The organism is Bacillus sp. MZGC1 (genome assembly GCF_002998605.1).
Taxonomy (GTDB): Bacteria; Bacillota; Bacilli; order Bacillales; family Bacillaceae; genus Bacillus.
Map to the genome: position 1 here is coordinate 1 of NZ_PVRE01000003.1, position 115343 is coordinate 115343.

At 41.2% G+C, this 115343-nt stretch carries 128 protein-coding genes, 1 other RNA gene, 2 pseudogenes and 3 riboswitches (1 of these 134 running past the window's edge); of the genes and pseudogenes, 14 read left to right on the forward strand and 117 right to left on the reverse strand.

Going from position 1 to position 115343, the window contains the following annotated elements:
- From C6Y06_RS09285 to C6Y06_RS09295, 4 genes are all read right to left on the reverse strand, one after another.
- Positions 1 to 627: LXG domain-containing protein (locus C6Y06_RS09285; RefSeq protein ID WP_189288355.1), on the reverse strand; the 627-nt coding region annotated here is incomplete at its 3' end.
- 89 nt (positions 628 to 716) lie between these two features.
- Entirely contained in the window at positions 717 to 851 is a 135-nt protein-coding gene (locus tag C6Y06_RS20445; protein ID WP_262982702.1) for a hypothetical protein, read from the reverse strand.
- On the reverse strand, positions 852 to 1961 hold the full coding sequence (locus C6Y06_RS09290; RefSeq protein ID WP_106036815.1) for a response regulator aspartate phosphatase: 1110 nt from the start codon (positions 1959 to 1961) through the stop codon (positions 852 to 854).
- Between the two features lie 216 nt (positions 1962 to 2177).
- Positions 2178 to 2600, reverse strand: coding sequence for a DUF4352 domain-containing protein (locus tag C6Y06_RS09295; RefSeq protein WP_106036816.1), 423 nt, complete (start codon positions 2598 to 2600; stop codon positions 2178 to 2180).
- Between the two features lie 207 nt (positions 2601 to 2807).
- Here C6Y06_RS09295 and C6Y06_RS09300 point away from each other — a divergent pair, with 207 nt between their 5' ends.
- Positions 2808 to 3053, forward strand: coding sequence for a hypothetical protein (locus tag C6Y06_RS09300; RefSeq protein WP_106036817.1), 246 nt, complete (start codon positions 2808 to 2810; stop codon positions 3051 to 3053).
- A 58-nt stretch (positions 3054 to 3111) separates the two neighbouring features.
- On the opposite strand, the pseudogene C6Y06_RS09305 reads toward C6Y06_RS09300, so the two are convergent.
- The 12 genes and pseudogenes from C6Y06_RS09305 to C6Y06_RS09360 form a co-directional block, all read right to left on the reverse strand.
- Positions 3112 to 3504, reverse strand: a pseudogene (locus tag C6Y06_RS09305) (solute carrier family 23 protein); the annotation flags it as partial.
- On the reverse strand, positions 3501 to 4085 hold the full coding sequence (xpt, locus tag C6Y06_RS09310) for a xanthine phosphoribosyltransferase (RefSeq protein WP_034661972.1): 585 nt from the start codon (positions 4083 to 4085) through the stop codon (positions 3501 to 3503). The pseudogene C6Y06_RS09305 and the gene xpt, both read right to left, overlap by 4 nt.
- 118 nt (positions 4086 to 4203) lie before the next feature.
- A riboswitch (purine riboswitch) is annotated at positions 4204 to 4303 on the reverse strand.
- 136 nt (positions 4304 to 4439) lie between these two features.
- Positions 4440 to 5945: a carboxypeptidase M32 gene (locus tag C6Y06_RS09315; RefSeq protein WP_034661008.1), complete on the reverse strand. Its 1506-nt coding sequence runs from the start codon at positions 5943 to 5945 to the stop codon at positions 4440 to 4442.
- 127 nt (positions 5946 to 6072) lie between these two features.
- Positions 6073 to 8004 carry an ATP-dependent DNA helicase gene (locus C6Y06_RS09320; RefSeq protein WP_034661009.1) on the reverse strand — a complete coding sequence of 644 codons (1932 nt, stop codon included), beginning with the start codon at positions 8002 to 8004 and terminating at the stop codon, positions 6073 to 6075.
- Between the two features lie 74 nt (positions 8005 to 8078).
- Complete coding sequence (locus C6Y06_RS09325) at positions 8079 to 8276, reverse strand: hypothetical protein (RefSeq protein ID WP_034661010.1); 198 nt, start codon at positions 8274 to 8276, stop codon at positions 8079 to 8081.
- A gap of 107 nt (positions 8277 to 8383) precedes the next feature.
- Positions 8384 to 9538 carry a THUMP domain-containing class I SAM-dependent RNA methyltransferase gene (locus C6Y06_RS09330; protein WP_060596713.1) on the reverse strand — a complete coding sequence of 385 codons (1155 nt, stop codon included), beginning with the start codon at positions 9536 to 9538 and terminating at the stop codon, positions 8384 to 8386.
- 108 nt (positions 9539 to 9646) lie between these two features.
- An RNA gene (rnpB, locus tag C6Y06_RS09335) (RNase P RNA component class B) lies at positions 9647 to 10030 on the reverse strand.
- A gap of 61 nt (positions 10031 to 10091) precedes the next feature.
- Positions 10092 to 10397 (reverse strand): cell division regulator GpsB, encoded by a 306-nt coding sequence (gene gpsB, locus C6Y06_RS09340; RefSeq protein WP_012010336.1) that lies wholly within the window; start codon positions 10395 to 10397, stop codon positions 10092 to 10094.
- 75 nt (positions 10398 to 10472) lie between these two features.
- A complete protein-coding gene (locus tag C6Y06_RS09345; protein ID WP_060596714.1) occupies positions 10473 to 11015 on the reverse strand; it encodes an SLOG family protein in 543 nt (180 codons plus the stop codon).
- 49 nt (positions 11016 to 11064) lie between these two features.
- Positions 11065 to 11304 (reverse strand): spore coat protein CotD, encoded by a 240-nt coding sequence (cotD, locus tag C6Y06_RS09350; protein WP_034661015.1) that lies wholly within the window; start codon positions 11302 to 11304, stop codon positions 11065 to 11067.
- 315 nt (positions 11305 to 11619) lie between these two features.
- Positions 11620 to 12867, reverse strand: coding sequence for a ribonuclease H-like domain-containing protein (locus C6Y06_RS09355; protein ID WP_106036818.1), 1248 nt, complete (start codon positions 12865 to 12867; stop codon positions 11620 to 11622).
- Positions 12868 to 12891: 24 nt separating this feature from the next.
- Positions 12892 to 15138: a DEAD/DEAH box helicase gene (locus C6Y06_RS09360; protein ID WP_095285318.1), complete on the reverse strand. Its 2247-nt coding sequence runs from the start codon at positions 15136 to 15138 to the stop codon at positions 12892 to 12894.
- Positions 15139 to 15298: 160 nt separating this feature from the next.
- Between C6Y06_RS09360 and C6Y06_RS09365 the strand changes: the two genes are divergently transcribed.
- On the forward strand, positions 15299 to 16417 hold the full coding sequence (locus tag C6Y06_RS09365) for an NADH-dependent flavin oxidoreductase (RefSeq protein ID WP_223250492.1): 1119 nt from the start codon (positions 15299 to 15301) through the stop codon (positions 16415 to 16417).
- A gap of 54 nt (positions 16418 to 16471) precedes the next feature.
- Here the strand turns inward: C6Y06_RS09365 and C6Y06_RS09370 are convergent, their stop codons facing one another.
- Positions 16472 to 16978: a PTS sugar transporter subunit IIA gene (locus tag C6Y06_RS09370; RefSeq protein WP_060596718.1), complete on the reverse strand. Its 507-nt coding sequence runs from the start codon at positions 16976 to 16978 to the stop codon at positions 16472 to 16474.
- 167 nt (positions 16979 to 17145) lie between these two features.
- On the opposite strand from C6Y06_RS09370, the gene C6Y06_RS09375 reads away from it, so the two are divergent.
- Positions 17146 to 17565, forward strand: coding sequence for an Hsp20/alpha crystallin family protein (locus C6Y06_RS09375; RefSeq protein WP_060596719.1), 420 nt, complete (start codon positions 17146 to 17148; stop codon positions 17563 to 17565).
- A 20-nt stretch (positions 17566 to 17585) separates the two neighbouring features.
- Here the strand turns inward: C6Y06_RS09375 and C6Y06_RS09380 are convergent, their stop codons facing one another.
- From C6Y06_RS09380 to C6Y06_RS09390, 3 genes are all read right to left on the reverse strand, one after another.
- Positions 17586 to 18035, reverse strand: coding sequence for a YppG family protein (locus C6Y06_RS09380; protein ID WP_106036819.1), 450 nt, complete (start codon positions 18033 to 18035; stop codon positions 17586 to 17588).
- A 107-nt stretch (positions 18036 to 18142) separates the two neighbouring features.
- A complete protein-coding gene (locus tag C6Y06_RS09385; protein WP_034661025.1) occupies positions 18143 to 18514 on the reverse strand; it encodes a YppE family protein in 372 nt (123 codons plus the stop codon).
- A gap of 58 nt (positions 18515 to 18572) precedes the next feature.
- A complete protein-coding gene (locus C6Y06_RS09390; protein ID WP_223250487.1) occupies positions 18573 to 18806 on the reverse strand; it encodes a DUF5446 family protein in 234 nt (77 codons plus the stop codon).
- A gap of 196 nt (positions 18807 to 19002) precedes the next feature.
- Here C6Y06_RS09390 and sspM point away from each other — a divergent pair, with 196 nt between their 5' ends.
- Positions 19003 to 19107, forward strand: a complete 105-nt coding sequence (gene sspM / locus C6Y06_RS09395; RefSeq protein ID WP_012010346.1) for an acid-soluble spore protein SspM — start codon at positions 19003 to 19005, stop codon at positions 19105 to 19107.
- Positions 19108 to 19130: 23 nt separating this feature from the next.
- On the opposite strand, the gene C6Y06_RS09400 is transcribed toward sspM, so the two are convergent.
- Positions 19131 to 20087 carry a DUF2515 domain-containing protein gene (locus C6Y06_RS09400; protein ID WP_060596722.1) on the reverse strand — a complete coding sequence of 319 codons (957 nt, stop codon included), beginning with the start codon at positions 20085 to 20087 and terminating at the stop codon, positions 19131 to 19133.
- A 46-nt stretch (positions 20088 to 20133) separates the two neighbouring features.
- Between C6Y06_RS09400 and recU the strand changes: the two genes are divergently transcribed.
- Complete coding sequence (recU, locus tag C6Y06_RS09405; protein ID WP_060596723.1) at positions 20134 to 20745, forward strand: Holliday junction resolvase RecU; 612 nt, start codon at positions 20134 to 20136, stop codon at positions 20743 to 20745.
- Positions 20746 to 20788: 43 nt separating this feature from the next.
- Positions 20789 to 23500, forward strand: coding sequence for a PBP1A family penicillin-binding protein (locus C6Y06_RS09410; RefSeq protein ID WP_106036820.1), 2712 nt, complete (start codon positions 20789 to 20791; stop codon positions 23498 to 23500).
- A gap of 35 nt (positions 23501 to 23535) precedes the next feature.
- Here C6Y06_RS09410 and C6Y06_RS09415 read toward each other — a convergent pair whose 3' ends face one another.
- The 17 genes from C6Y06_RS09415 to C6Y06_RS09495 form a co-directional block, all read right to left on the reverse strand.
- Entirely contained in the window at positions 23536 to 24045 is a 510-nt protein-coding gene (locus C6Y06_RS09415; protein WP_106036821.1) for a YpoC family protein, read from the reverse strand.
- Positions 24042 to 24704, reverse strand: a complete 663-nt coding sequence (gene nth / locus C6Y06_RS09420; protein WP_034661035.1) for an endonuclease III — start codon at positions 24702 to 24704, stop codon at positions 24042 to 24044. Before nth ends, C6Y06_RS09415 begins: the two co-directional genes overlap by 4 nt.
- Positions 24705 to 24721: 17 nt before the next feature.
- Complete coding sequence (locus C6Y06_RS09425; RefSeq protein WP_034661036.1) at positions 24722 to 25426, reverse strand: DnaD domain-containing protein; 705 nt, start codon at positions 25424 to 25426, stop codon at positions 24722 to 24724.
- Between the two features lie 98 nt (positions 25427 to 25524).
- Positions 25525 to 26817, reverse strand: coding sequence for an asparagine--tRNA ligase (gene asnS / locus C6Y06_RS09430; protein ID WP_095285348.1), 1293 nt, complete (start codon positions 26815 to 26817; stop codon positions 25525 to 25527).
- Between the two features lie 115 nt (positions 26818 to 26932).
- On the reverse strand, positions 26933 to 27418 hold the full coding sequence (gene tseB / locus C6Y06_RS09435) for a cell wall elongation/penicillin-binding protein regulator TseB (RefSeq protein ID WP_106036822.1): 486 nt from the start codon (positions 27416 to 27418) through the stop codon (positions 26933 to 26935).
- A gap of 12 nt (positions 27419 to 27430) precedes the next feature.
- On the reverse strand, positions 27431 to 27601 hold the full coding sequence (locus C6Y06_RS09440; protein ID WP_008344594.1) for a YpmA family protein: 171 nt from the start codon (positions 27599 to 27601) through the stop codon (positions 27431 to 27433).
- A 132-nt stretch (positions 27602 to 27733) separates the two neighbouring features.
- A complete protein-coding gene (dinG, locus tag C6Y06_RS09445; RefSeq protein WP_106036823.1) occupies positions 27734 to 30526 on the reverse strand; it encodes an ATP-dependent DNA helicase DinG in 2793 nt (930 codons plus the stop codon).
- Positions 30527 to 30639: 113 nt separating this feature from the next.
- Entirely contained in the window at positions 30640 to 31023 is a 384-nt protein-coding gene (gene panD / locus C6Y06_RS09450; RefSeq protein ID WP_024422780.1) for an aspartate 1-decarboxylase, read from the reverse strand.
- The gene (panC, locus tag C6Y06_RS09455) at positions 31016 to 31882 is read right to left on the reverse strand and encodes a pantoate--beta-alanine ligase (RefSeq protein WP_060596727.1); all 867 of its coding nucleotides are present in this window, start codon (positions 31880 to 31882) and stop codon (positions 31016 to 31018) included. The genes panD and panC overlap by 8 nt, the downstream gene beginning before the upstream one ends.
- Positions 31879 to 32718: a 3-methyl-2-oxobutanoate hydroxymethyltransferase gene (gene panB / locus C6Y06_RS09460; RefSeq protein ID WP_060596728.1), complete on the reverse strand. Its 840-nt coding sequence runs from the start codon at positions 32716 to 32718 to the stop codon at positions 31879 to 31881. The genes panC and panB overlap by 4 nt, the downstream gene beginning before the upstream one ends.
- A 197-nt stretch (positions 32719 to 32915) precedes the next feature.
- On the reverse strand, positions 32916 to 33899 hold the full coding sequence (locus tag C6Y06_RS09465; protein ID WP_060596729.1) for a biotin--[acetyl-CoA-carboxylase] ligase: 984 nt from the start codon (positions 33897 to 33899) through the stop codon (positions 32916 to 32918).
- Positions 33872 to 35074: a CCA tRNA nucleotidyltransferase gene (locus C6Y06_RS09470; RefSeq protein WP_060596730.1), complete on the reverse strand. Its 1203-nt coding sequence runs from the start codon at positions 35072 to 35074 to the stop codon at positions 33872 to 33874. The genes C6Y06_RS09465 and C6Y06_RS09470 overlap by 28 nt, the downstream gene beginning before the upstream one ends.
- Positions 35067 to 36212, reverse strand: coding sequence for an N-acetyl-alpha-D-glucosaminyl L-malate synthase BshA (gene bshA / locus C6Y06_RS09475; protein WP_106036824.1), 1146 nt, complete (start codon positions 36210 to 36212; stop codon positions 35067 to 35069). The genes C6Y06_RS09470 and bshA overlap by 8 nt, the downstream gene beginning before the upstream one ends.
- Before the next feature lie 2 nt (positions 36213 to 36214).
- The gene (bshB1, locus tag C6Y06_RS09480) at positions 36215 to 36919 is read right to left on the reverse strand and encodes a bacillithiol biosynthesis deacetylase BshB1 (RefSeq protein WP_106036825.1); all 705 of its coding nucleotides are present in this window, start codon (positions 36917 to 36919) and stop codon (positions 36215 to 36217) included.
- Entirely contained in the window at positions 36906 to 37325 is a 420-nt protein-coding gene (mgsA, locus tag C6Y06_RS09485) for a methylglyoxal synthase (protein ID WP_060596732.1), read from the reverse strand. The genes bshB1 and mgsA overlap by 14 nt, the downstream gene beginning before the upstream one ends.
- Before the next feature lie 17 nt (positions 37326 to 37342).
- Positions 37343 to 38146, reverse strand: a complete 804-nt coding sequence (gene dapB / locus C6Y06_RS09490; protein ID WP_060596733.1) for a 4-hydroxy-tetrahydrodipicolinate reductase — start codon at positions 38144 to 38146, stop codon at positions 37343 to 37345.
- Between the two features lie 5 nt (positions 38147 to 38151).
- Positions 38152 to 38487 (reverse strand): nucleotide pyrophosphohydrolase, encoded by a 336-nt coding sequence (locus C6Y06_RS09495; RefSeq protein WP_003215805.1) that lies wholly within the window; start codon positions 38485 to 38487, stop codon positions 38152 to 38154.
- A 137-nt stretch (positions 38488 to 38624) separates the two neighbouring features.
- Here C6Y06_RS09495 and C6Y06_RS09500 point away from each other — a divergent pair, with 137 nt between their 5' ends.
- The gene (locus C6Y06_RS09500; RefSeq protein WP_003215598.1) at positions 38625 to 39497 is read left to right on the forward strand and encodes a YitT family protein; all 873 of its coding nucleotides are present in this window, start codon (positions 38625 to 38627) and stop codon (positions 39495 to 39497) included.
- 31 nt (positions 39498 to 39528) lie between these two features.
- On the opposite strand, the gene ypjB is transcribed toward C6Y06_RS09500, so the two are convergent.
- The 36 genes from ypjB to C6Y06_RS09685 form a co-directional block, all read right to left on the reverse strand.
- Positions 39529 to 40332, reverse strand: a complete 804-nt coding sequence (gene ypjB, locus C6Y06_RS09505) for a sporulation protein YpjB (protein WP_066030732.1) — start codon at positions 40330 to 40332, stop codon at positions 39529 to 39531.
- A gap of 65 nt (positions 40333 to 40397) precedes the next feature.
- Complete coding sequence (gene lhaT, locus C6Y06_RS09510) at positions 40398 to 40991, reverse strand: lipoprotein heptaprenylglyceryl N-acetyltransferase LhaT (RefSeq protein WP_106031059.1); 594 nt, start codon at positions 40989 to 40991, stop codon at positions 40398 to 40400.
- Between the two features lie 100 nt (positions 40992 to 41091).
- Entirely contained in the window at positions 41092 to 41859 is a 768-nt protein-coding gene (locus tag C6Y06_RS09515) for a menaquinol-cytochrome c reductase cytochrome b/c subunit (protein WP_003215888.1), read from the reverse strand.
- A gap of 43 nt (positions 41860 to 41902) precedes the next feature.
- Positions 41903 to 42577, reverse strand: a complete 675-nt coding sequence (gene qcrB / locus C6Y06_RS09520; protein WP_003215804.1) for a menaquinol-cytochrome c reductase cytochrome b subunit — start codon at positions 42575 to 42577, stop codon at positions 41903 to 41905.
- Between the two features lie 2 nt (positions 42578 to 42579).
- Complete coding sequence (locus C6Y06_RS09525; protein ID WP_007500911.1) at positions 42580 to 43086, reverse strand: ubiquinol-cytochrome c reductase iron-sulfur subunit; 507 nt, start codon at positions 43084 to 43086, stop codon at positions 42580 to 42582.
- A 144-nt stretch (positions 43087 to 43230) separates the two neighbouring features.
- Entirely contained in the window at positions 43231 to 43677 is a 447-nt protein-coding gene (locus C6Y06_RS09530) for a YpiF family protein (RefSeq protein ID WP_034661055.1), read from the reverse strand.
- Positions 43678 to 43738: 61 nt separating this feature from the next.
- Positions 43739 to 44278, reverse strand: coding sequence for a ReoY family proteolytic degradation factor (locus C6Y06_RS09535; protein WP_008344562.1), 540 nt, complete (start codon positions 44276 to 44278; stop codon positions 43739 to 43741).
- A 75-nt stretch (positions 44279 to 44353) separates the two neighbouring features.
- The gene (locus tag C6Y06_RS09540; protein ID WP_106036826.1) at positions 44354 to 45625 is read right to left on the reverse strand and encodes a tetratricopeptide repeat protein; all 1272 of its coding nucleotides are present in this window, start codon (positions 45623 to 45625) and stop codon (positions 44354 to 44356) included.
- 290 nt (positions 45626 to 45915) lie between these two features.
- On the reverse strand, positions 45916 to 47202 hold the full coding sequence (aroA, locus tag C6Y06_RS09545) for a 3-phosphoshikimate 1-carboxyvinyltransferase (protein ID WP_060596737.1): 1287 nt from the start codon (positions 47200 to 47202) through the stop codon (positions 45916 to 45918).
- A gap of 10 nt (positions 47203 to 47212) precedes the next feature.
- Positions 47213 to 48328, reverse strand: a complete 1116-nt coding sequence (locus C6Y06_RS09550; RefSeq protein ID WP_060596839.1) for a prephenate dehydrogenase — start codon at positions 48326 to 48328, stop codon at positions 47213 to 47215.
- Between the two features lie 115 nt (positions 48329 to 48443).
- Positions 48444 to 49541, reverse strand: coding sequence for a histidinol-phosphate transaminase (gene hisC, locus C6Y06_RS09555; RefSeq protein ID WP_106037003.1), 1098 nt, complete (start codon positions 49539 to 49541; stop codon positions 48444 to 48446).
- A 10-nt stretch (positions 49542 to 49551) separates the two neighbouring features.
- Positions 49552 to 50355, reverse strand: coding sequence for a tryptophan synthase subunit alpha (trpA, locus tag C6Y06_RS09560; RefSeq protein ID WP_095285333.1), 804 nt, complete (start codon positions 50353 to 50355; stop codon positions 49552 to 49554).
- Positions 50352 to 51551, reverse strand: a complete 1200-nt coding sequence (trpB, locus tag C6Y06_RS09565; protein ID WP_034661059.1) for a tryptophan synthase subunit beta — start codon at positions 51549 to 51551, stop codon at positions 50352 to 50354. Before trpB ends, trpA begins: the two co-directional genes overlap by 4 nt.
- On the reverse strand, positions 51532 to 52191 hold the full coding sequence (locus C6Y06_RS09570; RefSeq protein ID WP_106036827.1) for a phosphoribosylanthranilate isomerase: 660 nt from the start codon (positions 52189 to 52191) through the stop codon (positions 51532 to 51534). The genes trpB and C6Y06_RS09570 overlap by 20 nt, the downstream gene beginning before the upstream one ends.
- 5 nt (positions 52192 to 52196) lie before the next feature.
- Positions 52197 to 52949, reverse strand: a complete 753-nt coding sequence (gene trpC / locus C6Y06_RS09575; protein ID WP_106036828.1) for an indole-3-glycerol phosphate synthase TrpC — start codon at positions 52947 to 52949, stop codon at positions 52197 to 52199.
- Positions 52942 to 53964 (reverse strand): anthranilate phosphoribosyltransferase, encoded by a 1023-nt coding sequence (trpD, locus tag C6Y06_RS09580; protein ID WP_060596742.1) that lies wholly within the window; start codon positions 53962 to 53964, stop codon positions 52942 to 52944. Before trpD ends, trpC begins: the two co-directional genes overlap by 8 nt.
- Positions 53936 to 55483, reverse strand: coding sequence for an anthranilate synthase component I (gene trpE / locus C6Y06_RS09585; RefSeq protein ID WP_106036829.1), 1548 nt, complete (start codon positions 55481 to 55483; stop codon positions 53936 to 53938). The genes trpD and trpE overlap by 29 nt, the downstream gene beginning before the upstream one ends.
- A gap of 231 nt (positions 55484 to 55714) precedes the next feature.
- Positions 55715 to 56098, reverse strand: coding sequence for a chorismate mutase (aroH, locus tag C6Y06_RS09590; RefSeq protein ID WP_034661065.1), 384 nt, complete (start codon positions 56096 to 56098; stop codon positions 55715 to 55717).
- Positions 56095 to 57186, reverse strand: coding sequence for a 3-dehydroquinate synthase (gene aroB, locus C6Y06_RS09595; protein ID WP_060596744.1), 1092 nt, complete (start codon positions 57184 to 57186; stop codon positions 56095 to 56097). Before aroB ends, aroH begins: the two co-directional genes overlap by 4 nt.
- On the reverse strand, positions 57186 to 58358 hold the full coding sequence (aroC, locus tag C6Y06_RS09600) for a chorismate synthase (RefSeq protein ID WP_060596745.1): 1173 nt from the start codon (positions 58356 to 58358) through the stop codon (positions 57186 to 57188). The genes aroB and aroC overlap by 1 nt, the downstream gene beginning before the upstream one ends.
- Positions 58359 to 58431: 73 nt before the next feature.
- Positions 58432 to 59211 carry a CheR family methyltransferase gene (locus C6Y06_RS09605; RefSeq protein ID WP_060596746.1) on the reverse strand — a complete coding sequence of 260 codons (780 nt, stop codon included), beginning with the start codon at positions 59209 to 59211 and terminating at the stop codon, positions 58432 to 58434.
- A 145-nt stretch (positions 59212 to 59356) separates the two neighbouring features.
- Positions 59357 to 59803, reverse strand: coding sequence for a nucleoside-diphosphate kinase (ndk, locus tag C6Y06_RS09610; RefSeq protein WP_034661072.1), 447 nt, complete (start codon positions 59801 to 59803; stop codon positions 59357 to 59359).
- A 129-nt stretch (positions 59804 to 59932) separates the two neighbouring features.
- Entirely contained in the window at positions 59933 to 60895 is a 963-nt protein-coding gene (hepT, locus tag C6Y06_RS09615; RefSeq protein ID WP_034661075.1) for a heptaprenyl diphosphate synthase component II, read from the reverse strand.
- 24 nt (positions 60896 to 60919) lie between these two features.
- Positions 60920 to 61624 (reverse strand): demethylmenaquinone methyltransferase, encoded by a 705-nt coding sequence (locus tag C6Y06_RS09620; protein ID WP_034661076.1) that lies wholly within the window; start codon positions 61622 to 61624, stop codon positions 60920 to 60922.
- A 3-nt stretch (positions 61625 to 61627) separates the two neighbouring features.
- The gene (locus C6Y06_RS09625; RefSeq protein ID WP_060596747.1) at positions 61628 to 62395 is read right to left on the reverse strand and encodes a heptaprenyl diphosphate synthase component 1; all 768 of its coding nucleotides are present in this window, start codon (positions 62393 to 62395) and stop codon (positions 61628 to 61630) included.
- Positions 62396 to 62509: 114 nt separating this feature from the next.
- Positions 62510 to 62740, reverse strand: a complete 231-nt coding sequence (gene mtrB, locus C6Y06_RS09630; protein WP_008344541.1) for a trp RNA-binding attenuation protein MtrB — start codon at positions 62738 to 62740, stop codon at positions 62510 to 62512.
- Positions 62741 to 62764: 24 nt separating this feature from the next.
- Positions 62765 to 63334 carry a GTP cyclohydrolase I FolE gene (gene folE, locus C6Y06_RS09635; protein WP_034661079.1) on the reverse strand — a complete coding sequence of 190 codons (570 nt, stop codon included), beginning with the start codon at positions 63332 to 63334 and terminating at the stop codon, positions 62765 to 62767.
- Between the two features lie 190 nt (positions 63335 to 63524).
- Positions 63525 to 63803, reverse strand: coding sequence for a non-specific DNA-binding protein Hbs (gene hbs, locus C6Y06_RS09640; RefSeq protein WP_003215863.1), 279 nt, complete (start codon positions 63801 to 63803; stop codon positions 63525 to 63527).
- A 374-nt stretch (positions 63804 to 64177) separates the two neighbouring features.
- Positions 64178 to 65656 (reverse strand): stage IV sporulation protein A, encoded by a 1479-nt coding sequence (gene spoIVA / locus C6Y06_RS09650; protein ID WP_008344534.1) that lies wholly within the window; start codon positions 65654 to 65656, stop codon positions 64178 to 64180.
- Positions 65657 to 65861: 205 nt separating this feature from the next.
- On the reverse strand, positions 65862 to 66587 hold the full coding sequence (locus tag C6Y06_RS09655) for a hypothetical protein (RefSeq protein ID WP_034661080.1): 726 nt from the start codon (positions 66585 to 66587) through the stop codon (positions 65862 to 65864).
- A gap of 18 nt (positions 66588 to 66605) precedes the next feature.
- On the reverse strand, positions 66606 to 66809 hold the full coding sequence (locus tag C6Y06_RS09660; protein WP_034318888.1) for a DUF2768 domain-containing protein: 204 nt from the start codon (positions 66807 to 66809) through the stop codon (positions 66606 to 66608).
- A gap of 266 nt (positions 66810 to 67075) precedes the next feature.
- Positions 67076 to 68113: an NAD(P)H-dependent glycerol-3-phosphate dehydrogenase gene (locus C6Y06_RS09665; protein WP_060596748.1), complete on the reverse strand. Its 1038-nt coding sequence runs from the start codon at positions 68111 to 68113 to the stop codon at positions 67076 to 67078.
- Between the two features lie 14 nt (positions 68114 to 68127).
- A complete protein-coding gene (gene der / locus C6Y06_RS09670) occupies positions 68128 to 69438 on the reverse strand; it encodes a ribosome biogenesis GTPase Der (protein WP_034661082.1) in 1311 nt (436 codons plus the stop codon).
- A 159-nt stretch (positions 69439 to 69597) separates the two neighbouring features.
- Entirely contained in the window at positions 69598 to 69792 is a 195-nt protein-coding gene (locus C6Y06_RS09675) for a capping complex subunit for YIEGIA (protein ID WP_003215794.1), read from the reverse strand.
- Between the two features lie 6 nt (positions 69793 to 69798).
- The gene (locus C6Y06_RS09680) at positions 69799 to 70683 is read right to left on the reverse strand and encodes a YIEGIA family protein (protein ID WP_034661083.1); all 885 of its coding nucleotides are present in this window, start codon (positions 70681 to 70683) and stop codon (positions 69799 to 69801) included.
- Positions 70680 to 71282, reverse strand: a complete 603-nt coding sequence (locus tag C6Y06_RS09685; RefSeq protein ID WP_223249886.1) for a YphA family membrane protein — start codon at positions 71280 to 71282, stop codon at positions 70680 to 70682. The genes C6Y06_RS09680 and C6Y06_RS09685 overlap by 4 nt, the downstream gene beginning before the upstream one ends.
- A 120-nt stretch (positions 71283 to 71402) precedes the next feature.
- On the opposite strand from C6Y06_RS09685, the gene C6Y06_RS09690 reads away from it, so the two are divergent.
- Positions 71403 to 71534, forward strand: coding sequence for a YpzI family protein (locus C6Y06_RS09690; RefSeq protein WP_066030721.1), 132 nt, complete (start codon positions 71403 to 71405; stop codon positions 71532 to 71534).
- 53 nt (positions 71535 to 71587) lie between these two features.
- Here the strand turns inward: C6Y06_RS09690 and fni are convergent, their stop codons facing one another.
- The 17 genes from fni to C6Y06_RS09775 all read right to left on the reverse strand — a co-directional run bounded on the left by fni (position 71588) and on the right by C6Y06_RS09775 (position 87624).
- On the reverse strand, positions 71588 to 72655 hold the full coding sequence (fni, locus tag C6Y06_RS09695) for a type 2 isopentenyl-diphosphate Delta-isomerase (RefSeq protein WP_060596749.1): 1068 nt from the start codon (positions 72653 to 72655) through the stop codon (positions 71588 to 71590).
- A 14-nt stretch (positions 72656 to 72669) separates the two neighbouring features.
- Positions 72670 to 73821 (reverse strand): 30S ribosomal protein S1, encoded by a 1152-nt coding sequence (gene rpsA / locus C6Y06_RS09700; protein WP_034661087.1) that lies wholly within the window; start codon positions 73819 to 73821, stop codon positions 72670 to 72672.
- 223 nt (positions 73822 to 74044) lie between these two features.
- Entirely contained in the window at positions 74045 to 74722 is a 678-nt protein-coding gene (cmk, locus tag C6Y06_RS09705) for a (d)CMP kinase (RefSeq protein WP_034661088.1), read from the reverse strand.
- Positions 74723 to 74793: 71 nt separating this feature from the next.
- Positions 74794 to 74976: a YpfB family protein gene (locus tag C6Y06_RS09710; protein ID WP_034661090.1), complete on the reverse strand. Its 183-nt coding sequence runs from the start codon at positions 74974 to 74976 to the stop codon at positions 74794 to 74796.
- 63 nt (positions 74977 to 75039) lie between these two features.
- Entirely contained in the window at positions 75040 to 75687 is a 648-nt protein-coding gene (locus C6Y06_RS09715) for a flagellar brake protein (protein WP_060596750.1), read from the reverse strand.
- A gap of 102 nt (positions 75688 to 75789) precedes the next feature.
- Positions 75790 to 77139, reverse strand: a complete 1350-nt coding sequence (gene ypeB, locus C6Y06_RS09720) for a germination protein YpeB (protein WP_034661094.1) — start codon at positions 77137 to 77139, stop codon at positions 75790 to 75792.
- 16 nt (positions 77140 to 77155) lie between these two features.
- Entirely contained in the window at positions 77156 to 78076 is a 921-nt protein-coding gene (gene sleB, locus C6Y06_RS09725; protein ID WP_060596751.1) for a spore cortex-lytic enzyme, read from the reverse strand.
- A 133-nt stretch (positions 78077 to 78209) separates the two neighbouring features.
- Positions 78210 to 78866, reverse strand: a complete 657-nt coding sequence (gene prsW, locus C6Y06_RS09730; protein ID WP_060596752.1) for a glutamic-type intramembrane protease PrsW — start codon at positions 78864 to 78866, stop codon at positions 78210 to 78212.
- Between the two features lie 155 nt (positions 78867 to 79021).
- The gene (locus C6Y06_RS09735; protein WP_034661101.1) at positions 79022 to 79993 is read right to left on the reverse strand and encodes a YpdA family putative bacillithiol disulfide reductase; all 972 of its coding nucleotides are present in this window, start codon (positions 79991 to 79993) and stop codon (positions 79022 to 79024) included.
- A 123-nt stretch (positions 79994 to 80116) separates the two neighbouring features.
- Positions 80117 to 81391: a Glu/Leu/Phe/Val family dehydrogenase gene (locus C6Y06_RS09740; RefSeq protein WP_007500982.1), complete on the reverse strand. Its 1275-nt coding sequence runs from the start codon at positions 81389 to 81391 to the stop codon at positions 80117 to 80119.
- A gap of 195 nt (positions 81392 to 81586) precedes the next feature.
- Positions 81587 to 82168 carry a genetic competence negative regulator gene (locus C6Y06_RS09745; protein WP_034661102.1) on the reverse strand — a complete coding sequence of 194 codons (582 nt, stop codon included), beginning with the start codon at positions 82166 to 82168 and terminating at the stop codon, positions 81587 to 81589.
- A 165-nt stretch (positions 82169 to 82333) separates the two neighbouring features.
- A complete protein-coding gene (locus tag C6Y06_RS09750; protein WP_034661982.1) occupies positions 82334 to 83122 on the reverse strand; it encodes a metallophosphoesterase in 789 nt (262 codons plus the stop codon).
- Positions 83123 to 83209: 87 nt separating this feature from the next.
- Positions 83210 to 83662, reverse strand: a complete 453-nt coding sequence (locus C6Y06_RS09755; protein WP_060596753.1) for a DUF2663 family protein — start codon at positions 83660 to 83662, stop codon at positions 83210 to 83212.
- 64 nt (positions 83663 to 83726) lie between these two features.
- Positions 83727 to 84488 (reverse strand): LysM peptidoglycan-binding domain-containing protein, encoded by a 762-nt coding sequence (locus C6Y06_RS09760; RefSeq protein WP_106036830.1) that lies wholly within the window; start codon positions 84486 to 84488, stop codon positions 83727 to 83729.
- Positions 84433 to 85074 (reverse strand): CPBP family intramembrane glutamic endopeptidase, encoded by a 642-nt coding sequence (locus tag C6Y06_RS09765; protein WP_060596754.1) that lies wholly within the window; start codon positions 85072 to 85074, stop codon positions 84433 to 84435. Before C6Y06_RS09765 ends, C6Y06_RS09760 begins: the two co-directional genes overlap by 56 nt.
- A complete protein-coding gene (locus C6Y06_RS09770) occupies positions 85071 to 86579 on the reverse strand; it encodes a RecQ family ATP-dependent DNA helicase (RefSeq protein WP_060596755.1) in 1509 nt (502 codons plus the stop codon). Before C6Y06_RS09770 ends, C6Y06_RS09765 begins: the two co-directional genes overlap by 4 nt.
- Positions 86572 to 87624: a YpbB family protein gene (locus tag C6Y06_RS09775; RefSeq protein ID WP_060596756.1), complete on the reverse strand. Its 1053-nt coding sequence runs from the start codon at positions 87622 to 87624 to the stop codon at positions 86572 to 86574. Before C6Y06_RS09775 ends, C6Y06_RS09770 begins: the two co-directional genes overlap by 8 nt.
- Positions 87625 to 87890: 266 nt before the next feature.
- On the opposite strand from C6Y06_RS09775, the gene C6Y06_RS09780 reads away from it, so the two are divergent.
- Complete coding sequence (locus tag C6Y06_RS09780; protein ID WP_003215700.1) at positions 87891 to 88139, forward strand: ferredoxin; 249 nt, start codon at positions 87891 to 87893, stop codon at positions 88137 to 88139.
- Positions 88140 to 88173: 34 nt separating this feature from the next.
- On the opposite strand, the gene fmnP is transcribed toward C6Y06_RS09780, so the two are convergent.
- Entirely contained in the window at positions 88174 to 88755 is a 582-nt protein-coding gene (gene fmnP / locus C6Y06_RS09785; RefSeq protein WP_106036831.1) for a riboflavin transporter FmnP, read from the reverse strand.
- Positions 88756 to 88899: 144 nt separating this feature from the next.
- A riboswitch (FMN riboswitch) is annotated at positions 88900 to 89031 on the reverse strand.
- 287 nt (positions 89032 to 89318) lie between these two features.
- Here fmnP and serA point away from each other — a divergent pair.
- The gene (serA, locus tag C6Y06_RS09790) at positions 89319 to 90893 is read left to right on the forward strand and encodes a phosphoglycerate dehydrogenase (protein ID WP_106036832.1); all 1575 of its coding nucleotides are present in this window, start codon (positions 89319 to 89321) and stop codon (positions 90891 to 90893) included.
- Positions 90894 to 90928: 35 nt separating this feature from the next.
- Here serA and C6Y06_RS09795 read toward each other — a convergent pair whose 3' ends face one another.
- The 15 genes from C6Y06_RS09795 to C6Y06_RS09865 form a co-directional block, all read right to left on the reverse strand.
- Positions 90929 to 91576 (reverse strand): M23 family metallopeptidase, encoded by a 648-nt coding sequence (locus C6Y06_RS09795; RefSeq protein ID WP_034661114.1) that lies wholly within the window; start codon positions 91574 to 91576, stop codon positions 90929 to 90931.
- A gap of 100 nt (positions 91577 to 91676) precedes the next feature.
- Complete coding sequence (locus C6Y06_RS09800; protein ID WP_106031048.1) at positions 91677 to 92780, reverse strand: sigma X negative regulator; 1104 nt, start codon at positions 92778 to 92780, stop codon at positions 91677 to 91679.
- Positions 92692 to 93300, reverse strand: a complete 609-nt coding sequence (sigX, locus tag C6Y06_RS09805; RefSeq protein WP_034318821.1) for an RNA polymerase sigma factor SigX — start codon at positions 93298 to 93300, stop codon at positions 92692 to 92694. Before sigX ends, C6Y06_RS09800 begins: the two co-directional genes overlap by 89 nt.
- 199 nt (positions 93301 to 93499) lie before the next feature.
- Complete coding sequence (locus tag C6Y06_RS09810) at positions 93500 to 95281, reverse strand: ATP-binding protein (RefSeq protein WP_060596757.1); 1782 nt, start codon at positions 95279 to 95281, stop codon at positions 93500 to 93502.
- A complete protein-coding gene (locus tag C6Y06_RS09815) occupies positions 95278 to 96000 on the reverse strand; it encodes a response regulator transcription factor (RefSeq protein WP_003215596.1) in 723 nt (240 codons plus the stop codon). Before C6Y06_RS09815 ends, C6Y06_RS09810 begins: the two co-directional genes overlap by 4 nt.
- 86 nt (positions 96001 to 96086) lie before the next feature.
- A complete protein-coding gene (ccsB, locus tag C6Y06_RS09820; RefSeq protein ID WP_050943828.1) occupies positions 96087 to 97265 on the reverse strand; it encodes a c-type cytochrome biogenesis protein CcsB in 1179 nt (392 codons plus the stop codon).
- Positions 97249 to 98928, reverse strand: coding sequence for a cytochrome c biogenesis protein ResB (gene resB / locus C6Y06_RS09825; RefSeq protein ID WP_060596758.1), 1680 nt, complete (start codon positions 98926 to 98928; stop codon positions 97249 to 97251). Before resB ends, ccsB begins: the two co-directional genes overlap by 17 nt.
- 1 nt (position 98929) lies before the next feature.
- Complete coding sequence (gene resA, locus C6Y06_RS09830; protein ID WP_060596759.1) at positions 98930 to 99460, reverse strand: thiol-disulfide oxidoreductase ResA; 531 nt, start codon at positions 99458 to 99460, stop codon at positions 98930 to 98932.
- 90 nt (positions 99461 to 99550) lie between these two features.
- Positions 99551 to 100285 (reverse strand): 23S rRNA pseudouridine(2605) synthase RluB, encoded by a 735-nt coding sequence (rluB, locus tag C6Y06_RS09835; RefSeq protein WP_034661122.1) that lies wholly within the window; start codon positions 100283 to 100285, stop codon positions 99551 to 99553.
- A gap of 135 nt (positions 100286 to 100420) precedes the next feature.
- Positions 100421 to 100957, reverse strand: a complete 537-nt coding sequence (locus C6Y06_RS09840) for a spore maturation protein (protein ID WP_003216139.1) — start codon at positions 100955 to 100957, stop codon at positions 100421 to 100423.
- Between the two features lie 4 nt (positions 100958 to 100961).
- Positions 100962 to 101549: a nucleoside recognition domain-containing protein gene (locus C6Y06_RS09845; RefSeq protein WP_012010425.1), complete on the reverse strand. Its 588-nt coding sequence runs from the start codon at positions 101547 to 101549 to the stop codon at positions 100962 to 100964.
- Positions 101537 to 102688, reverse strand: coding sequence for a D-alanyl-D-alanine carboxypeptidase family protein (locus tag C6Y06_RS09850; RefSeq protein ID WP_060596760.1), 1152 nt, complete (start codon positions 102686 to 102688; stop codon positions 101537 to 101539). The genes C6Y06_RS09845 and C6Y06_RS09850 overlap by 13 nt, the downstream gene beginning before the upstream one ends.
- Positions 102689 to 102799: 111 nt before the next feature.
- Positions 102800 to 103279 carry a YpuI family protein gene (locus tag C6Y06_RS09855; RefSeq protein ID WP_034661124.1) on the reverse strand — a complete coding sequence of 160 codons (480 nt, stop codon included), beginning with the start codon at positions 103277 to 103279 and terminating at the stop codon, positions 102800 to 102802.
- 113 nt (positions 103280 to 103392) lie between these two features.
- Positions 103393 to 103986, reverse strand: coding sequence for an SMC-Scp complex subunit ScpB (gene scpB / locus C6Y06_RS09860; RefSeq protein WP_106036833.1), 594 nt, complete (start codon positions 103984 to 103986; stop codon positions 103393 to 103395).
- Complete coding sequence (locus C6Y06_RS09865) at positions 103976 to 104734, reverse strand: segregation/condensation protein A (protein ID WP_034661986.1); 759 nt, start codon at positions 104732 to 104734, stop codon at positions 103976 to 103978. The genes scpB and C6Y06_RS09865 overlap by 11 nt, the downstream gene beginning before the upstream one ends.
- Positions 104735 to 104943: 209 nt before the next feature.
- Between C6Y06_RS09865 and C6Y06_RS09870 the strand changes: the two genes are divergently transcribed.
- Complete coding sequence (locus C6Y06_RS09870) at positions 104944 to 105036, forward strand: YjcZ family sporulation protein (protein ID WP_012010430.1); 93 nt, start codon at positions 104944 to 104946, stop codon at positions 105034 to 105036.
- Between the two features lie 87 nt (positions 105037 to 105123).
- Positions 105124 to 105648, forward strand: coding sequence for a DUF309 domain-containing protein (locus C6Y06_RS09875; RefSeq protein WP_034661127.1), 525 nt, complete (start codon positions 105124 to 105126; stop codon positions 105646 to 105648).
- Positions 105649 to 105672: 24 nt separating this feature from the next.
- Here C6Y06_RS09875 and C6Y06_RS09880 read toward each other — a convergent pair whose 3' ends face one another.
- The 7 genes and pseudogenes from C6Y06_RS09880 to C6Y06_RS09915 form a co-directional block, all read right to left on the reverse strand.
- Complete coding sequence (locus C6Y06_RS09880) at positions 105673 to 106026, reverse strand: GNAT family N-acetyltransferase (RefSeq protein WP_003215830.1); 354 nt, start codon at positions 106024 to 106026, stop codon at positions 105673 to 105675.
- 113 nt (positions 106027 to 106139) lie between these two features.
- A complete protein-coding gene (gene ribH / locus C6Y06_RS09885; protein ID WP_060596841.1) occupies positions 106140 to 106604 on the reverse strand; it encodes a 6,7-dimethyl-8-ribityllumazine synthase in 465 nt (154 codons plus the stop codon).
- Between the two features lie 47 nt (positions 106605 to 106651).
- Positions 106652 to 107257, reverse strand: a pseudogene (gene ribB / locus C6Y06_RS09890) (3,4-dihydroxy-2-butanone-4-phosphate synthase); the annotation flags it as partial.
- A gap of 11 nt (positions 107258 to 107268) precedes the next feature.
- Positions 107269 to 107919, reverse strand: a complete 651-nt coding sequence (ribE, locus tag C6Y06_RS09895) for a riboflavin synthase (protein WP_060596762.1) — start codon at positions 107917 to 107919, stop codon at positions 107269 to 107271.
- Positions 107920 to 108173: 254 nt separating this feature from the next.
- Positions 108174 to 108315, reverse strand: a riboswitch (FMN riboswitch).
- A gap of 105 nt (positions 108316 to 108420) precedes the next feature.
- Entirely contained in the window at positions 108421 to 108765 is a 345-nt protein-coding gene (locus C6Y06_RS09900) for a hypothetical protein (RefSeq protein WP_034318777.1), read from the reverse strand.
- 224 nt (positions 108766 to 108989) lie between these two features.
- Positions 108990 to 109223 carry a DUF2164 domain-containing protein gene (locus C6Y06_RS09905; RefSeq protein WP_003215556.1) on the reverse strand — a complete coding sequence of 78 codons (234 nt, stop codon included), beginning with the start codon at positions 109221 to 109223 and terminating at the stop codon, positions 108990 to 108992.
- Between the two features lie 220 nt (positions 109224 to 109443).
- On the reverse strand, positions 109444 to 110025 hold the full coding sequence (locus C6Y06_RS09915) for a TetR/AcrR family transcriptional regulator (protein WP_034661130.1): 582 nt from the start codon (positions 110023 to 110025) through the stop codon (positions 109444 to 109446).
- 269 nt (positions 110026 to 110294) lie between these two features.
- Here C6Y06_RS09915 and C6Y06_RS09920 point away from each other — a divergent pair, with 269 nt between their 5' ends.
- Entirely contained in the window at positions 110295 to 111557 is a 1263-nt protein-coding gene (locus tag C6Y06_RS09920) for an MFS transporter (protein ID WP_106036834.1), read from the forward strand.
- Between the two features lie 30 nt (positions 111558 to 111587).
- Here C6Y06_RS09920 and C6Y06_RS09925 read toward each other — a convergent pair whose 3' ends face one another.
- Positions 111588 to 112025, reverse strand: a complete 438-nt coding sequence (locus tag C6Y06_RS09925) for a peptidylprolyl isomerase (protein ID WP_008359679.1) — start codon at positions 112023 to 112025, stop codon at positions 111588 to 111590.
- A gap of 322 nt (positions 112026 to 112347) precedes the next feature.
- On the opposite strand from C6Y06_RS09925, the gene C6Y06_RS09930 reads away from it, so the two are divergent.
- Positions 112348 to 113232: a DUF1002 domain-containing protein gene (locus tag C6Y06_RS09930; protein WP_034661133.1), complete on the forward strand. Its 885-nt coding sequence runs from the start codon at positions 112348 to 112350 to the stop codon at positions 113230 to 113232.
- Between the two features lie 38 nt (positions 113233 to 113270).
- Here C6Y06_RS09930 and lysA read toward each other — a convergent pair whose 3' ends face one another.
- Complete coding sequence (gene lysA, locus C6Y06_RS09935) at positions 113271 to 114596, reverse strand: diaminopimelate decarboxylase (protein WP_060596764.1); 1326 nt, start codon at positions 114594 to 114596, stop codon at positions 113271 to 113273.
- A gap of 115 nt (positions 114597 to 114711) precedes the next feature.
- A protein-coding gene (locus tag C6Y06_RS09940; RefSeq protein ID WP_034661136.1) for a spore germination protein crosses the window boundary here: on the reverse strand, positions 114712 to 115343 show its end. The gene runs 841 nt beyond the window's last position; 632 of the gene's 1473 nt are visible here — the last part of the coding sequence; its start codon lies off the right edge, out of view; the stop codon is at positions 114712 to 114714.

A 115343-nucleotide genomic window follows, 5' to 3' on the forward strand; every position in this document is an offset into this window, starting at 1 on the left:
AAATGCTTTTGCATCATAATACATGGGCTGAGCGTTCTTACCTTTTCCTGTAGCAGCCATCATTTTTGTATAAAAAGTTGCAAGATGTTTCTCAATCGCTTCTGATTTTGCGTATTCTGTTTTTAGGACATGATCTAATGTATGTACAGCCTCAATTGCATCTTTTCTTTTTTTGTTCGCATCATCTAAGTGCTCGTCTACCTCTTTACTTGAAAATACATTCAGTTCTATGAGATCACTGATGTCATCAAAAATAGTAGATAGGGCTTCTTTTTGTTCCTTGACCATATCTTTATTATTCTGAATCCCTTGTTTCAGTTGAGCGTCTAAGAAATGCTCATCAATAAATGTACTCCCGCCTAACGATTCATCATCAAGCTTTCCTTTTACCCCATCTAAAAAAGCTTTTTGCATATCAATAAAATCAAGATAAGTGTCTGTGTATAGTGCAAGATCATTATAAAAAGCTTTGATATTGTCTGCACCTTTTCCAGTAAACTCATCACCTAAATTAGCCACGCCTTGCAATGCTTTTTTTAAGTCTGTTATTTCTTCCCTGAGTTGTTGATATACCTTTGACCTCTTCTCTACAGCTGATATCAGGGAAGGAGCATCTAATATTTTCATATAAAAAAGACTCCTTTTATGGAATATTCTTTTACTAGAATACCATAAGGAGCCTTATACTTTAATCCATTTTATCTAATTTTAACCATTCATCCACCAGAGCTTCCTCTTGATGCGACTGTTTGGACATCTTCATGTAGAGGTTGAATCAAACCATTTGTAAAGAAAAGTGTACCTAGTGCAACTACAGCTATTGATAATGTTATAAAAATAGACTTTTTCATTTATTTCACTCCTTTTCCTACATACTGGCTTGCACGTAAGGCTCTTTTATAGTAATCCAATGATTGTTGCAGCAAGCCTATTCTCTCTAAATATTTCGCCACATCAACTAAGATTTCCTCTAAATCAACCCACACTCCTTTTTCTTCAAGTTCAGAGCACAGGGTGGTAATATTATTTATTTGAGACTCAGTAACATCATAAGCAAGCTCTTTTAATAATTTAAATTTAATCTGAAAGATTTCATGTCCAACTTGTTCAGATAAACTATACCCTTGGTCAATTAATTCTATTGCTTCTTTACTTTGAGTGGAAATTTCAACTCTAGATAATTCGTACAAACATCTCAATTTCAATAAATCTTGGTTTTCAACTTCTCTGTAGCTCAAGGTACGTCTATATAGTTTAGAAGCATCTGTGTAATTGCCTTTTTTACTTTCCAAAAATCCCATACTGTAGTAAAGGTGTATGATTAAGTGATTATCGGCTATACTCTTAATCATTTCCTCTGCTTCAATAAAGAGGTCACTTGCATCATCATACTTAAATTGATCTATTAAGTTTAGTGCGTGAAGCAACCTACAGTTGATTTGTCTTTTGACATAAGTTTCATGCGCATTAAATGTATCTGAAGCGATTTGAGCATGATATTTAGATAGGAAAGTCATTTTCAAATCATAGAAAAGAACAGCTAATTTATAATGAAATTCAGCTTTTTCTATTTCATCTTCAACAAAAGCTAATTTCTTTTCAGCAATTCTGAAATAACTTAAAGCCTTATCGTAGTCTTGCAAGTAATCATGATATATCCCATTGTAAAAATAAAAGTAATAAGACATGAGTTTATTTGTTTTTTCTTCTTCTCCGTCTGGTGCGTTTCTCTCAAAGAACGGCTTGTCTAAATTTCTGCTAATATTCTGAAGTATCAGCTTAAGTCTAAAACTTAATAGTTGATAATACAAAAGAATGTCCTGATTTTCTTCCATCGATTCAATAGCACTGTCTATATCATCTTGCATTTCAATAGCTGCTGATAAATCCCCTTTTTGTATGGCAAGATTCCAAGTGTTCAACATGTTTCCTACCTCTTGAGAGGCAATTAACCTTGTCATCCCGTTACCCCCTTGTAAACAATTCCTTTGTATAATTTTAACATGGAATTTACAACATATGTAAAGTTGGGTTGCTCATTTTAAAAGTTTTCGGTATACCGCAATCGAGGTGTTTTACTTGGTTTGCTGTGCTTGAATAATCAATGAGACAACATTTTGAACAGATCATTTTAATTTAAACAAAAAAGGATGCGAAAAATTAGCATCCTTCAATCTTTAAAAACTATCGATTTCGACTATTATTTCTTTTTCTCCGAAATTTGGAGAATACATTAAGTAATACCTAACTCTCTCTTTAACATCAAAATGTACTTTGCTTGCTTTTTTGTCGACCAAGAAAAATTCATCTTCTTTATTTGCGAAGTAATAAGGGTAGACTTTTCCTTCATCATCTTTTAGCTTGAAATCTCCAGGTGTAAGACTTAGTCTCTCTTCGTCTAATTCAAATGTGAGTACATAGTCATTTTTCACATGCATAAACTCATTAGGTTCGGTCTTATATACCCTACTTACTTTAAATGATTTTCCATCTACTTGAATTAACTCATTTAAACGGTGAACTTCAGGTTCTCCTTTGTTTAGTTTCATTCCCATTTCTATATTAATGCCGTACTTTTTAAATTTAAAATTCTTTTCCATTATCATTCCCTCTTCCCAACACTATAATGTCAATCGGTGTTTTGCATAAATCGATTTTGAAGTTACTGCTTATTATATCAAAGGATCGGCTTTTATTAACATTGAATGTGTTCAGAATGAAAGATATGTTTTATGCAGAAATAATCATTTAATAAAATACAAATTACATACATATGTGGTATCATAGATTAAGGGGAGGTGAAAATGATGACCGAGTACATACATAACGAAATTTCCACAAATGATTTTATCAAATCGAGTTACATACGTGTTCGAAAGTTTATTGAGAAGACCTTAGATTCTTTAGAAATTGATGAGGCAGAAAGTGTTTCCAAGTATTCTAAAGGAGGTTATAACATAACAGTTTATTCAAGTAACAAGCCCTCTGATGAAGCTTTGGTTCAAACCAATCGAGCAGTCAATCAATTTATGAACAACTTATCTATAGACTAGAGCCTATTGCACGGCTCTTTTTTCATGCAAACTTATGTTGTACTCAAACTATATTCCTTACGACAGACCCTGTCACAACAGGCGGGAAAAATTTCACAAGCTTCCCAAAGAAAAAGGAAAGAAGAATGATGATACATCCAGAAGCGATAATACTTCCATAGATAGACGAAATTCCATATTTAGAGCCAATCGCAATCATAGGAGAAACCGCAGTAAATGTACAGCCTAATACAACAGGCAGACCGATACCAAAGAAACGGTTTTTCCAAACTTGAAGGAGCGTGGCAGCCCCGCACATGAAAATATCTGCCGAGATTAAGTAAGTCAGCTGTGCAGGGGTGAGGCCGAGCGCATCTCCCACAATGAGCGGCACAAGAACGGCACCTGCATACATCGCCAGCACATGCTGAATCCCTAGCGAGAGCGTTTTGGCTTTTTTAGCGGCACTCATGATTGTACCTCCCGTACAAACGTGACTTTCCCTTCCTCAAGTGATTCAATACGTGCAAGGGACTCGACGCGGTAGCCCATTTGAACAAGCGCATTCCTTCCGGGCTGAAATGACTTTTCAATGACAATGCCAAATCCGGCTACTTTCGCCTTCGCCTGCTTTGCGATTGCGGCAAGCCCTTTAGCGGCTTCACCGTTCGCTAAAAAGTCATCAATGATTAATACACAATCTTTTTCACTGAGATGCGTATTTGAAACAGCGATCGTGCTTTCTACTTTTTTCGTAAAAGAGTACACACTCGCTGTTAATAGGTTATCTGTTAGTGTTAGTGATTGACGTTTTCGAGCAAAGACAACTGGTACTTGAAGAGCTAGTCCAGCCATCACAGCAGGTGCAATGCCAGAAGATTCGATTGTGACAATTTTTGTAATACCATCATGCTTGAATAATCTAGCAAACTCTTGCCCGATCTCATGCATTAACACAGGATCAATTTGATGATTTAAAAAGGCATCTACCTTTAACACTTGATTTGACAGAACGATTCCTTCGTTCTCAATTTTTTGACGTAACAATTCCATCATTCTTCCTCCCAGCATATTGGCAAACATTTTCATTTTTTGCATAAAAAAAGCATTGCTGTCCATGAGGAGCAAGCAATGCGAAAACGATCCACGGATCTTCAGCTCAAACAAGAGCTGTTTCATTTTGCTCACTCATAGTCGGACTGTATCGGTGTCCGGTAGAAACTTGCGTGCCATCATCACGCGATTATATGAGTGTTATAGTGTTCAAATTATAACAAGATTTCAGACGCTTGGAAAGCACTTTTCCAGAAAAATACCGAACTTAAATAATAGATCAGATCAAAACGTTCGTTTTTAGAATATTCAAGCATCAAAAAAGCACCCTTCTGAGCAAAGGGTGCCTTTTATTTAAGATAAATACAATTTCGTATATTTATCTGTTAAATAATCGATTAAATATTGCACATTTAATTCCTCACCAGTCGCATCTTGAATGATTTCAGATGGTTTTTTGCGTTTTCCATGCTGGTGAACATGTTCTGTGAGCCATTCTTTTATCGGTGCAAAAGACCCGTTTTGAATCAGCTCATCAAAATTCGGTAAATCTTTGATCATTTGGTGCTTTAGTTGCGCCGCATACATATAACCAAGCGCATATGAAGGGAAATATCCAAAGCTTCCATCAGACCAGTGAACATCCTGCAAAATGCCGAGTGCATCATTAGGAGGCGTAATGCCAAGATACGCTTTATATTTTTCATTCCACAGTGCAGGCAGGTCTTCAACTGCTACTTCTTCATTAAAAATCGCTTTTTCAATTTCATAGCGGATGATAATGTGAAGCGGATACGTCAGTTCATCTGCCTCAATTCGAATGTAAGTCGGCTTCGATTCATTCACTGCATGCACAAAGTCTTCTAAAGAGACATCTTTAAATTGCTCAGGAGACGCTTCTTGCAGCTTATGATAATACGTTTTCCAGAAATCTTCATGTCTGCCGATAAAATTCTCAAAGAAAAGAGACTGTGATTCATGGATCCCCATTGATGTGCCATCACATAATAGCGTTCCGCTCAGTGCCTCATCAATGTTTTGCTCGTAGATGGCATGACCACACTCATGAATCGTGCCAAAGATCGCCATCCGAAAATCATGCTCATCATAACGGGTCGTCACACGAACGTCCCCTCTGCTCAATGTCACAGCAAACGGATGAACCGTTGTATCCAGACGTCCTGCGTCAAAGTCATACCCCAATTCTTTTAAGAAGAAGAGACTCAGTTCCTTTTGTTTGTCGATCGGAAAACTTTTCGATAAAAATGAAGTATCCGGCTTATGAGGAGAGGCTTCGATTTTTTTCACGAGAGGAACAATGGCATCACGAAGTGCACCAAACTTTTGATCGAGCTGTTCAACTGTCATATCTGGCTCATAGTTATTGAGCAGCACATCGTATGGCGTTTGTTTCACGCCCCAATATTGAATAAAGCGCTTGTTAAAATCAATGAGCTGTTTTAAGTATGGTGCAAAGAGTGAAAAGTCTGATTTCTCCCTTGCTTCTACCCAGACATGCTCTGCTTTTGATTGCAAAATCGAGTATTCTTTAAATTCTTCTTTCGGAATTTTGCTGTTTTCATCATACTCTTTTTGTGATAATTCGAGCGCCTTTTGTGTATCTTTTGACAGCTCATCTCGATGTTTGTTTAATGCGTGAAGAAGATCTCTCATTTCATCAGAAGTCTTCATATTAAAAATATCACTTGATAATTGACCGATGGTTTCAGCTCTGAAATCGGCGCTTTTTTTAGGCGCCTGTGTTCTAGAGTCCCAATAAAGTAAATGGAGCGCCTCCGTATAATGGGCGATTTTTCCTAGTAATTGATAAAACGCTTTCTCTTTTGCTTCAAGACTCATACGTTTGTTCCCCCAATCAATAAAATATGTATGTACGTTTCAAGGCTACTTCAAGGAATGTTCTTTTGTCAATGAAAAAGGAGGATACTCAGATGGTATCCTCCTCTTTTCCTCGTTCGGGCGTTATTTAGATGATTGGCTTGACTGGCAGAACGGATTCAATTTTACTTTGAAGCTCTGTATCTTCCTTACGGTCAAAATAAATATGAATGGTTCCTGCATCTTGGCTTGTCCGAATCAGCCTTCCAATACCTTGTCGCAAGCGCAGCAGCATATACGGAAGGTCAACTTCAGCACGAGCATCCTTTGCTTCATTCCGTTTTGCCTCAAATACCGGATCATGAGGCGGGTAAGGAAGTCCCCAGATGATCACATTTGTTAGTGATTGTCCTGGAATATCCAGCCCTTCCCAAAGGTGAACAGAGCATAACACGGATGTCTCATCTGCTTGGAACTTTTGAACAATCGTGCTGATTTCCTCGTCTCCCTCAAAATACACGTGGAAAGGCAGTGATTCATCCGATGCCTCAAGCTGCTTTCTAAAGAAATGAAGTTCATCAAATGAAGGGAACAAAATCAGAGATCGTCCTCCGTTTTCTTTCAGCTGAGTGATCACTTGCTGTCCTTTTGCCTCTTGCTCTTGAAGCTGCTGAATCCCGTGGAAATAAATCTTCATTTGCTCATCGTAATCATACGGAGAAGCGACACTCATTGATAAATAATCTTTGATCCCAAGACTTTCAGCTAAATAATCAAAGGATTGATTTTCAGACAATGTAGCAGAAGAGAAAATGTATGGTCTTTTTTGCGAGAATACTTTTTCACCAAGCACCTCTGCGACTGTCTTTGGCATCACAACAAATGTCGTATCTAACTCCTGCTTTTCAAGCCAGCTAATCGCATTTTTTTGATATAGCGACAGAGAATACGCCATTTGTTCAATGTACTCTTCCACAACAGACAATTCGTATTGATCGATTGTATACATCTCTGATTCAAACACGAGTGCTTCTCCGATTTTTTCAAGCAAATCACACAATTCACTTGCAGACCGCTTCACTTCATCCACACGTCCAATTTCAAGTCGATGCGAGCCCTTGATTTCTTTGGCATGTGTTTTTAAGAGATAGAAGAACTCATCGTTTGTGGCAAGTGCATCTTCAACGAGCTCGGCAAACTCTTCACGTATATCGTTTTGCAACAGGCGCTCTAAAAATGTTTCGAGCATTGATTGCTTCACTCGGTACGTCAGTGCTTTTTGTGCGGCAAATTCAAGAAGGTGCCCTTCATCAAATACGACGGAGCTATGTTCTGGAAGCAGCGGAAGCTGGCCCTCGCGTTTGCGGGATTCCTTCGTCCACACATGCTCCATGTAAAAATCATGAGAACAGATGATGAGATCGGTTGCTTTCCGGTAATGATCTCTTGATAAATTCAGACCGCAGCGATGACGCATATCGCACGTCAAGCAGTCTTGAAACGAGTCATAGCCAATGCGTGACCATTCATCATTTGATAGTTCTGGATACTCTTTTCGATCACCATACGGATAAAAGTTTTGCATGCCATGTGATTCATGAACAAATGAAGGAAGCGATTCATAAATATCGAGCCACTTCTCATCATCTTCACGCTGCATGGTTTTCTCTAGTTTCTTTAAGCATAAATATTGGTCATGCGATTTACTTAATCTCGCATCTATTTGAATATCAAGGTGATTGGCAATTTTATAGATATCACCCTCTTGTTTCACCAGCTGTTCAATTAACGTTTCGTCTGCACATGCAATAATCGCAGGTTTCCCTGTATACCTTGCATATGTGACCGCAAATAATAGATAGACGATGGTTTTGCCTGTGCCTACCCCAGCTTCGGCAAACATCACACTTTTTTCTTTAAAGGCTCTTTCTAGTTGAAAAGCCATAAATATTTGTTCATCTCGAAGATCAAAGCCCTTTTCTGGCAAAATGTCATAGAACACATCACCAATCCAGTTGCCCAGTTCTTCGTAAAAATTATGTTCTTTTGATAATGAAAAAGGCAAACGAGATGCTGTCACCTGCTTCAACCCCCAACTTTTGAATCATTCAGACATTCAATAGTAACATTTATGCTGGGGAATGACAATCTTTTTTACGACCGCAAACGATGTTGATAGGTTTCTTTCATTAAAAATGCATGCTCTGAACGCTCTATGTAAGCCTGAGCAAGCGCTAAATCTTCGATGGCTGCTGTCAACTGAGCAGATTGTCCACCTTCTTGCCCTTCAATTTTTTGAGCAGTCGAAGCAAGTGCTTTTTGGATTAACTGAAATTGATCATATTGTATCATGGAGACACCTCTTTTTTTAAAATCAAGTTCAGTTTATTCCGTCCCGTGAAGGTTTATACCTTTCTGCGATAAAAAAAGCCACACCTTCTGTAGGTGTGACCATTTTTTTATGATTCAGTTGTCTGTTTTCTAGGCGGGCGTTTTCCCCAATATTGGTAATAGTCTGTTTTAATAAAACCATTAAACAGTTTTCTCTTTTTCGTTGCTTTTCTGCCGAAGCACTCTTCGAACTTTTCGTGTGACGTTAAGATGTAAATGGACCAAGTATCTAGGCTCTTAAATGCTTCGCCCATTCCTTGATACATTTTTTCAACAGCTGGTTTATCACTGAGTCGTTCTCCGTAAGGCGGATTTCCGACAATCACACCATACTCTTCTTTCGTTTGAAAGTCTTTCACTTGCATTTGTTTAAATTGAATCAATTCACTTAGACCAGCTTCTTCAGCATTCATTTGTGCAATGTCTACCATCCGATGGTCGATATCACTTGCAATAATGTGGAGCGGCTGATCATAGTTTGCTTTTTCTTCCACTTCGTGACGCGCTTTGTTCCAAACGTCTTCACCAATCCATTCCCATGACTCGGACGCAAATTCCCGGTTAAATCCTGGGGCAATGTTTTGTCCTATCATGGCCGCTTCAATAGCGATTGTTCCTGACCCGCAGAAAGGGTCAACAAACGGACGGTCAGGTGTCCAGTTTGTTAATAGCACGAGTGCAGCCGCAAGGGTTTCTTTAATAGGTGCTCCGCCTTGATCCATGCGGTACCCTCGTTTATGAAGACCCACACCAGATGTATCAAGCGTGAGCACAGCTTTATCTTTTAAAAGGGCAACCTCAATTTTATACTCAGGTCCTGTTTCTTCAAGCCATTCAGACTGTATGTTGTAAGAGGAAATGAGCTTTTGCGCGATCGCCTTTTTGACGATACGCTGACAATCCGGCACACTGGCAAGCTGTGATTTCACAGATTTACCGATGACAGGGAACGTGCTGTTTTTCGGTAAAAAAGCGGACCAGTCAATCGCCTTCGTCCGTTCAAACAGCTCATCGAATGTTTTTGCCGAAAATTCAGCTACTTGTACCTTAATCCGGTCTGCTGTACGCAGCCAAAGGTTCGCACGGCAAATCGCAAGAGCATCCCCCTCGAAAATCACTTTTCCATTGTCTACTGTGCAGTCATAGCCAAGGTCTCTTACTTCTTTTGCAACAATCGCTTCAATTCCCATTGGAGCTGTTGCGATGAGTGTATAGGTTTTCATTGTTTTATCACCTGTTTTCTCGTCCTTTTATGTATTCAAGATAAAAGCTCTCCATATGTTGAATAGGAGAGCTTTGTTTTCATCATGTTTATAATAACGGATATAACGTTCTGTAAGCCATGTTTTGTTCCATCGTACTGCAAACGGCAAATGCCTCGTACTCAGGTGGTAATCATCTATCTACAGAATACTCTGTCCTTCTCTCCGTTTGGTTCCTTTGAGAAAGTTCCCCTACCAAGTTTGGGTTTCTCGCTCGAGGGGTTTACCGCGTTCCACTCTCACCATTTCTAGTGAGACTTCGTCACTGTGGCACTTTCAAGGATACTTTGCCATATCCTAAAAGGACGTAGGCATTTTTCCTGCCGTCAGCCTTTCCCAGGCTGCCCTGGCTTATTTTTTCGCCAGGCACGAACACTACGGGCATCTCAGCACCGTGCGAGCATGGACTTTCCTCTGCAATGTCTAAAAGCATTGCAGCGATTACCCGAACGTTAATCAATAATCGTTATTATAAACGACAATGACATCAGGCACAAGCTTTTTTCAGCAAGGCTCAATCATAAAGTTTGCTGCCGAAAACGTGTTTCTCAAGGTTAGATAGTCTTTTTAAAATATCAAAGTTTGTTGTATTAGACTGTGCAGGCTGTCTTTTTCCTTGCTCAACGGCTTCTTCAAGCTGTTTAGACAAATGGAGGTTTTCTTGTTGAAGCTTTTCGATTTCTTGGTTGAATGTCTCATAGTCTTTAATGACCATATCTAAAAATTTATCGACTTCTTCTTGTTTGTATCCTCTGACACCTGTTTTAAATTCTTTTTCTAAAATTTCTTTCGCAGAAAGCTTTACTTTATCAGCAAGCATCTTTTTCACCTCATATCGTGAATTCATAGTATATTTTTTCAGAAATACGTGACGTTGTCAAATTTTCTCTTGCTTTTAGTCAAAAAACGGATCTTCTGCCTCAACTTGCGCTCTCAAATCATCCATTGTGATGTACATAATGGGGTAATCGGTATAGGTTTCCGCTTCTTTGATCATGTACTTTGGCGAGCCATCATGCTCAGGATCATAAAGGGCGAGAAGGCCATCTGTTTTTTCAATAAAAAAACGGTTCTTTTGTTTAAATTGTGCCGGACTTTCATACGGTCTATGCGTGACACTTTCTACAAAATCGGCCTGTGCAAGAATCCCTTCATACAACTCTTTGTTTTGTTCATTCCAGCGCTCTTCCTGTTCATAAAATGGTGTAATGACGGCCAGTTTTAACGCTGGATACTCCTCTTGAAGCTCAAATACCACTTCGGCAGTCCAGATTTCTGCCCCAAGCTGGCCTGATATGAGAACCCATTCCAGGCCTTCTTCAATCAGGGCTGTCAGCCTTTTTTGAAGCTCCGCTTTTATGTATTGAAGTGCAGGCTCGTCTTGTTTGAATATCCCAAGCTCAAATGGCTTGTACCCTGTGACAGCAATAATTTTCATTTTTTCACCTGCTTTTAAAAAAAGGGACTTCTAAAAGTCCCATTTCACTTTATCTGTTACAGCAAGGTCCACCGCAGTTAAAGTGTTGATGTGTTGCCGGGTCCACCTGAGAAAACGTATGCGGGAAGTAGTGAACATGTTTGAAATTTTGATGGTGAACATTTGTCACATGCTGCGGATGGATATGCGGCACAATTGTTGTTGAATCGCTGTGTGTACAGCAATGATTTGTCGGATGAACAATTGGCTGTGTAACATTCGGCTGGCAATGATGATGATGATGGTACATGTAGCATTCCCCTCTCCTTAATTTTCTTACATTAACAATGTATGAATTAAGAGGTGTACATGTACTAATGCATTAACCTATTTTAAAAGTTTGCAAGAAAAACATCCTTATAGTTTGAAAACACAAAAGCGACCAAAATGACAACAAGAAAAAACAAGTAGAAAAGACCCTTATACATGCTCTACGCTCCTCATTCAATATCTAACGTTATTTTACAGGATTCGTGACTTTTCTACAATAAAAGTGCTAAACAATTTTTATTTTCGGCCGAGAGCCGAACGTTGTCATGTTTTGCGCTTTCCCGGGCAATAATGTTCATTGCCCAGCTTTTCTCAAGAGCCGTTTTTTTCGCTTCTCAAGTTCTTCCGTGTCTCGCTGACTTAACGATGAGAAAGATAATAACGATTCAGTGATGGATAGAGCTGACCTTGCATTTTTTTGACGATGCTCTTTACACTTCGCAAGCTCTATACCCGCTTTTAATGCTAAATGGACATCGCTTGATTTAAATAATTTTTCCCATATTTGAACCGCTTCATCCCACTCGTTTTGTCGTTTATATTGTAAGGAAAGATCATAAGACGCCTGATTCGCATGCTCAAAATCAGCATCCGTTAATTTTTGCAAATGCTTCGTTGCTTCCTGTACATCACGATGAGCAAGATGCCACCTGGCGAGCGCATACTTCTCATTGTGTTCCTTTACCGCATCCTCAGATAGTATTTTTTTGGATAGATGAATGTAGAGGCTGATTAACGATAAGACGTCTAGTTCATTATGAGTCAAGATCCCTTCAATCAGCTTCGGATTTTGTTCCTTTAAAAAATGAAAATAAATCATCGGTGCCAAAAACCCCGGCGTGTCGTTTTCACGATGCACGTGCAGCTCTTCTTTTTCCACAACGGATAGCGCCATTCGTTCATATTTATGCTTCCACAATCGTCTAGATCCGTGCAGAAGATCAAAATGTCCGAATTCAGGAAGTGCAGGGATTTGATCTCGTAAGAGCGTATGTCTCGTTTTCACTTGCGGCCAGTCGAACGATTTACCATTATATGTAACCAATGATTCTACGTTTACTTCATCGAGAAAGCTTTTGTACAGAGCCGCTTCATTTCCTGGATTGGTGAGCAGGTGCTGTTTCACCACCACTTTGTCGGAAAAGACACGTGCATGTCCAAGCAAGAAAATCATATTTCCCGTACCGCCAGATAATCCTGTTGTTTCTGTATCAAAGAAAAACAGCTCGTGCGGCTCGTACCCTTTAGCCGATAGCGAATGCTGGATGCCGCTTTCGTTCCATGCCTCGATGATCTTCGGCAGTTCCGCAAACGAATAGCGCCCATGCTGATCTTCTAATGAATAGGTGACTTCCCGAATCAGACAAAAGGAACCCTCAAAGTGATAAGGAGATACACCTAATGTTTCCCATTCTTTTAAAAATGGGATATTTTCTGAAGTCACAGGCTGTGGTTGTCCTTCTAAAGTTTTCTGCCGGTTTTCATGTGTCTGATTGTGCGATAGGTGCTTCTTCATTCTGTTTAATTTCCCTTTTAAAGACATGAGCAGGTGTCCCCCTCCTTTCCCTTAAAATACGGACATCAATTCAACGATGCTGCTTTTTCCGCTCACCTCTTTCATTTCCATGCCAATGCAGGATGGACAGCCATTTTCACAGCGGCACCGCTCAATCAGCTGAATGGCTGCGCCTGCTATTTCATCGAAACGAGCTTGTACTTCCTTGCTTAAGCCGATTCCGCCAGGGTAGTGGTCATATAAAAAGACCGTCGGTTTTCCGGTATGTGCCGCTTTAATTTGTGAAACAACATGAATATCAGAACGGTCACACATCACAAAAGCAGGTACAATGTGCTGAAGAACATTTGCGATGCCAAGCAGCAGCTGTTCAAGTGTTTTCTCTTCAAATCTCCGCTCTGCTTCATGTAATTCAAACCAAGCAGCACTCGTATGAATTTCTTCTTCCGGCAAGTGAATCGGTCCAGAGCCGATATTTTCACCGGTACTTAGCCGGATTTTTTTAAAAATCGTCGGCATTGCGTTGACAGTCACATCACCGTAGTGAACAGATACGGCTTCCTTCTCTGTCGTCTGATCGATTTCAAGCACCTTAAGTTGAACAGCTAAATTCGCATCCGTATAATATTCTACATCTACTTGTTTCACATAAGCCTTCAGATGCTCGTAATCTAGCTTTTCCACTTGATACTGAACCCCTTCGTGTAAATAAATGGCTTCATCATGAAGCAGCGTCATCGCACTGAATCGATCCATCTCTCCAATAATCCGAACATTCGCCACATCTGATTGATCCACAATCACCACATTTTCCTGGCTTGCAGACCGGAGGCTGATGCCATGCGCTGGGAACGATTGATCTGACCAATAATACCGGTTCCCGCTAAAATGAAGAACACCTTCCTCATGTAAGTATTGCAAAATCTCTTCTACCTCCATGCCGCCAAACTGTTCATCCTCCCGAAACGGAAGCTCGTAAGATGCACATTTTAGATGATCCACTAAGATAATGAGGTTTTCAGGGTTGATTCTGGCAGCTTCAGGCGGCCTGTTAAAGAAATATTCAGGGTGTCTGACAATATATTGATCAAGAGGTGAGGAGCTTGCCACCATAATTATGAGTGCTTCCTCATGACGCCTTCCAGCTCGTCCTGCCTGCTGCCATGTACTCGCTACACTGCCAGGATACCCTGTCATGATACAGACCTTTAGCTGACCTATATCCACTCCTAATTCTAGTGCGTTTGTGCTGACGACACCTAGAATGTCTCCTTCTCTCAATCCTTTTTCAATCACTCGCCGCTCTTTTGGTAAATAGCCTCCGCGATATCCACGAATCGATTTTGGACCGATCTCTTTTTTCACTAGCTCTTGAATATGGCTTAAAATCACTTCAACTCTTACTCTGCTTCTAGCAAAAACAATCGTTTGGATTTTTTCTTTCAAAAAAGTTTTTGCCAATTGATTGACAACAGTGGCGGCACTTTGTCTAATATTTAATGGTTTATTCACAACTGGCGGGTTGTAAAACACAAAATTCTTTTTACCGCTAGGTGCCCCGTTTCGTTCAATCAGATGCACCTTGCTCCCCGTTAGCTGCTGCGCTAGCTCTTTTGGATTCGCAATCGTTGCGGAAGTACAAATAAAAACCGGTTCACTTCCATAAAATGCACAAATTCGTTTTAACCTGCGAATCACATTGGCCACATGACTGCCAAATACACCTCGATATGTATGAAGCTCATCAATGACAATATACTTCAAATTCTCAAACAAGCTGACCCATTTCGTATGATGAGGCAAAATGGCTGAATGCAGCATATCCGGGTTTGTGATGACAATATGTCCTGCTTGTCTGACTCGCTGCCGAATGGCCGGAGAGGTGTCTCCGTCATATGTTTCACTATGAATCGGAACATCCATCTCGTGGATGATCTCGTTAAGTTCACTTTTTTGATCTTGTGCGAGCGCTTTTGTTGGGAATAAATAAAGGGAGCGGCTTGTCTGATCTTCTGCGATCGACTGTAGGACAGGCAAATTGTAGCAAAGCGTTTTACCTGAAGCTGTTGGTGTGACAGTTACCACATGATCTCCATCCATCACACGTTCAAAGGCTTCCTTTTGATGAATGTAGAGTTCGCTCACGCCTCGTTTCTCAAGCGCCTTTTTCAGCCTGTCGTTCACTCTTTCAGGAACCGGAGAGGTCTGTGCAGGCTTCGCATCAATTTCATGCCAATGTTCTACCTGTTCGTCTTTCTTTAATTCTTCTATGAGTTCGTTCATTGTTTTCTTTTTCATATCGCATCACCTCTCTTACATAGTGTACCGAATATTTGTTTGCATGACTAGGCGGCAATTTTTTGATGCGCAGCCTATGAGCAAATACTTTGAAGTGTTGTAACAGTATCTATTACACTTCTATAGTGAAATGATTTTATCAAGGAAGAAGATGATGAGAGTGAAAAACGAATTTAAGCCTTTATTTGAACCATTTACGTTTCCAGGAGGTGCGTCTATTGATGGCCGGTTAGTCGTTGCGCCAATGACACACTTCGGTTCTCACGAGGATGGCACCATTTCTAAAGAGGAAATTGATTTCATTACAGCTAGATCAAGTGATATGGGCATGGTGATCACAGCATGTGCAAACGTGACTCCAGATGGTAAGGCATTTGAAGGACAGCCTTCTATTGCAAGAGATGAAGATATACCTGGCCTGAAAAAACTTGCTTCTGCGATTCAGGCAAAGGGAACAAAAGCCATCATTCAAATTCATCACGGCGGTTCTCAGGCTCTCCCTCACTTAGTTCCAAACGGTGATGTGGTTGCGCCAAGTGATGTGTTTAAAGATGGAAAGCAGATTGCACGCGCTTTAAAAGAAGAGGAAATTGTCCATATCATTGACTCTTTTAAAGAAGCGGCAAGACGAGCGGTTCAAGCAGGGTTTGACGGCGTGGAAATCCACGGTGCAAATGGTTATCTATTACAGCAATTTTACTCTCCGCATAGCAATCAGCGGACAGATCAGTGGGGAGGAAATGAAGAAAAGCGTCTAGCCTTCCCTATCGCTATTGTGGATGCAGTCAAAGAGGCAATCGAAAAGCATGCAACAAAACCGTTTATCTTTGGATATCGATTATCCCCAGAAGAACCAGAAACACCTGGTTTAACAATGACAGAGACGTTTACCTTAGTGGATGTTCTCAAAACAAAAAACCTCGATTATTTGCATATCTCTTTAATGGAGATTGACTCTAAAGCAAGACGTGGTGCAGATACTCATAAGACACGTATGGAGCTGCTAAAAGAACGCTGCGGCGATACCCTTCCGCTCATCGGTGTGGGCAGCGTCATTACAGCCGAAGATGCACTAAGTGCTTATAATCAAGGAATTCCGCTTATCGCTGTCGCACGAGAGCTGATCGTCGACCCAGATTGGGCAAAGAAGATTAAAGAAGGCAGAGAAAGCGAGATTGAAACTGTCATTAAACGCAGCCAAAAAGATAAGTATTTGATTCCAGAAGGATTGTGGTCTGTCATGGAAGCGAGTCAAGGCTGGGTTCCGATGGAAGATTAATGTCATCAAAAAAACTACCCTCATACGATTGGGTAGTTTTTTTGTGATTCCTGATTATTTTAGTTTAACGGTAAAAAGCTTAGAAGTCTGTTTTTCTACAGGTCCCTTTGGTTCTTTATCAAGATGCTCGATCAAGTCACCATTCATAATGACAATCGGAGTCACTGTACTTGCCGCTTTCTCTTCAATCAGTTCTAAATCACACGTAATGAGAGGGTCACCGATCTTCACTTTATCCCCTTCTTTTATGTGCGCTTCAAATCCTTCACCATTTAATCCCACTGTTTCAAGCCCGATATGAATCAGAAGCTCAAGCCCTGAGAGTGTTCGAATGCCAATTGCATGTTTTGTATGGAAGAGCTGGATGATTTCACCCTCTACTGGTGACACAATCGTGCCACTTTTTGGTTTTACTGCTACGCCGTCTCCCATCATCTTTTGAGAAAAAACAGGGTCTGGTACATCCGTCATATCCATTAACTCTCCATCAGCTGGAGAATAAATGATTTCTTCCTTTACATCATCTTGGTTTTTTCCGAAACCGAATAATTTTTTCAGCAATGTCAATTGCTCCCTTCAAGCTTTGCTTCTAGTTCTATTCCGCGTATGAAACGCTGCGCTCATACACCTTGCTTCATTCAACACTATTTAATCATAATTTTTTCCTCTCATCAATTGATAACCGCCTGAGCCCTTTCTGCATAGGCTGTAGATGAGAGGTGATTCAAATGAAACATGAAGGCGAAAAGAAACATGAATTGCTGGCAAATGAAGATATTCTCAATGAAGCGATTGAACAATTTTTCGCATCCTCCCCGTTTCACGAGATAATAAATAGTGCGGAGGCGCTCATGACCACATCACATTCACTTGCATCGATTACGACCGATGTGACAGAGGATGAGCAGTTTGTGTATATCGAGATCCAATTTCCCGACCATTTTGTCGAAGGGGATATCGCGCTAGAAGTAAAAGCCCAATATTTACACTTATCCGTGCAGGAAACAATCAAAACGGATACAACTTCCTCGTATTCGAGCTTTACCAAAACCATTTTAATGCCGGCAAAAATAGATGAAACGAACATGAAGAGCGTGTGGAAAGATCAAACGCTTCGTGTGACGGCACCAAAGCAAACTACCCAATAGGTCCATCTATTGGGTTTTAACTATGCTTTAAAAATGCTTGTAAATCCTTTCGCTAATGAACCTACTTGATTCATCGTACTCATCATTTGCCCAGCTGTATCAAACATTTTGTTAAAGTCGTATTGTCCATTCGTTTTTTTGAATTGTGACAGCACACTTTTAAATTGAGATGATTGCTGTTTTTGCGGTCTTGGCAAAGGATAAGGGTTCATAGGCTGCTGCATGGGCATCATGCCTGGTGGCGGCATCTGGGGTTGATTGATCGCTTCAGGCGGATGAAAAGGCGGCACATTTTCTTGGTATCCATAAGGCGGCTGATAGACAGCAGATGGTGCCTGGCTCATTCCACCTTGATGTGGCGGCATGAAATATTCTGGAGGCTGCGGAGGCTGCTGCATATCTGGATACGGAAAAGGCCCTCGATTGAATGGATTGAATTCATAAGGCTGCTGGTTTGAATAAGGGATCATATATCTCGCTCCTCTCGCTCTCAACACATAGAGATGTCACTCATATATTATGATCAAGAACAGAAGATGTGCCTAAAGCAGCCATAAGAAAAACGCAGCATATGTCTTCAGCTGCGCTTGTTGATTTCTTCTATTAAAAGGTTCAGTGTGTAAATCACTGACTCAACTAAATTTTTCACACGGGGTGCATGCTGTTTGCCAAAATAAGATTGCAGGACAACCTCTTTTCCATTTTCTTTGACGGCTTCAAGCTGTTCTTGGTGTAAATATCTAGGTTTGACCAGATGAATAAACGAGATCGCAGCAGTGAGCCACTCTTCCATTTTCTGATCAAATGTCTCAACGGCCGGCTGAATGTCCGTGTGAAAATCATATACGGGGTATTCCTCTTCAGCCTTTCCCTTTTGGTACTGCTCATACGCCTCTTCGATCCATATTCTCAGATCTTGTGTATGTTCAAGTAATGTTTGATTATCCAAAATGTTCACCTCTATGAACCATCCTATCAAACGTTTACTTATTGCTCAAATAGAAAAGCTATCCGGCGTGATATGCCGGTCTTGCCGCCAGTTTATACTCAGCCGCGTGAATCTTCACTTCACAGTCCTTTACTTCTGATTCAAGCCGGTCTATCATTTGTTCTTGCTCCTCTATGGCTGCACGTTTTGTTTGGTTCACAGCAAGAGACAGTTCTTCTTCCACCGCATCAATTTTCCGCTCGATTTCCTCTAATAACTGCATAATGGATTCTTTTGATACAAATTCGCTCATCATCAGATTCCTCCTTTATCGTCTCTCGTTACATTCTCTTTTCTTTCACACCCTCCTTCACACATGACAAAACTAGAAGCAAATCGCCAATCTAAGTGTAGATGAGCGCTATTTCTTCCTTTTCGACATATGCTTGTCCTTCTTTGTATGATTGCGTCCGATTGTGTAAATTCTAAGGACAAAGGAGGTAGATTTCATGAAAAAGCAGCCAGCACCAAAAGAGCAAAAGCCAAAAGGGAAAGAAAACAGTACAGATCAGCTTGATAAAAAGCTCGGCGGTCCTAATCGACCATCCACGTAAAAAAAGCAGGTACCCCCTGCTTTTTATTTATGCAAAAAATAGTGCTCTAATGAGAAAAGAAAACGAAGCTGTCTTTTTTTATGAAAATACCAGTCGGTCAGCTCAATTTGTTTTGGTAACGTTTCTGCATCAAATAAGGATGGGCTCAATTTCTTTTGAAACCAATCGTCCCTTTGATCGTCTAATGAATGTGTCATCACCGGATAAACTGTTCGAAGAAAAGGTGTTGACCTCCTAGCGATCCCTAAAAACGGCTCAAAATCAAACCGTGATCCGGTATGCGGAACGGTATGCAAAAAATGATAAAAATCCGAAAATAAATCGGCTCGAAATAATAGTTTCGCTAGTTTTTTTCCTAATGTAATACGCTCCTTTACGCGGGAAAACTTCCGTATGGTTAACCCGTACAAATGCCCGTCCACCGTTGGAAAAACAACGGTTTGGAAATGTCCCCACTCGCTGAACAGATATTGAATCGAGTGAAAAACATTCTTTTTCAGAAGAGGATTTTGTATAATAGGAGATTGTATAGTATATTGTTCATTTATGATGAGTGCATAAAGCAGGCGCTCTGTGTCACCCTTTAGCCAAAAACGTTCCCACTCAGTGCTCATAAAACGAGAAACAGAAAAATATGGAAGCAGATGGAACAAGGGTTTGCTGCACCGCTTAGACCATTCATACAAAAGAAGCTGAGGGTAAGCATCCGAAAAGATCAGCCAATTCGCTCTTTCATATGCTGTGAAAAAAAGGTGCCCCTGCTGATCTGTTAAACCTGGATGGAAGAGCTCACCCTTAAGATCCGTCATAGACCATCCAGCATTTCTCGAGACAAAGGAAGCAAGCAGCGACCATTTCATCTCTGGATGGCGGTCATAAAAGCGTTTGTAAGCATTTGTCCTCGTCAGGTTGTCTTTATTTTTTGCTTTCGTTTCACGCAATATATACTGAGTGATGATGTGCTCTTCTTGTGACAACATAGTAATCTCTCCAATACAAAATGCATTAAAAGGAGGCTGAAACTTGATGATTCGGTATCCAAACGGAAAATCGTATCAGCCCATTCAACAAATTGGGACAAAAAAAAGAATCAGCGGCGAATCCTCTTATAGTAACCGCGGGATGACGCTTGAGGCTGACTTAAATGAAACCAACCAGTACTATTTGGTCAACGGGATCGCAGTCATTCATAAAAAGCCTACCCCCGTTCAGATTGTGAATGTGGATTATCCAAAAAGAAGCGCTGCTGTTATCAAAGAAGCCTATTTTAAACAATCATCCACAACAGACTATAATGGAGTGTACAAAGGGCGCTATATCGATTTTGAAGCAAAGGAAACCAAAAGCACCACCTCGTTTCCACTCAAAAATTTTCACGATCATCAAATTGAGCATATGAAACAGGTAGAAAAGCAAGGCGGTATTTGTTTCGTTATTATATCCGCATTTGGCTCCGTTTATTATTTGTCCGCTTCAGATCTCTTTTTCTTCTGGGAGCGGCAGCAGCAAAACGGCCGGAAATCCATTAGCAAAGACGAATTAATGGAAGCTGGCCACTTAATGACACTTGGATATTCGCCAAGAATTGATTATATTAAAGTAGTGGAGACACTTCATTTTTCGGATGAAAGTGAGTAGCAATGACGTTCGAAAAAGGTTTAACACGAAAGGTTGAGATGTGATGTCTGATCAATTTACAAGTCGTGAACAGCGACGTAAAGCAAGTCAAGAAAACAATAAGAAGCAAAAGAACAAAAAAGGCAAAAAGAAAGCAGGTCTATTTAAAAAAATATTTTTATCTTTACTCGTGATCGGTCTTCTTTGTGTAGTTGCCGGAATCACAACTTTTGCCGTTTTTGCATCAAGCGCTCCTTCTATTGATGATAGTAAGCTCAAAACACCGTATTCTTCAAAGCTTTATGACAAAGACAAGAAAGTGTTTGCAGAAGTAGGTGCGGAAAAAAGAACGTATGTCTCGATTAAAGATATACCCGATGTGGTAAAAGAAGCATTTATTGCAACTGAAGATGCACGTTTTTATAAACACCACGGGATTGATCCAATCCGTATCGGCGGTGCCCTTGTCGCAAACGTCGAGGACGGCTTTGGAGCTGAAGGTGGAAGTACGATTACACAGCAAGTTGTGAAAAACTCTCTACTTAACAATCAAAAAACGTTAAAACGTAAAGTACAGGAAGTATGGCTCTCGATTCAGCTTGAGCAAAAATACTCTAAAGATGAAATTTTAGAAATGTATTTAAACCGTATTTTCTTCTCGCCTTATGCTTATGGTGTTGGGAAAGCGGCAGAACAATTTTTCGGCGTGACAGATTTAAATAAACTAACTGTTGCACAGGCTGCCACACTTGCAGGTATGCCGCAAAGTCCTTCTGCCTATAACCCAGTGAAAAATCCCGAGGCAGCGGAAAAACGCCGTAATATCGTTTTAGGCCTCATGAAAAAACAAGGCTACATTTCAGAGAAAGACTATGAGGATGCAAAAGCTACCCCTGTCAGCAAGACGGTCGTCTCAGCTGATAAATATAAGAGCCAGAACTCAAGTAAGTACTCTGCTTATATTGAAGAAGTCATGGAAGAAGTACAGAAAAAAGCCAAAGTGGATGTATCAACAGATGGATTAAAAATCTATACTTCACTCGATCGAAAAGCACAGGATCACCTAGATGATATTATCAATGGGGATTCAGTTGGTTTTACGAAAGGTATGCAGGCGGGTGTCACCCTGCTTGATACGAAAAATGGCGAAATCCGAGCTATTGGCGGTGGACGTGATGTACCAGCCGGCGGCTTTAACTATGCGACAGATGCAAAACGTCAGCCAGGTTCAACAATCAAACCAATTTTAGATTACGGTCCTGTCATTGAAAACAAAAAATGGTCTACGTATCAGCAAATTGATGATGCGCCATATACGTACTCAGATGGTACACCGATTAATAACTTTGACAGAAGACATTTAGGGAAAATGTCCATGAGAAGTGCTTTGGCACAATCACGTAACATCCCTGCACTCAAAGCATTCCAAGAAGCTGGTTCAACTAATGCAGCTCAATTTGCCAATAATTTAGGCATGGACTTACCTTCTGATATTCCAGAGTCTTATTCAATTGGTGGATTTGGAGATGGTGTGTCTTCATTAAAAATGGCAGGTGCATTTAGTGCATTCGGTAATAACGGATACTATAACGAACCGCATGCTGTCACGTCTGTTGAATTTAATGACGGTACAAAGCTTGACCTTACGCCAGATTCCAAAGCGGCTATGAGTGATTACACAGCATTTATGGTCACAGATATGCTAAAAACTGCTGTCCAATCTGGAACTGGGACACTTGCACAAGTACCAAACGTTCAAGTAGCTGGTAAAACAGGTACAACGAACTTTGAACAAGATGATATTAATAAACACAATATTCCTTCTGGCGGTGCGAAAGATTCGTGGTTTGTTGGTTATACGCCGCAATATACAGCAGCCGTTTGGACTGGAATTGGTAACTCAAAAGATGCGGACGGCAAAATATGGCTCACAAATTATGAACAGCGTGTTGCCAAACTCGTCTTCCAGCGATTAATTTCTCAAATTGATGATGGAAGCGGCTCATTTGAAAAACCAGACAGTGTCGTTGAAGCTACGGTTGAAAAAGGATCGGATCCAGCGAAATTAGCCGGACCAAATACACCGAGCGAAAAGAAGACAACAGAATACTTTGTCAAAGGAACGGTTCCGACAAAAGTGTCTGACACATATGAGAAAAAAGAAGCCGATAAGCCTTCTGACTTAAAAGCGGTGTATGATGAAGAGAAAAAATCCATCACACTGTCTTGGGGCTATGATGACGACGCAGATGCTACATTTAATGTAAAACAAGCGGTTGATAACGGCGGCTATAAAGAGATTCAAAACAGTTCTGCTAAAGAAGCGGTCATCTCTGATGTGAAGCCTGGCTCTACTTATAAATTCCAAGTGACAGCCACTGTAGAGGATGTCACAAGTAAAGCAGCTTCTACCTTCCTCACCATCAAGGATGATGAAGATGAGGAAGAAAAAGCAGATGATGAGAATAAAGAAGAAGAAGAACCGCAGCAGCCTGACGACGAGCAGACAGACCAGACTGACGATAACAAAAATCAACCCCCAGGCACTGACGAGCAAAAGCCAGATGATAAAAAAGATCAAGATAAGGATAAGGATCAGGATCAAGGCGGAAATACGGAAAATGGAAATAATGGTTCTTCCGATGATGGCTCAGACAGTACAAATGGGAACTCACAAACTGACAATAATAAAGATAAAAAGAAAGATGATGCGAAAACAAACTCTCAAAGCTCAAATTCGCAATCAAATTCTCCTAGTCGAAAAGAAAATGAATAATGAAAAAGCACTTGCCCATATGGCAAGTGCTTTTTTTAACGGTTTTGTCTGATCTTTTTAAGTGCTTCATGTTTTCCATACTGCTTTTTTAGTTCCGTGTATAGCTCGTCCAGTTGAATAAAGCAATGATATTGAGTTGGTTTTAGCAAAATGAACTCTAAACGTTCTGTCCAATTAATTGGAGCTACAGGAAAAGTCTCTTGCTTGATATGTTCCCATTCAAGCGTTTGAAGTCTCTCCCCTTTGATCCAGTAAAACATCGCAATCATACTGACAATACCTTGCAGCATATCATCTTCTTCACACCGGGACTTTCTTGTTTGAAAACGAGGAAGCATTTTTTCTTTTAATTCATTCCACAGTTCGAACATCACAGGAACAAATTCTTCTGTTTTCTGCCATGGAAGCTCATCTGTTAAAAGTTCTGATGATAGATCATATGCGAGTGGATGATCTCTAAGTATGTCTACTCGATCGCCTTTCATCTCTACCTTTTTCCCTTTTAGCTTTTCGACATATGAGGTAAAAACAGCTGCCCCGCTCATGCCAGCTTCACCAATCCTTTTTTCAGCCTCTTCTGCCCTTCTCTACACATATCAAGAAGCGGACAGGACTCGCACTGCGGCCGCTGCGCCTTGCAGTGATATCTGCCAAAAAAGATTAGGCGGTGATGCGTCACAGACCAATCTTCTTCTGGCACCTTTTTCATTAAGGTTTGCTCTACTTCAAGAACAGAATCCTTCCACCGGCAAATCCCAAGACGCTTACTAACTCGTTCTACGTGTGTATCTACAGCAATGGCCGGCACTCCAAAAGCGACAGATACGACGACATTTGCTGTTTTCCGGCCCACCCCAGGAAGCTTCACAAGCTCGTCCCGATCCTTTGGTACTTCACCGCCATATTCTTCAATCAGCATTTTACTCAACTTTTGAATGTTTTTAGCTTTATTGCGATAAAGGCCAATCGAACGAATATCTTGCTGCAATTCTTCAAGCGGTACACTTAAATAGTCTTCTGGTGTTTGATATTTTTGAAATAACGTTTTGGTGACTTTGTTGACAAGCACGTCTGTACACTGCGCAGAGAGTGCCACAGCGATCACAAGTTCAAATGGATTGGAATGAACAAGCTCACACTCAGCCTCTGGAAACATATCTCCTATAATATCTAAACATTCATTGATTTGTTTTTTTGATAACATGACTTCTCCTTTATTGGTTATTGTTCCAGCCAATTATAAAAAGGAACTTGTCGTTTATATGTTGACGTCTCTTCTTTTGAAGGTGGCGCTTTTTGCTGAGAACGGAAATGCTGGCTATGCTCTTTTGCTTCTTCCGCTGTTTTCAGCCCTTTCTTTTTCCACTCAAACAGAATTCGATCGATATAACGGAAATTTAATTTTCCTGATAAAACCGCTTCTCTTAACGCTAGGCGAATCATTTCAGCATCATGATGGTCTTGATCCATCCAGATCGAGAGTGTTTCTCCTTCAAGAGGAGACAGCGGTCTGCCAAATTCATCTTCAAATAGAGCATATAAAGACTTTTCAGCCTGCACATGAAGTTTTTGACCTTCCTTTGCTTGTTTTGCTTCTAAAAAGTCATACAGTACGCCCCATAAAGGCTCAACTGAGTAGCGGTCATGCTGAATACCAGACCCGTCCTCAAACGGCTGAATCGAAATAAATCCCTTTTGAATTAAATGCTGAACCATATACGCACACTCTTCAGCTGAAATGGTCATGCCATGGGACAGCTCTTCAAATGTTTGAAAGAAAACACCTTGTTCTTCATTCATTTTAATCTTGAGCATCACCATCATTTGTGATTCATTCAGTCCTAACTGCTCATAATGAGCAATCAGCAAATTAGGCAAACTGGTCGAACCCATTTGCTGCATATTAATAAATTGCTGCCTATTCATCGGATACACCTCTTCAGTTTAAGTATATCACGTTTTATTTCACGTGCCCCTTCAAAAAACGTTTGAAAAAGCCTCCATATGTTGGAGGCTTTCACGTCTTAAGGATATAAACGGTTTAATAATCTTGGGAAAGGAATGGTTTCACGCACATGCGGCGCTCCACTAATCCAAGCAACTGTACGTTCAAGTCCAAGACCAAAACCTGAATGCGGTACAGAACCATATTGTCTTAATTCTGTGTACCATTTGTAAGTTTCTTGATCTAGCCCATGTTCTTTCAATCTTGCTTCAAGCAGCTCTAGATCATGCACACGCTCAGAACCGCCAATGATCTCTCCGTAGCCTTCTGGTGCAATCAAGTCTGCACAAAGGACGACATCATCACGATCCGGTGCAGGCTGCATGTAAAATGGTTTTAATGATGTTGGGTAATGAGTGATAAACACTGGTTTATCGTAGCTTTCAGCGATCGCTGTTTCGTGAGGCGCACCGAAGTCATCTCCCCATTCAATATCGTCAAAGCCTTTTTCCTGCAAGAATTTAATCGCTTCATCGTAAGTGATGCGCGGGAATGGTGCTTTGATGTTTTCTAATTTTGCTGTATCACGGCCAAGTGTATGCAGTTCAACTTTACAGTTTTCAAGTACACTTTGAACAACATGAGTCACATAATGTTCTTGATACTCAAGGTTTTCATTAAATTCGACAAAAGCCATCTCAGGCTCGATCATCCAAAACTCAATTAAATGACGTTTTGTTTTAGATTTTTCAGCTCTAAATGTTGGGCCAAATGAGAATACTTTTCCGAGTGCCATTGCCGCAGCTTCCATGTAAAGCTGTCCACTTTGAGAAAGGTACGCATCTTCATCAAAATATTTCGTCGCAAACAGCTCCGTTGTGCCCTCAGGTGCACTTCCAGTTAAAATTGGCGGATCTACTTTCACGAAACCTTCTTGATGGAAGAATTCATATGTAGCACGAATAATTTCGTTACGAATTTTCATAATGGCATGCTGCTTTTTAGAACGAAGCCATAAATGACGGTGATCCATTAAGAATTCTGTTCCATGCTCTTTTGGTGTAATTGGATAGTCAGTTGCTTCGTGAATCACTTCAATGGATTTCACTTGCAATTCAAAACCAAGAGGTGAACGCTCGTCTTTTGTCACTTGTCCTGTCACATAGACAGATGTTTCTTGAGTGACTGATTTCGCAAGCTTAAAGACTTCCTCTTCCACTTCTGCTTTTACTACGACTCCTTGAATAAAGCCTGTCCCGTCACGCAGCTGCAAGAATGCAATTTTACCGCTTGAACGTTTATTGGCAATCCATGCGCCGATGGTTACATCTTCATCGACATGTTTGAACACTTGATTAATCGTTGTTTTCAACATAATTCCCTCCAAAGCCAGAAAGAAGCTCACCTTTTCGACAGGTGTGAATCTTTTTTCATACATTTTATTATAACCGTTCTAAATCAGCATGGTCAACGCAAGACAGGAGAAACTACGGCGTTACATTTTTTTCCACATGTCCTGTCGAGAAGTCGACATAGCTGAAGCTGTATTGATTGTTCTCATTTAAGTACGTCACTTCCCAAAGGAGTACGTCACCTTCTCTTGCTAATTGAACGTCCTTTAGCTTAGATACAGTGTTCTCCTTTTGAACGGCTTGTACTGCTTGATTTGAGGTAATGCCTTCTTTTGCTTTTTTTGCGATCACTTTTTCTTTATTGCTGGCAGGTACCCAAACATAGGTTGTTTCATTTTGTTTGTTTTTCCCTTCAACAATAAATTGTTTTTCTTTCCCGACAAAGGTTTCCACTTGCTCCACTTGTACGATGTTTGCTTGTTTTTTTGCTCGTTCAATCGCCGCCTCATGACCTTGTTCTTTTTGTCCTATGGCAATCTGATAAATCCACGTAAAACTGATGATGCCAATGAGCAAAACGAGAGCCAAAACGGATGAAATGATCCAGACTATTTTTTTCATGTCAAGCTTCCCCTATGTGCGATATATCGTAAATATCGCTTGATTTTGATCTTCTTGATCTAATGCTAATCCAAACATGAGATCTTCTCTTTTAAGCGTTCTGTTCAATAAGTCAACAATTTTATACAGGTCCTCTGAATGCTTAATTTGAACAGTTGAAAGTACCTCTATTTTACTTTCCACTTCTAATTCCTCCTCGGTACGTAAATATTGTTAGTCATACTTTTCGGCGCGGGAACCGATACTATTTTTACAACGGAACACAAAAAGCCGTTACGATAAATTAACTCCAAACCCACACCAGCTAAAGGCCGCTTATGACAGCGGCTTTTCGTTGTTGAGCTTCTCTATATACGCCTCAAGTGATTCTTTTGACATCTCGTGGACTGGCGCATGAGGGAGTGATTCTAAAAATAGCTTTCCATATGAAGCGGTTTTCACTCGGCGGTCTAGAATGAGCAATGTACCTATGTCTTTTTCAGAGCGCAGCAAGCGTCCTGCACCTTGTTTAAAGGTTAGCACAGCTTCTGGGAGAGCAACGGCTTTAAACGGGTTCTTCCCCTGTTTTTTAGCGGCATCACATTTTGCTTCAATGAGCGGTGAATCAGGCGGCCTGAACGGGAGACGTGCCATAATGACTGTTGTCAGCTCTGATCCAGGAAAATCGACACCTTCCCAAAAACTACCCGTACCAAGTAAAATCGCATGTTTTGCTAATTTGAACATTTTCGTTAATTTAACAGGGCTCCCGCCCGTCAGACCTTGAGCAAAAAGGGCGGCTTGCATCCCTTCTGTTTTCAGCTCTTCATACACTGCTTTTAACATCTCATGTGAATTAAACAACACCAATATCTTCGCTTGATGCTGCTTTTCCATCACCTTAATGTACCGTGCTGCTTGCTTTACATAGTCGCGCTCATCACGGTTCGTAATCGGCGGCATATCAGCTGGTACAATCACCTTGAGCTGTTTTTCAAGTTCAAACGGTGACTCAATCTGTACAAGATGCGGATAAAAATCCTGCAGACCAAATCGTTCTAAGCAATAATCAAAGCGCCCATTGATTGTGAGTGTTCCTGATGTGAGAACAACACTTTTTTTGTTCATAAAAAATCGGTCCGCTAAAAGCTCTCCAGTATCTAGCGGCTGTGCATGCATAAAGACAGCATTTTTGGCACCCTTTGCATCAATCTCAATCCAAACCGTTTCATCATTTTTCGGTTCAAAAATAAACCGGTACAGCGTACTGCAAAATGTATGCATAAACGACATCACTTGATCGTATTCCTCTGCTTCAAAGGCAAAGTGTTCTGTCAGCTGATCACTTTTTTGAAGAAGCTCGCTTTTTTGCTGCTCATACAACTTTTCACAAGCAATTAACAAGGAACAAAGCTTACTTGCCGTCTCTTTAATCCGTTTCCACTGCGCATGCTTCGAATGATGACGTACTCTATGAATGAGACGATTGATGTCTGCTTTTGGTTTTGTCCTTTTGACAAAAGAATGAACGGTACTAAAGAAGGCGTCACTTTCCATTTGAAGCTGATGAAGATACTCATCCATTTCGATAAAGGTGTCCGTCTGTAAACCAGCACCGTGAAATCTCTTTTTCAGCTTGTTTAAAAGACCGCCCTGTAAGGAGCCAAGCTGCGTTAATTTCGCATGAAGCTGGATATACGACGCACTATCTCCTAGTGTTTCATTGGCTGTTTTCTCAAATTGATGAGCCTCGTCAATCACATATACGTCTGCATGCTGAAAGATAGACGATGCTTCCGTTTGTGATAAGAGCAGGCGATGATTTGTTAAAATTAAATTGGCTGTTTTGGCCCTTTTTTTGGCACGTTCATAAAAGCAGTATTCTTTAAAGCGGCGCTTTTTTGATGTAAACGGCATGTGCACACACGAAATACGGTCTTTTATATTGGCAGCTCCTGACGGTAAATTCAGTTCAGATAAATCACCCGTTTCTGTGACAAGAAGCCACATTAATATTTGCGCCTTCGTTAAGACCACATCATAGTTATCATCTTCCTCATGCAGCACATGCTCAAACTTATCTAAGCAAATATAATGCGCCCGTCCTTTGAATACACAGGCAGCTGGCTCAAACGGAAGCAATTGATTTAAAATCGGCACATCGCGCTGAAGCATTTGCTGCTGCAAAAGAATGGAATATGTACTAATAATGACAGGTTTTCCTGATTTCTTTGCCTCTAGTGCAGCTGGTATGAGGTATGCCAGCGTTTTTCCAATACCTGGTGCCGCTTCAATTAAAGCATAGGCCCTTTCATGAAACACATCTCTCACTTTATTCATCATCGTGAGCTGGCCTTCTCTTACTTCATAGCCTTCCACTGTTTGGGGAAGCTTCTTTTTGATCTCCTCAAACAGCTGTTTATCGTCTTCCCCTACTGAATCTGTCGTATCCGTTTCAGGATTGGTGATATCTTTTACAGCAAAAGAGCCCACTTCTACCAAAGAATCTTCACGGCTAGCACGACTCGTTTCAAGCTGCTGTATTAAAAGTCCTATATCGCTTAAGAGATAAGAGGATAATCTGCGCAGCTGCTTTAGCACATTTGGCGGTGTATGTGTTAATTGATGTAATAAGGTTAAAAATAACATGGCAGTAACTTCCGCATCACTATCCGCCCGGTGCGGGTGGTCATGTGGAAGCATGAGCTCTTCACTTAATTCAGTGAGCTTATAACCTTCAAGCTCTGGATAAAGAATTCTAGAAATCTCAACTGTATCAATCGCTAGCACATCCAGCTCATTTTTCCCGCATGCTTTTAGTTCATCATTTAAAAAATTCAAGTCAAAATGAACATTGTGCGCAACAAAATAAGCGCCTTGAATAAGATCATACACCTCTTGGGCAATGTCCTCAAAAAACACTGCATCGTTAACCATGTGCTGCTGAATACCTGTCAGCTGTTCAATAAATCCAGGGATCGCTTTTCCCGGGTTCACATATTTTGAATACCGTTCGACAATTTGTCCATTTTCAATGACCACCGCAGCAATTTGAATAATTTTATCACCCTTTTTGGGTGAATTTCCGGTGGTTTCAATATCAACGACAACAAACCTTTGATCGGCCATAAAATGGACACCTCAATTCCTCGTTTCACTCGAAGTGAAACACGCTCTGGGCAAAATAGCTGAAACAGAACAGCTTCTTTTCTTAAAACTGTTCTGTTTCCTTGCAGCATGCGTTATAAAATCGTTCTCGCAGGCTCTTGCCCAATCATTTGTTCAATTTGATTTTGTTTATTTAATACGACCACTTTTGGTGTATGTGTCTTTGCTTCTTCTTCTGAGAGCATCCCATAAGCGATAATAATCACTTCATCCCCCGGCTGAACCAATCTTGCTGCCGCGCCATTTAGACAAATGACACCGCTCTTTCTTTCACCAGGAATAATATATGTTTCAAGTCTCGCGCCATTGTGATTATTGACAATCTGTACTTTCTCATTTGCCATCATGCCTGCCGCATCAAGTAAATCTTCGTCAATGGTGATACTTCCTACATAATGTAAGTTTGCTTCTGTTACCGTCGCTTTATGAAGTTTAGAGGTCATAAAGGTTCTATACATGTTTTTCACCGCTTTCAGGAACATGGAATATCACATTATCAATCAGTCTTGCCCGTGAGAATTTCACCGCAATCGCAATGATGACCTGACCTGCCAACTGCTGAAGCGGCTCAAGCTCTGGATAGGAGTAGATCTCAATATAATCGATTTCCCCGCTCGTTTGAAGAATTTCCTCTTCTACCAACTGATAAATACGACTGACGTCACGTTCACCTTTTTCAACCGCTGACTGTCCTTTTTTCAATGCGCGGTACAAAGCAGGTGCTTCTTGTCTTTCTTTTTCAGATAAGTACACATTTCTTGAACTTTTCGCTAAACCGTTTTCTTCTCTAACTGTCGGCACAGATACAAGGTGAAGATCAAAGAAGAAATCCTTGATCATCGCATCGATCACAGCGACTTGCTGTGCATCCTTTAGACCAAAGTATACATTTGTTGGTGCTACAAGATGAAATAGCTTTGTAAGCACAGTAACAACGCCGTCGAAATGTCCTGGACGTTTTTTCCCGCATAAGACATCAGTCCGCTTTTGAACCGTCATCGTGATAGATGGCTCATTTGGATACATTTCTTTCACATCAGGTGTAAATAAAATATCCACACCTGCTTCTTCTGCAAGGCGCTGATCTCTTTCCATATCCCTTGGATAAGATTCAAAGTCTTCGTTCGGTCCAAATTGCAAAGGATTGACAAAAATACTCATTACCACAATGTCATTTTGATCCCTTGCTTCTTTCGCGAGCGTCAGATGTCCTTCATGAAGAAAGCCCATCGTTGGGACAAAGCCAATGGAATGCTGTTTTTCTCGATGCTGCTTGATCAATTCCTTCAGCTCGTGAATATGGGTGACAACGTTCATTTTTTCATACCCCCATATAAACCATCAAGGACTTCTTCTTTGATATGAAATGTATGCTTGTCTTCTGGAAATGTGTGTGCTTTTACTTCTTTCGTATATTGAATAAGCGCTTCTTCTAGTACAGTATCAATTTGCGCGTATTGTTTCACAAACTTAGGTGTTCTAGACACCCCGTATCCTACCACATCATGGTAAACGAGAACTTGTCCGTCTGCCTCAGCTCCTGCACCAATCCCGATGACAGGAATTTTCAGCATGTCGGTAATTCGTTTTGTCAGTTCACCAGGTACGCATTCAAGCACAAGTGCAATCGCACCAGCTTCCTCACATTTTAAGCTGTCTTCAATCAATTTCTGCGCACTTTCGTGGTCTTTTCCTTGCACTTTATATCCGCCAAGTACTCCAACTGACTGAGGGGTGAGGCCTAAATGACTGACGACAGGAATCCCGCCTCTTGTGAGAGCTTGAATGGATTCAAATACGCCATCTCCGCCTTCTAGCTTTAAGGCATCCGCTCCGCTTTCTTGCATGATGCGTGCTGCGTTTTTCAATGTTTCTGCTAATGAATAATGGTAAGACATAAATGGCATATCCGTCACAATAAATGTGTCTTTTGCGCCTCTTTTCACTGCTTTTGTGTGATGAATCATATCATCCATCGTGACTTGGACTGTCGAATCGAGTCCAAGTACAACCATCCCAAGTGAATCACCAACTAAGATCATGTCGACTTCCGCTTTTTCTGCTTGCTTTGCAGATGGATAGTCGTATGCTGTCAGCATCACAATCGGTTCGTTTTGTTCTTTCATTTTGAAAAAATCTAGCTTTGTCTTCATTTGTTCCTCCTCATTCTGGAGAGGAGATGGCTTGCCTCACATCACATGTTTTGATTTCTCATGCGCGGCGAATCATCCCTCTGTCCAAGTCCCTTAGGATCAAGGCAGAAATTTATCAAATTTTTGTTTCTACAGGTACAGCTCTTTTTCAGATACTGCCCACACGAAGTATATCAAAAATGTGCCGGGTGTTCCACTTAAGTTGACTTTATCTCGATGTCTGCGGAGTAGATTTTTTGAATACCCTCCTCCGTTTCAAGCAATAAAACACCTTCTTCATTGATTCCGAGCGCTTTTCCAGTGTATTGCCCATTGACGGTGCGGGCAACAATATGCTGACCGATCGTCATCGCATACGATTCCCATAATTGTTTAATCGGTGTAAATCCATGCTTCATATAATCGTCATACCTTTTTTCAAAGGTGGACATGATCTGTTGTATGAGCGCAGCACGGTCCACTTTTTCATTCAGTTCCATTCGCAGGCTTGTGGCGACATCCTTTAGTTCATCCGGAAAGTCATCAGCCGTTTGGTTCACATTAATGCCTGGACCAATTATCACCGCATGAACCTGGTCCGCCTCTGCTTTTAATTCGGTTAGAATGCCAACGACCTTTTTCCCGTTTAACAAAATATCGTTTGGCCATTTAATGGATGGACTGAGTCCTGTTTGCTCTGCAATGGCTTCTGCGATGGCTACAGATGCTAAAAGCGTCATCTGCGGCGCTTTGTGCAGCGGAATTTCAGGCCGTAGAACGAGACTCATCCAGATGCCTGTCCCATTTGGTGAATGCCACGTTCTTTGAAGGCGGCCTTTCCCGTTTGTCTGATGATCACTGACAACGAGCGTACCGTGGGGCGCACCTTCATTTACAAGATCATGGGCAATCAGCTGTGTGGAGGCGACTTCTTTCTGAAAATAAATGTGCCTGCCAAAGCTCTCTGTTTCTAGACCAAACAGAATTTCATCCTCACTAATTTTGTCCGGTTTACGAAGCAGGCGATATCCCTTTCTTCTGACGGCTTCTACCTCATAGCCCTCTTTTCTGAGGCCCTCTATATGCTTCCAGACAGCCGTTCGAGAACAGCCAAGCTCATCACATATTTGCTGACTTGAGACAAAGTCCTCACTTGATGCTGTAAATAGTTCGATTAATCGTTTTCTAATTGCTGATCGCATGCTGTAAGCCACTCCTCTATGGCTTTTTTTCGGTTTTCCAAATGATTTTGCAGAACGGCTTTTTTCACCAAATCGAGCTCTTCTGCGATCCATTTTCCTGATGTCTTTTGCCGAAAGGCCATTAAATCTTTTCCTGAAACAGCGAGGTCTTGAAGCGTTTTAATCGGAAGGGCATCATAAGAACGCTTCGCTGCCTCAAGCTCGTCAAAGAAAATGCGGCGCTCGTGTTTTAGCTGTGAGATCTTCAAACTAGATAAGAGCACGTGTTCACCAGCCTCAAACATCTTCTCCGCATCCCAGTCACAATCGACGTATTGGCTAATAGCCACCGCGTCTTTCAAAAGCTTTGTTGACAGCTTCCATTCTTTTAAGAAGAGCACAGCCTCCGCTTCATCTAAGCCAAGCAAATGGATAACAGCCCCCCATACTTCTTCTAGTCCATCCAGTAAATAATACGGAAATGATTGAAAGGATTCTTGCAGACCATCCTTTTTGAGACCCGGCAATTCTTCATACAATTTGGTAGAAATGAGCACCTTAATCGCCCGCTCACAATAACGGCCTTTTAAAAGCTTCTCCATTTCAATCTTTTTGCGTTCAACTGATATGTTGGCAAGCAGGTGCTTATCTTTTTTCATCGCTTCAGCCGTTTCTGCAGCGAGCTCAAAGCCAAGCTGGCTTAAAAAACGGACCGCTCTCATCATACGAAGCGCGTCTTCCTGAAAGCGGCACGCAGGATCTCCTACGGTTTGAATTCGTTTCCGCTCAATATCCTGTTTGCCCCCTACATGGTCAATGATCTCCCCATTTATATCCATGGCCATCGCATTGATCGTTAAATCTCTTCTTAAAAGATCTTCCTTCAATGATGTGATAAACGCCACTTCTTTCGGTCTGCGAAAATCTTCATATTCTGATTCAGTTCGAAACGTCGTCACCTCATAGCTGACCCCATCATGTAACACGATGACAGTGCCATGCTCTTTGCCAACATCAACTGTTTTTTCAAATAAGGATTCGACCGTATCAGGCGTTGCATCTGTTGCTATATCGATATCGCCGATTTCCCTGCCTAAAAGGACATCTCTCACTGCTCCGCCGACAAAGTAAGCCTGATGCCCATGTTCGTGCAGTGTATGTAAAATAGGGATCGCATGTGTGAATGGTTCATTCATGTTCATCATCACCTTCGATCAATTCTAGATAAAGCTCTTCATATTCACTCACAATTTTTTCAGAAGAGAAATGGGCCTGAACACTAGACTGGGCCGACGCAGACACTTGTTCATGAAGCGCTTTGTCTTTGAGTATAGAGACTGCGTGTTTAGCTGCCGCGTCTATATCGCCGAGCGGGACAAGGAAACCTGTTTCTCCATGTGTAATGACCTCTGGAATCCCGCCAACATCAGTCCCAATACATGGGACACCGCATGCCATCGCCTCAAGAAGCACAAGTCCGAAGCTCTCTTTCTCAGAAAGAAGCAGCTTCAAATCACTGATGGAATACAGCTCTTCTACTTTCTCTTGCTTTCCTAAAAATAACACGCGGTCTGTCAGCCCCAGTTTTTTCACGAGTTCGCATACGACCGATTTTTCAGGACCATCACCGATGAGCAGCAGCTTTGCCTGCACCTGTTCTGAGATCTTTTTAAACACATGAACGACATCATGCACCCGTTTGACCTTTCGAAAATTTGATACATGGATGACGACCTTATCGCCCGGTAAAAGACCATAATGTGTCTTTAGCACTTCGTGATCTTCGCGCAAATACACCCGTTCATCGACAAAATTATGGATCGTCTCGATCTTTTTATTTGGTTTGATAAGGTCATACGTCTGCGCAGCTAATGAATGCGACACCGCCGTTACCCGGTCTGATGATTCGATCGCAAATCGAATGACTTCCTTTAGTGATGGATCATAGCCTAATACCGTAATATCCGTCCCGTGAAGCGTCGTGACGACTTTCACAGAGTGTCCCGTCATCTGCTTCGCTAAGAACGCACAGACGGCGTGCGGAACCGCATAATGCGCGTGAATAATATCAAGCTTCTCTCGTTTTGCGACTTCTGCCAATTTACTTGCTAATGCAAGGTCATAAGGCGGATATTGAAAAACAGCATATTGATTGACATCCACCTCATGAAAATAAATATTCGGATACACTTTATTGAGCCTAAACGGAATACTTGAGGTAATGAAATGAACATCGTGCCCTTTTTCAGCTAAACGTTTTCCAAGTTCCGTAGCAATAATGCCCGAGCCGCCGACACTTGGATAACAAGTGATTCCGACCTTCAGTTTTTTCATAATTACCCCCCAAGTAAGTCGTCATCTATCAAAAGTGGTTTCTTTGTGATAAACCCTTCTGCATAAGCTTTATTGACTTCCCTTCCATACATAGACTCTCTCATTTTGACAAAATCAATATAACCGTTCACAAGAGGTGTCTCAACTGAATTCGCCGATTTAACAAATTGGCTTTTATACGCATGCAAGCTATCAATCTTTTGGTGCATTTCCTCAGAAATATCAATCACAAAATCTGGGCGATGATGACCGTTAATCATGTAATAATACATCTGACTTATTTTATGCGCTGGCTGCTTGTATGAATCTTCAAATTTATGTATACCTGCCGAAAAAGCAGCCTCTTCTACAAGTGAGCCCGCATGACCATGATCTGGATGCCGATCTTGGTGATTCGGAGCAAAAATCAGTTTTGGCTTGTATGTTCGAATCACGCCTGCAATGTCCTTCATCGCTTCGTCATTTAGATAAAGTCCTCTGTCTGGCAGTGTGAGCTGGATTCGCGTTGACACACCTAAAATGGCGGCAGCAGCTTTTGCTTCCTCTTTACGGCTCTCTACCGTTCCATTCGAAGATAATTCGGCCTGGGTCAAGTCGCAAATCCCGACACGCGCCCCTTTTTTTACGTATTTTGCAATCGTTCCGCCCATACCGATCTCAACATCATCGCTGTGGGCACCGAATGCAAGGATATCAAGTCGTTTCATTTGTTCCTCCGTTTTTTACTACATCTCGAAAATCAAACGTGCCTTTATTTAAATTCCTGACTAAAATTTCAGCGGTCCCCATATTGGTGGCTAGTGGAATGGTATACACATCACAAAGCCGAATGAGTGCAGATACATCCGGTTCATGCGGCTGCGCGGTAAGCGGGTCTCTAAAAAAGAGCACAAGATCCATTGCATTATCAGCAATTAAAGCACCAATCTGCTGATCTCCTCCAAGTGGTCCTGACTGGAAACGATGAATGGGAAGCCCCGTCGCTTCTTTCACTCTCAAACCTGTTGTCCCTGTTGCGTAAAGTGTATGATCTGCCAATATATCACGGTACGCAATGGCAAATTGGATCATGTCACTTTTTTTCTTATCGTGAGCGATTAAAGCAATGTTCATCAGGAATCCACTCCTTATTAGTCGATGATATTTTCTAAACCATAGACAAGCTGATCAATGTGCATGACCTGTTCAACTGAAAGCTTCACACCTGACATAAATGATGCACGGTTATAAGAATCATGGCGAATGGTGAGCGTCTGTCCGTCCATTCCAAACAGTACTTCTTGATGTGCAATCATACCCGGAAGTCTTACGCTGTGCAGACGGATACCGTCATAATCTGCGCCTCGTGCACCTTCGATTAATTCTTTCTCTTCTGGATGTCCCTGCTTTTTGCTTTCTCTGACTTCTGCAATCATTTCAGCTGTTTTGAGCCCAGTACCGCTCGGAGCATCTAGTTTTTTATCATGGTGAAGCTCAATGATTTCAACGTCAGGAAAGTAATTCGCTGCCATTTTGGCAAACTTCATCATTAAGACCGCACCGACAGCAAAGTTTGGCGCAATAATACAGCCTATGCTCTTTTCTTCTGTTAATTGCTGTAGCTCTTTCAGATCAGCTTCAGAAAATCCAGTGGTTCCTACGACTGGACGGACGCCATGTTCAAGTGCCTTTTTTGTATGTACTTTCCCGATTTCTGGTGTCGTCAAATCAATTAATACATCAGGTGCTGTCTCTGAAAGACACACATCAATATCTGTATAAATTGGCGCCTCAGATGTCGTATGAATCACATCAGATAATTTTTTTCCTTCGTGCGCGTGATCAAGGGCTGCCACAAGCTCAAAATGGCTCGTTTCTTCTGCCAGCTTTACAGCCTCTATCCCCATTCTTCCTCTTGCTCCAGCGATTACTACTTTGATGGTTTGGTTCGTCATCGTCTCTACTTCCCTTCTTTTTTTGTCCAGCGGTCTTTGTCTCTTGTATTGAATTTATGCATCACACGATCGTGTGCTTCCTCTAGTGATATATCTAGTGAATTAGCGAGGCATGTTAACACAAACAAAACATCGCCAATTTCTTCTTCCATGCTTTTTTCTGTTTCCGTTGTTTTTTTCGGCTTTTCTCCATAGTAATGGTTAACCTCTCTTGCTAGCTCGCCTAATTCTTCTGTCAGACGGGCCATCATGGCAAGCGGGCTGAAATAGCCTTCTTTAAATTGTCCTATGTAATCATCTACTTCTTGCTGCACGTGACGCAGCGTTTTTTCATTCGTCATGAAGCTCATCCTCCTATCCATCTCTTACATGTTAGCGAAATCATAAATATTTGACAAATGTTTAAGACTCAGTTTGCTTGTTTCTCTCCCATACCATATAATATTATCGCTGTCTAAGCAAAAAAAGGAGTGGTCTCTTGCTAAAAGAAATTCGTCTTAAAAATATCGTATTTATTTTAATAGGATCTGCGATTTTTTCTTTCGGTCTTGTTCATTTTAATATGCAGAACAATTTGGCGGAAGGCGGATTTACAGGTATTACACTGCTTTTATATTTTCTATTCCACATTGATCCATCCATTTCAAACCTTGTCTTAAACATTCCGATCTTTTTTATCGGCTGGAAAATGCTCGGCAGAACCATGTTTACTTATACAATTGTAGGAACCGTCAGTCTTTCTGTCTTTCTTGCCATCTTCCAGCGCTTTCAAATACATATGCCTCTCCAGCACGATTTGGCGCTAGCCGCGCTCTTTGCTGGTGTGTTTATCGGAACAGGCCTCGGGATCATCTTTAAGTTCGGCGGTACAACCGGCGGCGTGGACATCATCGCAAGACTCATCAACAAGCATTATCAGGTGGCCATGGGACGAACAATGTTCATCTTCGACGCATGTGTCATTACGATTTCTCTTACTTATTTAAATTACAAAGAAGCCATGTATACACTCGTCGCAGTGTTTGTTGCCGCAAAGGTCATTGACTTCATGCAAGAAGGCGCTTACGCAGCCAAAGGCGCCATGATTATCTCTGAAAAAGATGACATCATTCAAAAGAAAATCACAGAGGAAATGGAGCGCGGTGTGACCATTTTAAAAGGGGTTGGTTCCTATACAAAACAGGAGCGCAACGTCCTTTATTGCGTCGTCCCGAAAAACGAGCTTGTCCATCTCAAAAGCGTCGTGACCTCAGTCGATCCTCATGCATTTGTATCTGTCAGTGACGTGCATGATGTGCTTGGTGAAGGCTTCACATTAGATGAACACAAAAAGCCGCTTAATCCGCATTAAAAAAAGAAGCCCAAAAATGGTGCTTCTTTTTTTATGATTTCGGATAATCAGCCTGACGCTTTTGCTTCTTCTCTTTTTCAGCACGGTATTTCCGAAACCCAACATACGTTAACGTTAATAAAATGATACTCCCTGTTGTTAAAATGACCCATAAAAGCGATGGATCAGCTTCATCTTGATCGACGTGAGCAAACACACTCGATAAATCCTCTTCGAGCTTCGTGAGACGCTCAAGCTTTGTCCCACTTGATGCTTTTAAAAATTCACCTTGCTCAATCACTTCCATATGCTGCTTAATCGTTTGCAGCTTTTCAGGCGAAATATCAATGGTTAAACTAGGGTATATCATATCGTATAAAGAAACCAGCTCATTCCAAGTTTCATAAAACGTCGTCGACTCCGGATCCTTCACTTCTTTTTTCAAAGTAGGAAAAGACCCCATAATGGGCTTCTCCAGCGAACCCCAAAGAGGCTCAGAGTCTGACTGGATCGCATCAAGCAGCATTCTAAACTGAGAGGCATAACGAAGCTTTTCGCGCTCATTCAATTCTTCCTGCGGCAGCCCTTTTATAATATCTTGATAGCCAAGTGTAATTTGCCGAATCTGCGTATTTGTCAGAGTACCACGCCAATTCTCAGCTTTAAATGTCTTTTCAACATACAATGCGACCTGTAACGCCTCATCATATTTAGCTTGTCTCGTTAATTGAAAGATTGAATCTGATAGTTCCGTTAATTCTTGCAGCACGTTAGCGGCTGTTTCCTCGCCTTTGGCAACAGATGGCTGTAATACGAGAAAAAATAATAGAATCATCGCGATTGGCTTTCGTTTCATGCAAGTCCCTCCTAGCCCTTCTCCATACAGCGTATGAAGAAAAGGACAAGGTTAGACCAATATTGTTAAGGGAGTTCAAGCTTGACCGATTTTTTCGATAGGACGAGATAATACGAAACAAGAAGAACGGCAATACTTAACCAAAACGTGACATAGCCGATCTCGTTTGAATAGGCAGACAGCATAGAATAACGCGGCATCATACCAAATACATAATCAATCACATCGTTATGTAAAATCCATATGCCGGCTATCACCAAATGACGCATTTTAAAACGATAATACGGTGCAAACAATACAGCTTGAACCGCCATCGCAAAGTGAGACCCAATCAGCATGTATCCTTCCCACGGAAAGTCATCAACAGATAAAAGCACAAAGATATTCATTCCTACAGCCCATAACCCGTACTTAATCAAGGTCACAAGGGCAAGTGCTTCAAAATAAGGAGCGTTTCGTTTCATCAAAAACGCAAGTAGTACAAATAAAAAGAAAAAGCTTGCCGTTGGGCTGTCTGGAACAAAAGCTAAAAAGATAGCCGGCGTCTCTACAAGCTGAGGAATATACCAATAGTAGCCGTACACAGTGCCAAGGAAATTGATCATCAGGACTAGCACAAGCATGTAGCGCGTGGCTAGCAGATATTGAATCCATCTCATACGTCTCTTCACTCACGATCTGTTAAAATCAGAAAAAAGCTGACAGCGCCAGCTTTTTCTCTTTTGAGTATATCCTTGTACTTGCATTTAAACAACTGAATTATTTAGATTTGACTTCAGATAAATATTTAGAAAGCTTTTCAAGTTCTTCATCGCTACCTTTAAAGATACCCTTAGGCATGTTGCCTTTTCCTTCAACAGCGATTTTAGCTATCTCCTCAGGTGCAAGACCGTTGTCAACAAGTGACGGTCCGGCTGCTCCGCCCTGCATGTTATCCCCGTGACAGGAGATACATGTCTGCTCCTGATAAATTTTATACTCTTCCGCTGAGGTATCAATCTCTGCTTCTTTCTTAATTTCACCTTGCTTCGCCGCTGCTTCCCAATCATGAGTAGCAACAGACTCCCACGTTAAATATGTTGCTGCGCCGACTGCAAGGATCATCATCCCCACTGCAACCGGTCTTCTATACGGTCTGCGTTCAGGACCAGAATCAAGAAATGGTGCGAGCAAAAGTGCACCAAACGCAATTCCAGGCATAATCATCGCGCCAACTACTGTATAGCCTCCTGCAGCAAATTCATATTTTAATAACTGGTACAAGAATAGGAAATACCAGTCTGGCAGCGGAATATAGCCGGTATCTGTTGGATCAGCCATCCGCTCAAGCGGAGGTGCATGAACAACAGTTAGGACAAGAAATCCAATTAAAAAAACGGCACCTACAAGCCATTCCTTTAAAAGAAAGTTCGGCCAAAAGGCTTCTGTTTTTCCCGGATATTCGGAATAGTCTTTAGGTATGTTAGGTTTTCTTTCTGCCGGAATTCTGGAGTCTCCGACAAACTTCATCCCTTTTCCCCTATGCAAAGTCATCCCCTCCTCATTGAACATTCATCAAACGCAACTTTTTTTATAGCGGTCCAGAAATTCCTTGCTTACGAATCATAATAAAGTGGGCAGCCATCAGCCCAAATAATGCCGCTGGCAAGAAAAAGACATGGATAGCGAAAAATCTCGTCAGCGTTTGTGCCCCTACAATGTCAGGATGACCTGCAAGCAGCGTTTTGATCTCTTTTCCAATGAATGGTGTGGCTTCTGCAATTTGAAGACCAACCTTCGTCGCAAATAGCGCCTTCATATCCCATGGCAAGAGATATCCTGTAAAACCAAGTCCAAGCATCACAAAGAAAATGAGCACACCAACAATCCAGTTCAGCTCTCTAGGCTTTTTATACGCCCCTTGGAAAAAGACCCTTAGCGTATGTAAAAACATCATGACAATGACTAGACTCGCACCCCAGTGGTGCATCCCTCTGACAATCTGACCAAATGCCACTTCATTTTGCAAATAATAGACAGATTCCCAGGCATTTTTAATATCCGGCACATAATACATCGTTAAAAACATGCCCGAAAGGACTTGAATGACTGTCACAAAAAACGTTAAACCGCCAAAACAGTACACAAAAGCGGAGAAATGATGTGCTGGATTGACATGCTCTGGCACCTCATGATCCGCAATATCTCTCCATATTGGTGTAATGTCTAGCCGCTCATCTACCCAATCATAAATCTTGTTAAGCATCGTTACCCTTCCCCTTTCGGCACAGCTTTTCCAAGATAGAGGTATCCGTCCTTCACTTGCTGCTTATAATGGTCAAGCGGTGCAAGCGGTGGAGTTCCGGGTACGTTTGTACCATCCTTGTCGTACAGCCCATAGTGGCATGGGCAGAAAAATTTGTTTGGATTTTTCGGATCACTGTTCCAGTTCACTGTACATCCTAAATGTTTACAGATTGGCGATAAAGCGACAATTTCATCCCCTTCTTTGTACACCCATGCTGACCTAGATTCCTTTGACTCATACCATGCATCTACTTGATCAATTTTAAAGTCAAAGCGCTTCGGTTCCTTCGTCAGTTCATCTACACTGACAACTTGAACCATATCCTGATCCTCTGTTCCTTTTAGCACAGGGTCAAGCGCAAAGCGAACCATAGGCATGAGCATTCCAGCGGCCATAAATCCCCCCACGCCGGTCAACGTGTAATTCAAAAATTGACGCCTGGACACTCCATGTCTCTTCTCGCTCATTTTTTTCTCCCCCCCTCAGGTCGTCAGCTACTTTATAACTGAATTAGAAAAAATTTCATAAAACTAGGACACCCTCATAATATATCAATCTATTCACAAGGTCAACAGCCTAAAAAGCTATGTACAATGCAAATGTAAGGGTTTTTATGAAGGGTTCCACTTTTGTAACAAAAAGTTCAAAATTTGTTCTACACTGTCTTGAACGATTTTTTGCTTTAATTCTACCTTTAAATGCTCGAGCGGAACCGGCTTTAACAAAAATAGCGCTTCACTAACCGCCGCATGCTCTTTCCATTGATGATCAGATGAGATCAACACGACATGCTGAAAATGATCTTCTAGCGACTGCTTCATCGTAAAGATGTCTTCTAGTTTTCGATCATTGATCTCTACATATGTATGTGGTGGAAAAAGAAAGACCCGCCCTTTCAGCTGCCTTTCAAGTTCCTCTGCTACAAGAATGGTAAACTCACCTAAAGATACAGTTTGTTTGATTTGATTCGCATCTATTCCAACTATTGGAATGATAGCGGTATCAATGTAATCTTTAGATTGCAAAAAGCGATCCGCATCCTCCGCTTGAAACTTCATCAATTTCCCCTCTTTCATGACATAAGCCCTGCCTGTATAGGGCAAGGCTTATTCGTTCAGTTTATGACAATAGGCTTAATTCTTTTGCTAACTTATTAAATGTTTCTTGATCATGACGGTCAAGTGCCTCATCTATCTCTTTCATAAGCCGTTCTTTTTGGAACGTTGCGATCGAGTGTTCAAGCACTTTCTCCGCAAGATCCTTATCTTTTTCGTTCTCATAAAGATCCTTTGGAATATGAGGATTTGTTTCAAGCACAGCTGCATATTCCGGCGAACGATAAGCAGAACGGAAATTCAATTGAATAAACAAATCTTGCTGTTTATTCAAACGAATATCATGAAATGACTTTTCAGCATCTGTCGTCATGATGTTTTCTTTATAAAATCTAAAGGGAACTTCATCCACACAGTGTGTTGACATAATGATTCCCCTTGGGCAAAATTCTGCTTGCTCTACAAAATGAACCTTTTCCATCAAAGAGTCGTGACTCATTAAATAATTTAATATCCAAACACACTCTCTTCGTTTTAGCTGATAATGGTTTAAAAACCACCGGATGAATTCCTTCTTTTCATTGACAGAAACAGGGGTCTGCATGTTATTCCCTCCTCTATCGTAAATTAAATTGCTATACATGAATTATTCAACAAACCAGTTCTTCATTCCTGCAAACTATAAGGAAATTTCGTCTTCAATTCTTAAAATCGTTTCTTCGATTTCTTCATTCGTGCCATCTTTCTGAAGAACTTTGCGTAATAGCGGCAATGCTTCTTTTTGTCTGCCTTCTTCTAAAAGGAACGAAGCGTATTCATATAAAAAGTCACGCTCCTCATCAAAATCAGGCAGAGCCAGCTTGAAGTAATCGGCTGCTTCTTTGTATTCCTCTCGTCCAACAGAAGCAGATGCAGCATACCAATTCCATTTTGGATCATCTTCCCCAAAGCTTTTAACCTCTTTAATGACATCCAGGATTTCATCAAAAAGCTCTTCATTTAAATAGATCGCGAGCAATGTTTGAACCGCTTCAATATATCCCGGATCAAGAGCAAGTGCTTCTTGAAGCAGCTTTTTCGCATCTTCTGAATCCCCATTTTTCAAGTCAATCTTTGCACCATATAAATATAATTCTTTGTTATACTCATCAATTTTAATACCCTCTTTTACTACCTCTAAAGCCTCCTGATATAGTCCTTCTTCCTCATAACTTTTCGCTAAAGGCATATAAAGAGACGAATAAGACGGATCAATATCTTTTAGTTCTGAAAGCTGCTGAATGGCTGTTTTCGTTCTGCCGGCCCTCATCGCTGTAAATCCGTAGCCAAAAAGTGTATTCGGGTCTGTTTGATCTTTTACTGCCTTTTCGTACCATTCAAGCGCATCTTCAAATTCTCCAGCGGTGCTGAGTGATTCAGCGAGTCTCTGGTAAACATTGACGCCGCCAACCTCATGTTGTTGATCTGCGACTTTGTAGAAATAGTCGGCGGCTTTCTTTGAAAGACCTTGTGAAAAATACAATTCACCTAACGCAAAATCAATGATGGCTTCATCTGGAAGCAGTTCTTTCGCTTTTAAGAGCTTTTGTTCACTGACTTCAAATAGTCCTTGCATTTGATACAAATCTGCCATTAACAATAAACTCTCTGGATACGCATCATCATCTTCAGGAATCGTCTCTAATACCGAAATCGCCTTTTCTTCTTCATCAGAGTCAATCAGTAGCTCTGCATAAAAACATGTTAACCCTGTTTCCTCTGGATATAAATCATGTAAATCACTGATGAGATTCCGCGCTTTATCGATATCTCCCCAATCATAATATAACTGAGCTGCCTGCGCCTTTTCTTCATCATGCAAATGATTTTCTGCCTGAGCAAGTGTTTGGAGTCCTTTTTCAGTCTCACCCGCCTCAACTAATTTTATGGCTTCTTGTAATGAACTATTCAAATCAAACCGTTCCTTTCTGTTTCCAAAAACCTAAACTATTGTTACTTCATATCATAATCGACAGGTACTCATCCAGCAAATATGTTGCTCTTTTAAAATGAACCCATTTTTTTGTTTTAAAGACTGTTTTTCATTTCATCCTTTACGAAACGGAAGTTTTGTAAACTGCAAGCACCTGAAATTCATTTTTTTATCGGATAAAATGATTTTTTTCCAGGTTTCATCTTGAGACAAGCTATGCTATATTTCTTACAAATATGCATAAGGAAAGAAAAAGCCTGAGGACATCCTCAGACTGTTTTGGTTAAGTATTCAATGTGTTCAAAGAAATTCGGGTATGATACACGAACAGCATCTGTATCTTCAATCTCAACAGCTTGCTTTGTGATGCAAGCAGCAACCCCCAGCATCATACCGATTCGGTGATCTCCGTAGCTTGACACGATAGCGCCGCCTTTAAGTGTGGTTTTACCATGAATCTTCATACCATCATCAGTTGCTTCAATTTCAGCACCGAGTTTTTTAAGTTCTGACACGACGGTATCAATTCGATTGGTCTCTTTTACTTTTAACTCAGCAGCATCTTTAATAATCGTTGTTCCTTCTGCTTGTGTCGCTAGAAGCGCTATAATCGGGATTTCGTCGATGAGTCTTGAAATCATGTCACCAGAAATTTCAATTCCTTTTAATGAAGAGGTTGAAATCGTTAAATCACCATACGGTTCTCCGTCTTTTGCATCTACTTCTTTGATCTCAAGATTCGCACCCATTTGTTTCAGTACATCGATAATACCCGTTCTTGTTTTGTTTAGCCCGACATTTTTTAACACAATCCGGCTGTTAGGAACAATAGATCCAGCAACAAGGAAAAATGCAGCTGAAGAGATGTCTCCAGGAACAAATATATCTGTTGCTTTTAATGTTTGACCGCCTTCAATGGAAACACTTTGTTCATCTTCGTCTAGTTTTACACCAAACATAGAGAGCATTCTTTCTGTATGATCTCTTGATTTATGCGGTTCAGTTAATGTTGTTGTTCCCTCTGCTTGAAGCCCCGCTAAAAGGACAGCGGACTTAATTTGGGCACTTGCCACCGGAGATTCATATGAGATACCTTTTAAATGACCGCCACGAATAGACAGTGGCGTATACTCGCCGTTTGCTCTGCCATCTATTTTCGCTCCCAGTTGTTTAAGTGGACCTGTTACTCGTTGCATTGGTCTTTTAGCAATACTCTCATCACCGATCAGTGTACTGTGAAACTCACAACCAGCTAATATTCCCATCATTAATCGAATGGTTGTACCAGAATTCCCAACATCGAGGACGTCAGACGGCTCCTTGAGCTCTTTCAGTCCCTTACCGTGGATCACAACATCTGTCCCTTTTTGTTCAATTTCAACGCCCATCTTTCTAAAGCAATCAATCGTACTTAAACAATCGGCTCCAGGAAGAAAGTTTTTCACCACTGTAGTCCCATCAGCAATTGCACCAAACATCACTGATCTATGAGAAATGGATTTATCCCCTGGAATATGAATGACTCCATTCATAGGAGCATTTTTATGAATTTTCATGTTTGTCACCTCAGTCAGCATAAAATGTATCGTAATTCGCTCTATTTTTTATACAGATCTCTGCACGCTTACGGTCGTCATCTGTTTGAAAACTAATGCGCAAAATCCCATTAATGTCTTCTCGCGTTTCAATAATACGGATATTCGTAATACTGATGTTTTCATTTGCTAAATGCCCTGTAATCTCCGAAATGACCCCAGGGTGATCTGGAACATCCACATAAAGGTCATAAAAAGCAGGAATGGCACCTTTTTTCCTAAGAGGAAGTCCATCGCGATATTCCTTTGCCTCTTGAAAATAAGAGAACAAGCCTTCAGCGTCTTCTTGCTGTACAAAGGTCTCAATGCGGTCGATCTCTTTTTTCCATTCATGGAACCGGTCTAAAATCTTGTTTTTGTTGTGCAGAAGGATATCTCGCCACATTGCAGGATTGCTTGAAGCAATACGTGTAATGTCACGAAAGCCTCCAGCAGCAAACCGTTTGACAAGTGGGAATTGTTCTTCAAAATGATGTGCTTGATGCACAAGGCTGGCTGCAACAATATGAGGGAAATGACTAATCACACTTGTTACACCATCATGTTCTTCTGGAGTCATCTCAATGAAATGAGCATTTGTCCCCTTTAACAAGTCCTTCAAACGATCAACAGCCTGGCGATTTGTTTCCTTTGCCGGCGTTAAAATGTAGAATGCATTTTCAAATAAAAAGTCTTTCGCTGCAATGACTCCTGACTTATGAGAGCCTGCCATCGGATGTCCACCAATAAATTGGTAGTGCTTAGGAAGCGTTTTTTCAGCAAAATGGACGACCTTTTGCTTTGTGCTGCCAACATCGGTAATTGTGAGCTCTCTCTCAATTCCAGAGTTTGCAATCTCACGAAGCATCTTGACTGTTTGCTGAACTGGTGTTGCCAATATAATAGTCGCAGATTCATCCAAACCTGCCGCAAATGAATCAGCTGCTAAATCAATGATACCCAACTTTGTTGCCGCAACCATTTGTTCTTTGGACACATCGTATCCTACAATTTTTTTATGGGGATACTCTTTTTTAATCGACAGTGCGATGGAACCTCCAATTAAGCCAAGTCCAGCGATTAATATTGTTTCGTTTGCATCATTCATGTTCATCACCTGTTTTTTCACGAAAATTAAAAAAGCCATTTCAACAGCTTATATGTATATGAGGTTGGTACAATGAAAGCCATATCCTGCCTTAGGATATGACTTTATGGTTATGCTACGCACGAATGCCTTGCATTAAATCGGCAAGTGTACTTAGAATTTCTGCATTTTGCTCCATTGTTCCGACCGTAATACGTAAAGAAGTCAGAAAACCAAGTGCTTTACCAGAACGAACAATGTAGCCTTTTTTCAATAATGCATTGAATAATTCATCTGCATCTCTCTTAAAATCAATCAGCACGAAGTTTGTTTGAGACGGATAAATAAAAAGTCCAAAACGGTCAGCAAATTCTTGATATTGCTTGAGACCTGCTTCATTTTTCTGTCTGCAAGATTGAATGAAATCCTGATCTTTTATCGCTGCACGTGCAGCTGCCTGAGCGATACGACTCGTATTAAACGGCTCTCTCGCTGGTTCAATCGCAGTAATCAACTCTTCTGACGCAATGCCATAGCCTACTCGAAGTGCAGCCAGTCCATACGCTTTTGAAAACGTTCGGAGTACGATGACATTTTGATAGGAATGTAATAAAGATAAGCTGTTCGGAAAGTCTTCCGCACGAACGTATTCGACATATGCTTCATCTAGTACAACAAGCACATGAGCTGGTACTTGGTCTAAAAACGCCACAAGCTCAGATTCTGACAAATGATTTCCCGTCGGGTTATTCGGGTTGCATACCCAGACGACCTTCGTGTTCTCATCAATCGCATCCAGCATGCCCTTCAGATCGTGAGCTCCTCCGTCTAAAAGCGGCACCTCTCGAATCTCTGCCTGCTCAATGACGGCATTGTGACGGTATTGCGGAAAAGATGGAGCTGGGATGACGGTATTTGTATGTTGGTCAAGGAATGCCCTAGCAATAATTTGCACAAGTTCATCTGAGCCATTCCCGAATATTAATTGTTTTTCATTTACTTGAAGAAACTCAGCAAGCTCCGTTCTTAAACTTGCGCTGTATCCATCTGGATAGATCGCTAAATGTTCGAGCTCAGCTTGTATCGCCTCTCTTGCATGTAAGGAACATCCAAAAGGGTTTTCATTTGAAGCCAATTTCACAATCTTGTCTAATTGATATTCTTTTTTGACCTCTTCAATTGGTTTCCCAGGCTGATACGGTTTTAGTTGTTTTAATTGATCTTTGATTTGCAAAAGTTTCACCTCATTTGAATGAATAGAGGGGACTAAATGTTTTTGCATAGGTTTCAAATTCTCTTAAAGCTTCTTGACGTGTATCACTTGCTAACAATTGATCTTGAAGTTCTTCAATTTTTTTCACAAGTGCACTGCCTACAACGACACCGTCACTCAGTTTATTCATTGAGTCTACCTGCTCTCTTGTTGAGATGCCAAAACCGACCGCAACCGGTATGTGACTCAGCTGTTTCACTTGTTGAATAAAATCAGTAATCGATTCGTCAAAGGTTTGTCTGACACCTGTTACACCAAGAGATGAAACACAATACACAAAACCTTCTGCCTGCTCTACAATGTTTACTAATCGTTCCTTGCTGGTTGGTGCAACGAGCGAAATATATGAAATGTCATAAGTTTGACAGTTCTTTTGCAGCTCACTGCTCTCTTCAAACGGCAAGTCGGGTGTTAAGAGTCCCGAAATATGATTTTTGCGCAGTAAAGCGAAAAAGTATTCTGTGTCTAATTGTAACACAGGATTATAATACGTAAATAGAATTACAGGAATTTTTACACCATTTTTTTTCATCTTCCCTGCTAATTCTATCGCTTTTACGATATTCATGCCATGATTTAGAGCTCTTTTGGAGGCTCTTTGAATGACAGGACCGTCCGCTAGCGGGTCGGAATAAGGGACACCTAGTTCAATCGCATGTGCACCGGCTGCTTGAAGGGACACAGCTAAATCAATCGTGACTTCTTCTGACGGATCTCCTGCCGTGATAAATGGGATGAATAACTTCTCGCCTTGCTCTAATTGAAATGTGATCATTTGGTTTTGCCCTCACTTTCAAGCACATTCATTAATGTATGCACATCCTTATCTCCTCTTCCTGACAGGCAGACAAGGACGATTTCATCTTCATTCATCGTCCTGCTCATCTCAAACGCCTTGGCTAAAGCATGTGCTGATTCAATCGCTGGCAGGATTCCTTCCTTTTCCGTCAGCAGCTTTAGCGCATCCAGTGCTTCTTGATCTGTAGCACTCACATATTGAACCCGGCCGCTCGCATGTAAATATGCGTGCTCTGGCCCGATCCCAGGATAATCTAAACCAGCTGAAATGGAATAGGGCTCAATAATTTGGCCAAATTCGTCTTGGATTAAATATGTCAAAGATCCATGAATGACCCCTTTTGTCCCCTTCGTAATGGTTGCTGCATGAAGCGGCGTATCGATTCCTTTTCCAGCGGCTTCTACACCAATAATATCAATCTCTTCATCTAAAAACGCTCGGTACATTCCAATGGCATTACTTCCGCCGCCGACACAAGCAATGACTTTATGTGGGAGCCTGCCTTCTTTTTTAAGTATCTGCTCTTTTGCTTCATCACCAATCATCCGTTGGAACTCACTGACGATTTGGGGATACGGGTGAGGTCCTACAACTGAGCCGATCATATAGAAATGATCACTGCAGTGCTGGACCCAGTAACGAATCGCTTCGTTGGTTGCATCTTTTAATGTGCCGTTCCCGCTTGTGACAGGTATAACCTCAGCGCCAAGGAGCTTCATTCGGAATACATTGAGTGATTGTCTTTCCACATCCTCTTTTCCCATAAATACTGTGCAGGATAATCCAAATTTTGCGGCCACCGTTGCAGCTGCTACTCCGTGCTGTCCTGCGCCTGTTTCCGCAATGATGTTCGATTTCCCCATTTTTTTTGCGAGCAGGGCCTGCCCAAGTGCATTGTTGATTTTATGAGCGCCTGTATGGTTTAAATCTTCTCTTTTTAAATAGATTTTTGCGCCGCCGAGGTATGCTGACAATTGATCAGCATATGTCAGCGCAGTCGGTCTGCCTGAATAGTTTTGCAAAAGGGAAAGATACTCTTGCTCAAAAGCAGGGTCTTCTTTTAATTCGTTAAATGCTTGTTCGATTTCTTCGAGCGGCTGCATGAGCGTCTCAGGAACAAATTTCCCTCCAAATTCTCCATATCTGCCAAGCTCATTTGGATATGCGTACATCGTTTAACATCCTTTCTTCGAGCGCTTTGATCTTAGCGCTGCTTTTATTCCCGTTTTCTTCTATGCCGCTTGAAAGATCGATCGCTTTTGGGCCATAGGCAAGCAGCTCTGGCAGCGTTTCTGGTGTTATTCCGCCTGCAATGATACATGTTTTCTCCAGTCGTTTTGCCTGCTGAATGTATACAGGTACCGCTTCCCATGTAAAAGCTGTGCCAGAACCACCTCTCATCCCTTTTACTTTCGCATCAATGAGGAAGCCATCGACAAACGGCGCAAATGCCGTCATTTTATCGAGTGTTTCTTTTACATCGGGCTCGTGGTGAAAGACTTTCCACACAATCGCTCCTGTTTGTTGTTTTATTTCTTTTGCATCCTCTCGTGTTTCATCTCCATGCAGCTGCACGATATCTAAAGGAATATGCTTTGTGATGTCACACACTTTTTGGATGTTTTCATTTACAAATACACCCGTAATCTCTTTCTCACACTGCGACTCGGTGAGCCATTGTTTCACTTGTTCTGGATCGACTTGTCTTTTACTTGGAGCAAAAATAAACCCGATCGCATCTGCTTGAGATTGCGCAATGCATTCTACATCTTCTAGTGAGACCGCTCCGCAATATTTTAAAAAAGGCTTCATCGTGATCATTCACCAAACAACGTCTGGACGGCTTTTTCTTGTGAGGGTTTTCTCATTAATGATTCACCTACAAGGACAGCACTCGCTCCATGTTTTTTAACAAAGGTCAGATCATCAAATGTCTGAATACCGCTTTCACTTACTAGTAAGACATCCTTTGGAACAAGTGGTGCAATCTCTTTTGTTTGCTCAACTGTTGTTTTAAATGTTTTTAAATTTCGGTTATTCACGCCAATGATTTCAGGGGTGAATAGGTTTAAGATTTGTTCCAGTGTATCTGCTGCATGAACTTCGACAAGAATATCTAGTCCTTTTTCCTTCGCTTCAACATAGAGTTCATGCAGCTGTTTCGGTTCAAGCACTTCTCCAATTAATAAAATGGCATCTGCACCGATACGTCTTGACTCTTCTACCTGTATGGAATCGATGATAAAGTCTTTTCTTAAAATTGGACGTCCGACGTGTTCTTTAATTAAGGAAAGATACTCGTTCTTCCCTTGAAAAAATGGTTCATCTGTTAAGACTGATAAGCAATCAGCATTCGATTTTTCGTATGCTTTTGCTGTTTGCAGAGGATCAAAATTCGGCTGAATGATTCCTTTGGAAGGAGATGCCTTTTTCACCTCAGCAATGAGCCCAATCGAACGGTGAGGATTCATCAGTGCTTCTTTAAATGATCGTCTTTCATAGTGTCCATCATCAGGTAACTCCAACGTTTGGATATGTTCTTTTTTGCGTGCAATGATTTGATTAAGCATAGATCTCTTCCTCTTTCGTTTTTTGTCTTAAACGAGCCAATTGTTCTTTGGCTGCTCCGTTTTTTATCGTTTCTAATGCTTTTAATGTTCCTGCCATGAGGCTTTCAGACTTGCCTGCGATATATAAAGCCGCTCCGGCATTCAGAGCTGTAATATGAAGCGGCGCCCCTTCTGTTTGATGATTCAATATATTCTGAATCAATTTTGCGCTCTCTTCCGGTGATTGGACCTGAATATCTGATAAGTATCCTTTTTCCAGTCCAAAGTCTTCTGGGTTTAGCGTATATTCTGTCATGGCACCTTTTTTGAGTTCAATCACATATGAATTTGCTGTAATCGTTAATTCATCCAGCCCGTCTTCCCCGCATACAAACAAGACATGCTCTGGCTCTAATGGGGCAAGGGCTTCCGCCATTAATTTCGCCTTTTCCTTTGCATACACACCGATGATTTGCTTTTTGGCTTGCATCGGGTGGCAAAGCGGTCCTAATAGATTAAATACCGTCCGGAAGCCAAGCTGCTTACGGACTGCTGCTACTTGTTTCATAGATGAATGGTACAGTGGTGCAAATAAAAAGCCCATGTTTTTGTCTTGTATTTGTCTTCTCGTTTCTTCTGGAGTGGATTGAATGTGAATGCCAAGACACTCTAGCACGTCGGCACTTCCGCTTTTAGAAGAGACTGAACGATTTCCGTGTTTTGCGATTTTAGCACCAGCGGCGGAAGCCACAATGGCAGCTGCAGTTGATATATTAAATGTAGAGAGTCCATCGCCTCCTGTACCGCATGTGTCAACGACATCGAGCGATCTTTCCGCTGGTGCTGCCTTTTGCCGCATGGCCCTCACGAAGCCTGTCATTTCTTCAGCGGTTTCTCCTCTGTGCGCTAAAATCGATAGACTTGCAGCGACTTCAGCATCTGTTAAAGATCCGCTCATCATATCATGCATTAGCCTATGGGCTTCATTTTCTGATAGGAAGCCTCCGTTAACAAGAGCTGAAAGTCGCTGATTCATCCTGCACACTCTCCTTTTCTGAGAAAATATGTTCAGCAAGCTGAATGGCCTTCAGAAGCGCTCCTGCCTTGTTACAAGTCTCTTCCCATTCATTTTCTGGAACAGAATCTGCGACAATGCCAGCGCCTGCTTGTATGGAAGCGGTCTGATCTTTGATGCTCATGGTGCGAATGGTAATACAAGAGTCGATATTGCCGTCGAACCCAATATAGGCAATACAGCCGCCATACGTTTCCCTTGGCTCAGGCTCCATTTCATTTAATAATTGCATCGCTCTTATTTTCGGTGCCCCTGTTAATGTGCCTGCAGGAAAAGCGGACATGAGCGCATCGACTGGGTGTGTATCCTGCTTTAGCTTCCCTGTCACAATGGAGATGATGTGCATGACATGTGAAAAGTTCACAACTTTTGTAAAGGTCGGTACAGACACACTGCCGTATTCTGCTACGCGGCCGACATCATTTCTGGCTAGATCTACTAACATGTAATGTTCTGCTTTTTCTTTCTCATCCTCTAACAGCTCTCTTGCAAGCGCAGCGTCCTCTTCTTTTGTTTTTCCTCGTTTTCTTGTGCCTGCAATGGGGTGAATTTCTAAGTGCCCATTTTTGGCATGGATTAATCGTTCTGGCGAGCTTCCGACTAAATCGCGGTCTTTTAATTTCATAAAATACATGTATGGAGATGGATTCACAATGCGAAGCACGCGGTATAATTCAAATGAACTCACTGACACTGGGATATCAAAGCGTTGTGAGAGGACGCCTTGAAAAATATCACCTGCTCGAATGTATTCTTTGATTTTTTCTACGTCCTTTAAAAATTGCGCTTTTTCATAGGTTGACGTCACATGTTCAAAGGACGGTGATTCGTTCATATTCCCTGATAAAATCAGTTCTTTCATATCAATCTTTGTATGGAGCTTGTGAATCATCTGTTCAAGCCGCTTTTGATTTTCTTTATAAGCTTGTATTTTTTCGTCTTCTGTTTCATTTCCGGTCAGCTGGGTGTATTGGATAAAATGAACATGATTAGTTTCATGATCAAAGGCAATCATCGTTTGGCAGACAAATAGAGTACAATTGTCTGTCGTTGATGCGCTTAGGTGTGGCCTGACAGAAGGTTCAATACTTGGAATAAGATCGTAACTTAAGTACCCAACTGCCCCGCCTGTAAATGGGATGTCAACATCTGGTGTCTTGATTTGGTATTGCTCTTTCATCCAGTCTAGTAAGTCTTTCAGTTCTTGCTTTTTCATGACTTCCTGCCCTGCAGCGTCACGTGCAATATATTGGTTTTGGTCATCGTGTAAGGTTAAAAAAGGATGTAATCCGATGAAGGAATATCTCGACCAGCTAGAAGACTCGTCTCTGCTTTCTAGCAGATACACAATATCTTGCTTGAGTTTTTCGACAATTTGAATCGGTGAGAGCGTATCAACTGTAATGGTTTCAACAATCGGGATTGTTTTGTGGGACTCGCTGTCCCTTAAAAATTGGGTCAGGTTTGATTGGGAATTCATAAGCACACTCCTTAAATGGGATTAAGGAGAATGAGGGGACATATAGAGGGTTTGTATGAGTATACGAAATAAGCCTAAAAGAGGGTTGCTCTTTTAGGCAGTATGATGAAATAGACGTATCGTATCTCTGCTCAACTCTACTCATCTCAACTACCCTAGTCTCATTCTCATCTTCTCTAAGCTTGCAATGCCGTTTACACCTGTGTGTAAACTTCGGCTGTTCATATCGTATTATAATTCCTTGTTTTTTGTCAACTGTAAATCAGGGCGAAGCGTCACAGCTTCTTCCAAGTACACATGCTGCACATCTTCCTGCTTTGTGTCTGTTTGGACCGTCATTAAAACGCGAATGCAATGCTTTAGACCGCCTTGAATGTCCAGCTCCTGCATACAAGTAACAGGCACATACGTCCATCCTTCAAACTGACGAAGGGCTTTTGCCGGAAAAACGGAGTGAATATCTTGTGTAGCTGAAATTAAGATCTGCACGACACGTTCTGGATCTACTTGATTTCTTGAAATAATCGCTTCTAGCAGCTGTTTCGTTTTGTTTAACACTTCTGTTTCTGTATCTTCTGTCACAGTTGTAGCCCCACGTATCCCGCGAAACATCATAGACATCCCTCCTCCCGTTTCCATTCTTCGAGCCAGTGATGCAGCTCATCTTTTGTGAAAGACTGCAAGACAGCGTCTCCAACCTGTTTTAATAAAACAAATTGAACGGTTCCGCCTCTTGCCTTTTTATCACCAATCATTCGGTCAACAAATGTTTTCGTGGAAATGTTTTGAGTGACTTGTACCGGGAATCCGAGTTCTTTCATCCAATTTTTTAGTTCCATCCGATTGAGGCTGAGTCCCAGCTTCTTTTCGCTCACATATAGCGCAAACTGCATGCCGATTGCAATAGCATCTCCGTGCGTGATAACGCCGTATCCATACTCTGCTTCAATGGCGTGCCCAAGTGTATGACCTAAATTCAAAAATGCACGCACGCCTTGTTCTCTTTCGTCTTTTTGAACAATCGACGCTTTGACTTGAATCCCTTGATACAGCATATGTGCCAGCTCGCTCTTTGAACATTCCGCCAAAGAACGAATGGACATCAGTTCTGATAAAAAGTCTTCACTTGAAATGAGGGCATGTTTGATGACCTCAGCAAAGCCTGACCTCATTTCAATTTGAGATAGTGTCTCAAGCATACTCGTATCATAGATCACAGCTTTCGGCTGATGAAATGCACCGATTAAATTTTTACCGAGCGGGTGGTTAATCCCTGTTTTCCCGCCAACTGCACTGTCATGTGCCAGCAGCGTCGTCGGCACTTGAATAAAATCAATGCCTCTCATATAACTAGCAGCAACAAAGCCAGCCAAATCCCCAATTACGCCTCCTCCCAGCGCAATGATGCACGAGGAGCGATCCAGCTGAAACTGAATGGCCTTCGTATGAATATGCTCAAACTCAGCAAAAGATTTCGACTGCTCTCCGCTTGGCACAACCACTTTATGCACAGACCACTTCTGCTTAAGTAATCGAACCATTTCATCACCGTAAATGGCATCAACAGCTGTATCTGTAACGATTAGGAGCTTCGTATAGGAATGCCCCGTGGAAGTCATCAAGTCGACGATATTGCGTTTAATCCCATCACCGATGTATACAGGATAAGTGGCTGAAGACGTCTTAACTTCCAGTGTTTTCATTAAAATTCCCTCTGAAGCTGGCGCATTTTTTCAACATTTTCTTTAATGCGGTCGATTTGATCAAGACCAAACTGCTCAACAACAGCATTGGCAATTTCCCAAGCCACGACTGCTTCTGCGACAACACTTGCGGCAGGAACAGCACAGCTGTCAGAACGTTCAATACTTGCGGAGAAAGGTTCTTTTGTTTCAATGTCAACGCTTTGAAGCGGTTTATAAAGCGTTGGGATTGGTTTCATGACCCCTCTTACGACAATTGGCATACCAGTTGACATTCCGCCTTCAAGACCGCCTAAGCGATTTGTTTTTCTCGTATAGCCTTTTTCTTCATCCCAGATGATTTCATCATGGACCTCACTGCCATTTTTAGAAGCCGCCTCGAAGCCGATACCGAATTCAACCCCTTTAAAAGCGTTGATACTCAGAACAGCACCTGCAAGCTTGCTGTCTAATTTGCGGTCATAGTGAACATAGCTTCCGACTCCAACCGGCATTCCTTCAACGATAACTTCAACAATTCCGCCAATTGAATCACCGTTTTTCTTCGCTTCATCAATGGCATCCATCATTTTTTGACCTGCTTCACTGTCGTAGCAGCGAACAGGCGACTCTTCCGTTACCTTTTGCAAATCTTCAATCGATTTATATGTCGTATGAGCTGCTTTCACTCCGCCAATTTCAAGAACGTGGCCAGCTACCTTGATTCCTAGATGAGCCAAGATTTGTTTGGCGACTGCGCCTGCTGCTACGCGAACGGTTGTCTCGCGGGCTGATGAACGCTCTAATACGTTTCGCATATCACGATGTCCATATTTAATCGCACCATTTAAATCCGCATGTCCTGGTCTAGGGCGTGAAATTTGACGCTTCATTTCACTCTCTTCTTCTTCTGTGATCGGCTCTGCCCCCATCACCTTTGTCCAATGCTTCCAGTCGTTGTTTTCAACGACAAGTGCAATAGGAGAACCTAATGTTTTCCCGTGGCGAACACCACTTAACACTTTCGCTTGGTCTTTTTCAATCTGCATTCTTCGCCCGCGGCCGTGACCTTTTTGTCTTCTAGCCAATTCATAATTGATGTCATCCTGCTCTATGTAAAGTCCCGCTGGAACGCCTTCAATAATTGTGGTCAATTGTGGACCATGTGATTCACCTGCTGTTAAGTATCTCATGACTTGATCTCCCTTCATCGCATTAACGCTTTTAAGTAAAACTATGATAACACACTTACTACTAAAAAGTCAGCTACAACCCCTTCTTTTGATAAAAGAAAGTATCAGCAGATGTCAGTCCAAACTTTTCTGGGTGAAAAATTTGTTCAGTAGAACCCACAAATAATACGCCATTTGGTTTTAAACTGCTGCTCATTTTCAAGTAAATCTCTTCTTTTGCCTCTTCTGTAAAGTAAATGAGGACATTTCGGCACACGATAAGATCAAGCTGTTTTTCATAAGGATCTGCTAAAAGGTTGTGCTTCTTAAATTGAATGTGCTTTCGCACATCATCCTTCACAGTGTAAAATGAAGAATCTTCTTTTGTGAAATATTTTTGCTTGATTTGATCTGGTACCTCTTGCAATGATCGTTCATGATATCTTCCTTTTTGAGCTGATTGCAGAACTTTATCATCAATATCAGTTGCAATAATTTGGAAGTCCTTCACGAGCGGATGGCTTGATAGAAGCATTGAGAGTGTATACGGCTCCTCTCCTGTCGAACATGCTGCACTCCATATTTTTAGGGTGCCGCTGTTTTTCGAAAGCAGCGGAAGAATTTTTTGGTCAAGCACTTCCCAGCGCTGATAGTTTCGGTAAAATTCTGACACATTGATCGTCATTCGATCCATCGTCTCATCTAATAGTGCTCTATCCTTTTCAAGGGCAACCGCGAATGCTTCAAAATCTCTATATCCTTTTTTATCATAAAGTGACGTTAATCTTCGTTTCATTTGTGCTTCTTTATATAAATTCAGATCCACCCCGGTTAGTTTTTTCCATTTTCCGACAAATACTTGATATTGATCCATCAAAGTCCTCTCCTGTCTCATCTATCTTTGTCCTAGTATAGCTGTTTTTATCGAAAATTTGTATCTTCTCATGCGAAATTTCGTGTAGAAATATTCATATAAAAAAAGCCAAGGTGCTCATTTGATGAACACCTTGGCTTGAACCTTAATAAATCCAGCTTGAGATGGTTTGATCCCAGCTTGTGAGTTCTTCTTGTTTGAAGAATAAGTTGATTTCTCTTTCAGCACTTTCTGGTGAGTCTGAGCCATGGATAATGTTTTTTCCAACCGTCAATCCATAGTCTCCTCTTATTGTGCCTGGAAGTGCTTCCTTCGGGTTTGTTTTGCCGATAATCTGTCTTGTTACATCTACTACCTGTTCACCTTGCCATACCATTGCAAATACTGGTCCTGACGTAATAAAGTCAACCAATTCCCCGAAAAATGGTTTTTCTTTATGCTCTCCGTAATGTGTTTCTGCTACTTCTTTTGGAATACTCATTAGTTTTGCACCAACAAGCTGAAGCCCCTTTTTTTCGAATCTTGACACAATTTCACCGATTAATTGTCTTTCCACACCATCAGGTTTGACCATAAGAAATGTTTTGTCCATATACGTTCTCCACCCCGTCGTTATGTATGTATAGGCTTACATTGTTACAAAGTGATCGTATCATTTTTTTTTATAATAATCAATTTTTGACAAAAAATTTCACAAAAAAACCAATCAACAACATGTTGATTAGAATTTTCGTTTTCCAATATATTTGGCAATGGAGGCGAGTGACGTTTTTGCTCGTCCTCGAGGAAGTTTGTCCAGCTGTTCAAATGCCTTCTTCAAATACATTTCACTCACTCGAATCGAGCGGTCGATCGCATCTGTTTGTTTGAGATGTTCAATCACAGGCTTCAGCTGCATTTCCGTTGTTTCACTATTAATCAGCTTTAATTGGCCTTCGAGTGCCTGGTTCTTCAGTGCATATAAGACCGGGAGTGTGACATTTCCTTGTAAAAGGTCTCCCCCAACAGGCTTACCAAGCTCTTCTTCAGTTGATGTGAAATCAAGCACATCATCAATGATCTGATAGGACATACCGACATAATAGCCAAACCAGTAAAGGGCTTTATGTGTTTTCTCATCTGTACCTGCTGCTATCGCACCTAACTGGCAGCTGCCTGCAATGAGCAAGGCTGTTTTTCGTTTGATTCTTCTTAAGTATGTACGCAGGTTTTGATCCATATTGTATTTGTCTTTCACTTGCTCGATTTCACCAAGACAGAGCTCGACGACCATCTTTGACAAAATTTCATGCGCCATTGGGTGATTGATCTTTGTCATATACTCAAGCGATCTTGCAAACATATAATCTCCTGTGTACATGGCAATTCGATTGTCCCATTTTGCCTTAATCGTTGGCTTGCCTCTTCTCAGCTCAGCATCATCAATGACATCATCATGAACGAGCGATGCCATATGAATCAGCTCAAGAGCAACGGCAACATATTTAATTTTATTAATGTCATAGTCGCCAAACATGCCTGAAAGGAGAACAAAAACGGGGCGGATTCGTTTTCCGCCCGCTTGCAGCAAATGAAGACCAGCTTCACTTAATAATGCATAATCAGAGCGAACTGTTTGTTCAAGCTCTTTTTCAATAATATCGATATCATGATTTAAAAAAGAGATCATTGCTTTTAGTTTCATTATTTTCACCCAAATATCGTTTATTCAAAGCTTCTTTCCGATATGTGTTGCTGCTACACCGCCTGTAAATGGATGATACGAGACATCAGACAGACCCGCCTCTTCGAAAAGAGCCGCCAGTTCTTTCATGCCAGGGAACGCTTTGGCTGATTCTTGAAGCCATGAATACTCCTGATAGCTTTTGGCAAACAGTTTACCAAAGAGCGGCATGATGTATTTGAAATAGACATAGTAACCTTGTTTAAACCCAATCATTTCAGGCTGTGATGTCTCAAGACAGACAACCATTCCACCAGGCTTCACGACTCTTGTCATTTCCTTTAGCACCGTTAAGTAATCAGGGACGTTTCGTAGGCCAAAACCGATCGTGACATAATCAAATGTGTTATCCTCAAAAGGAAGCTCCATCGCATTGCCGTGAAGCAGTTCAATTTGATTATAGCCCCCAGTTTTCACCTTCGTTTCTCCAACACTCAGCATATTTTTACTAAAATCAAGGCCTTTGACTTCGCCTTTTTCGCCTACAGCATCAGCAAGCGCAATGGTCCAATCGGCTGTTCCGCAGCATACGTCTAATGCTTTGGCTCCTTTTTGAACATTCATGAGTTTCATTGTTTTATCGCGCCACTTTTTATGCTGCTTAAAGCTGATGACAGAGTTCATTTGATCATAATTTTTATAAATTTTTTCAAATACACCGTGTACTCGCTGTTCTTTTGATTGCTGCATGACTTACCCTTCTTCCACTTTCTGATGGTACGCAGGCTCATTTTTCATATGATCCAAGCGATTTAATAGCTCTTTTTGAACGACCGGAGATGAAACAAGATGCTCCTTGATCGATCGTTTGGCCTTTTCATAGCCTTCCTTCTCAAAGTTGTCAAAACATGTATAGGCGTCCGTATAGCTATCGTTCAAAAAAAGTTTTAAATGTTTGTCATCTTCTGCTTGTTTCATGAAACGCTTATAAACAAGGAAACGACTTGCAATCTCATTCCAATGCGTTAATTGAAAATGCTCAGAAACCCTTTGGAATAACGCAGACTCAACAGTTGCTACACTTTTGTAAAAGTGCGCTGCATCTTGAATGGATCGATCATACAGTCTAATTTTATGTTCATTGATCTCTTTGATCGCCGTTGCGAGCGTGCGAATCATGTAGATGTCTTTCATGTCAGAGAGAAGAGAATAATAGAGACCGCTGAAATAGTCTCCTGCTAGGATGGTCAGCTGACGATTTTTGAATTCGTCTTGTTTGATGGCTGCAGCAGTTGTGACTTCGTCATGGGTATCAAGGGCAATTTGTACAAGCATCGCCGTTAAAATATAATTTTCTTTTTTCTCTGCATCAATTTGAGCTTCATCAAACATTGCATGAAAAAGAAGGAGCTTATCTTCATCGATGAGTGGCGCACGTAAATGCTTCGCCAAATAAGGATGAGAAAGCTTTTTATTTAATTTTATATTTAGATTAGATAAAATTCCGTAGATGTCTTGCAAAGATATCACCCTTGTCCCAAAAATTACAGTTTCATATGTAGCCCTGCACATTGTATAGAGATTTATTATACCATATCAGCTCTCACTTTTATGCTATCAAGTGCATTCAAGTGCTTATTTCTTTGCTTCGCTTTGAATTTCACCGAAGCTTGTTTGAATGACAGCATCGCCTCTTACTTTGATCGCTGACGTATGCTCAGTAAATTGTGCAATGATGACTTCACCTTTATCGAGCTTTTCGGAATGGTGAAATCTTGTATCAGAGCCTCTAGTTAAGCCGATGACATTTACACCATTATCAATGGCTTTAATCACTACAAAATCAGATGCTTTATTTTCACTCAATCTGTTCACCTTCCATCTATTGAATTAGTCGTTTTTAATAAAGGAAAGCACTTCTGCTCTTGCCGCCGTATCATTTGCAAATGTACCGCGTACTGCTGATGTCACGGTTTTAGCACCTGGCTTTTTCACTCCGCGCATCGTCATACACATATGTTCTGCTTCAACGACAATCATCACGCCATGCGGATTGAGTGTTTCCACCATACTATCTGCAATGGTTGATGTAATGCGTTCCTGAAGCTGCGGGCGTTTGGCAACAGCCTCTACAGCTCTTGCAAGTTTGCTAAGTCCCGTTACTTTTCCGCCGCGCGGAATATAAGCGACATGGGCTTTTCCGTAAAAAGGTACAAGGTGGTGTTCACACATTGAATGGAAAGCAATATCTTTTACAAGAACGAGTTCTTCGTGGTCTTCACCAAAAATGGTTTTAAAATGTTCTTTTGGATCTTCATTTAATCCCGAGAACACTTCTTCATACATTTTTGCTACTCGTTTTGGGGTATCAAGAAGTCCTTCACGATCTGGATCTTCTCCGATGGCTTTTAATATATCGCGTACTGCGTGTTCAATTAGTTCTTTATTTATTTCACTCATGTATTATATCCTCCAAAGGCGATTACATTTCAATCAGATTCTAGCACACTTCAGATCCTAAAAGCAAAGGAGAGCGTTCTAAACGAACCTTTTGATTCAAAAGGAAAAGCCCCTTATGAAAGGGGCTTTTCTAGACCAGTGTGAAACTGTATATGTATAACTCCTGCAATAGGATCATTACACATAACGATTATTTACCTGCCACCGCGTCTTTAAGTGCTTTACCTGGTTTGAAAGCAGGTACTTTGCTTGCAGGGATTTCGATCTCTGCACCAGTTTGTGGGTTACGTCCTTTACGAGCTGAACGCTCACGTACTTCAAAGTTACCAAAACCGATAAGTTGGATTTTGTCACCATTTTTAAGTGCATCTAAAATTGTATCAAAAACAGAATCAACTGCTTTTGTCGCGTCTTTTTTAGATAACTCGCTTGCTTCAGCAACCGCGTTAATAAGTTCTGTCTTGTTCATGCCTTTCACCTCCTCCCAAAAATATGCATTCAGTAGATTGTTATCATTTCTTCACAATTCATCTTCTTTCTATACACTTTTTTCGAAAAAAAGAGCGTCTAGAAAGCGTTATACATGGCTATTCATTAGAAAACAACTCTTTGAAGGAATGTTTGTCCAACAAAGTGAAGATTTTCTGTAAGTAGATTAACACATATGAAATACCATATCAAGCATTTTAAAGGGAAGAATCCTTATTCGTCAAGGATTAAGGGCACTTTTGCGAACGAATATTCCTAATTTCAGCCTGAATCTGACTAATCTTTATACATTTGTCTTTTTATGACTCATTCAATACGCAAAAAAAGACCCCTGTCAATGAGAGGTCTCACATGCTATAGGATAATGGCGATCAAACCGCCTGATCCTTCGTTGATGATTCTTTCAAGCGTTTCTTTCAGCTTATACCTTGCATTTTCTGGCATCAGCGACAGCTTTGCTTGAATACCTTCTCTGACAAGGGAGCTGAGTGAGCGCCCAAATATATCAGAATTCCAAATCGAAAGCGGATCATCTTCAAAGTCTTGCATTAAGTAGCGGACGAGCTCTTCACTTTGTTTCTCTGTTCCAATAATCGGTGCAAATTCACTCTCTACATCTACCTTAATCATATGAATAGATGGCGCAACCGCCTTTAATCTCACGCCGAATCTCGAGCCCTGCCTAATGATTTCTGGCTCATCTAAACTCATATCTGACAAGGCCGGGGCCGCAATCCCGTATCCCGTCTGCTTCACCATTTTTAATGCGTCTGATACTTGATCATATTCTGTCTTCGCATGCGCAAAATCTTGCATGAGCTCTAGAAGATGGTCTTTCCCTCTAATTTCCACACCAACCACTTCTTTTAGAATATGATCATATAGATCATCTGGGGCGTACAGGTCAATCTCCGCAATCCCCTGACCCATTTCAATCCCTGCTAAGCCCGCTCTTTCAATAAAGTCAAATTCGCTGAATTGACCAACGACACGGTCAACATCTCTTAATCTTTTAATATCCTTTACGGTTTCCTTCACTGAATCCTGATAACTTTCTCTCAGCCAATGATCTTCTTTCAGCACCATGACCCAGCTTGGCAAGTTCACATTCACCTCTAGGACTGGGAATTCATATAATGCTTCACGAAGCACACTAAGGACGTCTTGCTCTCTCATACTTTCTACACTCATGGCGAGTACTGGAATATCATATTTTTGGCTGAGTTCCTGCCGCAGCGCTTCTGTTTCAGGGTGATATGGCCTCACAGAGTTGATTACCATAATAAACGGCTTTCCAACCTCTTTGAGCTCATCAATCACACGTTCTTCAGATTCAATATAATCATGTCTTGGGATTTCTCCAATGGAACCATCTGTTGTAATCACAACACCGATGGTTGAATGCTCTTGAATGACCTTGCGTGTGCCAATTTCCGCTGCTTCATGGAACGGGATTGGCTCTTCATACCACGGCGTGTTGATCATTCTTGGACCATTTTCATCTTCATACCCGCGCGCACCAGGGACTGTGTATCCGACACAATCAACAAGCCTGATGTTGACATCAAGACCGTCACTCACATGGATCGATGCCGCTTGATTCGGTACAAATTTTGGCTCAGTGGTCATAATGGTTTTTCCTGCTGCACTTTGCGGCAATTCATCCTGTGCTCTTGCACGATCTGCCTCATTATTGATATTCGGGAGCACCACGAGCTCCATAAACTTTTTAATAAACGTAGATTTCCCTGTACGAACAGCGCCAACGACTCCTAAATATATATCGCCTCCTGTTCGTTCAGCGATATCCTTGAAAATATCGACTTTTTCCAAGTGATCCCCTCCCGGACTTGCTATCCTCGTTTTCAAATAAAATACTCTATTCTTCAATCAAACTGTGCTTGAAAGGTGTCTGGACAATATATGTGTATGACGTTGTCCTATTTGAATATGACACCTTTTTTGTTTTGAGAGTATGTTTAGCCATAAAAAAACCTTTCTCCTCATTTATATGCAGAGGAAAAAGGTTCATTCTTGTTTATGACGTCTTTTTTTCTAAAAAGTCAGGCTCACCTTTTTTGTTGATGGTATATGGGACAGAAAACGCGGGTACAAACGGGGTTTCCTGCCAATAGACATCTTGAATGTTTTCACCTGGTTTGAGCTTTTGTTTCGTATTCTTCAAAATATGAGCAAAATCACTTCGGTAGTCCACATAGATTTCGCCATTTGATGAAATCAGTAACGGGAGGGAATTCCCCGTCACCGGACTCATGACCGTAGGCGGCGATTTTAAGCCTAGCTTTTTTTCATTTAACGTATATAAATTGCTTGATACTACTTTGCCATATGGCGGATATGTATGTTCATCTTGATATATTTTGATTCTAAGCCGTAATTCACTGATGGTTTGCGTCATTTTGACATCAAGCAGTTTCACCGTTGGTTTTTTTTCGACGTCTGTGAGGACATACATATATTCGCCCCCGCCTTCAAAAGATGTCGACGGTACATCGTGTAAATATCTTGGTGACAAGCGCTTAAAGTCGATGACGTACTTCTGATAAACCGGCGTGTCTGCTTCTTTCGTTTCAATCGGCAAAAGGCCATTTGTTGCTTTTTGAAATTCCTCAATCGCTGTCTGAACGCTTTGCAGCTGTTCTTCATATGGCACACGGTTTTCAGTTTTGCGATTTTCTGGATACAGACATCCTGTTAGTAAAATAAGTGCTAACAACGTGACACTGACTTTTGCTTTGATCATCACATTCTTCCTTTTTCTTTATTCATTGACCGGCCCGCTAAATACAACTAAAAACACAATGATACCTGATATAAGCATCAAGCTGTATGCGACGGTCGAGGCTGTTATTTTAAGAAACCGGCTTTTCAGCTTAAATCGACTGAAATAAATGGTTACTACGGCTAAAAACATGAGCCCCATTGAACCAAGCGCAAACCACATCTTGATTAAAGCAAAACTCATCGTGCCTGTCCCCCTTCAAAACGAACAAATTGTAAGCGTTTATATTTCATTCTAAACCAAAAATAAGGTAAATATCAATCATTTTTCCAATCATTCAGAAAAAAGCGCATAAAAAAACTGAAGCAAAGAGGGGGACTCTGCTTCAGTCATTAAATCGACTATTTTTCCTCATTCTGTAGAGGCAAAGCTCTATTCAAACTTCATTGCTATGTTATGCAAGTCTTCCCCTTCTTGCATCCTCTACATGCCTAAGTTCAGTCTTCCATTTATTTTGTTTGGTTTTCAAACATGTTCACAAGGTCTTCCATTTCATGTGTTTTCACACGTGCCATCAATGATTCTACAGCATCGTCGACCTTTTTCCCTTCAAATAAGACGTGGTAAAGCGCCTCTGTAATCGGCATGCTGACCTTGTATTCTTTGGAGAGCTGATAAGCGCCTTTTGTTGTACGTACGCCTTCAACAACCATCCCCATTTTTTCAAGCACTTCTTCAAGCTTATACCCTTTACCAAGTAGATTTCCGCAGCGCCAGTTACGCGAATGAACACTTGTACATGTCACGATCAAATCTCCCACGCCTGTTAATCCGGCAAATGTCAGAGGATTTCCTCCCATTTTTGTACCGAGACGTGCGATTTCAGCGAGTCCTCTAGTGATGAGCGCCGCTTTCGCATTGTCACCATATCCAAGTCCGTCTGTGATCCCTGCCGCAAGAGCAATGATATTTTTCAGTGCTCCGCCAATTTCTACACCAATCACATCTGGGTTTGTGTATACTCTAAAGTTGTTGTTCATGAACAAATCTTGAACAAATTGAGCCGCTTCAATATTTTCTGATGAGACAGTGACAGTTGTCGGATGACGCAAGCCTACTTCTTCGGCATGGCTCGGCCCTGATAAGACAACAACAGCTTCTCTTTTCTCATCTGGGACTTCTTGTTCAATCATTTGAGATATTCTCAGAAGTGTATCTGGTTCAATCCCTTTACTTACATGAACAAACGGCACTTTCGATATGATCAGCTCATTTGCCTGCTTTAATACTTCACGAATGGCCTTTGTTGGCACAGCGACAATAATAGCGTCTGTCCCCTCTAACGCCTGCTTCATGTCTGTCGTCGCCTTGATAGACGCTGGCAGTGAGACATTTGGCAAGTAATCATGATTTTCATGTTTCTCATTGATTTGGTCAATGAGCTCTTGTCTATGTCCCCACATGTGTACATCATGATGATTATCAGCTAATACAAGAGCAAGAGCTGTCCCCCAGCTTCCTGCTCCAAGTACTGAAATTTTCTTCATTCTGCTCACCCTTTTTATTTTCTCGCTCTCGCAAATATTTTAATCGGTGTTCCTTCAAAACCAAATGCATCTCGAATGCGGTTTTCTAGGAAACGTTCATAAGAAAAGTGCATAAGCTCTGGATCATTTACAAACACCACAAAGGACGGAGGCTTAATAGCCACCTGTGTCGCATAGTAAATTTTCAGACGCTGTCCATTATGAGTCGGTGTTGGATTCATTGCCACTGCATCCATGATGATATCGTTCAAAATATTCGTTTGAACGCGCATCGCATGATTTTCACTAGCTGTAATAATGGATGGCATTAACGTATGAATTCTCTTTTTCGTGAGAGCAGACATAAACAAGACAGGTGCATAATCCAGGAATTGAAAATGCTCGCGAATGTTTTGCTCAAATTCCTTCATTGTACGCTCATCTTTTTCAACAGCGTCCCATTTGTTCACAACGATCACAACAGCTTTACCAGCTTCGTGTGCATAGCCTGCAATACGTTTATCCTGCTCAATAATGCCTTCTTCACCGTCTAGAACAACAGCGACAACATCAGAACGATCAATGGCTTTTAATGCACGAAGCACACTGTATTTCTCTGTTGTTTCATATACTTTTCCTTTTTTCCTCATACCTGCTGTATCGACAATGACAAAGTCACGCTGATTGTACGTAAACATCGTATCCACAGCATCTCTTGTTGTACCAGCGATGTTGCTCACAATGACCCGGTCTTCTCCAAGCATTGCATTCACTAAAGAAGATTTCCCTACATTCGGGCGGCCGATTAAGCAGAACTGAACAACTTCTTCAGCATACTGTGTATCCGGTAAATTTTTGAAGTGTTCTGCGACAGCATCAAGTAAATCACCTAGACCTAATCCGTGCGTTCCAGAAATCGGATACGGTTCGCCAAACCCTAGTGCATAAAAGTCATACACGTCACTTCTCATTTCAGGGTTGTCCAGTTTATTGACAGCAAGTACAACTGGCTTTTTCGTGCGATATAAAATTTTTGCGACTTCTTCGTCCGCAGATGTGACACCATCTCGGCCATTCACCATAAAGATAATGACATCCGCTTCATCCATTGCGATTTCTGCCTGATGGCGAATTTGCGCTAAAAATGGCTCATCTCCAATATCAATTCCACCAGTATCTATTAAGTTAAAGTCATAATTTAACCATTCAGCAGAGCTATAGATTCGATCTCTTGTTACACCAGGTGTGTCTTCTACAATCGATATTCTTTCGCCTGCGATTCGATTAAAAATTGTAGATTTTCCAACGTTGGGCCTTCCAACAATGGCTACGACAGGTTTACCCATAGTACCCTTCCTTTCAATCCAGCCGCGATTCAATATGTTCATCATCATGTTTCAACCGGGATTTAAAATTTTCATTCAGTTTTATGAAATAAACCCTTCAAACATGAAGGGTTCAACTTATATATTATATCAATTTTTAATCAGACCACAATGAATAACTTAAAAATGTTTGACAATCAAGTAAAGATCTTCTCCAATTCCGTGTGCAATTCCATCTAAAATGGCCTCTAAATTCATGGCGTACATGTCGAGTTCTTCTTTATTTTCACAGAAAAAAACGGCTGTTCCGCCCATGACCCGCTCTTTATTTGTTGTAGCCACAGCGAGTATAAATTGTTCAATGGTGTTCGCCATGCTCTATTACCTCACTTTCTTTTTTATGAACTCTGTCGGCATTCTGATGGCATTTTCTAAAATAGGCACTTCTTCCAATACACGGACAGCCAAATCTTCACGATACCATTGCGGTAAAATGAACACGCCAAGTGTGCCGTTATTTAGATCACGTTTTGCGAGCGGACAGAGCGATGGTTCACCAGAGTCGCGATACACACCAAGTACGTTGGATAAATCAAATAAAATGGCTTGCCGCTGCCCAAGATTGGCAATCGTTGTGGCTGAGTTGAAATTTTTCGGCGTCAAAATAAAGCCCATCCCATGCTCTAAAATGAGCTTTTGCTTTTCGGGCAGTCCGATATTCATGATGTAAATATCATTTACATAAAGCCCTGCCCCATCAAAGCGAAGCTCTCCTTTTTGTATATTGACAATATCCTTTAATTGACTGCCAGACATTAATAGCTTTGCCAAGAAAAAACAAAGAATACCGACCACTGTCCCAATAACGAGCGAGAAGAAAATACAGGCTGTGGTCGTAATCAGTGCCGTGAGAATCGCAATATAATTCCGGCTTTCAAAGGCAATGGCAATGCCTTCTATATATGTACTGCCTCTTGAGACTAGCTCATATGAATCCATTTGAGTTAACGTATTTCTTTCCATATTGCGGACGTCTCGGAATTGTGTGGCCGCCAGCGTGAGAAAGGTAATCGCCGTAAATTCCTCCTGAATGAGTGCAGGCATAATGATCGCACCAAGTCCTGAAGCGATAAAACCAAGCGCAATATGAATCACTTGTCCATGAATATACGTGGGGTATTGCCGGTAATCTGTTCTTAACATATAAAGTCTGGCCGCCATCCCAAAGATGACACCAATAATCACAGGAAACGTATAATCCGTCATGTTGATTTTGCAGCCCCTTTTACTGGTTTTCTTGATGAACGGGCGTTCAAGAGCTTTTCAAGCTGATCGACACCTAATAGGAAGATGGACCCTTGAACAACAAGGGACAGAAAAGAGAGATCTCCTATGACAATCGATGATGTCAGGCGGTGAATCGTCAGCGCATAAAGGGCTTCGCCAAGACATACAGACATCATCCATAGGGTGACTCGTTCTGTGAAATGATGTCCATATGTCAAAGACATCAAGATCAGCAAGGCAAATACGACCCAATCCACTTTTATTAGCGTGAACCAAACCGGGTCATATAATGCAAAAATCATAAAAAAGGCATATGCGCTCACCATGGAGCCTAATTGCATGATTCTCATCATTTGATGGCCAGACCGGAATATAACGAAACCTGCACATGCATATAAAAAGGTCATCAAGTACCCCGCATTGAGGCTCATATCAAACATGGATACCATGAAATGACTACATATAATATGGACGAGGACACAAACGCCTAGCATACTGCGCCATGAGCTTTTTTCCATAATAAATGTCACCATAATCCAAACGAACCATATGGACCAATAATAGTACAAAGCCTCCAACGTCTCATCACCTCAATTACATTATGGGAAAATCCCCAATTTTTAAACGTAAGGGATCGCTTTGGACATTGTATGAAATAAACAAGAGGTGACACTCTAATAATTGAGGAGGGATGCATGATGGGAAAAGATAGACAGGAAAAACGCTTAAAGGCATCAAAAAGAGTGGAATCTGACCGTGATCAATCCATTCATCATAAAGGGGCAACAGCATTAGAAGGTCCAGATAGCGCACGAAGAAGAAATCAATAAAAAAAGGCATGTGATGACCACATGCCTTAGATGTTTAAGGGCTAAACTTGATTTTAGTCCTTTTTCTTCTTTGATCTTAAACTATAGTACGTTGTGTCGATGCCTCTTTCTTTGAGCCAATGACTTGTTTCCCCGGAAATGACAACCTGGGTTTTTCTCAGTTCTTCAATGGTCTTCACGCCAAGCACTGTCATCATCATCTTCACATCTTCTTGAAGATCTATGATATCAGCGATGAGGCCGCTCTCCCCTCCGCCAGTCAGTGATTTTAAGAAAAAGCCAGCTAGACCAGCAGCGGATGCGCCAAGAGCAATTGATTTTGTTACATCAAGGGCGTCTTGTATACCTCCGGAGGCTAAAACCGTTTGATCTGGAAAACTTGTATGTACTTCAGCAAGACTCGCTGCTGTTGGAATCCCCCACTGGTCAAAATAATGAAGCGCTTTTTGGCGGCGAAGATTTTCGATCTTTGAAAAGTTCGTACCACCAAATCCTCCTACATCAACGGCCGCAACTCCAGCATGAAATAACTTTTTTGCCGTTTCCTTGCTCATGCCAAATCCGACTTCTTTTACGACAACAGGCACACCAACTGATTCAGCGATGGCTGCGATGCGCTCAAGCGCCCCCCTGAAATCACGGTCTCCTTCAGGCATGACGATCTCTTGGATCACATTTAAATGAATCTGGAGCAAATTGGCCTCCAGCATCTCGACTGCTTCCTCCGCTTGCTTAATCGATGCTTCACTGCCTAAGTTCGCAAACACAATTCCATCAGGATTGACTTTTCGAACAACTTCATACGTACGTCTTTCTTCTTTATCTTTCAGTGCAGCCATTTGTGATCCAACTGCCACCGGAATATTCGTTTCCTTCGCTGCGATCGATAAAGAGCGGTTGATCTCATAGGTCGACTTTCCGCCCCCGCCAGTCATTGCATTGATAAAAATTGGCGAACCGAAAGTCAGTCCGCCAATTGTCGTATGTGTATCAATTTGTGATGTCGCAAGATCTGGTAGACCGACGTGAACGAAGGAAACATCTTTTAAACCTGTTGCTGCATGCTGTCCAGTGGACAAGGCATGTTCAATATGCTGCTTCTTTCTTTCTGCTCTCGTCAATTTTGATCACCAAATTATTTTAATTTATTAAGCTTATCGCCGATCAGGTCACCAAGCTGGAATCCGCTTGTGTTTTCTTCTTTCGCCTGATATTGACGATAATTCTCTTCGATTTGTTTTTCAGGATTTTCTTCTAAATCACGGATGCTTAATGAAATGCGCTCTTCATCTTCATTCACATCAAGCACTTTCACTTTCACAGTCTGCCCTTCTTCAAGGACTTCTTGCGGTGTACCGATATGTTTATGAGAGATTTGGGAAATATGCACAAGTCCTTCGACGCCTGGCAGAATTTCAACAAATGCACCAAAGCTCACAAGACGTTGAACAGTTCCTTCAAGCACATCACCTTGTTTTACCTTTTCACCAATCTGGCTCCAAGGTCCTGGTAATGTTTCTTTAATAGATAGTGAGATACGTTCGTTATCACGATCAACAGCAAGTACTTTGACCTGGACTTCCTGGCCTTCTTCCACTACGTCAGATGGCTTTTCAACATGCGCATGGGATAGTTGAGAAATGTGAACCAATCCATCAATGCCGCCAATGTCTACAAATGCACCAAAATCAGTAAGGCGCTGCACTTTACCATCAATCACACTGCCTACTTCAAGCTTTTGCAGGAAGTCTTGCTTTTTGTCTAATTGCTCTTGCTCCACTACTGCACGGTGCGAGAGAATCACACGATTTTTTTCGCGGTCAAGTTCGACCACGACAAGTGAGAGTGTTTTACCTTTGTAGTCTGAGAAGTCCTCTACATAGTGCGCTTCTACAAGAGATGCAGGAATAAATCCACGCACACCAATATCTACGACAAGACCACCTTTTACAACGTCTTTTACTTCAGCTTCAAATACTTCTTTTGTCTCAAACTTTTTCTCTAGGTCTTCCCAAGCGCGGTCTGCATCAACAGCACGTTTCGATAAAATCAAAGCATCGTCTTCGACTTTTGTTACTTTAAGCTCTAACTCGTCGCCATCTTTCACGACATCTGATGCTTTTTCAACGTGAAGACTTGATAATTCACTGATTGGGATGATCCCAGGCTGTTTCACATTGACGATATCTACATTGACATGCTTGTCCTCAACTTTAGAAACAATCCCTTTCACTACATCTCCAACCTCTGGTACCTGAACATCGATTTGATTCATTTCCTCTGTCATTTCGATAACCTCCTTGGTCCAAACCTACACAGCTTAGTTAAAACGACTGGGCGAATATGTGTCTTAAGCATGATGATTACCAGCCGAATATGTATTAAAGAAACATTCAAATCAATATAATTGCTTGAATGATCAATAAAAATAGTATTAGTATAAACTTCTAATAAAAGACCTTGTTTGTCAAGAGATAAACCTCTAACTTATTAAAGTTTTCTAAAATTTCTTACTGTTTCTCCACGCGGTCTGCTGCATCTAAAATTTTACCTGCTACCTCTTGAATGGAAAGAGAAGTTGTGTCAATTTCAATGGCGTCATCCGCTTTCTTAAGTGGCGAAACTTCGCGCTCAGAATCAAGTTTGTCACGTCTTGCAATCTCTTCGATCAGCTGATCGTAATTGACATCGTAGCCTTTTTTCTGATTCTCTTCAAAACGGCGTTTTGCTCTTTCTTCTACTGATGCAAGCAAGAAAATTTTCACTTCGGCATCTGGAAGAACGTGCGTACCTATGTCTCTTCCGTCCATAACGACACCGCCTTTTTGACCAAGCTCTTGCTGCCTGCGGACCATTTCTTCCCGAACAGCTCTGTGCTTTGCGACAACCGATACTTGGTTGCTCACGCGGTCTGTGCGAATATCCTCTGTGACATCGGTATTGTCTAGATGAACTTTTTGACCCTCGTCCGTTGAGACCAGATCAATCACAGTTTTTTTTAGTAATGCATCAAGTGCTGTTTCGTCCTCAAGGTCTACACCATGATTAAGTGCCGCAAGTGTAATCGCGCGGTACATGGCACCTGTATCGATATAGATATATGATTTTTTTGCTGCGACAATTTTTGCCACAGTGCTTTTTCCTGCTGCAGCAGGACCGTCAATTGCGATAGATAATTTCTTTTTCATAATACCTCTCCTTGATTGAATCTCCCTTATGAATTGTAACACGATCACCGCTCAAACGGGGGAATTTTCTATCAATCCTTCTGCTTAAACGTTTCGATCCAATCTTCAATGCTCATGTTATTTACACCCTCGTATTGCACGACTTTTGACAAAAAGAGTTCTCCTTTTGTCAAATGAAGTGTGATCTGAACGGCTAATAATAAGACAAGCTGAATGAGCACCGCTTTCAATAACCATCTTTCCATTGTCTTCATACAAAAAGCCTCCACGCTAGATTCTTTCACCTCTAGTATGGAAGCTTTTAACATCCTTTATTCTTATGCTTTTTTTACCCGTGTTAAAAGCTGCTGCTGGAAGCAGTACTTCATAATGTGCTGCTGGTGGTCATTTGTAATCTCAGAAAACTCCATGATCGCTCTTGTTTTGCCAGTCTGCTCATCTTGATATACTCGATTCATCTCTGCAACCGCTTTAATTTTCACAGGCTCTTTCAGCGGAAGTTCAAACTCTGTGACCACTTCTCCGTATTCTTTCAATGAGACACCTTCAGGAACAGCAATTGCTAAGCCGCCAGCACTCATATTGACAATAAACGTGTCAAAGGCTTCTTCATCCGTTTGCGTGATCGCCGCTTTGACCATTGTATCGACTCTCAGGTATTCTCTGCGCTGAAGCCGAATCATTTCTTCTTTTGGCGGAATGGAAATGACAATCATCGGAATATCTTCTTTCCTCTTTCCGATGACTTCGCTTGTACATTTGTATGGAATTTGATTTTCATCGAAAAAGAAAACGGTGATTTCTGTTTGCTGGTTTAAATAGATCGTGCGGCCCGTTTCTTTATCAGCTGGATAATTAATGCAAATATCATCGTTATTATTTTCCAAAACTTTCGATTTTGCAATTTTCACTTCTTTGTTCTCATTGACGTATTCAATTGTGATTGCATCCCCTATTTGTAACATTCCTCATCACTCTTTTCATCTGTGAAATCATATCCTCTCCTATATTAAACCATGTATAAAACAAAAGGAAAAGGCTTAGTCGCCTTTTCCTCGCTTCCTTTTCTATAGGTCTTTATATATAGGTTCTGCGTTTTTTAGTTTATCTACTCGTTCTTCTTTTCCAGTATCCGCATTAATGAACATTCGGTACGTATCGTTCTTAATAGTTCCGAGGAACTCATAGCACAAAACTTCCTCTGACATATCATTTTGAACAATCGCTACATGAGAATCTTCGATTTTTACATGCTGATTCAATGTTTTCTTCGCTTCTTTTTGTGAGATTTTAGGTGCTTTTATGTCTCTTGTTTTATGATTCGTTAAATAGTCTTTCGCTGAAAATCCAACCACCTCACCATCATCTAATGCGACCTTCATGCGTATACTATCTGGATAAAGCAGTACATTTTTTTGAAGAGGTACATAGGTAAATACACCGATATTATCAAATTGCGCGCTTTCATCTAAATGGAACGACTCTGCATCAAATCCTTGCTTCTTTAAGAAGCTGAGTGCTTTTTCTGATGCATCATTTAAACTGATTTTCTGTTTTTTTACGTCTCGATTTTGAAGAAGGTAGACTGGGTGCCCTCCTTTTTCAGTCAAGTCTAAATAGAAATTCGCTTTACTATCAGGATCTGACATCGATAAGCTGTACACATCTCGATTGGTTTTGCTTCCGCTTTTTCTGACCTTAAAATGTTGATTATGATCAGGTGCGAATTGCTGGGCAATGCGTATCGCTTCTTTCTTTGAGATCTTTTTCCCTTTTAAATGATTGTAGCCACGTGTTTCTGATTCTGTCGACACATTTGTCGGACCGAGATTGACATCCGCAAATGCATCTGCATTTCTCTCGACTGTTTTCAACCCGTCAATGATGGTGTTATCATTCTTTCGGTCGCCATCAGCAAGCGCCATTTCAACATCCATCCATTTTAAATTTTTATTGAGGACAAGGTGCTGTACTTGTCTCAGTTCGTTTTGGATATCAGCCGCTTGATGATATAAAGACGTAATGGTTTTGTGCGTATTTTTGTTTAATGGTTCATCTGATAAGGATTTGACTGATGATTTGTAGCTAAAGTCTCCGACATTCGCCAAAAATTCTTCCGTTTTGTTAAAAGGCATTAATGTGAGCGGAAGCTGACTCACATTGTTATGTGCTTCTGATGACATTCTCCATACATCTGCAAGTGCTGGTGAAATCGACGTTTGGCTGTTCATCGCAAGCGTTGCCCCAAGTTTGTCGTGCAGCTGATCCACTTGGTATGTTAAATCGTGAAAAGCCCTTTGATAGTTGTTCTCTGCGTGCAGCAGCACTGCGTCTTTTTCTTGATGCTCTTTATAGCCCCAATAACCTGTTGAGATGACAGCAATTCCTAAAATGGCAATCAATATTCCTCTGATCATTTATTTACACCTCTTTTTATTCGCAGAAAATATGTTTCCCGATTCGTTTAATTTGTGGTCTTCCCCAAATCCATGGACTGGTTGCTGTATCAGGATTAAAGTAATAGACGGCGCTCTCAGACGGGTCCCAGCCGTTAATGGCATCAAACACAGCCTTTTTAGCAGTGTCATTTGGCGACATATAAAATTGACCATCCGCCACAGCTGTAAACGCAAGCGGTTCAAAAATAACACCTGCGATCGTATTTGGAAAAGTCGGGTTGTTCAATCGGTTTAAGATAACCGCAGCGATCGCCACCTGACCTTCATACGGCTCGCCTCTTGCTTCGCTATAAACAGCTTGTGATAAGAGCTGAATATCATTACTAGAAAAACCACCTGGCATGTTGGCTGCCGTTTGTTTCGGTGTTTGGTTTGCTTGCTGATTGCCTGACTGATTCCCAGTCTTTCCAGATGTCCCGCTTCCTCCGCTTTGACTTTTTTGATTCTCTTTTGCCCCTTGAGCTGTCTTTTTTTGTGAGCTTCTTTTCGCAGAAGCTTTTGTTTGCTGATCAAGAGGTTTCCCGCCATAATGGGTAAACTCATTCCCCTTTTGCAGCTGCTGCTGAACAAAGTCTTTATAGTATTTTGTCTTTTGAACTAATAGGCTTTTTGTTTGTTTACCTACAAGTCCATCGACCTTCTTTACACCATATTGGCTTTGAAAGTTGCGAACGGCCCAGTACGTCCCCCAGCCATATACACCATCAATTTTGCCATTGTAAAAGCCATTATATTGGAGCCGTGCTTGCAGCTCGACTACATCTTCTCCTGTTGCACCTCGCTGGATGACTTGACTGGTGAAGGCTTCACTTTTTTCAGCTGACATCAGTGAAGCTGCGAGTAGAACGATTGAGAAGATAAGGACGATTTGTTTCATGAAACGAGCTTTGTCCATATTTGATCCTCCTGTACTTTTGATGTTTGAATATATATTTCTTCCGATCCCTATTTTTATACATTCATCACAGGAGTGAATTGGATGAAAAGACAAAAAAAACGCCCTATCAACTGATAGGACGTTTTCCACATTAAATTTGCACCATTTTCACGGAACGAGCCTTTTTTGCTTTCCGCAGGCCAAACCACCATAAAAAAATCATGAATGGCAGCATAATATATCCCCAATTTCTCATGCCAAGAAGAATAAAATCATATAAGCCGTGAAAAAGTACTGGGAGCGTTAAAGATAGGATCAACCATTTCACTTGCTCTTTTTTTGCAGAGAAACGGGCTTTCCCAATATAAAACCCCATCACAACACCGAATAAAGCGTGACTTGAGACGGGTAATAAAGCACGGGTGAACGCATATTCAACCCCATGCCCGACCAAGTAAAGAATATTTTCAAGTGTTGCGAAACCAAGTGAGACACTTGTTCCATATACAATCCCATCATAGTGTTCGTCAAACTGGGCATGCGCATAGACGCTGACCATTAAAATAAACCATTTTAAAGATTCTTCTAAAAAACCTGACGTCACAAATGAAATCAAGATAGGGTTCGTTGCAATATGCTCCTCTTGAAGGACATATTGAATAAACATGGTTGGAAACACAAGTATAACGCCTAGCATAAAAGATCTGATGACCATGTGAACCGGCTCATTGTCGTACTGATCTTTCAAATAAAAATAACTTAAAAGTGCGATGCCGGGAGCTAAACCTGCTGAGATGATTGCGATCATAACCAGACCTCTTTCCCTACATTATCCTTCATTATCGTACCATGATTTACCCTTTTTTTATATGACTCGAGCCCATTTTTATGAAAATATTCTTCTATATAATCCCATTTTATATCAAAAAGAACCGAATCCCTCAGAAGGATCCAGTTCTTTTTTTATCCGTTCATTCTTTTGTTGATTTCTTCTGCAATAAGCCCCCCATGAAACCTTCCATTTTCAATGAAAATTTCATTGGCATTATTTCCAGCTGCAATGACTCCTGCAATGAAAATACCTTCTACGTTTGTCTCCATCGTCTGTTCATCAAATGCTGGACGGCCTGATTCTTGATCAATTGTCACACCCATTTTTTCTAAGAAAGAATGATCTGGATGATAGCCTGTCATGGCAAAAACATAATCACTTTTCACTCGCTCCGTTTGATCTTGCTGGTTTGTAAAAATCACCTCTTCTTCTGTGATTTCCTTCACCTGCGCTCCAAACTCCATTCGGATGGTTCCATTCCGCACAAGCGCTTCAAACTCTGGTAAAATCCAAGGTTTGATGCTAGACGAATATTCAGTTCCTCGATACAGCACAGTGACTCTGCTTCCGCATTTCACAAGTTCTAGCGCTGCATCGACACTTGAGTTTTTCCCGCCGATCACCGTCACATCTTTATCAAAGTATGGGTGTCCTTCTTTAAAATAATGATACACATGAGGAAGGTCTTCTCCTTTGACGTTCATATAGTTTGGATGATCATAGTAACCAGTAGCAATCACGACATAATCACATGAATAGTCGTCTTTTGATGTGCTCACGGTAAAACAGCCATCTTTTTTCGTCACAGCGGTTACTTTTTCAAAGGCATGCACACGCAGGCTTTTTCGTCTGACTACTTCTCGGTAATAAGAAAGCGCCTGGATACGAACGGGCTTGCGATTTTCAGTAATAAAAGCGACATCACCAATCTCAAGCTTTTCACTTGTACTGAAAAAGGTTTGATGTGTTGGGTAATGATAAATACTGTTAACGACATTCCCCTTTTCAATGACAAGTGCATCAATTCCGATTTGCTTGAACGCGATGGCAGCTGATAGCCCGCATGGGCCGCCTCCTATTATGATCGCTTTTTCTTGTTTCATTTGTTCCACTCCTGTCGTTTCAATACAATAACAACTGCTAGCTGTTTGATGATTTGTTCCATTCCATAAAAAAATCTCCTATTTAAGGATAGGAGATTTTAAGGCGCGATGCAAATAAGCCGCTTAAATCCAGCCTCTGAATCGAGAAGCTTCAGCCATTTTACGTACGCCGACCATATATGCAGCAAGACGCATATCGATGCGGCGGTTTTGCGCCATTTCATAAATATTATTAAATGATTTCACCATCATATCTTCTAAACGAGTTTCGACTTCCTCTTCAGTCCAGTAGAACCCTTGGTTATTCTGCACCCATTCAAAGTAAGAAACCGTTACACCACCCGCACTCGCAAGTACGTCTGGGACAAGCAGTACTCCACGATCTGAAAGAATTTTTGTTCCTTCAAGTGTCGTTGGACCATTTGCTGCTTCTACGACAATTTTGGCTTTAATGTTTGCCGCGTTATCTTCAGTGATTTGGTTCTCAATGGCTGCAGGTACTAAGATATCACAATCAAGCTCAAGCAGCTCTTGGTTTGTAATGGTATCGTTAAATAATTTAGTCACGGTTCCAAAGCTGTCGCGCCGGTCTAGCAAGTAGTCAATATCAAGACCATCTTCATCGTATAATCCGCCGTAAGCATCTGAAATCCCTACGATTTTTGCTCCGGCATCATACATGAATTTAGCCAAGTAGCTTCCTGCATTTCCGAATCCCTGTACGACAACACGAGCCCCGTTGATGTCAATTCCTTTTTTCTTCGCCGCTTCTTTGATGCAGATCGTCACACCTTTTGCTGTTGCAGTATCACGTCCGTGTGACCCTCCAAGAACAATTGGTTTTCCTGTAATAAATCCTGGCGAGTTAAATTCATCAATTCTAGAATATTCGTCCATCATCCATGCCATAATTTGAGAGTTTGTAAACACATCTGGTGCTGGTACATCTTTTGTTGGACCAACGATTTGACTGATTGCGCGAACATAGCCGCGGCTTAGTTTTTCAAGCTCTCTAAATGACATTTCTCTTGGATCACAGATAATACCGCCTTTTCCTCCGCCATAAGGAAGATCCACAATACCACATTTTAAACTCATCCAAATTGAAAGCGCTTTTACTTCTTTTTCAGTAACGTTTGGGTGGAAACGAATGCCGCCTTTTGTCGGTCCGACAGCATCATTGTGCTGTGCGCGGTAACCAGTGAAAATTTTCACTGATCCATCATCCATCCGTACTGGAATTTTGACCGTTAATAGACGAATTGGCTCCTTCAGCAATTCATACACTTCTTGCGGATACCCTAATTTGTCTAGCGCTTTATGTATGACGGTTTGAGTTGACTTTAAAACATCTAGCTTATCTTCTGCGTTATGAGCGGCGTTTTGATCGGCTGCCATTAAAATAAACCCCCTAGAAATCTTTCATGATCTACTGCTCCCTTTCAAGCAATAGTATACACCTTCGTACTGGTAAAGCAAAGGTAAAAAACGTTTTTTATCAAAATAAAATATCAGCGTTTATAAATATAAAAAAGAATATAAAAAATACTGTTGTTTCATCACAACAGTATTAAATATAATAGAAAAAAGTGATTAAAAATACATTTGAATCGTTTTCACTGCATCATCTTGCATGATCACTTTTCCATATTCTTTTAGCCGATGAATCGTTAATGTCGTAGGAGAACCAAACTCCGCTAAAATGGAAATGACTGTATCAGCTGACAGTTCTTCAAAATCATCTAGGCTGAGAAAATATTGACCTTCATAATGGTAAACTGTACCCCCTAAAAGTCCAATACGACTTAAACTATGGGACAGTTGAATCACATCTTCAAACGAGGCAAATTGATAGAGCACATGATTACTCTCGTCGAGCTTGACTTGCATCTCAATGTAATCTTCATCAAACTCATCATCATCAGCATCTTCCTGCTGACTCTTTGTGACAATGACGACCATCCCCTGCGCCTGAAGAGAAAATACTTCAACAGCAATCGGTCCACTCGCTTCAAAACCGAGCTCCTGATTCGCCTCGTTCATCATGTCTTTAAACAGCTGATGGACTTTGAACGAATCTTTCCAAAGGTCTTCTTTCGTAAGACCCCGGTCTGTCAGGTCATCTAGTGTGAGAAAAATTTTGATTTTATTATAATTCAGACGCTCCAGTCGCATAACGTTCCCTCCTGCCTCTTCTAAACACACATCATACTGTAGTATATGAGATGATGAGTCATAGGTTCTTAATTTTGTATTCAGTTTACACTGTGTCAAGACGGAAGACAAGCATGAAGCTATGCTTACGGTGACTTTTATGGAAAATATTGAGGGTGCAGCAAGTCATCGCGTTTTTACAGGCATTAAATAGATCAGATGGGTTTCTGGTTCTGCCCCGAGACGCATTGGAATCTTTGTTGTTCCATAGCCATTACTAATGAGAAAAAACGCGCCTTTGACCTGACCTGTTCTTCCTTTTTCATACGGACCAAATTTTCCGATTCGGATCTGACCTCCATGCGTATGACCGCTCAGAACAAGGTCGATTCCCTCTTCTTCACTCATCAAATGATGTACATCTGGGTTGTGTGATAAGAGAATATTCACTTCATCTTTCACAAACTCAGGCCGTATCGCTTCATAATCCGCCTTTTCAAGCCGAATATCATCGATACCTCCAACTTTGATTGGCTGGCCTTCGAAATCCCACACAGCCGTTTCATTTTGCAGAGTCGTGACATCATATGCATGAAGTATCTCTTTAAACTTCTGCTGGTGCAGCTCATGATCATTATTTCCCCAAACAAAATAAACGGGCGCAATTCTTGATAAACGTTTCACATTTTCTTCAATCCTGGCGTAGGGTACACCTTTTTCTGCTAAGTCCCCGCCTACCATAATGACATCTGGTTCTTCTTGTGTGACTTCTGCTAATAATGAGTCACTAATAAGACGCCGGTGTGTATCAGAAATAAAGAAAATCACTGCTGGTCGATCTGATTGAAGCGCTTCTATTGTAAAGTAATGCTTTTTGATGTTGTTTTGTTTTGCCGTTTTCACCATTTTTGCCGTTACACACACACCTGTTGTAACAGCCGCAATGGCGGCAGTAAATCCGATGGCATATTTCATCATAAATGGCTCCCTTGCATATGTTTCGTTCATAAGACGCTTGAATGAAAAAAGACGTTTCAACTATTAAAACGTCTTTTTACACATTTATTTACTTTCATAATAGAGATTAATGTCATATTGCTTCTGCATATAGTGAAAAACCGCTTCACGCTCTTTCCACTGGTCTGATTGCGGCCATAAGTCTGTGCTTTTTTGTATAATCTCACATCTAAGCCGATGATATTCATCCTCAGCCTTTTCCTCTTTTTTCTTATAGTAATAAGATGCGTAAAAAGCAAACACCTCAGCCATTATCCAAAATAGAAAGATCTCATGACCAAGCAGTGTTGCAATCATCGCTTCCGGCTGAAGAGAGCCTCCCTTATTTGCCGTTATTACAAAATAAAACAAAAGAATCGCCAGCGACAATAGGGCTGTCCATTGCCATCTTTTGCACTGCTTAGCAAAGCCCTCATATTTGTGCTTTCTTTTGATCAACGTTTCCATCATTTTCTGTGTCGGCTGATCCATATAGCGGCTGATTACGTGCAATGTCATCACATACACCCTGTCCCTTTTTTCTACATATGTATGTGCTTTTTCATTCGATCATGTCAGGTAATTAGTTTTCCAATGGAATGTTGAGTACTTGACCACTGTATACACTGTTCCCATTTAAATGATTATAGGCTTTAATTTTCTCTTCACCCGATCGGTTTTTGTAATATTTCATCGAGATTCGATACAGGTTTTCCTCTGGGCCCACAGTGTGCTGTACGACACGAACCGGCTTTTTTTCCTGCTTCTTTTTCTCTTCGGCTTCTTTTCGTTTTTTCTCTTCTTGTTGTTTTTGCAGTGCGAGCTGCTGCTGTTCACGCTTTTTCGCAGCTGCGGCTTTTTCACGCTCTTCTTTCTCTTTAGCAGCTTTTTCTTTTTTCTTCTGCTCTGCTTTTTCTTTTGATCGCTGCTTTTCTTTTTCTTCATCTTTCTTTTTCTTCTCTTCATCAGACGCATCCGCTTTATCATCGCTAGCGTCATTTTTTGTTTCGACAAGTGCTGACGGAACTGGGTCTGTGTCAGCACTTGAGGTTTTATCGATGTATACACCTTGATTGTTATTATCGTTGATTTCCTTTGATGTGTAATAGATCAATAGAAAGAAAACAGTGATGACGATGATAGGAAAGATAATAGCCAATGTCGTAAACAAAGGATTGCGCACTTTTTTCGTGCGCTGCTTCTTATATTCATGAAAGTCTTCTCGTGTAGGAAAGTGAGAGTCATCAGAAGGATGTACTTTTTCTTCAAGAATTTCCTCTACATCGTCGTCATGGTTGTTTGTCAGCTGCTCCTTCTTTCTCTGCATTCTCGACATTTCTTCCATGTTCATCCCTCCCCTTATATTTCAAACGAATTTGACAAGCAAAGACTAAGTCAATGACAAAATGAGTCATGACAGGAACAAATAAATTCTCTGTCCACTCGTATAAAAGTCCTAAAAAAATACTAATGGAAACCACGAGGATAAACAAGAGTATTTTTGATAAATAGCGAAAGTGAAGAAGCGCAAACACGATGCTGGCAATCTCCAGCCCAAATTGCTGTTGAACGATTCCGCGAAATAGTATTTCCTCTGAAAAGGCGATAAGTAGTGCTAACCAAACAATATGCGGGATGCTTCGGTTTTTGAACATCTTTTCATTTAAACCGCCATCATCATACATATGAGCGGGAAACACCTTCATGAAAATCGCATCCACAATGATGACGAGCAAAGCACCGCCAATTCCATATGTCAGAATGCGCATATCATGAATCTGCCAAAGTGCTGTAAAATCCGTCCATTGATCGAACATAAATATGCCTAGTAAAAAAGAAACGATAAGCATGAGGAGCTGCGTGAAATACAGCTGTTCTACGACTTGTCGATCGGTTAATTTTTCAATGATTCGACGATGTTGTTCAATCAATGCTGCGCCTCTTTTGTCAGATGAAACATACGATCCAGCACGGTCTTCCAGTGTTTCATTTCATTCAGCTCCAATGATTGATCTTTTTTTTCATAATCAGACAGGTCAAGTCCGCAAGAAGAGCAGCAATGATCAGAGGACGCGTGCTCTGTTTGATTAAGCTGTTCGTGAAAGTATGATAACAGAGATTGTCTAAAGCAGTCATGACCCATGATCCGCTCTTTAAATTGCCACACTTTTCTCAGCTTTTCTGTTTGTCTGTCCTGCAATTTTTCTTTTAGATTCATGAGGATTGCCGGGCGCTGTTCGGACTCATGCATCATGTAATAATGCGTCAGCATTCTTGCACGGGTCTCCTGAAGCCCTGTTTCCATTAATCGTTCACGTAATTTTTTTTCATCATTTGTCTGCATTTGTGTGAGCTGTGCTAAGTAGAAATCAATTTCTGGATCGTCAAATCCTTCTGCTTGGATCAAGTGTTGCTGAATATCTGCATCCTCTTCTGTATATAAAAGAATGCTCACACTGTTTTTCCCGTCCCTTCCCGCTCTTCCAATCTCTTGCATAAATGCTTCAATCGATTGCGGCGGGCTCATATGAATGACAAATCGGATATCCGCTTTATCAATTCCCATGCCAAAAGCACTCGTGCAGCAAATGAGATCAAGCTGACCGCTGATAAATTGCTGCTGAATGAGCATACGGTCTCCTGCATCCATTCCGCCATGATAAAACTCAACACGCTGATTGGTTTTTTGTTTCATCCAGAGTGCAAGCTCTTCTGTCATTTGCCGGGTCGGGCAATAAATAAGACCTGGTCCTTGCAGGAAGTCCGCAAGCTCAATGGCCCGTTTCTCTTTTGCTTCTTTCGATTCGTGCGCTTCTTTGACGAAGGCAATGTTCGGGCGGTTGACGGAATGAATATGAAAGTCAGGATGCTGTAATCTTAGCGTTTGCACTGTATCTTTTAGCGTTTGTTTCGTTGCTGTAGCTGTAAGAGCTAAAGCAACAGGATGACCTAACGCTTCTCTCCATTCTCCCAGCTTTGAATATTCAGGACGGAAATCATGCCCCCATTCTGATATACAATGCGCTTCATCGACGACAAACAGACCAATATGCATCGACTTGAGCTGTTCTAGCAGCACTTCTGACATTAATGCCTCAGGTGCGACGAATAAAAATTTATATGATGGCAAATGCCGAATGATATGTCGTCTCTCCTGAAAAGACAATGTGCTGTTAAGCGCCGCCACTCGTTTTTCTCCGCGCATTTTCATTCGTTCGACTTGATCCTCCATAAGCGATAAAAGAGGCGAAATAATCAGAACTAATCCTTCTGTCATATAACCGGGAATTTGATAGCAAAGTGACTTCCCTCCGCCAGTAGGCAGCATGGCAACCGTATCTTTTTGATGCAGTACACTTTGAATAATGTCCTCTTGACCCACTTTAAATGTGTCGTGGCCAAAGTATCGCATGAGCGTCTGATGAAGCTTATCCATTTGCTTTCACCATCCTTGTCAGTGCCAATCGTATTTGAAAATAAGTAAATGGATGCTCGAGTTTTTCTTTAATCAGCTTCATTTTATTTGTTTGAAGCTCCCTGGCTACAGTAAGGATCGCGCGCTGCTCTTCTATACTCACATACGGATCTATTGAAAAGCTTGGCTCATGTATCGACAGCTCCACGATATGATCTTCGATCGTTGCCTTTTTTAGTGAACGAATGTGAGCAATCTGTTCAATATCAAATCCTTTTTGGACAAGCTCAAGTGTTTTATGGGTAGAAGTTGTTAACACGCGTTTGAATTCAAGGTCACCTACGAGCTGCTGCAAAATCGGTGCCTCACCTTTTTGGGCAGATTGAATAAAATAATGGAGTACATTCCAAAAAAGCAGGTACACATACCACACATCTTCTTTCATCCACTCCGCCATTTGCTGATACGTACGCCCGATTCGTTCATTTGAGGTCAATGAATAAACAAAAATCAGTGCCTCTTGATCGCTTAAACAAACAAGGAGCTTTTCTAGTTCATGATGCAGATCTTCTGAAAGCTTGCTTTTCTGCTGATGCTGTTTCAAGAAAGATTTCGTCCAGCTTTGAACCGAGACATCTCTTTGTATTGGAACATATTGATGCGATCCAGCCATATAGTGAGAAAGCACTTGTACAAGTAAAGAGAGCCTCATCCATAGCATCTTTGCTTTATCGTGATATTTGGCACCATGAAAATAAGCGGGCATCGGTTTTTCAGAAAAATGCTGGTTTAGCATTCGCTGCCCTGCTTCAGTGATGCTGAATGTCTCATCGTTTTTTCTAATGTAGTGCTTCTCTTCAAGCTTTAAAGCAGAACGATTCAGCTGATCCCTCGTAAACCCCGGGTAACAGCCGAAGTACCTGGAAAGCTCAAACAAGCTGGCATCCTGTATGGTTTGTGATGATTTTTTTCCTTTAAAAAGATGGTAGACAGCACTAATGGAGCGTTCGCCGTTCAATTTATATACGCTGTCCATTAACATGACATCCAAATAATGAAGAGTCATTCATCAAAGCACCTGTCTTCCTGACAAAATTCGAATATTTTCTCCCTTTATTTTAACAGATTTCATACAAGAAGAAATGTTTAAACTCAATTTATGGGGGAAAGTTATGAACAAACCCTTATGTGATAAGCATTCTCAATCACTTTACAGTTGAAATGTGAATTTAAAATCATTACAATAAGGTTTGAGGAAATTGTTTTTTATCGGTGAAACTAAAAAGGTTAAACCATGTGTTCCATCGAACTATCTGGGAGGTATTTTTTAACATGGCAAAATATACAATTGTAGACAAAGACACATGTATTGCTTGCGGCGCATGCGGTGCAGCTGCTCCAGACATTTATGATTATGATGATGAAGGCATTGCATTTGTTACGCTTGACGACAACCAAGGGACTGTAGAAGTTCCAGAAGTACTTGAAGAAGATATGCTTGATGCATTTGAAGGATGTCCAACTGACTCAATCAAAGTTGCGGACGAATCTTTCGAGGGTGACCCACTTAAGCATGAATAGTATAAAAGCCCCTTATGCAGGGGCTTTTTTTATATTAACTATTTTGAAGTCGGCGTTTATTTTCAAACCATGGACGCATTTTCACAAAAATGAAGCTAAACACGATGGTAATGATCATTCCTTTAATAAAGTTAAAAGGTAAGATCCCTGCTGTAATGGTCGTCTTGAGCGCATGATCAGATAGTTCAGGTGCGTTTAAAAACCATGTGTAAGCTGGCAGGAATAAGAAGTAATTTAAAATGCTCATCATCACAGTCATCAGTAATGTACCCATGATCATTGACCATGCCATCCCTTTTGCTGATTTAATTTTTTTGAACATAAAGGCAACTGGTAAGATGAATAATGTGCCTGCAATGAAGTTCGCGACTTGCCCAACTGGAACACCAGACATACTGCCTTGAATGAGATAATGCAGAACATTTTTTAATGCCTCAACGGCAATTCCTGCACCCGGCCCATAAATTAAAATCGCAATAATGGCTGGTATATCACTGAAATCAATTTTCAAATACGCTGGAAGCCCTGGGAAAGGGAAATCCAATAAAATTAACACGAACGAAATACTGCTGAGCATACTGGTGACGACTAAACGTTTTACTTTACTTTGATTCAATATTCTCTCTCCTTTTCGATCAAATCTTTCGAAAAGAGGATTGTTCAATTTCAGCCGCAAAAAAACCGCTCATGAAAACAGGAGCGGGGAATTTGGGCTAGACAAATAAACGTGTGAAAAACCATGTTTTCAACGTTTACGAACCTCCATCTTCTCCCATCCAGACTATACTGTCGGCTTCGGAATCACACCGAATCCTGCCAAAAAAGGCTCGCGGGCTTAGAGACTATGCTCATCACCGCCGGTAGGGAATTGCACCCTGCCCCGAAGATTGATCATTATTCAATTCGACATCATTATATATGATATATGAGCATTTGTACAGATAAAAATCCTGAGCAATTTCATCAGTTTTAAGAAATCGTAAAAAACTTAAAAATTATAATGACAAATGCGCAAAAATTGGTTATCTTTTGTTTAAAGGTGTCCATTCTTTATAAAGATACCAATAAATGTTCGTGTTTTCTTTTTCGCTTTACTGCTTTAATTTGATTGACACAGTGAAAAGGAATATGGTAAATTATCAGATATTTATGACGTTTATTTTAGGAGGAAATCTTACGATGTTTCGAGTATTAGTCTCAGATAAAATGAGCAATGATGGTCTTTTACCACTTTTAGAATCAGATTTTGTTGAAATTGTCCAAAAAAATGTAACAGAAGCAGAAGATGAATTACACACATTTGATGCCTTACTTGTCAGAAGTGCTACGAAAGTGACCAAAGAGCTTTATGAAAAAATGTCTTCATTAAAAATTGTCGGCCGTGCCGGTGTGGGAGTAGACAATATTGATATTGATGAAGCGACCAAGCATGGCGTCATTGTCATCAATGCACCAAACGGTAATACGATCTCCACAGCTGAGCATACATTTGCCATGATCTCTTCGCTCATGCGTCATATTCCACAAGCCAATATTTCTGTGAAATCAAAAGAATGGAACAGAGGCGCATATGTTGGTGCTGAGCTTTATGGAAAATCTCTTGGGATTGTTGGACTTGGCAGAATCGGAAGCGAAATCGCCCAGCGTGCAAGAGCATTTGGCATGACGGTAAACGTATTTGATCCATTTCTCACAAAAGAACGTGCAGAAAAAATTGGTGTCAATGCCAAGTCACTTGATGAAGTACTCGAAGTATCAGATATTATCACTGTACATACCCCATTAACAAAAGAAACAAGAGGGCTTCTCAATAAAGAAACAATTGCAAAAACAAAAAAAGGCGTTCGCCTAGTGAACTGTGCGCGCGGCGGTATTATTGACGAGCGTGACCTTCTTGAAGCGCTTGAAAACGGCCATGTTGCAGGAGCTGCACTCGATGTATTTGAGGTAGAACCTCCTACTGATAATCCGCTTGTAGACCATCCGCTCGTCATTGCGACTCCGCATCTTGGCGCATCGACAAAGGAAGCACAATTAAATGTAGCGGCGCAAGTTTCTGAAGAAGTACTTCAATTTGCAAAAGGACTCCCTGTCATGTCATCTATTAATCTACCAGCGATGACAAAAGACGAGTTCAAAAAGATTCAGCCTTATCATCAGTTTGCAGGAAAGCTCGGACGTCTTGTCTCTCAATCAATGAGAGAACCTGTAAAAGAAGTAAGCATCTCTTACGAAGGCTCTATTTCAAAACTCGAAACCTCCTTTATTACAAAAAGTCTCCTGTCAGGCTTTTTAAAAGAACGCGTCGATTCGACTGTAAATGAAGTAAATGCTGGGATGGTGGCAAAAGAACGCGGCATTAGCTTTAGTGAAAAAATTTCTTCCAGCGAATCTGGTTACGAAAACAGCATTTCTATTGAAGTCAAAGGTGACCTTTCAACCTTTACTCTAAAAGCAACCTACATCCCGCATTTAGGAGAACGCGTTGTTTCCATTAATGGATTTAATATTGATTTTTATCCAGATGGACACCTTGTCTACATCCAGCATACAGATGCACCTGGTGTGATTGGAAAGGTTGGACAAATATTAGGCGACCATGATGTCAACATTGCGACAATGCAAGTAGGACGTAAAGAAAAAGGCGGCGAAGCCATCATGATGCTTTCTTTCGACAAACATCTTGAGGACGAAATTGTCAAAGAATTAACCGAAGTGCAAGATATACTTTCTGTCCGTCTGATCGACCTATAAAAAATAATGTTAAACCTCATGCATTTGCATGAGGTTTATTTTGTTGAAATCATTAAACGGTCTCCCGTTCGGATGAGATGAGTAGTAAGCTCATTGATTTTTTTCAATTGTTCCACAGTCATCTCGTGCGCCTTTGCAATCGACCAAAGGGTATCTCCTTGTTTAATGAGATATGTATTTTTTTCTTGCCCGTTTACATGAAGAGCCGGCTCTTGGAAACGATCCATCGCAATGATTGTGAGTGGATCTACCGCATCTTCTTTACTGACTGACCAATTACCCTTGTGCACCTCAAAATGCAAATGAGTGCCTCTAGAAGCCCCTGTGTTGCCGATAATGCCGATCGGCTGCCCTGCTTCTACATGGTCACCTTTTTTAACAAAACGCTCGTGTAAATGTGCATAGACGGTTTCATATCCATTTGGATGCTGGATAAACACAACCTCTCCATATGTAGCAGATACATACGAACGCGAGACCACACCTTCACTTGCAGCAAATATGGATTCTCCTTCAGGCGCAGCTATATCTAATCCCTTGTGCGAGCCACCTCTTGTCCCAAACAAATCCGTGACTTCTCCTTTTATCGGCTCCACCCATTCGCTTGTTTTCTGTGCATGAGCAAAAGGCGAAAAGATCAACAGCAAAAAACAGCTGGCACATATGAAGCAATACCTTTTCATCAGTGACTCCCCTTCTTTGAGGTTCTTTTTATGACAGCTTAGTATACAGCAAGGAAGCTATTTTCTATACATCAAAAAAGAACGCAATTTCTTGCGTCCTTTAACGGTCTCTTATAACAACTGGATTCGGCAGAGCCGGCACCTCTATGGGTTCTTCTAATTCATATGGACCAACTTGATCTGCCCCCGCCTGTTGAATGGTGACCTCTGTAAAACCAAAATCTTTCGCTGAGAGCAGCAGACCTTCAATGAGTAGAATATGATCATTTGAGTCCGATAATTGCGCTGATGCTCCAAATGTGATAGTCACATGTTTTCCTTTAGTCGTCACTTCTTTAATCGATTCATCTTTAATTAATGGATCAAGTCCGGCATCACTTGTCCGCTTCATGGCCTCTACCGCATCTTCATACGAAGAATAATGGGTTTTTGAAGGCACTAAAAAAGTCCCGCTTTTGTTGTCTAAAATATAATAAGCGTGCTTTGTTTGTTTCTCAATCGACATTGTTCCAATGCGGCCATTTGCTCCTAATTGAAGTTGAGAACCTTTGGATGTCTTGACCTGTACCTGCTTATACTTACTCCATTTTAGCGTTTCTTTTACCATATCTTTAAACCGGTTGGCTTCTTTTAACGTATCGAGGGACAAATCATTTTTTAACTGAAAGATGAGTGTATCTCCTTTTTCTCGAAGATCTACCATATCAATATAAGATTGAAGAGGTTTTGTCATTTCAGGCAGCTGCACCTGCTCATATGTGTTCATCATTTCCTGCAAATGATCATACTCATCCTCTTTTTCAATGCTAATTGGAACTACCTGAGAGGTTGATTCATCTATGTATGCAATGGTCATATACTTTTGCTGCTGCTTACGAGAAACAACGTGTGAGGGCCCATCAGTCTGTTTGACCGCCTCTAATGTGGCGTTCACCTGACTTTTGTCAGCACTTGTTTCCACTTGCTTATGATGATCTTGAGCAGCCGGCTGAAATAAATGAGGAGAAATCAAAAACGCCATAAATAAAACCACAACGGTTGCGACCGCTGGACCGATCCATTTGGCACTTTTCTTTTTCTGCCCGCTTGCCATCAGCATCTGCTGGTATATCTGCTTAGATGAACGGTTGTCCTCCACCTTTGGAAGCTGACTTAGTAACACCTTGATTCGTTCTTCGCTCCAATCGGACCTGTTCGTTTTCATTCACTAGCTCCTCCTTCAAAAGCTCCATATGTTTTCGGAGCACTTTCAGGCCTCGGTGCTGCGTTGTTTTGACTTTGCTTTCCGAGAACTTTAGCGCCTTTGCCGTCTCCATGATTGAGTAGCCCTGGATAAATCTTAAAATGATGACAGCTCGTTGATCAATCGTGCAATGATCAAGTGCGGCATAGATTTCTTTTACATTTTCATCCTGTACAGCCAGTTCGTCTGGGAGCAAGTCTGGGTCCTTTACATCCTGCTTATCCCAATCAAACGTGCCGAGTACCCGTTGTCTAATGGTTTGCTGTTTGCGAAACCAATCAATCGCCACATGCCTCGCAATTGAAAACAGCCATGTTTTCTCGCTGCTTCTTCCTTCAAAAGTTTTATATGAGTGAAGTACCCGGATGTAAACCTCCTGAACGAGATCCTCTGCCTGATTTTTATCTTTAACCATATAAAATAAAAACTGGTACAAATCTTGATGGTACGAATCATATATTTTTTGAAAGGTTTCATGCATAGGAAACCCCTCCGTTCACTTATTTTTGTCGATTGACTCTTACAAAACGTTACATTACAACTTTATGACAAATATATTACAAGTTCGACAATTTGGGAAGGGCTTTTTGTTTAACTTCTCCTTAAAAATATGAAAATAAAAAAACACTTCTTTTTTTAGAAAAGAAGTGTTTCTCATGTAACAAGATTCTTCGTCAGGATTAGACGAGTTCCTGCTTTTTTCTCGGAATATAAAAGGTAAAGTGTGTACCTGTACCCGCTTTGCTATGTGCATGAATGGAGCCTTGATGCGCCTCTACGATGTTCTTCACAATCGCAAGACCAAGCCCAGTACCAGAACGCCCTCTTGTTCTTGCCTTATCCGCTTTATAGAAACGTTCGAAAATAAATGGCAGATCCTCTTCCGGGATTCCGCTTCCCGAATCTTTTACATCCATTTTCAGACCGCTTTCCACCGATTGAACCGAGAAGTGAACCTCTCCGCCCTCTGGTGTATGACGAATGGCGTTATCAATGAGATTCGTAAACACCTGCTCAATCTTATCCGGATCGAGTACAAAGTGCGGTTCATCCACTTGAATGTCATATGTGAGATCAACTTGTTTTTCTTTCGCAATACCGAGAAACTTGCGGTAAATCTTCTCGGTTAACTCTTCTGTATCTGTCGATTCAAGATTAAGTGTAATATGGCCCGCTTCCATTCTCGCTAGATCTAGAAGGTCATTCACAAGACGTCCCATTCGAAGTGATTCGTCGTAGATAATTTGCGCAATCTCTTTCTTTTCCTCTTCTGAGCCTGCAATATCATCTACAATCGCCTCACTATACCCTTGAAGCATGGCAATTGGTGTACGAAGTTCATGACTGACATTGGCAATGAAGTCTTTTCTCAGCTTATCAAGTCTTCGTTCCTCTGTCATATCACGAAGGACCGCAACTGCTCCCCTGACATCCTGCTGATTATAAAGCGGAGACATGAGAAGAACCCAAGTACGTCCTTGCAGCGTGACTTCGATCATTTGCTCTTTTTCTGTGCTGACGGCTGTATGAAACAGTTCTCTCGCTTCTGGTGGCAGTTCATCTCCATCTTTGATCTTCATATTTTGCTCGTAATACCATGCCTGCAAGAATCGTTCTGCAGGAGGATTCGTCATGAGAATCGTTCCATCAATATTGATGGTGATGACACCATCGGCCATACTGCTTAAAATGTTGGACAAATGTTCTTTTTCTTGATTTAAGGCTGTGATATGGAATTTAAGCTGCTTGCCCATTTGATTAAAGGCGATGGCCAATTCTCCAATTTCGTCTTGCGTTAATATAGGAATCTTTGTATCAAATTTCCCCTTCGCCAAATCCTGTGCTCCCTCTCTCATCTTTCTGAGAGGATAGGTGACACGTGTTGATAAGAAGAAAGCGAAGATAGTGGTCAGAACAATGGCAATTCCGGCTGCTAAGAAGATATAACGCGTCGTATGTTTCGTTGTTTGTTCTACAGCGAGTAATGATTGAGAAAGAAAGACCATGCCTTTTTTTCCGTTTGCCTCAAATGGAACACCGACGACAATTCGTTCATCTTTCTGATTGCCTGCATTTGGTTCTGCACGTTTACTGATTTTTTTACGATCTTTTAGTGCTTGATTTAAATCACTGTCCGCTTCAATTTGTTTCTTTGTAATCGCAGGAAGCTTCCCGTCTTTTTCAGACGAATACCACTCTAGCCCGTCCTCTTGGATAATCGCAATACTCGTCAATTTGTCAGCAAGCTCTGATGTAATCGACCTTGCGAGCGATTGATCCTCATGGCTTTCTAAAATGACCGCTACTTTGTTTGCCATTTGAGTTAAATCTGACTTTGCTTCTTCTACATGGTAATTCTCAATGAACTCTAAAAGAAGCACGGTTAAAATAGATAAAACGATCAGGACGAGGAAGAGAATGGTTAACCATAGCTTTCCAACGACACTTTTCCACAGTTTCATTCAGCGCCGACCTCAAATTTGTACCCGACACCCCATACCGTCACGATTTTTTTCGCAGCTTCTGGTGACACTTTATTCAGCTTTTCGCGAAGTCGTTTGACGTGGGTATCGACTGTTCTCAAGTCTCCAAAGAATTCATACTGCCATACTTCTTTTAACAGCTTCTCTCTGTCATAAACCTTATCCGGTGTTTTCGCAAGGAAATATAAAAGCTCATATTCCTTCGGCGTGAGACTGACTTCTTTGCCATCAGCCGTCACTCTATGCGCATCGTGGTCAATTGAAAGATGAGAAAACACAAGTACATCTTTTGTTGTTGTCCCAGTATTGAGATAAGACGTTTGAGAAGATCTTCTGAGCAATGCCTTCACACGTAAAACAACTTCACGCGGGCTAAAAGGTTTTACGATATAGTCATCCGTTCCTGCCTCAAACCCTTGGACGCGGTTGGCTTCTTCTCCTTTTGCCGTCAGCATAATGATTGGAGTCGCTTTTTTGTCTCGAATTTGATTACACACTTCGATTCCATCTGTCCCAGGCATCATTAAATCGAGTAAAATGAGGTCATAATCTGTTTGGAGTCCTTTTTGAATCGCCTCATCTCCATTTTCTGCTTCATCGATTTCATAATTTTCACGTTCTAAATACATTTTTAAAAGGCGGCGAATTCTTGCCTCATCATCTACGACTAATATTTTCGTTTGAGTTGTGTGTTCCATTAGACAATCCTCCTGCTTTCTCCGTTGTTACATTCATTTTAACAAAAAGCCGAATCGATTCATAAAAGTTGGCCTTTTTCATGTGATTACGCGTAAGAATGAAGCCCTGCAATCACAAGATTGACAAAGATGAGATTAAACATAATGATGGCGAATCCGATGACAGCTAACCAAGCGGACTTTTCGCCATGCCAGCCCCTTGATAAGCGAAGATGAAGGTAGGCTGCATAAAAGAGAAACGTAATCAATGCCCATACTTCCTTCGGGTCCCAGCCCCAGAACCGAGTCCAGGCAATTTGCGCCCAGATCATTGCAAAAATCAGCCCGCCTAACGCAAATACAGGGAAACCAATGGAAACAGCCCTGTATCCAATTTCATCGACTAAATCTAGGTTCACCTGCTTCACAAGCGGTTGAAGCAGAGCGCTGAGTCGTTTGCGAATGATCAACCGAATCAGTCCATACAAGATCAGCCCCGTGCCGAATGACCATAACACCGTATTGACCTTTCTTCCTGAAAAAACAGGCGGCAAATCAACAAATGGTTCCAAACGATCTTGCGTCACAAGCTCTCCTTTATGAGGTCCAACTAGAGCTGGCAGCTCATAGACCATCACACTTTCCTCTTTATTTTTATCGACCCAATTAAATTTCGCCTCGTATCCTGTCATTCTAAAGATGGACGTGACAGCGATAAATGCAAGTGTGACGACAATCATAAACATGACGAGCTCTAAACCAAATGTCTTCTTCCCTGGCTTTGTTTGGTCGACATGCTTTAATAAGAAGATGACACCTGCCACAAAGCTGATCGCTAAAATGGCTTGCCCAAGTGCTGCTGTTGTCACGTGAATATAAAGCCAATTACTTTGTAGTGAAGGAATCAGCGGTGAAATATCTGATGGGAACATACTTGCATAGGCAATAATCAATAAAGCGATTGGAAGTGTAAATAAACCAAGTACAGACACTTGATACACAAAATATAAAATGATGAATGCGAGCACAAGCATCATGCCAAAAGCGGTTGTGAATTCAAACAAATTACTGACTGGTGCATGACCAGACGCCATCCATCTTGAAATAAAATAGCCAAATTGACTTAAAAAACCGATGATGGTGAGCGTAATGCCGATAAGTGCCGCCTTATTCCTGCGCGGTCCATCAACTTTCTTTTTTCCTTTAATGGCACCACCAAAAAAAGGAACTGCCGCTAAATACAATAGAAAAGCTGCAAATAACAGGTTTTCACTGACTGCTGCCATCTAATCCTTCCCCCTTGCTTTTGCTGATACTTGTTGTATCAGGCAGTTCTTTTTGATCAACTGGCTGTTTGATGCCACTGTCACTTAGTAACACGTTGAGATCAGACTTTAAGCCGAACCAGTTTTTGTTTGTGTGTCCTGCCACAAATACTTTTCCATCCTTTGCAGACAGCCAAATTCTTCTATGCTGCCAATACATCCCCTGCACGACACCAATCATGAAGATAATCCCGCCTACGATGAGCACCCCGAGAGTTAAATCTTTTCTAACCGTCAATCCCGTGACGTTTTTCGTTTCCACTCGATCAAACTTCATCTTATATATGTTGTTATCAGAGCCTTCTACTGTCTCTTGAATCGCCACAAAACTTTTTTCACCTTTAGGCTTTTCAGGAGAAATCATTTCAAACACGAAAGCAGGATTATTTGGATTCCTTGTTTTCGTACTCGGCGTTCCATCATCGTCAAAATAAAAATCAGGGAGATAGCTCATCACTTTGACTTTGTAACCGCTACCAAGATCATATTCTGACTTAGGCTCCAGCAGATTAATCTTCACTGTTCCGAAAGATTTTTCTGTATCTTTACGAATCAGCTGAAAGACCATTTGATCGAGTTCATTTTGTTTAAAATCCACTTGATATAATGAGAAATGATCAAACTTGAGCGGTTCGTTCACTTTGATATCGTGTTCTGTTACCTGCTTCAGCTTGGGCTTTTCACCAAAAACAACTTCCCCTTCACGTTTGTATAAAGTGGCATCGGTTTTATAACTTTTCACCACTTGACCGTCGCCAGCTCTTTCAATCGCATTCTCAAACACTTCTTTTTCATTTCCAGTTTCATAGCGGTCAATTGAAAACGCATTATTTTTCAAGAAGTATTGACCATCTGTGCCTGGGATTGGGGCCGTTTCCCCTTCTCTGACCCAGAGCGTTTCATCCACATACATGCCCGGGACAAACCGGAGCATCGATCCAATGAGAAAGATGATTAATCCAATGTGATTGACGTAAGGCCCCCAGCGTGAAAAGCGGCCTTTTTCAGCTAAAATATGTCCGTTTTCTTCTCGCACGCGGTAACGCTTTTGTTTCATTGCTCTTATGATGCCTTCATATGTATGCTGATCTAACGTTTTGTCTGTTTCACTGAACAGACGCTGTCTTCTCATAAAGCCTTCTTTTTTGATAACCCCTTGATTTTTAAGTGCCCGATAAAGAGGAATGACCCGGTCGAGACTGCAAATGACAAGGGAGATTCCGATTGATGCGACTAAAGCTAAAAACCACCAAGAATTATAAAGATCATGGAATCCAAGTATGTAATACAGCTTACCAAACGACCCATATTGCTCTTCATAATAGGTGGAAGCAGATGCACCTGGCGGAATAAACCGCTCCTGCGGAAAAATGGTTCCTAGTGAGGAAGCAAGCAGTGTAATAACAATCAGCCACACACCCACTTTAACGGAAGAAAAAAAGTTCCATACTTTATCCACAATCGTTTTGTTGTATGTTTGCGAGCGTCTTGCACTGCCGTCATATCTCATATCAAGCAGCTTTGAAGAGTTTTTCTCTATAGCTGCAATTGGATTCCCGCATGATTCACATAAAACAGTACCGATTGGATTAATATGTCCACACTCGCACTTTACCTCTTTCATTCTATGACCCCTTTGGTTTAATCAAATTCATATATTCATAGACATTACGTTCTGTCATGGTTCCCTTTATGACTTTGATTACCTTGCCTTCAGGATTAATTAAAAATGTGGTTGGCAGCGGCGTAATATCATATGCCTCTGTCACTTGACGATCTTTGTCCATCGCAACAGGAAAATTCACGCCATAGGTTTCCATAAAATTTTTCACGGCAATATTGGATTCCCCAACATTGACTGCAACAATTTCCACACCGCGATCCTTGAATACTTCATATTGATTTGCCATGTAAGGAAATTCTTGTTTACACGGACCACACCAGGTCCCCCAAAAATTAAGGAAGACGCCTTTGCCTTTTAATTCCTTTAATTCAATCCGTTCCCCATCCACTGATTGAAGGACAAAGTTTGGCGCAATAGATCCTTCTTTGACTTGATCCTGTTTGGCAAATACTGAGTTATACATCGTATAACAAAGTGCAGCAAGCATCACGAGGAGAATGCCCGTCCGTATGAAAAACCGTCTTTTCTTCATCTGAAGTACCCCTTCCCCATAGACATTCAGGTAAATTATAGCATTCTCCTTCTTTTGATGCTTCTTCATTTTTTGAAGTTTATGTGAAAATTAAAAAGCGCTTTTCCCATGATCTGCAATCGCTCTTAGGCGCTTGACTTCATGCGGAGACAATTCTCTGCGGTCTCCTGGTCTCATGCCTTCAATATGAAGGAACGCATATTGCTCTCTTTTTAGCTTTAACACATCATGACCGATCGCTTCAAACATGCGGCGCACTTGTCTGTTTCTGCCTTCATGAATGGTTAATTGAACGATAGATGTCTGCTTTCGTTTATCGATAGAAAGCATTTTGGCACGAGCACGTGCTGTCTTTTTATGATCTAACATGATCCCTTTTTCTAGCTTTCTAAGCAATTCCTTTGATGGGATGCCTTTTAGCTTCGCTGCATACGTTTTATCAATTTCATATTTCGGATGCATGAGCTTATGGGCAAATTCCCCGTCATTTGTAATTAAAATCAAACCGCTCGTATCATAATCTAAGCGGCCGATTGGATAAAGGCGCTGCGGGACGTCATCAAAGAAATCTGTGACGACCTTACGTCCTTTATCATCCTCAGCAGCTGAAATGACGCCGCGCGGTTTATAAAGCATAAAGTAAACCGGTTCTTCTCTTTCAAGCTTTAATCCGTTGACTTCAATTTTATCTGAAGAGCCCACTTTTACTCCGAGCTCTGTCACTGTTTGACCATTAACGGTAACTCGTCCTTCTTTAATTAATTCTTCTGCCTTTCGTCTAGAAGCGACGCCGGCATGTGCAATTACTTTCTGTAAACGTTCCATTTGTCTTTCACCTCATGTACTATCTTACTTGCTTGACTTAAAACAAACAAGCATTCGTGGAAAAATAAGCGATTCGTCTGTCTAATTTCAGCTAAAAAGCGATTTTCCATCCACGAAATACAAAAAAGCGCCTCATTAGGCGCCGCTAAATAACAAACTGACGATGATGACAGATGCAATGATTCCAATGAGGTCCGCTAACAGTCCTACTTTCAGCGCATCCCCCATCTTTTTAATACCGACTGCTCCAAAATAGACCGTTAAAATGTATAGGGTGGTATCTGTTGACCCTTGCATGACAGCTGCGAGCTGTCCGATAAAAGAATCTGGTCCATATGTCGCAATGAGGTCTGATGTCATCCCGAGTGCGGCCGTGCCAGATATCGGACGAATAAACGCAAGCGGCACCACTTCTGCCGGGAAGCCGATCGCTGTAAACACAGGTTTTAACAGTCCCATGACAAAGTCAAGCGCACCAGACGCACGGAATATCGTAATGGCCACAAGCATGCCGACTAAATAAGGAATGATTGAAAAGGCAATTTGAATCCCCTCTTTCCCGCCCTCGACAAATGTTTCATAGGTCGGTACCTTTTTAATGGTTCCCGCAATCAAAATTCCTGCGATGATCAGTGGGATCAAAGCAAGTGACAGCCAGTTAATAAATGACACGAGATCACCCCCGCCTGCTTCTGCGATAGTGGAAATAGCGATCAATGAGAATTGCACCGATTCCTGAAATGAGTGTTGCCAAAATGGTTGGGCCTACAATGTCTGTTGGCTGATCTGCACCATAGGTCATTCTAATCGCAATGACGGTTGTTGGCACAAGTGTGATAGAGGATGTGTTGACCGCTAAAAATGTAATCATGGACCGGCTTGCCTCATTTTTTCCGCCGTTTAATGCTTTCATCTGCTCCATTGCCTTAATCCCAAGCGGTGTAGCAGCATTCCCGAGACCAAAGAAATTCGCCATAAGGTTGGACAAAATATACCCCATTGCGGGATGGTTAGGCGGAATATCCGGAAATAGCTTTGAAATAAAGGGACGGCACAATTTACTAAAGAAATTTAACAAACCTGCCTCTTCTGCAATCTTCATCAGTCCGAGCCAAAAAACGAGGACACTAATCAGACCAATTGAAATGGTAACTGCTTCTTTTGAGCCCTTAAATACAGCTTCGTTTACTTCCTCCATCGTTCCGTTGAACATCGCATAGACAAGACCGATGACAGTGAGGAATACCCAAATTAGATTGACCATGAAGATCCGCCTATAGATGTCTGAAAGACAGACTTAAACATTTCTTGAAAGCTTTTTTGAGGCATTCGATTTCGTTTATTTTCATAAAAAATCGGAACTTGCTCGATCACCTGGCCATCTAATAAAAATGTCATTTTCCCTACAACATCCGGGATGGCTTCGGCGTTTTTTTCCCACTTCTTTTGAGGGGTAAGCATTTCCGTTTCAATTTCCACTAGCTTTTTCTCATCTTCATTTAAAAAATAGTCCACATCACGCTTGATAAATGCTTTTTTTTCGTAAAAGGTTCCTTTTAACGAAGCGAGTCTTCCTTTTTCAGCAAGTACGTACGTTTTATAGTGATCAAATGCATATTCAAACATAGAGATATGATCCTTCCAATCATCTGGCGCATTAATGGTCACAGCGATCAGCGCCGCATCCCCTTTTGCAGCTGTAGAGACAAGTGTGCGTTTTGCAAGCTTCGTATATCCCGTTTTCCCCCCAGTTGAATATTGATATAAACCAGTGAGGAGCTTGTTTTTATTTTTCCAATAGCCTTCCATCGTTTTCGCTTTATAGAAAGTCGTGCCCGCAATTTTTTGATATTGTTTATGCTCCATGGCATATTTTGTTAAAATGGCCATGTCATACGCTGATGAATAATGATGTTTATGATCATCGAGTCCATGCGGATTTTGAAAATTTGTATTCTCCATTCCTAGTTCAGACGCTTTTTGATTCATCATAAAAATAAATCCTTCTAAGCTGCCGCCCACATGCTCTGCAATGGCAACAGCTGCATCATTTCCAGAACGCAGCATAAGCCCGTACGTCAAGTCTTCTAAACTCACCTTCTGCCCTTCTTTTAAATAGAGCGATGAGCCCTCTGCTTGAATCGCGCGTTTTGATACCTTGACGGTGTCTTTCATTTTTCCTGATTCAATGGCTAATACCGCCGTCATAATTTTCGTAATACTGGCGATTCTCCTTTTTTCATGCTCGTCCTTTCCAAATAGGACTCTGCCTGACTGTCCATCTATTAAAATGGCGCTTCTTGCACTCACAGATAATGATATGTCTGCTTTGGCATGTGAGGAAAAAGGCAGTAAGAGTGTAAATAGAAGAAGGACTGCTGTTCCAATTTTTAAATAGGGCATGTTCATTCACGTCCTTGTCCGTTTTGTACAAGTGTATGCGCGCCTTAAAAAGTTATGATGCCTCGTCCATAAAAAAAGCGTCTCTATATGTAGAGACACTTTTTCCTCTTGCTATACCATTTTCATTTGCTGATGAGATGTCGTATATTCTAGCTCTTCTCTCATCGCTAAAAAATCGTTTTCTAATGAAGAAAATAATCGTTTCATATCAGCGGATACTTCATGGTGGAAAACAATGCTGCCCTTTCCTGTATACGCGGAACGGCTGTCTTCATACCATGTATCCTTTTTCGGCGTAAAAAATTCTTCAATACATTGATGATAAATACGGTGAAGCGTCTGCTGCGCGGCTTGCTGCGGGAATGTCTGCTGCTGGCTGATTTTCCTGCAAACTGCCGCTGCATCCTCGCTGTACACTGCAAGCTTCCGTAATGTACTCAATATGTCACAATAATAGGCTTCCGCTTCAGGGTTTAATCGTTTCATGCTTGATAAGGTAGCTTCGTTCAGAAAACCATTCATTTCAGTTGCAACCTTTGATAAAAAGACGCCTGCTTGATCAACTTGAGCCTTTACATTCATATGTGCCATTTGTTTCGTGTTTACCTTCCCCTCATGGCTTTATTACCATTTTATCTGACATCAATAGATGTTAGACCTAAAATCTTTTTTATATTTTATCATACATTTTTCATTCTTTTGAACTATTTTATCTCTTCGAATGTTTGATTGAAGTTTCCAAAAAATAGATCAGCCTCTTCTTGTACACCATCTGCTTCCACATTCTCTGGAAGCGGAGGTAATTCATCCAAGGCCTTTAAGCCAAACTGCTCTAAAAAGGTAGGCGTTGTCCCATAAAGAATCGCTCGCCCCGGGCCATCGGCACGTCCTACTTCACAGAGCAGTGCTTTGGCTACTAAACTATGAAGCACCCGCTCTGATTTGACTCCTCTGATCTCCTCTACCTCACTGCGTGTGATCGGCTGTTTATAAGAAACGATTGCGAGTACCTCAAGCGCTGCCTGTGACAAACCTTTGGATGGGGTCTCGACTAATTTTTTCAAATAAATGCTGTATTCTTTTTTCGTCAGCAGCATATATGAATCTGCATATTCAATGAGCTCAATCCCTCGTTCTTGTTTTTGATATTCTTCCTTTACGGCAGACATCATGTCGAGTAATGCTGCCTCTTCTACTTCAAGAACAGACATGAGCTGTTTTTTTGTTAAGCCTTCGTCACCTGCTGCATACAGCAGCGCTTCTATGATGGCTTTCCAATTCACGATATCAAGCGTCATGAATCGTTTCACTCCCTATTATATAAATGTCTTCAAAGTTTCCTTCCTGCTCTAACATGATTTGATGACTTTTCATCAATTCGAGAACAGCAAGAAACGTCACGACAAGGTGCTCCTTTTGATCATGTTGAAATAGAGTCATGAAATTGGTCCGCTTTTTCGTTTTTCTTAAATGGTTCATAATCTCATTCATTTTGTCTTCAATCGGGATTTCTTGTCTTGTAATCTTAGATGGTGCTGGTTTCGTTATTTTTTTTCGGTTCAATACCTTTTGGAACGCACCTAACATATCATACACCGTGACATGTAAGTTTGTGTCCTTCACTTCCGATTCTTTTGCAAATTCGCTTAAATCACTCGGAGGTTTTGTAAAGGCATTTTGCCTTTCTTCCTCGCGTTCCTTTAGTTCTTGTGCTGCATTTTTATACTTGCGGTATTCAATCAATTTGCCAATCAGCTCTTCTCGAGGGTCCTCTTCCTCTTCGAGCAGGTCTTCATCAAATAGCTCTTCCTCTTGTTTCGGAAGGAGCATTCTGCTTTTAATACTCAGGAGGGTTGCAGCCATCACCAAATATTCACTTGCCACATCAAGTTCAAGCTCCCTCATTGTGTGGACATATAATAAATACTGCTCCGTAATTTTAGCAACGGGAATATCATAAATATCGATTTCCAACCGGTTGATTAAATGTAAAAGTAAGTCCAAAGGACCTTCAAACGAATCTATTTTCACCTGATATTCCAGCATTTTTTTCTCACCATTTCTACTGTCTTCTAAGTACCGTTTCACCGGCTAACCTTTAGTATAAGACAGGATAAAGCTCTCGTCCAATATAATTTCGACCATGATGTCCTAGGCAAAACAAGAAAAACAGTGGTTTCGCCCATACCATTCAGGGCATTTATACATAGAATACCATTGTAAACAGAACTGATGAAAAAGGAGGCCGTATCATTATGGGAGATGGCTATAACTTTGGCGGAGGTTTCGCGCTTATTGTCGTGCTTTTCATCTTGCTGATCATCGTTGGCGCGGCTTGGGTTTATTAAAGAAACAGAGCGTCCTTTCACGAAGGGCGCTCTTTCTTCTTTTCTTTTCAATATGTTAGACTGAGAGTGGAAAAGGAGATGACCACTGTGTATCCTGAAGCGTACGTGGCTTTTTTACATGAATTTCATACGACAAGGGATTATTTTGAGTGTCATGAAATTCTTGAGGAATATTGGAAGGAAGACCCGCCTGAGCAGCGCAAAGAATATTGGGTTGGTTTCATTCAGCTTGCCGTTGCTTTGTATCATCAAAGACGGGGAAATGGAAAAGGGGCAAAACGGCTCATTTCAAACAGCCTCCACTTGCTGGAAGCAAACCGGCCCGTATTAGCGAACCTCGGTCTAGATGATGAGGCGTTTCTCATACTTCTGAGAACGCTAAAGAAGAAAATGAATGAAGACATGCCCTACGAAAGTGTGTTGCTCCCGATCAAAGATCAAGCGCTTCTTTCTTTATGCCAAGAAATGGCTCAAAAAGAAGGACTGACCTTTGGACAGGAGAGCAACTTATCCCACACATTTTTGATCGAAAAACATAGACTGCGTGACCGGACAGATGTATTGCTTGAACGAAAAAAGCAGATCGAACGTAAAAAAAGCAGAGGACTGTAGCCTCTGCTTTTACATGTGTGATATTTAATTTGTTTCGCTGTGACACTTATGAAAGAAGCCTTGCGTTAATTCATTTGGAATGAGTGTTTTGGTTTTGAATACCTCTTCCACGGCTAAAACCATTTCCTTGCCGATTCCTTGATCTCGATGGGATGGATTCACACTAATATGCTCGATTTGTACTTGGTCGTCTGTTTTCAACACACCAATGGCACCTACGATATCCTCGCCATCTTTCCAAAGGAACAGCTGCCGATTTTCATCCATTTCATATGACTTCATCGTCTGCTGAAGCTGTTTGACGTCTTTCTCACCCGGCATGAAGGAGAGTAGCCCCATGGCAATTTTTTCAAAAGACCTCTTATAACGAATTAACATATATACCCCTCAATATTCAAATTATCCTAATGTCCAGCAAATGTCTCACGAATCATTTGCTCATCACACATTATAAACATTTTTATACCGTTTTTAAACTCTTTTTCACTAAATTAACGAAAGGTTCGATTGAGATTCGCCATTTCAATGGCAGCTGCAGCCGATTCGCTGCCTTTATTTCCAGCTTTTGTGCCGGCTCTTTCGATGGCTTGTTCAATGGATTCTGTTGTTAGTACACCAAAGATAATCGGTACTCCTGTTGACATGGCACTTTGAGCAATTCCTTTAGCGGCTTCATTACAAACATAATCGTAGTGAGTTGTTGCGCCCCGGATTACGGTTCCTAGTGTAATGACGGCATCGTATTTCTTTGTTTCAGCTAGTTTTTTTGCCATGTACGGAATTTCAAAAGCACCCGGTACCCACACGACATCAATATCGTCACCGTTTGCTCCGTGTCTGAGCAATGTATCTTCTGCTCCGTCAAGCAGTTTACTTGTAATAAAGTCATTAAATCTCGCGACGACGATTGCAAATTTTAGTCCTTCTGCTACTACATGCCCTTGTATTGTATTCATATGTTGATCATCCTTTTTTGTGATTTTTATTTTGTTTCGATAGTTGCTGTTTCGTTATTGTTTAAATAGGTCTGCAATGCTTCGATTGTCAGCATCTTTAAACCGTGCTGTTTTTGGATCTCTTTTAGTTCGGGGACGCGCGCCATTGTGCCATCTACATTCATAATTTCACATATGACACCCGCTGGCTCTGAACCTGCCAGTTTCGCAAGATCTACCGCCGCCTCTGTATGACCTGGTCTTTCTAGTACACCGCCCTCTTTTGCAATGAGCGGAAACACATGACCTGGGCGGGCAAATTCTTCTGGTGTTGCGTCTTTATTTAACATGGCAAGCATGGTCGCAGAGCGCTCAAAAGCACTAATACCAGTCGTCGTTGTCACATGATCAATGCTCACTGTAAACGCTGTATGGTGTGCATCTGTATTTTGTTCTACCATTGGATGCAGGTTCAGGTGTTTGGCGATCGACGTATGGACCGGTGTACAAATGAGGCCTCTTCCATGTAAAGCCATAAAGTTAATAACTTCAGGCGTGGCATGCTCAGCAAGTGCCACAAAATCTCCTTCATTCTCTCTGTCTTCATCATCCACTACGATAATGATTTCTCCTTCTTTTAGAGCATATACTGCTTCTTCTACTGAATGATACATACAATCGCCTCCTAGAATCCGTGCTCTTTTAAAAATGATGGGGTCAATCGGGATGGCTGCTTTTCGCCTTGTTCTTTTGTTAAAAAGCGATAAATGTATTTGCCGATCATGTCACACTCTATATTCACAATCTCTCCCATAGATTTAGTCGGGAAAATAGTTCCTTCAAGCGTATGAGGAATAATAGAGACTGTGACGTGTGAATCTTGCAAATCGAAAATGGTTAAGCTGACACCATCTATTGCGATCGAACCCTTTTGCGTGAGCATATCTGTGAGGGTCTTGTCCATCTCCAAATCATAGTAAATAGCATTACTTTTCTTTTCTATTCGGGTAATGACTGCCGTTCCGTCAACATGGCCTGAGACAAAATGGCCGCCGAATCGTCCATTCGAGGACATGGCCCGCTCTAAATTCACTGGACTGCCTGATGTCAGCTGATCCAGTGATGTCGCTTTGACCGTCTCTGGCATCACATCTGCTGCGAACTGTGCTTTTGTAAAGCTTGTGACTGTAAGACATACACCATTGATCGCAATACTGTCTCCAAGGTGAACATCTTCCAGCACACGGCTGCACTTAATGACAATTTCCATGGCATCTGCTGACTTTTTACTTAATGACTGTACGGTGCCAACTTCTTCAATTATCCCCGTAAACATGTGATCCTCCCTTTCTTTTCATTTGTATTTCTCACTTTATAAAAAAGCGATGTTAGGGACATGTGATCGATTGAGCACCTTCGTCGCTTTTTAAGGTCCATACAAGGTAGATGAGGGATCACCTAATAAACACTGCATGCCGGTCTATTAACTACATGTACATACAGAAAGCCCCGGAAAAAATTCCGGGGCTTTGGCTTTTTTGCATCAGAAATAAAACTATGATCAACAAATATTTTTCGTTCATAGCTTTCTTTATCCTTCTCCCATCCAGACTTTCACTGTCGGCTTCAGCTTTTCACTGAATCAACCGTTAATAAATTAACGGGTCACGGGCTGTAAAGCATTTGCTTTATTACCGTCGGTCGGGATTTTCACCCTGCCCCGAAGGATACAATCGATATTTAGCTGTCCTTAGGGGCTATTATAGCGATCCTTGTTGTCAAATGCAACAATCAAGATTTCTCACAAAAAAAGTCTCCTTATAGGAAAGGAGACTTGTTAATTAACGACTTTTACTACTTTTATAAGTCCATCTATTCTTTTTTCATTACTAAAGTAGGCTTTAATACGATCGCCTTTCTTCAAGTCGGCCACATCATCTTCGAATTTCTTTCCATTAAAAATGATTTTTGTGCCGTTTTTTGCTTGACCGTAATATTCATCTCCATCAATTTTCGTAATGGTATATTCATAGATGGTATAATCTTTATCATTATTTGTTAAGCTTTCACCAATGGCTGTTGGCACATCTTCAATTTTCATGCCATTCATGTATAAATAACCTGCGCCTAAACAAAGCAGTAAAACAAATAAGACGGCAATTTTCAATTTAATTTTCCCCATATTTAGAACCTCCATCATCTGCACTTCGCCTATTTGTATGTTTTATTCCTTCTTTTGATGAAATAAAACCAAAAAAGCTGATTTCCATTAATGGTTACTTATATAACGATTGAGTTGGACCTTTGGTTCCACCTTTTCATCATTACATATGATACGAATATGCGTTCTTTATTAAGGGGGTCTCTTTCCTCTTTATCCGTTAGTAGGGCGCACACCATTGATGATCATCTTTTTTCGAGTGCGAATAGATCTTCCTCTAACAATTGCGATCTCTGAACAGCAATGTTCCGGCTGTCACGAACCCCTTGATTATAATAGTAACTTCCAAGATTTTTTGTGATAAATTCTAGTATATTAATGGCTGCTAATTCACCAATCTCTTCTTCTCGTTCTTCGGCAAAGTAACGCTGAATGGCAATCATCATTTGATTTTTTTCTTCTTTTGTTAATGGTTTCAAATTATCTCCTGCTTTCTTTCAGCATGAAACACGCTTTTTTAATTTGCATTGACATCTGTTTTTCAGTTGAATGTGGCGACACCCACAAATGCGAATATTTGTTCTCTTATCATATCACAAAATCGAGTTCTGTCCATAACTGTCCTAAAAGAAAAAGCGTGTTTTGATAGCTTGATCAAAATACGCTTTCCCTATATTGACTGTTTTCCACGTAGACTGTTTATTTCAATATGGAAAGTATCGTCGCTACAGAATGATCTACAAATGAACGCTCTGGACGAGATTTCATGAGGACGGTAAGTCCAATGAAAGAAACGACCAGTGTCTGTGCTAAAGCTTTAGCATTCAGACTGCTTTCGAGCTCACCCGAGCGAATACCTTGAACAATCCTTTCTTCAAAAATGACCGAAAGATACATCTGATGCTCTCTTGTAAGAATTTCAAATTTCTCTTCGTGTGGCGCAAGTTCCACTATTGTATTGATGCAAAAACATCCTTTACTCGGACCATCTCTATATTCCTCTTCTACTAAATCTGCAAATAATGCATGAAATGCTTCCTTTGCAGAAAGATTGCTTTGAAGTTTTGTTCGAATATGGCCAGCATGCTGCTTTGTATATTTGCGTAATGCGGCCTCAAATAATTCCTCTTTATCTCCAAAAGCTGAGTATAAGCTTGGCCGCTGTATTCCCATTTTTGCAGTCAAATCGCTTAATGTAGTGGCCCTATACCCCTTTTCCCAAAAAAGCACCATTGCCTCATCCAACGCTTTTTCCTTATCAAATTCCCGTTGTCGAACCATCAGCAATTCCTCATTTCAACAATAAAATTTCTTCACAAAGTCAGCCATCTATTTCTTGATATTATTCTCTATTTGGTTACCAATCGGTACATTATAATTTTATTTTATTGACGTACTAATGTCAAATTGCCTTACCCTCTCAAGATCAGCATCAATTAACTGTATCAAAGTCTTGACTTTAAAACGTTTTGTTGGTTATCCTTAACAGGAATCATAATATACCGACCAGTATATTATACTTTTTAGTACAAAAGGAGACGATGAAATGCATGGTGAAAGAAAAAATCACTTCCATTGAACATCTTGATATGGAAACGACTCATTTACCAATCAAACCGAGATCAACGATGACTCGCTATATGGCACTGCTGTTTGCGATAGCCTGCGGGATGGCAGTTGCAAACATATACTTTGCACAACCGTTATTAGACTCCCTCGCATCCGAGTTTGGTATCACCTATTCATCCATTGGCATGGTCATTACGATTACTCAGCTTTGTTATGCGCTGGGACTGCTACTGATAGCACCACTTGGTGATCTATTGAATAGACGCCGGCTCATCATTGGTCAGATGCTTTTATCCGTGTTGTCTCTCATTCTAGTCGGCATCGCTCCTATCGTCACCGTCCTCTTTATAGGATTAGCTGTGGTCGGACTGCTTGCTGTGGTCACTCAAGTACTCGTAGCGTTCGCAGCGACTTGGGCCGCTCCAGAAGAGCGCGGTCGTATTGTTGGCTTGGTGCAAAGTGGAATCGTGATCGGGATTCTTCTCGCACGAACGTTTGCTGGTGTACTAACCGATCTCGCCGGCTGGAGGTCAGTCTACCTAGTTTCTGCCATTATGATGCTTATCATAACTGGCGTGTTGTTCCGAATTCTCCCGGGTGATGACAGCGAAAGAGAGTCATTATCCTATGCAAACCTGCTTCGTTCAATGTTTACATTGTTCAGACAAGAACGAATCCTGCGCATCCGTGGAATTCTGGCTCTTCTTATTTTTATTGTGTTTGGTACGTTATGGACTTCGCTCGTGCTTCCCCTCAGTACCACGCCATTCTCTCTTTCACATACTGCTATTGGCGCATTTGGCCTTGCTGGAGTAGCCGGAGCATTAGGTGCTGCTCGGGCTGGGAGTCTTGCTGATCGAGGTTTAGGACAGTTCACAACCTGCATTGCCCTTGTCCTATTGCTCGTTTCATGGTTTTTCATCGGTTTGGTTAAGCATTCACTTATTGCATTAGTCATTGGTATTATCATTCTTGACCTATCTGTGCAGGCCGTACACGTGACCAATCAGAGTATGATTTTCACTGTGCGGCCTGAGGCGAGAAGCCGGCTTACTGCTGCTTATATGATTTTTTACTCCATCGGCAGTGCGACTGGTTCTATTGTTTCAACCAGCATCTACGCAAACGATGGCTGGATCGGGGTATGTTTATTTGGTGCCTCTGTCAGTGCCATTGCCCTTTTGTATTGGATCATCACCTACCGCCTCACGGAACAAATAACCGTAAAATCAGATTTAACATAAAAAAACACCGCGATTAAGCGGTGTTTTGGATTAAGCATCGACAACTTCGACTTTTTCCATACCTTGGCCTTGTTCCATATCTAGAACAGCCTCGATACCAGATGTTACTTTGCCAAAAACAGTGTGAACACCGTTTAAATGCGGCTGAGGGTCATGTACGATAAAGAATTGGCTGCCGCCTGTATCTTTACCAGCATGCGCCATTGATAATGAACCTCTTTCGTGTTGATGTGGATTCCCTTCTGTTTCACATTTAATTGTGTAACCAGGACCACCAGTTCCATTACCGTTTGGATCGCCGCCTTGGCTTACGAAGCCTGGGATGACGCGGTGGAATTTCAATCCATCGTAGAAGCCTTCATTCGCTAATTTTTCAAAGTTTGCTACTGTACCTGGAGCAGCCTCTGGGTATAGTTCAAACTCAATTTTCTTACCATTCGTTAGTTGTATGTATCCTTTTTTCGCCATTTTTCACATTCTCCTTTCAGGTTAAACAACGCTCATTATAGCACATTTTCGGTGATGTTAAACATCCCCTGCTCTTTGATTGTGATTTACCTCTTTTCTTAGGATTGATACAATAGAAGAGCTTGATCCTTTTTTCCTATTAAATTGATGACAGACTGTGCAACATGTCTTCATTATATTGGAAAAGGAAAACATCTTAAAAAGAAAATTGAAACGTCGAATCGATTTGTTACGTCTATATGATGGAGTGCATTTCTTTACGTGTGCTCAAAAGATGAGTTTCTCTTGAAAGAGGAACCCTTTCGACTTGAAGGAGGTCAACATGTTTAAAAAATCAATGCTTGGTATGATGGCAGCGCTCCTTTTCCTAATTGGTGCGCCAAAAGTCAGCTTAGCGGATGCAGCTGTCGGCGATGTCATCGTCACACTTGGGCAAGACTTAACTCCGGCTGATCGCCAGAAGGTGCTTGACGAGTTGAATCCACCTGAAAATGCGACAAAAATTGAAGTAACCAATAAAGAAGAGCATGAATATTTAGGAAAGTATATCCCTCGTTCTTCTATCGGGACGAGAGCATTATCATCTTCATCTATCACCATTGAAAAATCAGGTACTGGTCTGACTGTGGATACACATAACATCAAGACCATTACAGATGAGATGTATTTAAATGCTTTAATGACAGCCGGTGTCAAGGATGCCAAGGTTGTCGTGACTGCGCCGTTTGAAGTTTCTGGTACAGCCGCACTGACGGGTCTATTAAAAGCCTATGAAGTGTCAAGCGACAAAGCCATTCCAGAAGATGTGAAACAGGTAGCAAACGAAGAGCTTGTGACAACTTCTAAATTGGGTGACTCCATCGGGAAAGACAATGCTTCTGCCCTTATTGCAAAAATCAAGGATGACATTGCGAAAAATGGTGTCCCTAAAACAACAAAAGAAGTAGAAGAAAAAGTGGATCAGGCTGCTTCTGATTTAAACTTAAATCTAACGCAAGATCAAAAGGATCAGCTTGTTTCACTATTCGATAAAATGAAGAACATCAATATCGATTGGAGCCAAGTAGGATCTCAAATCGATAAAGCAAAAGACAAGATTACGAAATTCATAGAATCAGATGAAGGGAAAAACCTTCTTCAAAAGATTTGGGATTTCTTTGTCTCCATTTGGAACGCAATCGTCTCTGTATTTACTGGAGGAAAATAAGTCATCATAAAAAGCTGCCTGTACATCAGGCAGCTTTTTTACGTAGATGATTTCACTTTTGATTGATACGGTAAATCAAGTTTGACAATATCGGCATATGTTTCGCGTTCAACGACAAGCTGCGCTTCCCCGTCTTCTACAAATACAACAGCCGGGCGCGGGATGCGGTTATAGTTGTTTGACATACTGTAGCCGTAAGCTCCGGTACAAAAGACAGCTAATAAATCTCCTTGTGATAACTCTGGCAAATCGATATCCCAAATGAGCATATCTCCGCTTTCACAGCATTTCCCTGCAATGGAAACCGTTTGATCATGCGTTTGGCTCATTTTGTTGGCACTTGCCGCTTCATATTTCGCTTGATATAAAGCTGGACGAATGTTGTCACTCATTCCCCCATCTACCGCAACATAATCGCGAATGCCAGGTACATGTTTTGATGAGCCGATCGTATAAAGCGTTGTCCCTGCATCTCCAACGAGAGAGCGGCCTGGCTCAATCCAAATTTCCGGCATATCAAACTCATAGCGGGCTACGTTCTCTTTTACAGCTTGGATAATTTTCTCGACGTATTCTGTCGCAGGAAGTGGTTCATCTTCTTCTGTATAACGGATACCAAAGCCGCCGCCTAAGTTTAACACGGTCGAAATAAAACCAAATGATTCTCTCCATTCATCTAGCTTCAAAAAGATTTTATCTGCTGCAAGGACAAAACCAGCCGTATCAAAAATTTGTGAACCGATATGGCAATGAACGCCTAAAAGCTCGATCACTTCTGATCCAAGCACTTGTTTCACCGCTTCATCTGCTTGTCCATTGTGAAGGTCAAAGCCAAATTTGGAATCCTCTTGGCCTGTTGTAATGTAATCATGTGTATGCGCTTCGACACCTGGTGTAATACGGAGCAGCACTTTCACCTGTTTTGACAGCTCTTGACCAAGCTCTTCAATGAGCTTCATTTCGTAGAAATTATCTACGACAATACAGCCGATCTCGTGCTCTAACGCCATTTTCAATTCTTCCCTGCTTTTATTGTTGCCATGGAAATGAATTTTTTCTACCGGAAACCCGGCGCAAATGGCTGTGTGAAGCTCCCCTCCTGATACGACATCAAGAGATAATCCTTCTTCCTTGGCAAGCTGAAACATGGCGATGGAGGAAAATGCTTTACTCGCATATGCTACCTGCGCTGTTAACTCTTCTTCTATAAATGCTTTTTGAAAGCTTTTTGCACGCTCCCGTATTAAAGCCACATCATATACATAAAGTGGTGTCCCATACGTTTCAGCTAAAGAAACGGCATCAACACCACCAATTTCTAAATGACCGAGTTCATTTTGTCTGCAAGTGCCGTGTAAATACAATGTCATTCCCTCTTTCTCCGCCTCGGCTGAAAAAAGGCAGCTGCGTGAGCTGCCTTTTGCCGTTTCTCAAAGTTAAAAATACAATATCACAATCTTCAGCCACTTTCAATGAGCGTTAAGAATTTGGCGGAATTTTTGATCTGTTTTGAGGGTGAACGATGCTTGGCCTTACTTTTGAGCCAGGAACAGACGTCCGAATTAACACTTGCCATAAAGCTTTCCCATTAAAAGGAAGAAACGGCCACATATAAGGCGTCTGCAATGAACGTATGGATGTTAAATATATGATTAACAACGTAAAACCAATGATGAGTCCATTCAGCTTAAAGATCGCCACGAGTGCTAGTATGATGAGTCGTACAATCTTATTGGCGACACTCAGCTCATAGCTTGGCGTTGTAAATGTCCCGATAGCCGCTAGTGAGACGTATAAGATGACCTCTGGCGTAAATAAACCGACATCAATGGCGATTTGTCCAATTAAAACAGCCGCAATCAGCCCCATAGCGGTCGACAAAGCGGTTGGCGTATGAATCGCTGCCATCCTTAAAAATTCCACCCCAAAATCAGCAAGGAATACTTGTAATATGACCGGGATATGAGAAGGTTTATTAAAGCCAATATAGCTTAAATGATCCGGCAGAAGACTTGGTTCGAGGATAAACAGAAACCAAATTGGTAAAAGAAACGTTGAACATAAAATGCCTAAAAAGCGTACCCATCTTAGGAACGTACCAACTGCAGGTG

Bases quoted from the DNA above. Each gene is read 5' to 3' on its own strand.
- C6Y06_RS09780 (WP_003215700.1), top strand. From the start codon at position 87,891: ATGGCAAAATATACAATTGTAGACAAAGACACATGTATTGCTTGCGGC.
- trpD (WP_060596742.1), bottom strand. From the start codon at position 53,964: ATGAATCAGCGACTTTCAGCTCTTGTTAACGGAGGCTTCCTATCAGAA.
- ndk (WP_034661072.1), bottom strand. From the start codon at position 59,803: ATGGACAAAACATTTCTTATGGTCAAACCTGATGGTGTGGAAAGACAA.
- qcrB (WP_003215804.1), bottom strand. From the start codon at position 42,577: ATGCTTAACAAGATTTATGATTGGGTAGATGAGCGGCTAGACATTACA.
- folE (WP_034661079.1), bottom strand. From the start codon at position 63,334: ATGAGTGAAATAAATAAAGAACTAATTGAACACGCAGTACGCGATATA.
- C6Y06_RS09550 (WP_060596839.1), bottom strand. From the start codon at position 48,328: ATGAATGATGCAAACGAAACAATATTAATCGCTGGACTTGGCTTAATT.
- C6Y06_RS09425 (WP_034661036.1), bottom strand. From the start codon at position 25,426: ATGAATAGGCAGCAATTTATTAATATGCAGCAAATGGGTTCGACCAGT.
- resA (WP_060596759.1), bottom strand. From the start codon at position 99,460: ATGAAGAAAAGACGGTTTTTCATACGGACGGGCATTCTCCTCGTGATG.
- aroA (WP_060596737.1), bottom strand. From the start codon at position 47,202: ATGAAAATTCATAAAAATGCTCCTATGAATGGAGTCATTCATATTCCA.
- C6Y06_RS09710 (WP_034661090.1), bottom strand. From the start codon at position 74,976: ATGAAGACAATGGAAAGATGGTTATTGAAAGCGGTGCTCATTCAGCTT.
- C6Y06_RS09525 (WP_007500911.1), bottom strand. From the start codon at position 43,086: ATGAGCGAGAAGAGACATGGAGTGTCCAGGCGTCAATTTTTGAATTAC.
- C6Y06_RS09410 (WP_106036820.1), top strand. From the start codon at position 20,789: ATGTCTGATCAATTTACAAGTCGTGAACAGCGACGTAAAGCAAGTCAA.
- rluB (WP_034661122.1), bottom strand. From the start codon at position 100,285: ATGGAACGTTTACAGAAAGTAATTGCACATGCCGGCGTCGCTTCTAGA.
- C6Y06_RS09665 (WP_060596748.1), bottom strand. From the start codon at position 68,113: ATGAAGAAAATTTCAGTACTTGGAGCAGGAAGCTGGGGGACAGCTCTT.
- C6Y06_RS09300 (WP_106036817.1), top strand. From the start codon at position 2,808: ATGACCGAGTACATACATAACGAAATTTCCACAAATGATTTTATCAAA.
- dapB (WP_060596733.1), bottom strand. From the start codon at position 38,146: ATGACGAACCAAACCATCAAAGTAGTAATCGCTGGAGCAAGAGGAAGA.
- aroH (WP_034661065.1), bottom strand. From the start codon at position 56,098: ATGATGTTTCGCGGGATACGTGGGGCTACAACTGTGACAGAAGATACA.
- C6Y06_RS09750 (WP_034661982.1), bottom strand. From the start codon at position 83,122: ATGAAATATGCCATCGGATTTACTGCCGCCATTGCGGCTGTTACAACA.
- trpB (WP_034661059.1), bottom strand. From the start codon at position 51,551: ATGTACGCATATCCAAATGAGCTTGGCAGATATGGAGAATTTGGAGGG.
- sigX (WP_034318821.1), bottom strand. From the start codon at position 93,300: ATGCATGAAACCTTTCAAAAAATATATGATTCGTACCATCAAGATTTG.
- C6Y06_RS09845 (WP_012010425.1), bottom strand. From the start codon at position 101,549: ATGGTCAATCTAATTTGGGTATTCCTCACTGTCATCGGTCTTGTCTAT.
- bshA (WP_106036824.1), bottom strand. From the start codon at position 36,212: ATGAAAAAACTGAAGGTCGGAATCACTTGTTATCCAAGTGTCGGCGGC.
- bshB1 (WP_106036825.1), bottom strand. From the start codon at position 36,919: ATGAAACGACTTGATATCCTTGCATTCGGTGCCCACAGCGATGATGTT.
- C6Y06_RS09760 (WP_106036830.1), bottom strand. From the start codon at position 84,488: ATGGAAGAAATGTCGAGAATGCAGAGAAAGAAGGAGCAGCTGACAAAC.
- C6Y06_RS09295 (WP_106036816.1), bottom strand. From the start codon at position 2,600: ATGGAAAAGAATTTTAAATTTAAAAAGTACGGCATTAATATAGAAATG.
- xpt (WP_034661972.1), bottom strand. From the start codon at position 4,085: ATGGAATTGTTACGTCAAAAAATTGAGAACGAAGGAATCGTTCTGTCA.
- C6Y06_RS09745 (WP_034661102.1), bottom strand. From the start codon at position 82,168: ATGCGACTGGAGCGTCTGAATTATAATAAAATCAAAATTTTTCTCACA.
- ypjB (WP_066030732.1), bottom strand. From the start codon at position 40,332: ATGAAACGAAAGCCAATCGCGATGATTCTATTATTTTTTCTCGTATTA.
- C6Y06_RS09535 (WP_008344562.1), bottom strand. From the start codon at position 44,278: ATGCAGACCCCTGTTTCTGTCAATGAAAAGAAGGAATTCATCCGGTGG.
- C6Y06_RS09850 (WP_060596760.1), bottom strand. From the start codon at position 102,688: ATGCCCTATTTAAAAATTGGAACAGCAGTCCTTCTTCTATTTACACTC.
- recU (WP_060596723.1), top strand. From the start codon at position 20,134: ATGATTCGGTATCCAAACGGAAAATCGTATCAGCCCATTCAACAAATT.
- C6Y06_RS09680 (WP_034661083.1), bottom strand. From the start codon at position 70,683: ATGACGGATTATACGTTTCCTGTGATTATTGGTGTCATCTTTGGGATG.
- C6Y06_RS09755 (WP_060596753.1), bottom strand. From the start codon at position 83,662: ATGACATTGCACGTAATCAGCCGCTATATGGATCAGCCGACACAGAAA.
- panC (WP_060596727.1), bottom strand. From the start codon at position 31,882: ATGAACGTTGTCACCCATATTCACGAGCTGAAGGAATTGATCAAGCAG.
- C6Y06_RS09855 (WP_034661124.1), bottom strand. From the start codon at position 103,279: ATGGCACATATGAATGTAAAGGCTCAAGTTGATCAAGCAGGCGTCTTT.
- C6Y06_RS09925 (WP_008359679.1), bottom strand. From the start codon at position 112,025: ATGGCGAAAAAAGGATACATACAACTAACGAATGGTAAGAAAATTGAG.
- sleB (WP_060596751.1), bottom strand. From the start codon at position 78,076: ATGGACAAAGCTCGTTTCATGAAACAAATCGTCCTTATCTTCTCAATC.
- aroC (WP_060596745.1), bottom strand. From the start codon at position 58,358: ATGAGATACTTAACAGCAGGTGAATCACATGGTCCACAATTGACCACA.
- C6Y06_RS09465 (WP_060596729.1), bottom strand. From the start codon at position 33,899: ATGCGATCAGCAATTAGAAAACGATTAATCGAACTATTTACAGCATCA.
- C6Y06_RS09290 (WP_106036815.1), bottom strand. From the start codon at position 1,961: ATGACAAGGTTAATTGCCTCTCAAGAGGTAGGAAACATGTTGAACACT.
- cotD (WP_034661015.1), bottom strand. From the start codon at position 11,304: ATGTACCATCATCATCATCATTGCCAGCCGAATGTTACACAGCCAATT.
- cmk (WP_034661088.1), bottom strand. From the start codon at position 74,722: ATGAAAAAGAAATTATCTATCGCAATTGACGGTCCTGCTGCAGCAGGA.
- ypeB (WP_034661094.1), bottom strand. From the start codon at position 77,139: ATGATCAGAGGAATATTGATTGCCATTTTAGGAATTGCTGTCATCTCA.
- C6Y06_RS09915 (WP_034661130.1), bottom strand. From the start codon at position 110,025: ATGGTTCGACAACGGGAATTTGATAAGGAAAAAGCGTTGGATGAGGCA.
- C6Y06_RS09570 (WP_106036827.1), bottom strand. From the start codon at position 52,191: ATGAAGCCTTTTTTAAAATATTGCGGAGCGGTCTCACTAGAAGATGTA.
- C6Y06_RS09735 (WP_034661101.1), bottom strand. From the start codon at position 79,993: ATGAAACAAGAAAAAGCGATCATAATAGGAGGCGGCCCATGCGGGCTA.
- rpsA (WP_034661087.1), bottom strand. From the start codon at position 73,821: ATGACAGAGGAAATGAATCAAATCGATGTTCAGGTACCAGAGGTTGGA.
- C6Y06_RS20445 (WP_262982702.1), bottom strand. From the start codon at position 851: ATGAAAAAGTCTATTTTTATAACATTATCAATAGCTGTAGTTGCACTA.
- C6Y06_RS09880 (WP_003215830.1), bottom strand. From the start codon at position 106,026: ATGTTAATTCGTTATAAGAGGTCTTTTGAAAAAATTGCCATGGGGCTA.
- trpC (WP_106036828.1), bottom strand. From the start codon at position 52,949: ATGCTTAATCAAATCATTGCACGCAAAAAAGAACATATCCAAACGTTG.
- C6Y06_RS09795 (WP_034661114.1), bottom strand. From the start codon at position 91,576: ATGAAAAGGTATTGCTTCATATGTGCCAGCTGTTTTTTGCTGTTGATC.
- prsW (WP_060596752.1), bottom strand. From the start codon at position 78,866: ATGATCGCAATCATCTCAGCAGGTTTAGCTCCCGGCATCGCACTTTTA.
- C6Y06_RS09355 (WP_106036818.1), bottom strand. From the start codon at position 12,867: ATGTCTTTAAAAGGGAAATTAAACAGAATGAAGAAGCACCTATCGCAC.
- aroB (WP_060596744.1), bottom strand. From the start codon at position 57,186: ATGAAAACACTGGAAGTTAAGACGTCTTCAGCCACTTATCCTGTATAC.
- der (WP_034661082.1), bottom strand. From the start codon at position 69,438: ATGGGTAAACCTGTCGTAGCCATTGTTGGAAGGCCCAACGTTGGAAAA.
- hbs (WP_003215863.1), bottom strand. From the start codon at position 63,803: ATGAACAAGACAGAACTTATTAACGCGGTTGCTGAAGCAAGCGAGTTA.
- C6Y06_RS09775 (WP_060596756.1), bottom strand. From the start codon at position 87,624: ATGACTCTTCATTATTTGGATGTCATGTTAATGGACAGCGTATATAAA.
- mgsA (WP_060596732.1), bottom strand. From the start codon at position 37,325: ATGAACATTGCTTTAATCGCTCACGATAAGAAAAAAAGTGACATGATC.
- ccsB (WP_050943828.1), bottom strand. From the start codon at position 97,265: ATGGCAGCAGTCAGTGAAAACCTGTTATTTGCAGCTTTTCTATTGTAT.
- C6Y06_RS09655 (WP_034661080.1), bottom strand. From the start codon at position 66,587: ATGATCAAAGCAAAAGTCAGTGTCACGTTGTTAGCACTTATTTTACTA.
- C6Y06_RS09360 (WP_095285318.1), bottom strand. From the start codon at position 15,138: ATGAAAAAGAAAACAATGAACGAACTCATAGAAGAATTAAAGAAAGAC.
- sspM (WP_012010346.1), top strand. From the start codon at position 19,003: ATGAAAAAGCAGCCAGCACCAAAAGAGCAAAAGCCAAAAGGGAAAGAA.
- C6Y06_RS09495 (WP_003215805.1), bottom strand. From the start codon at position 38,487: ATGACGAATGAAAAAACGCTGCGTCACGTGCAGCAAGAAGTAGATGAT.
- scpB (WP_106036833.1), bottom strand. From the start codon at position 103,986: ATGACGCTTGATATCGTGAATTGGAAAGCCATCATAGAAGCGCTGCTG.
- C6Y06_RS09715 (WP_060596750.1), bottom strand. From the start codon at position 75,687: ATGTTACAAATAGGGGATGCAATCACAATTGAATACGTCAATGAGAAC.
- hepT (WP_034661075.1), bottom strand. From the start codon at position 60,895: ATGAAACTAAAAGCAATGATCTCTTTTTTAAATCATGATATCGATATT.
- C6Y06_RS09620 (WP_034661076.1), bottom strand. From the start codon at position 61,624: ATGCAGCAATCAAAAGAACAGCGAGTACACGGTGTATTTGAAAAAATT.
- C6Y06_RS09315 (WP_034661008.1), bottom strand. From the start codon at position 5,945: ATGAGTCTTGAAGCAAAAGAGAAAGCGTTTTATCAATTACTAGGAAAA.
- C6Y06_RS09530 (WP_034661055.1), bottom strand. From the start codon at position 43,677: ATGAAGTTTCAAGCGGAGGATGCGGATCGCTTTTTGCAATCTAAAGAT.
- C6Y06_RS09605 (WP_060596746.1), bottom strand. From the start codon at position 59,211: ATGGATCAATATCAAGTATTTGTCGGAAAATGGAAAAAACTAACCGGG.
- C6Y06_RS09920 (WP_106036834.1), top strand. From the start codon at position 110,295: ATGGTGAAAGAAAAAATCACTTCCATTGAACATCTTGATATGGAAACG.
- lhaT (WP_106031059.1), bottom strand. From the start codon at position 40,991: ATGAGATGGATTCAATATCTGCTAGCCACGCGCTACATGCTTGTGCTA.
- C6Y06_RS09400 (WP_060596722.1), bottom strand. From the start codon at position 20,087: ATGTTGTCACAAGAAGAGCACATCATCACTCAGTATATATTGCGTGAA.
- trpA (WP_095285333.1), bottom strand. From the start codon at position 50,355: ATGATCACATTTCAATTAGAGCAAGGCGAGAAGTTATTCATCCCATTT.
- C6Y06_RS09325 (WP_034661010.1), bottom strand. From the start codon at position 8,276: ATGATACAATATGATCAATTTCAGTTAATCCAAAAAGCACTTGCTTCG.
- trpE (WP_106036829.1), bottom strand. From the start codon at position 55,483: ATGAATTCCCAATCAAACCTGACCCAATTTTTAAGGGACAGCGAGTCC.
- serA (WP_106036832.1), top strand. From the start codon at position 89,319: ATGTTTCGAGTATTAGTCTCAGATAAAATGAGCAATGATGGTCTTTTA.
- panD (WP_024422780.1), bottom strand. From the start codon at position 31,023: ATGTATAGAACCTTTATGACCTCTAAACTTCATAAAGCGACGGTAACA.
- C6Y06_RS09740 (WP_007500982.1), bottom strand. From the start codon at position 81,391: ATGGCAGCCGATCAAAACGCCGCTCATAACGCAGAAGATAAGCTAGAT.
- C6Y06_RS09660 (WP_034318888.1), bottom strand. From the start codon at position 66,809: ATGAGTTTTGCTTTAATCAAGATGTGGTTTGCGCTTGGTTCAATGGGG.
- ribE (WP_060596762.1), bottom strand. From the start codon at position 107,919: ATGTTTACGGGGATAATTGAAGAAGTTGGCACCGTACAGTCATTAAGT.
- C6Y06_RS09675 (WP_003215794.1), bottom strand. From the start codon at position 69,792: ATGGCGAACACCATTGAACAATTTATACTCGCTGTGGCTACAACAAAT.
- dinG (WP_106036823.1), bottom strand. From the start codon at position 30,526: ATGGCCGATCAAAGGTTTGTTGTCGTTGATATTGAAACCACCGGAAAT.
- nth (WP_034661035.1), bottom strand. From the start codon at position 24,704: ATGTTATCAAAAAAACAAATCAATGAATGTTTAGATATTATAGGAGAT.
- tseB (WP_106036822.1), bottom strand. From the start codon at position 27,418: ATGAAAAAAATAGTCTGGATCATTTCATCCGTTTTGGCTCTCGTTTTG.
- gpsB (WP_012010336.1), bottom strand. From the start codon at position 10,397: ATGCTTGCTGATAAAGTAAAGCTTTCTGCGAAAGAAATTTTAGAAAAA.
- C6Y06_RS09900 (WP_034318777.1), bottom strand. From the start codon at position 108,765: ATGGGGAAAATTAAATTGAAAATTGCCGTCTTATTTGTTTTACTGCTT.
- C6Y06_RS09870 (WP_012010430.1), top strand. From the start codon at position 104,944: ATGGGAGATGGCTATAACTTTGGCGGAGGTTTCGCGCTTATTGTCGTG.
- C6Y06_RS09800 (WP_106031048.1), bottom strand. From the start codon at position 92,780: ATGAAAACGAACAGGTCCGATTGGAGCGAAGAACGAATCAAGGTGTTA.
- C6Y06_RS09865 (WP_034661986.1), bottom strand. From the start codon at position 104,734: ATGCTGGAATATCAGGTGAAAATAGATTCGTTTGAAGGTCCTTTGGAC.
- C6Y06_RS09815 (WP_003215596.1), bottom strand. From the start codon at position 96,000: ATGGAACACACAACTCAAACGAAAATATTAGTCGTAGATGATGAGGCA.
- C6Y06_RS09810 (WP_060596757.1), bottom strand. From the start codon at position 95,281: ATGAAACTGTGGAAAAGTGTCGTTGGAAAGCTATGGTTAACCATTCTC.
- panB (WP_060596728.1), bottom strand. From the start codon at position 32,718: ATGAAGACAAAGCTAGATTTTTTCAAAATGAAAGAACAAAACGAACCG.
- C6Y06_RS09375 (WP_060596719.1), top strand. From the start codon at position 17,146: ATGAAACATGAAGGCGAAAAGAAACATGAATTGCTGGCAAATGAAGAT.
- C6Y06_RS09690 (WP_066030721.1), top strand. From the start codon at position 71,403: ATGGGAAAAGATAGACAGGAAAAACGCTTAAAGGCATCAAAAAGAGTG.
- ribH (WP_060596841.1), bottom strand. From the start codon at position 106,604: ATGAATACAATACAAGGGCATGTAGTAGCAGAAGGACTAAAATTTGCA.
- C6Y06_RS09470 (WP_060596730.1), bottom strand. From the start codon at position 35,074: ATGAATGAACCATTCACACATGCGATCCCTATTTTACATACACTGCAC.
- resB (WP_060596758.1), bottom strand. From the start codon at position 98,928: ATGAAAGAGGTAAAGTGCGAGTGTGGACATATTAATCCAATCGGTACT.
- C6Y06_RS09930 (WP_034661133.1), top strand. From the start codon at position 112,348: ATGTTTAAAAAATCAATGCTTGGTATGATGGCAGCGCTCCTTTTCCTA.
- C6Y06_RS09770 (WP_060596755.1), bottom strand. From the start codon at position 86,579: ATGGATAAGCTTCATCAGACGCTCATGCGATACTTTGGCCACGACACA.
- C6Y06_RS09390 (WP_223250487.1), bottom strand. From the start codon at position 18,806: ATGAGCGAATTTGTATCAAAAGAATCCATTATGCAGTTATTAGAGGAA.
- C6Y06_RS09345 (WP_060596714.1), bottom strand. From the start codon at position 11,015: ATGAAAATTATTGCTGTCACAGGGTACAAGCCATTTGAGCTTGGGATA.
- C6Y06_RS09330 (WP_060596713.1), bottom strand. From the start codon at position 9,538: ATGAAAACCTATACACTCATCGCAACAGCTCCAATGGGAATTGAAGCG.
- C6Y06_RS09380 (WP_106036819.1), bottom strand. From the start codon at position 18,035: ATGATCCCTTATTCAAACCAGCAGCCTTATGAATTCAATCCATTCAAT.
- C6Y06_RS09415 (WP_106036821.1), bottom strand. From the start codon at position 24,045: ATGAGCGGGGCAGCTGTTTTTACCTCATATGTCGAAAAGCTAAAAGGG.